The sequence below is a fragment of the Sphingobacterium sp. xlx-96 genome (genome assembly GCF_011007365.1).
GTDB lineage: Bacteria > Bacteroidota > Bacteroidia > Sphingobacteriales > Sphingobacteriaceae > Sphingobacterium > Sphingobacterium luzhongxinii.
Map to the genome: position 1 here is coordinate 575,885 of NZ_WFKM01000001.1, position 102,830 is coordinate 678,714.

81 protein-coding genes, 3 tRNA genes and 1 pseudogene (1 of these 85 cut by a window edge) are annotated in these 102,830 nt (G+C 39.1%); 46 read left to right on the top strand and 39 right to left on the bottom strand.

Annotated features, from left to right (window positions below):
• Nucleotides 1–2: a 2-nt sliver of a M64 family metallopeptidase gene (locus G7B20_RS02615; protein ID WP_164108462.1), read on the top strand. Its footprint begins 1,513 nt before the window's first position; a 2-nt sliver of its 1,515-nt coding sequence is all that appears in the window; its start codon lies beyond the left edge, outside the window; the stop codon is cut by the window's left edge — 2 of its three bases fall inside, at nucleotides 1–2.
• Entirely contained in the window at nucleotides 2–259 is a 258-nt protein-coding gene (locus G7B20_RS02620; RefSeq protein ID WP_164108463.1) for a hypothetical protein, read from the top strand. Before G7B20_RS02615 ends, G7B20_RS02620 begins: the two co-directional genes overlap by 1 nt.
• Before the next feature lie 53 nt (nucleotides 260–312).
• Here G7B20_RS02620 and G7B20_RS02625 read toward each other — a convergent pair whose 3' ends face one another.
• The 4 genes from G7B20_RS02625 to G7B20_RS02640 all read right to left on the bottom strand — a co-directional run bounded on the left by G7B20_RS02625 (nucleotide 313) and on the right by G7B20_RS02640 (nucleotide 4,859).
• Nucleotides 313–1,551, bottom strand: a complete 1,239-nt coding sequence (locus tag G7B20_RS02625; protein WP_164108464.1) for a chloride channel protein — start codon at nucleotides 1,549–1,551, stop codon at nucleotides 313–315.
• Between the two features lie 6 nt (nucleotides 1,552–1,557).
• Nucleotides 1,558–1,935 carry a DUF423 domain-containing protein gene (locus tag G7B20_RS02630; RefSeq protein ID WP_164108465.1) on the bottom strand — a complete coding sequence of 126 codons (378 nt, stop codon included), beginning with the start codon at nucleotides 1,933–1,935 and terminating at the stop codon, nucleotides 1,558–1,560.
• Nucleotide 1,936: 1 nt separating this feature from the next.
• The gene (gene trxA / locus G7B20_RS02635; RefSeq protein WP_164108466.1) at nucleotides 1,937–2,629 is read right to left on the bottom strand and encodes a thioredoxin; all 693 of its coding nucleotides are present in this window, start codon (nucleotides 2,627–2,629) and stop codon (nucleotides 1,937–1,939) included.
• A 64-nt stretch (nucleotides 2,630–2,693) separates the two neighbouring features.
• Nucleotides 2,694–4,859: a S46 family peptidase gene (locus G7B20_RS02640; RefSeq protein WP_164108467.1), complete on the bottom strand. Its 2,166-nt coding sequence runs from the start codon at nucleotides 4,857–4,859 to the stop codon at nucleotides 2,694–2,696.
• A 332-nt stretch (nucleotides 4,860–5,191) separates the two neighbouring features.
• Here G7B20_RS02640 and G7B20_RS02645 point away from each other — a divergent pair, with 332 nt between their 5' ends.
• Nucleotides 5,192–6,133 carry a hydrogen peroxide-inducible genes activator gene (locus G7B20_RS02645; protein WP_164108468.1) on the top strand — a complete coding sequence of 314 codons (942 nt, stop codon included), beginning with the start codon at nucleotides 5,192–5,194 and terminating at the stop codon, nucleotides 6,131–6,133.
• Nucleotides 6,134–6,142: 9 nt separating this feature from the next.
• Entirely contained in the window at nucleotides 6,143–7,933 is a 1,791-nt protein-coding gene (locus G7B20_RS02650) for a chloride channel protein (RefSeq protein ID WP_164108469.1), read from the top strand.
• 208 nt (nucleotides 7,934–8,141) lie between these two features.
• Here G7B20_RS02650 and G7B20_RS02655 read toward each other — a convergent pair whose 3' ends face one another.
• Nucleotides 8,142–8,732: a riboflavin synthase gene (locus G7B20_RS02655; RefSeq protein ID WP_164108470.1), complete on the bottom strand. Its 591-nt coding sequence runs from the start codon at nucleotides 8,730–8,732 to the stop codon at nucleotides 8,142–8,144.
• Between the two features lie 529 nt (nucleotides 8,733–9,261).
• Here G7B20_RS02655 and G7B20_RS02660 point away from each other — a divergent pair.
• Nucleotides 9,262–9,333: transfer RNA gene (locus G7B20_RS02660), tRNA-Arg, on the top strand.
• Nucleotides 9,334–9,383: 50 nt separating this feature from the next.
• On the opposite strand, the gene G7B20_RS02665 is transcribed toward G7B20_RS02660, so the two are convergent.
• The 3 genes from G7B20_RS02665 to xerD form a co-directional block, all read right to left on the bottom strand.
• Nucleotides 9,384–10,007, bottom strand: coding sequence for a hypothetical protein (locus G7B20_RS02665; RefSeq protein WP_164108471.1), 624 nt, complete (start codon nucleotides 10,005–10,007; stop codon nucleotides 9,384–9,386).
• A gap of 141 nt (nucleotides 10,008–10,148) precedes the next feature.
• Nucleotides 10,149–12,458, bottom strand: coding sequence for a TonB-dependent receptor (locus G7B20_RS02670; protein ID WP_164108472.1), 2,310 nt, complete (start codon nucleotides 12,456–12,458; stop codon nucleotides 10,149–10,151).
• 493 nt (nucleotides 12,459–12,951) lie between these two features.
• Nucleotides 12,952–13,845, bottom strand: coding sequence for a site-specific tyrosine recombinase XerD (gene xerD, locus G7B20_RS02675; protein WP_164108473.1), 894 nt, complete (start codon nucleotides 13,843–13,845; stop codon nucleotides 12,952–12,954).
• A 94-nt stretch (nucleotides 13,846–13,939) separates the two neighbouring features.
• On the opposite strand from xerD, the gene G7B20_RS02680 reads away from it, so the two are divergent.
• Nucleotides 13,940–16,807, top strand: coding sequence for a M16 family metallopeptidase (locus tag G7B20_RS02680; protein ID WP_164108474.1), 2,868 nt, complete (start codon nucleotides 13,940–13,942; stop codon nucleotides 16,805–16,807).
• A 47-nt stretch (nucleotides 16,808–16,854) separates the two neighbouring features.
• Here G7B20_RS02680 and G7B20_RS02685 read toward each other — a convergent pair whose 3' ends face one another.
• A complete protein-coding gene (locus G7B20_RS02685; RefSeq protein WP_164108475.1) occupies nucleotides 16,855–17,499 on the bottom strand; it encodes a hypothetical protein in 645 nt (214 codons plus the stop codon).
• A gap of 195 nt (nucleotides 17,500–17,694) precedes the next feature.
• On the opposite strand from G7B20_RS02685, the gene G7B20_RS02690 reads away from it, so the two are divergent.
• A complete protein-coding gene (locus tag G7B20_RS02690; RefSeq protein ID WP_164108476.1) occupies nucleotides 17,695–19,698 on the top strand; it encodes a M13 family metallopeptidase in 2,004 nt (667 codons plus the stop codon).
• Between the two features lie 50 nt (nucleotides 19,699–19,748).
• Here the strand turns inward: G7B20_RS02690 and G7B20_RS02695 are convergent, their stop codons facing one another.
• The 6 genes from G7B20_RS02695 to mazG form a co-directional block, all read right to left on the bottom strand.
• A complete protein-coding gene (locus tag G7B20_RS02695) occupies nucleotides 19,749–20,042 on the bottom strand; it encodes a hypothetical protein (RefSeq protein ID WP_164108477.1) in 294 nt (97 codons plus the stop codon).
• 120 nt (nucleotides 20,043–20,162) lie between these two features.
• On the bottom strand, nucleotides 20,163–23,705 hold the full coding sequence (gene smc, locus G7B20_RS02700) for a chromosome segregation protein SMC (protein ID WP_164108478.1): 3,543 nt from the start codon (nucleotides 23,703–23,705) through the stop codon (nucleotides 20,163–20,165).
• A gap of 104 nt (nucleotides 23,706–23,809) precedes the next feature.
• Nucleotides 23,810–25,399, bottom strand: a complete 1,590-nt coding sequence (locus G7B20_RS02705; protein ID WP_164108479.1) for an ATP-binding cassette domain-containing protein — start codon at nucleotides 25,397–25,399, stop codon at nucleotides 23,810–23,812.
• 327 nt (nucleotides 25,400–25,726) lie between these two features.
• Complete coding sequence (locus tag G7B20_RS02710) at nucleotides 25,727–26,341, bottom strand: deoxynucleoside kinase (RefSeq protein WP_079642474.1); 615 nt, start codon at nucleotides 26,339–26,341, stop codon at nucleotides 25,727–25,729.
• A 60-nt stretch (nucleotides 26,342–26,401) separates the two neighbouring features.
• Entirely contained in the window at nucleotides 26,402–27,400 is a 999-nt protein-coding gene (gene trpS, locus G7B20_RS02715) for a tryptophan--tRNA ligase (protein WP_164108480.1), read from the bottom strand.
• Between the two features lie 61 nt (nucleotides 27,401–27,461).
• A complete protein-coding gene (gene mazG / locus G7B20_RS02720) occupies nucleotides 27,462–28,271 on the bottom strand; it encodes a nucleoside triphosphate pyrophosphohydrolase (RefSeq protein WP_164108481.1) in 810 nt (269 codons plus the stop codon).
• A 536-nt stretch (nucleotides 28,272–28,807) separates the two neighbouring features.
• On the opposite strand from mazG, the gene G7B20_RS02725 reads away from it, so the two are divergent.
• From G7B20_RS02725 to G7B20_RS02815, 19 genes are all read left to right on the top strand, one after another.
• Nucleotides 28,808–29,116 carry a hypothetical protein gene (locus G7B20_RS02725; protein WP_164108482.1) on the top strand — a complete coding sequence of 103 codons (309 nt, stop codon included), beginning with the start codon at nucleotides 28,808–28,810 and terminating at the stop codon, nucleotides 29,114–29,116.
• A 183-nt stretch (nucleotides 29,117–29,299) separates the two neighbouring features.
• On the top strand, nucleotides 29,300–30,541 hold the full coding sequence (gene rocD / locus G7B20_RS02730; protein WP_164108483.1) for an ornithine--oxo-acid transaminase: 1,242 nt from the start codon (nucleotides 29,300–29,302) through the stop codon (nucleotides 30,539–30,541).
• 129 nt (nucleotides 30,542–30,670) lie between these two features.
• Nucleotides 30,671–31,315 carry a hypothetical protein gene (locus G7B20_RS02735; RefSeq protein ID WP_164108484.1) on the top strand — a complete coding sequence of 215 codons (645 nt, stop codon included), beginning with the start codon at nucleotides 30,671–30,673 and terminating at the stop codon, nucleotides 31,313–31,315.
• An 88-nt stretch (nucleotides 31,316–31,403) separates the two neighbouring features.
• Nucleotides 31,404–33,101: a tetratricopeptide repeat-containing sensor histidine kinase gene (locus tag G7B20_RS02740; protein ID WP_164108485.1), complete on the top strand. Its 1,698-nt coding sequence runs from the start codon at nucleotides 31,404–31,406 to the stop codon at nucleotides 33,099–33,101.
• Between the two features lie 11 nt (nucleotides 33,102–33,112).
• Complete coding sequence (locus G7B20_RS02745) at nucleotides 33,113–33,778, top strand: response regulator (protein WP_164108486.1); 666 nt, start codon at nucleotides 33,113–33,115, stop codon at nucleotides 33,776–33,778.
• Between the two features lie 117 nt (nucleotides 33,779–33,895).
• Nucleotides 33,896–34,252, top strand: coding sequence for a hypothetical protein (locus G7B20_RS02750; protein ID WP_164108487.1), 357 nt, complete (start codon nucleotides 33,896–33,898; stop codon nucleotides 34,250–34,252).
• A gap of 466 nt (nucleotides 34,253–34,718) precedes the next feature.
• Nucleotides 34,719–34,922 (top strand): hypothetical protein, encoded by a 204-nt coding sequence (locus G7B20_RS02755; RefSeq protein WP_164108488.1) that lies wholly within the window; start codon nucleotides 34,719–34,721, stop codon nucleotides 34,920–34,922.
• A gap of 30 nt (nucleotides 34,923–34,952) precedes the next feature.
• Complete coding sequence (locus tag G7B20_RS02760; protein WP_317166219.1) at nucleotides 34,953–35,402, top strand: efflux RND transporter permease subunit; 450 nt, start codon at nucleotides 34,953–34,955, stop codon at nucleotides 35,400–35,402.
• A 748-nt stretch (nucleotides 35,403–36,150) separates the two neighbouring features.
• A complete protein-coding gene (locus tag G7B20_RS02765) occupies nucleotides 36,151–36,639 on the top strand; it encodes a hypothetical protein (RefSeq protein ID WP_164108489.1) in 489 nt (162 codons plus the stop codon).
• Between the two features lie 307 nt (nucleotides 36,640–36,946).
• Entirely contained in the window at nucleotides 36,947–37,957 is a 1,011-nt protein-coding gene (locus G7B20_RS02770; protein WP_164108490.1) for a hypothetical protein, read from the top strand.
• 102 nt (nucleotides 37,958–38,059) lie between these two features.
• Nucleotides 38,060–38,617 carry an RNA polymerase sigma factor gene (locus G7B20_RS02775; RefSeq protein WP_164108491.1) on the top strand — a complete coding sequence of 186 codons (558 nt, stop codon included), beginning with the start codon at nucleotides 38,060–38,062 and terminating at the stop codon, nucleotides 38,615–38,617.
• 86 nt (nucleotides 38,618–38,703) lie between these two features.
• Nucleotides 38,704–39,897, top strand: coding sequence for a FecR family protein (locus tag G7B20_RS02780; RefSeq protein ID WP_164108492.1), 1,194 nt, complete (start codon nucleotides 38,704–38,706; stop codon nucleotides 39,895–39,897).
• Between the two features lie 187 nt (nucleotides 39,898–40,084).
• A complete protein-coding gene (locus tag G7B20_RS02785; protein ID WP_164108493.1) occupies nucleotides 40,085–43,429 on the top strand; it encodes a SusC/RagA family TonB-linked outer membrane protein in 3,345 nt (1,114 codons plus the stop codon).
• Between the two features lie 17 nt (nucleotides 43,430–43,446).
• On the top strand, nucleotides 43,447–44,925 hold the full coding sequence (locus G7B20_RS02790; protein WP_164108494.1) for a RagB/SusD family nutrient uptake outer membrane protein: 1,479 nt from the start codon (nucleotides 43,447–43,449) through the stop codon (nucleotides 44,923–44,925).
• Between the two features lie 13 nt (nucleotides 44,926–44,938).
• Nucleotides 44,939–45,835, top strand: coding sequence for an endonuclease/exonuclease/phosphatase family protein (locus G7B20_RS02795; protein WP_164108495.1), 897 nt, complete (start codon nucleotides 44,939–44,941; stop codon nucleotides 45,833–45,835).
• Nucleotides 45,836–45,861: 26 nt separating this feature from the next.
• Nucleotides 45,862–48,270: a BACON domain-containing protein gene (locus tag G7B20_RS02800; protein ID WP_164108496.1), complete on the top strand. Its 2,409-nt coding sequence runs from the start codon at nucleotides 45,862–45,864 to the stop codon at nucleotides 48,268–48,270.
• Nucleotides 48,271–48,285: 15 nt separating this feature from the next.
• Nucleotides 48,286–50,457, top strand: coding sequence for a BACON domain-containing protein (locus G7B20_RS02805; protein ID WP_164108497.1), 2,172 nt, complete (start codon nucleotides 48,286–48,288; stop codon nucleotides 50,455–50,457).
• 4 nt (nucleotides 50,458–50,461) lie between these two features.
• Complete coding sequence (locus tag G7B20_RS02810) at nucleotides 50,462–51,274, top strand: endonuclease/exonuclease/phosphatase family protein (protein WP_164108498.1); 813 nt, start codon at nucleotides 50,462–50,464, stop codon at nucleotides 51,272–51,274.
• Between the two features lie 97 nt (nucleotides 51,275–51,371).
• Nucleotides 51,372–51,836 (top strand): SgcJ/EcaC family oxidoreductase, encoded by a 465-nt coding sequence (locus G7B20_RS02815; protein ID WP_164108499.1) that lies wholly within the window; start codon nucleotides 51,372–51,374, stop codon nucleotides 51,834–51,836.
• Between the two features lie 24 nt (nucleotides 51,837–51,860).
• On the opposite strand, the gene G7B20_RS02820 is transcribed toward G7B20_RS02815, so the two are convergent.
• The 16 genes from G7B20_RS02820 to G7B20_RS02895 form a co-directional block, all read right to left on the bottom strand.
• Nucleotides 51,861–52,556, bottom strand: a complete 696-nt coding sequence (locus G7B20_RS02820) for an SDR family NAD(P)-dependent oxidoreductase (protein ID WP_164108500.1) — start codon at nucleotides 52,554–52,556, stop codon at nucleotides 51,861–51,863.
• Between the two features lie 77 nt (nucleotides 52,557–52,633).
• Nucleotides 52,634–52,939: a hypothetical protein gene (locus G7B20_RS02825; protein ID WP_164108501.1), complete on the bottom strand. Its 306-nt coding sequence runs from the start codon at nucleotides 52,937–52,939 to the stop codon at nucleotides 52,634–52,636.
• An 85-nt stretch (nucleotides 52,940–53,024) separates the two neighbouring features.
• Nucleotides 53,025–54,167, bottom strand: a complete 1,143-nt coding sequence (locus G7B20_RS02830; RefSeq protein ID WP_164108502.1) for a glutathionylspermidine synthase family protein — start codon at nucleotides 54,165–54,167, stop codon at nucleotides 53,025–53,027.
• Nucleotides 54,167–54,538, bottom strand: coding sequence for a hypothetical protein (locus G7B20_RS02835; RefSeq protein WP_164108503.1), 372 nt, complete (start codon nucleotides 54,536–54,538; stop codon nucleotides 54,167–54,169). The genes G7B20_RS02830 and G7B20_RS02835 overlap by 1 nt, the downstream gene beginning before the upstream one ends.
• Complete coding sequence (locus tag G7B20_RS02840; protein ID WP_164108504.1) at nucleotides 54,538–54,831, bottom strand: hypothetical protein; 294 nt, start codon at nucleotides 54,829–54,831, stop codon at nucleotides 54,538–54,540. Before G7B20_RS02840 ends, G7B20_RS02835 begins: the two co-directional genes overlap by 1 nt.
• A 134-nt stretch (nucleotides 54,832–54,965) precedes the next feature.
• The gene (locus G7B20_RS02845; RefSeq protein ID WP_164108505.1) at nucleotides 54,966–57,689 is read right to left on the bottom strand and encodes a UvrD-helicase domain-containing protein; all 2,724 of its coding nucleotides are present in this window, start codon (nucleotides 57,687–57,689) and stop codon (nucleotides 54,966–54,968) included.
• Between the two features lie 220 nt (nucleotides 57,690–57,909).
• Entirely contained in the window at nucleotides 57,910–58,980 is a 1,071-nt protein-coding gene (locus tag G7B20_RS02850; RefSeq protein ID WP_164108506.1) for an NADH:flavin oxidoreductase/NADH oxidase, read from the bottom strand.
• A gap of 88 nt (nucleotides 58,981–59,068) precedes the next feature.
• Nucleotides 59,069–60,142: an alpha/beta fold hydrolase gene (locus tag G7B20_RS02855; protein WP_164108507.1), complete on the bottom strand. Its 1,074-nt coding sequence runs from the start codon at nucleotides 60,140–60,142 to the stop codon at nucleotides 59,069–59,071.
• A 269-nt stretch (nucleotides 60,143–60,411) separates the two neighbouring features.
• Nucleotides 60,412–61,674, bottom strand: coding sequence for a hypothetical protein (locus G7B20_RS02860; RefSeq protein ID WP_164108508.1), 1,263 nt, complete (start codon nucleotides 61,672–61,674; stop codon nucleotides 60,412–60,414).
• 7 nt (nucleotides 61,675–61,681) lie between these two features.
• Nucleotides 61,682–63,142 carry a SusD/RagB family nutrient-binding outer membrane lipoprotein gene (locus tag G7B20_RS02865; RefSeq protein WP_164108509.1) on the bottom strand — a complete coding sequence of 487 codons (1,461 nt, stop codon included), beginning with the start codon at nucleotides 63,140–63,142 and terminating at the stop codon, nucleotides 61,682–61,684.
• 194 nt (nucleotides 63,143–63,336) lie between these two features.
• Nucleotides 63,337–66,702: a SusC/RagA family TonB-linked outer membrane protein gene (locus G7B20_RS02870; RefSeq protein WP_164108510.1), complete on the bottom strand. Its 3,366-nt coding sequence runs from the start codon at nucleotides 66,700–66,702 to the stop codon at nucleotides 63,337–63,339.
• Nucleotides 66,703–66,913: 211 nt separating this feature from the next.
• Entirely contained in the window at nucleotides 66,914–67,816 is a 903-nt protein-coding gene (locus tag G7B20_RS02875) for a FecR family protein (protein WP_164108511.1), read from the bottom strand.
• Between the two features lie 47 nt (nucleotides 67,817–67,863).
• Nucleotides 67,864–68,475 carry an RNA polymerase sigma factor gene (locus G7B20_RS02880; protein ID WP_164108512.1) on the bottom strand — a complete coding sequence of 204 codons (612 nt, stop codon included), beginning with the start codon at nucleotides 68,473–68,475 and terminating at the stop codon, nucleotides 67,864–67,866.
• A gap of 5 nt (nucleotides 68,476–68,480) precedes the next feature.
• Nucleotides 68,481–69,470 (bottom strand): metallophosphoesterase family protein, encoded by a 990-nt coding sequence (locus G7B20_RS02885; protein WP_164108513.1) that lies wholly within the window; start codon nucleotides 69,468–69,470, stop codon nucleotides 68,481–68,483.
• A 308-nt stretch (nucleotides 69,471–69,778) separates the two neighbouring features.
• Nucleotides 69,779–71,695 (bottom strand): peptide-N-glycosidase F-related protein, encoded by a 1,917-nt coding sequence (locus G7B20_RS02890; protein WP_164108514.1) that lies wholly within the window; start codon nucleotides 71,693–71,695, stop codon nucleotides 69,779–69,781.
• An 88-nt stretch (nucleotides 71,696–71,783) separates the two neighbouring features.
• Nucleotides 71,784–71,857, bottom strand: a tRNA-Ile gene (locus G7B20_RS02895).
• An 85-nt stretch (nucleotides 71,858–71,942) separates the two neighbouring features.
• On the opposite strand from G7B20_RS02895, the gene G7B20_RS02900 reads away from it, so the two are divergent.
• The 3 genes from G7B20_RS02900 (at nucleotide 71,943) to G7B20_RS02910 (ending at nucleotide 73,112) form a co-directional block, all read left to right on the top strand.
• Complete coding sequence (locus tag G7B20_RS02900; protein ID WP_164108515.1) at nucleotides 71,943–72,575, top strand: HAD family hydrolase; 633 nt, start codon at nucleotides 71,943–71,945, stop codon at nucleotides 72,573–72,575.
• 81 nt (nucleotides 72,576–72,656) lie between these two features.
• Nucleotides 72,657–72,848, top strand: a complete 192-nt coding sequence (rpsU, locus tag G7B20_RS02905; protein WP_021069236.1) for a 30S ribosomal protein S21 — start codon at nucleotides 72,657–72,659, stop codon at nucleotides 72,846–72,848.
• A 176-nt stretch (nucleotides 72,849–73,024) separates the two neighbouring features.
• Nucleotides 73,025–73,112 (top strand) — tRNA-Ser (locus G7B20_RS02910).
• A 229-nt stretch (nucleotides 73,113–73,341) separates the two neighbouring features.
• Here G7B20_RS02910 and G7B20_RS02915 read toward each other — a convergent pair.
• On the bottom strand, nucleotides 73,342–74,403 hold the full coding sequence (locus G7B20_RS02915; RefSeq protein ID WP_164108516.1) for a fatty acid desaturase family protein: 1,062 nt from the start codon (nucleotides 74,401–74,403) through the stop codon (nucleotides 73,342–73,344).
• 335 nt (nucleotides 74,404–74,738) lie between these two features.
• Here G7B20_RS02915 and G7B20_RS02920 point away from each other — a divergent pair, with 335 nt between their 5' ends.
• Both G7B20_RS02920 and G7B20_RS02925 read left to right on the top strand, forming a co-directional pair.
• A complete protein-coding gene (locus tag G7B20_RS02920; protein WP_164108517.1) occupies nucleotides 74,739–77,240 on the top strand; it encodes a cation-translocating P-type ATPase in 2,502 nt (833 codons plus the stop codon).
• A 223-nt stretch (nucleotides 77,241–77,463) separates the two neighbouring features.
• On the top strand, nucleotides 77,464–77,988 hold the full coding sequence (locus tag G7B20_RS02925) for a DinB family protein (protein ID WP_164108518.1): 525 nt from the start codon (nucleotides 77,464–77,466) through the stop codon (nucleotides 77,986–77,988).
• A 39-nt stretch (nucleotides 77,989–78,027) separates the two neighbouring features.
• Here the strand turns inward: G7B20_RS02925 and G7B20_RS02930 are convergent, their stop codons facing one another.
• On the bottom strand, nucleotides 78,028–78,441 hold the full coding sequence (locus G7B20_RS02930) for an SRPBCC family protein (RefSeq protein ID WP_164108519.1): 414 nt from the start codon (nucleotides 78,439–78,441) through the stop codon (nucleotides 78,028–78,030).
• A 236-nt stretch (nucleotides 78,442–78,677) separates the two neighbouring features.
• Between G7B20_RS02930 and G7B20_RS02935 the strand changes: the two genes are divergently transcribed.
• The 6 genes from G7B20_RS02935 to G7B20_RS02960 all read left to right on the top strand — a co-directional run bounded on the left by G7B20_RS02935 (nucleotide 78,678) and on the right by G7B20_RS02960 (nucleotide 83,947).
• Nucleotides 78,678–80,006, top strand: a complete 1,329-nt coding sequence (locus G7B20_RS02935; RefSeq protein ID WP_164108520.1) for a gluconate:H+ symporter — start codon at nucleotides 78,678–78,680, stop codon at nucleotides 80,004–80,006.
• A gap of 27 nt (nucleotides 80,007–80,033) precedes the next feature.
• Nucleotides 80,034–80,507, top strand: coding sequence for a RidA family protein (locus tag G7B20_RS02940; RefSeq protein ID WP_240452876.1), 474 nt, complete (start codon nucleotides 80,034–80,036; stop codon nucleotides 80,505–80,507).
• 3 nt (nucleotides 80,508–80,510) lie between these two features.
• Complete coding sequence (locus tag G7B20_RS02945; RefSeq protein WP_164108521.1) at nucleotides 80,511–81,617, top strand: D-TA family PLP-dependent enzyme; 1,107 nt, start codon at nucleotides 80,511–80,513, stop codon at nucleotides 81,615–81,617.
• Between the two features lie 7 nt (nucleotides 81,618–81,624).
• Nucleotides 81,625–82,707, top strand: a complete 1,083-nt coding sequence (locus tag G7B20_RS02950; protein WP_164108522.1) for a dipeptidase — start codon at nucleotides 81,625–81,627, stop codon at nucleotides 82,705–82,707.
• A 110-nt stretch (nucleotides 82,708–82,817) separates the two neighbouring features.
• Complete coding sequence (locus tag G7B20_RS02955; RefSeq protein WP_164108523.1) at nucleotides 82,818–83,354, top strand: Crp/Fnr family transcriptional regulator; 537 nt, start codon at nucleotides 82,818–82,820, stop codon at nucleotides 83,352–83,354.
• Nucleotides 83,355–83,407: 53 nt separating this feature from the next.
• Complete coding sequence (locus tag G7B20_RS02960; RefSeq protein WP_205600154.1) at nucleotides 83,408–83,947, top strand: DinB family protein; 540 nt, start codon at nucleotides 83,408–83,410, stop codon at nucleotides 83,945–83,947.
• 76 nt (nucleotides 83,948–84,023) lie between these two features.
• Here G7B20_RS02960 and G7B20_RS02965 read toward each other — a convergent pair whose 3' ends face one another.
• The 5 genes from G7B20_RS02965 to G7B20_RS02985 all read right to left on the bottom strand — a co-directional run bounded on the left by G7B20_RS02965 (nucleotide 84,024) and on the right by G7B20_RS02985 (nucleotide 89,195).
• Entirely contained in the window at nucleotides 84,024–85,697 is a 1,674-nt protein-coding gene (locus G7B20_RS02965; protein ID WP_164108524.1) for a hypothetical protein, read from the bottom strand.
• A gap of 7 nt (nucleotides 85,698–85,704) precedes the next feature.
• On the bottom strand, nucleotides 85,705–86,481 hold the full coding sequence (locus tag G7B20_RS02970) for an ABC transporter ATP-binding protein (RefSeq protein ID WP_164108525.1): 777 nt from the start codon (nucleotides 86,479–86,481) through the stop codon (nucleotides 85,705–85,707).
• Between the two features lie 99 nt (nucleotides 86,482–86,580).
• A complete protein-coding gene (locus G7B20_RS02975; RefSeq protein ID WP_164108526.1) occupies nucleotides 86,581–87,837 on the bottom strand; it encodes a hypothetical protein in 1,257 nt (418 codons plus the stop codon).
• 21 nt (nucleotides 87,838–87,858) lie between these two features.
• The gene (locus G7B20_RS02980; RefSeq protein WP_164108527.1) at nucleotides 87,859–88,218 is read right to left on the bottom strand and encodes a VOC family protein; all 360 of its coding nucleotides are present in this window, start codon (nucleotides 88,216–88,218) and stop codon (nucleotides 87,859–87,861) included.
• Nucleotides 88,219–88,865: 647 nt separating this feature from the next.
• On the bottom strand, nucleotides 88,866–89,195 hold the full coding sequence (locus G7B20_RS02985; RefSeq protein ID WP_164108528.1) for a hypothetical protein: 330 nt from the start codon (nucleotides 89,193–89,195) through the stop codon (nucleotides 88,866–88,868).
• 293 nt (nucleotides 89,196–89,488) lie between these two features.
• On the opposite strand from G7B20_RS02985, the gene G7B20_RS02990 reads away from it, so the two are divergent.
• The 8 genes from G7B20_RS02990 (at nucleotide 89,489) to G7B20_RS03025 (ending at nucleotide 101,623) form a co-directional block, all read left to right on the top strand.
• Nucleotides 89,489–90,067, top strand: coding sequence for an RNA polymerase sigma factor (locus G7B20_RS02990; protein ID WP_164108529.1), 579 nt, complete (start codon nucleotides 89,489–89,491; stop codon nucleotides 90,065–90,067).
• An 86-nt stretch (nucleotides 90,068–90,153) separates the two neighbouring features.
• Nucleotides 90,154–91,329 (top strand): FecR family protein, encoded by a 1,176-nt coding sequence (locus G7B20_RS02995; RefSeq protein ID WP_164108530.1) that lies wholly within the window; start codon nucleotides 90,154–90,156, stop codon nucleotides 91,327–91,329.
• Nucleotides 91,330–91,557: 228 nt separating this feature from the next.
• Nucleotides 91,558–94,941 carry a SusC/RagA family TonB-linked outer membrane protein gene (locus G7B20_RS03000; RefSeq protein WP_164108531.1) on the top strand — a complete coding sequence of 1,128 codons (3,384 nt, stop codon included), beginning with the start codon at nucleotides 91,558–91,560 and terminating at the stop codon, nucleotides 94,939–94,941.
• A gap of 9 nt (nucleotides 94,942–94,950) precedes the next feature.
• On the top strand, nucleotides 94,951–96,378 hold the full coding sequence (locus tag G7B20_RS03005; RefSeq protein ID WP_164108532.1) for a RagB/SusD family nutrient uptake outer membrane protein: 1,428 nt from the start codon (nucleotides 94,951–94,953) through the stop codon (nucleotides 96,376–96,378).
• A gap of 11 nt (nucleotides 96,379–96,389) precedes the next feature.
• A complete protein-coding gene (locus G7B20_RS03010; protein ID WP_164108533.1) occupies nucleotides 96,390–97,163 on the top strand; it encodes a DUF4843 domain-containing protein in 774 nt (257 codons plus the stop codon).
• Nucleotides 97,164–97,180: 17 nt separating this feature from the next.
• Nucleotides 97,181–98,692, top strand: a complete 1,512-nt coding sequence (locus G7B20_RS03015; RefSeq protein WP_164108534.1) for a PKD-like family lipoprotein — start codon at nucleotides 97,181–97,183, stop codon at nucleotides 98,690–98,692.
• Nucleotides 98,693–98,760: 68 nt separating this feature from the next.
• Nucleotides 98,761–100,173 (top strand): TlpA family protein disulfide reductase, encoded by a 1,413-nt coding sequence (locus tag G7B20_RS03020; protein WP_164108535.1) that lies wholly within the window; start codon nucleotides 98,761–98,763, stop codon nucleotides 100,171–100,173.
• 106 nt (nucleotides 100,174–100,279) lie between these two features.
• A complete protein-coding gene (locus tag G7B20_RS03025) occupies nucleotides 100,280–101,623 on the top strand; it encodes a TlpA family protein disulfide reductase (protein WP_164108536.1) in 1,344 nt (447 codons plus the stop codon).
• Nucleotides 101,624–101,822: 199 nt separating this feature from the next.
• Here the strand turns inward: G7B20_RS03025 and G7B20_RS19725 are convergent.
• Nucleotides 101,823–101,987 (bottom strand): annotated as a pseudogene (locus G7B20_RS19725) (ATP-binding protein); the annotation flags it as partial.
• 548 nt (nucleotides 101,988–102,535) lie between these two features.
• Here G7B20_RS19725 and G7B20_RS03035 point away from each other — a divergent pair.
• On the top strand, nucleotides 102,536–102,830 hold a 295-nt coding region (locus G7B20_RS03035), incomplete at its 3' end, for a hypothetical protein (RefSeq protein WP_164108537.1).

A 102,830-nucleotide genomic window follows, 5' to 3' on the forward strand; every position in this document is an offset into this window, starting at 1 on the left:
AATGAATTACAACGATTTACCATTCTTTGTAAAAGAGTCTGTTGTCTTAAGTATGGAAGAAAAGAATATGTTATCGTCCATTAATACATTGCCGTCCGAACAAGAGGTTGACCTTTTACGAAATTTACCTGATGTGTTAGAACTCACAAATACTTTTATAGGAGACGAAAGCTCGCGTACCATCCATTTACAGCTAAAAGCACGTGAGTATTTAAGTGTAGGGGATATCTTTATGGCTTGGAAGGTGTTGTTGCTGTAAAATTAAAAAGTTAAAAATCTATGAAATCTTCATGGGGGGCGGAATGTCTGTTTTTATAAAGAGTTGACCTTTGTCTTTTTAGACTTAAATTTTCTGTGCTTTTGACTTTGATAGATTCCCTTACCGCCAGCGGTAAATGCTGCGATCAACGTACAGATTAGTGCAAATGGGAGGATATGAAAGCCAAATAATTCCGCGGCCATGACAGCGCAGGCAAAAGGTGTTTTAGTACATCCAGAGAATACAGAAACAAATCCTAGTCCCGTAATCAAAAGTAAGGGGATGGGAATATAAACAGACATGAAACTAGCTAAAGTCGCACCAATAAAAAATAGAGGAGTTACTTCTCCTCCCTTAAAACCAACACTCAGTGTTAGGCATGTCAGCAGTATCTTGAGAAGAAAATCAAGCCCGGATTGTGGTTCTTTAAAAGATTCCAGTATAGTTGGTAGCCCTAGACCGATGTGGCGGGTATCACCAATGATCACTACGATAGATAGGATGATTATAGCACCGATTAAGACGCGCCAATAAGGATTGTTTATTTTTTTGAAGGCTAAGCTAAAAGTTTCCCCTGTATAAATAAATAGCCGGGCTACGAGTCCCGACAGGACGCCAAAAAGGAGAACCCATAATAGATGTTTAATATCCCCAAACTCCAACTGGATGAGGGGATAGTGGGTGTGAGGAGCTTTTAATAATAAGCTGATTCCATGCGCCAGATAAGCTGTAAACAATGCCGGAATGAATGCTTGATATCTCAGTTTTCCGCACCGAAACATCTCTACCGCAAATGCAGTTCCTGCGAGAGGTGTACCAAATAAGGAGGCAAACCCAGCAGCTACGCCACATATCAGAGCGATTCTGCGCTGTGTTTTATCAAGATTTAATTTCTTAGCGATTTGGTCGGCATATGTACCACCGTATTGTACAGCAGTACCTTCACGTCCTGCAGAGCCGCCGAATAAATGGGTTAATAAGGTAGCTATGACTACCAAGGGAGCCATAGTCAAAGGGATGTTTCCTTTAGGGTTGTAGTATTCTTCAAAGAGTAGGTTATTACCCTTACTTGCGTTACCGCCGTAGTACTTATACAGAAATACGATCACTATTCCTGCAAAAGGCAGCCCCCAAAGGAACTCCCTGTGAAGTTCCCGAAGATCAGTGACGGCACTGAGGGTATATAAAAAAGCCGCAGAGGTACATCCGGTAACCAACGCTATCGCCATGCATATTTTCAGCCAGTTGTACCAGAGGAGACCTTTTAATTGTAGACTTCTTTTCGCGTACATACAATTCTACGACAAGAAAGAAGCCAACAATGCACCCCAGCCGACAATCATTAATAATCCACCTAATGGTGTTATTGGTCCCAAAAAGCGCAGATTCGACTTCCAATATTCACTAAACGATAAGAAAAATATACTGAAAGAGAAAAGAACCGTACCAGTCGCAATACCATATACCGCCAAGCGATGAGTGTATAGGCTGAAATCAGAAGAAAATCCGATTATCAACAAGGTTAATGCACTATACATTTGATAGCGCACTCCGACTTCAAATGAAGCTAGTCTTTCGGCGCTTATAAGCTTTTTAAAGGCATGGGCTCCGAATGCACCTAGTGTAATGGCTAGTATTCCGAAGCTAGCTCCAAGTACAAGTGTTGTTGTCTGCATATTAGTTAAGTTGTTTTTCTATAGTTTTTTTGTCTGCAAACCCGATGTTTTTCCAAATTCTCTTTCCGTCTTTGTATAGAAATAGAACCGGGATACTCGTTATGCCCAATTGTTTGGTCAGTGTGTTATTTTCATCAACATCTATCTTTACCACTTTCACTTTTTCTGCGTATTTTTTAGCTATTTCCTGGATGAAAGGTTCCATTTCCTTACAAGGTCCGCACCAGCTCGCGTAAAAGTCAACAAGAACCATTTGCTTATCGTTTGTAATCGTTTTGAATTGCTTTAATGTCAGTCCCTTAGGGGTAGAAGATTGCTCTTTTTCCAATGGTAGATTCGCGGCTTCCCATTTTAGTAGGCCACCATCAATCTCATATACCGTAAAACCTCTGTCGGCTAAAGTCTTGGCGGCTTGTGCGCTACGTCCTCCTGATAGACAATACACATATACGGGAGATTTCTTGTTAAGTTTAGACGTAATACCTTCTTCAAATTCAGCTTTTTTATTCCAGTCTAAATTTATAGAATTAGCGATGTGTTTATCTAAATACTCTTTTTTGGTACGTACATCGAGGAGTTGTGTCTTTTTTTTCTTTTCAAATATTTGGGCCGCTTCCGATACCGATATTTTGCTTTGTGCCAACCCGGTAGTATAAAGTAGTCCCACCAGAAGTAGTGAAATAAAAGTTTTCATGTTTAGTGCTTCTTTAAAGTATATGACGAGGAACTTTAATCAATAAAGTTCCCCATTACTTATATTAGATTCCCATTTCCTTTAATATAAATTGTGCATTGTCAATCTTATCAGCTATCCATAGTACATAACGGATATCTACACCGATAGATCTACTATAGCTTTCGTTCCAGGCAAAATCATTGATCGTAGCATCATACGAGCGGTCAAAGTTTACGCCGATCAATTCGCCATAAGCATTCATAATAGGCGAACCGGAATTACCGCCAGTCGTATCCATATTGTAAAGAATATTTACAGGAACATCATTCAGATCTGATTTGACATAAGCGCCAAAATTCTTATTCAACCAAGCTTGTTTTATTGCCTGAGGGTAGCGGAATTCAACATCTCCAGAGTTCCCTTTTTCTATCAGACCCCGTACGGTTGTAAATGGTTTCATATATGTTGCATCTGCAGGACTGTAACCTTTTATATTGCCATAAGTCAAGCGTAAGGTCGAGTTTGCATCAGGGATGAAGTTCTTAGATTGATAAACCTCTTTTACAGCGACATAATCTCCCATGAGTCTGTTCAATACACCTTCACGACGCTTTTGCTCTTGACGGAATGGCTCCATCTCCTTTTCAATTTTCTGTTGGAACAGGAGCAATTCATCTTTATAAGCGGAAAGACTGCTCATGTCTTTCAACACCTGAGCGTAGAGTGTCTCTTTATCGTTTATTTTTGACTGTACGATAGCATCTTTGATATATTGGCTAGCTTGTCCTTGACTAGGAAAATTTTTACCAGCAACAGCTACGATAGTATTCTTATCCTTTAAGAGATAGGCTTGTTCAAACATATGTCCTGCTATATTTTGATCCGCATTCTTATTGTAGCTTTCATAGATACCATCCAATTGTTGCTTAAACCGAGCGATATTATTGTCAAAAAACTGTTGCTTGCTGGAAGTGCCAACTTGTACAGCCAACATGTCTTTAAAGTCGTTTAATAAGGAAGCGATCTGAAGCGAGCGTATACCAGTGTAGAGGTTATTGAACCATAGCTCACGTTCAGCGTCGCTAAATACCAGTTGATAGTGGTGATCAATATCCGTCATTAAACTCGCATATTTTGCTTTTAACTCGGGTTTAGAAGTGATGAAATGACTTAGGGCTAAATCTTCCTGCTTTTTGCTTTGTATCAGGTCTATATTACGTAAACCCTTTAATTTACCTCTATAGTTTTTTAATACGTTTGCGTTACGTTTTATTCGAGTAGCTAACGCCAGTTCTGTTGCTTTATCATTTTTTCCAGCCAACAACATCTGTTGATTTTGAAAATCATATAATTCAGAAGTGTAAGGCAGTAAAAACCGTTGTTGGTATTCTATATATTGCGCTGGTCTATGTCTGAAAGTTCTGCCTGGATAGCCCAAAATAAATACGAAATCATTTTCTTCAACACCTTTAGGGTTTACTTTTAAGTGCTTTTTAGGTTTGTAGGGTACATTATTTTTTGAGTACTTGGCTGATTTACCATCTGGCGCGACATATGCTCGTAAAAAGGAGAAGTCGCCGGTGTGTCTAGGCCATACCCAATTGTCTGTTTCGCCGCCAAATTCTCCGATATCCTGACGGGGTATATAAACCAGTCGCACGTCTTCGATGGTACGGTAGCGAAAGAGGACATAGCTTTTTCCGATAAACATTTCAGAAACCTCTGCCTTTATAGAGGGATCTTTATTTTCAGCTTCCTGCGCTATTTCAGCACGCTTTTTATTGATTATGTTGATACGCTCTATAGGATCATTAATCTGTGAGACAGCGTTTAATATCTGCGATGATACGTCTTCATAGGATTCCGTAATTCGTATAGTAAGACCCCTCGCTTCAATTTCTTGCTCCTGAGAGTTAGCAACAAAGCCTTTTTCCAGATAATTGTGTTGAGGACTCGATGCCAGCTGTACGGCACTGAAAGCACAGTGATGGTTGGTGACAATGAGACCATTAGGCGAGACGAACGAACCAGAGCATCCAGACACTTGTACTAATGCATCGACAAGGCCTATCTGTCCAGGGTTATAAATATCCTTTTCACTAATTTTGAGTCCAGCTTTTTTTAGCCCCGCTCTATTTAGTTCACTTAATGGAAACATTCCTTCATCGGGGATCGATGCGGAAAAGTTAAACGTTCCTAATCCCAGTAGAGCAGCTAATAAAAATGATGATTTAAAGTTATATTTCATATGTAAATAATTATTTCATGATCCGTCAACCGGCGGACCGGTTTGTCATTTAATGGTCTATGGAATATCCAGATTATATTTTCGAAGGGCTCACAAGCACGGTTCTTTTCATTGATATTTTTGCAGTTCCGCTACACGGATATTTTATATATGTTTGTGTTTTATTTTTACCTGTCATCCGTCAGTTGACGGACTCATGGATATTTTAGCTTCGCTAAATTAGGAGTATTTCATAAAATCATTTTTTAATAGTTTTACGTTTTTTTCAAAAATACTAAATTCCTAACTTTATATACCTCATTTCCTATCTTTGTATAGTTAAAACTTATAAAATGACCCTAGTCCAATTGGAATATGTTATTGCAGTAGATACTTATCGTAGTTTTGTTGCTGCTGCCGAGAAATGTTTTGTTACGCAACCTACCTTGAGTATGCAGATTCAAAAGTTGGAAGAATCGCTCGGCGTAAAGATTTTTGATCGTAGTAGACAACCTGTAATTCCTACCGAAATCGGGAGTAAGTTAATCAAACAGGCTCGTATTGTCCTAATGGAAAGTAAGAAGATTAATGAAATCCTACAGGAAACAAAAGGAGAGTTGGAAGGTGAATTTAAAATAGGCGTTATTCCAACTGTAGCCCCATATTTGATGCCGATGATTATTACTTCATTTTTGAAAAAATATCCTAAAGTACAGTTACAGGTTTGGGAATACACGACAGAACGTATAATTCAAGAATTGAAGATAGGAACGTTAGATTGTGGCGTGCTGTCTACACCTTTATTGGATAACGCTATTTTGGAGATTCCGCTTTTCTACGAGACTTTTGTCGCCTATGTGTCTGAGAAGAGTAAGTTGTTCGAAAAAAAAATTTTAGGTTACGAAGACCTTTCTCAAGAGAAGCTTTGGTTATTAAACGAAGGACATTGTATGCGGGGGCAAGTCCTTAATATTTGTAATTACAGACACAATCAGGGAGGCGAAGGTACATTTGAATACAACACCGGAAGTGTAGACACTTTAAAGCGCATGGTAGAAATTAACGATGGCTTGACCATTCTACCGGAGTTGAGTATATTGGGCTATGATGAAGATCAATTAAACCATGTCCGTTATTTCAAATCACCAGAGCCGGTCCGGGAAATAAGTATTGTGACCACGAATAATTATGTAAAGAAGCTAGCGGTGAATATTCTGCGGGATGAAATTTTAAATGCAATCCCCGAACGGTTTAAATCGAATAAGAAGAAAGATGTAATCGGTTTTAACATCTAAAATAACACAATGAAAAGTAAATTCCTGGAAAGATTAGATAAGATCAATAAGTGGCGGATGCAGCGAGTTTCAAATCGAAACTTTCTGGTTTTGCTTGCTTTTTTAGTCGGCTTGATTGGGGGCTTAGCTGCGGCACTACTTAAAGGTATGACACATTTTATTGCTTCAGCTTTACAAGACGACGTAGAATGGCACATAAAGTATTCCGTTTATCTCGTTTTTCCGTTGATTGGCATATTATTGAGTGTCTTATATGTGCGTAAATTTCTGAAAGGGAAGAAGTTTGAACATGGAATCACCCCCATTATTTACTCCATATCCCGAAAGTCGAGCCGTATTGAAGTGCATAATGTATACTCACAAATTGTAACCAGTGCTATAACTGTTGGGTTTGGGGGCTCTTGTGGTCTGGAGGCACCGATCGCCTATAGCGGTTCGGCTATTGGTTCTAACATTGGCCGATTCTTTGGTCTCAGTTATCGTGAAGTTACCATGTTATTAGCTTGTGGAGCGGCAGCAGGTATTTCAGGAGCTTTTAACAGCCCCATTGCAGGAATGATTTTTGCCATTGAGATATTACTTCCCGAGTTCTCCATTCCCGCTTTTATACCTCTATTAATTTCTTCCGCATTAGCGGCTGTGGTTTCGAGGCTTTTATATAGCGAGCCCCTTTTTCACACGGCACTTACCGACTGGGAGGTTGGAGCGTTATTTTTCTATTTTTTGTTGGCGATATTAATAGGCCTGTTCACTGTCTATTTTTCGAAGTTAAGCCAGTCGGTCAAAGGTTGGTTTGCCAAGATACAGAACCCTTACAATAAGGTCTGGAGCAGTGGTGTTGCATTGGGTATATTGATTTTGATTTTTCCGGCCTTGTATGGCGAAGGTTATCTAACAATGCAGCAGATTCTAGATGGTCAGTTTGATGCCATCGTCAAGAATAGTTTGTTTTCCGATTATAGGGATTTGGGTTGGGTAGTTGTTTGCTATACCGTCCTTACTTTATTTGCAAAATCCTTAGCCTCCCTCTTTACCATTAGTGGAGGAGGTAATGGTGGTGTTTTTGGCCCCAGCTTAGTTATGGGCGGCCTCTTAGGATTTGCATTTGCTTATGGGGTTAACCTGACTGGTATTATTGAATTGAATGTACCTAATTTTGTGATGGCAGGAATGGCAGGAGCATTGAGTGGGATTATGCATGCGCCATTGACCGGTATATTTCTTATTGCTGAGATTACAGGAGGCTATGCATTAATGGTTCCTTTGATGATTGTCGCTTCTATTTCGTATTTAATCAACAGAACATTAATGAAGCACTCGATCTACACCAAAGTACTTGCCGAGTCGGGCGATTTGATATCCTATGAAGACAAAGACAGGACGGTATTGAGTATGATGAAACTAAGGTATGTCACCGAACGGAATTTCGTGCAATTAAGCCCTGATGAGACACCTTTAGATAGAAAGATTGATATCATTCATTCCAAAAGAAATATTTTTCCGGTTGTTGATAAGGAAAAGAAGCTATTGGGGATTTTGTACAGTGAGAAACTCTTTTCCATATTATTAGGTGAAGAGGAGGGAGCTGGTCGATCATTTTCTTCTTTAGCGCAAAAGCCTACCGATATTATCAAAGAAGATGAGGATATGGAACGGGTAATGCAAAAGATGAATAAAGAAGATGTTTGGATACTGCCGGTAGTCGATAATGATAATCGATATTTAGGTTTTATTTCTAAGGCAGCAGTATTTAATAAATATAGAGCACTGTTGATGAGGCAAGGAACCTATTTAGAATAAAACTTTCATGATTCGCCAACTGGCGGATCACCGACTGCCGCGAAACGATCCCGATGTTATCGCGAGAGCTCTTGAATACCAATGCACATGAAAGCATTATGAAAAAAGTTCTTAATGGCCTTTGAACCGAACGAAGTAACCTCATTGATGCCATAAAGAGTTAAAACGAATCAATAAAACAGACTCTTTCAGAAAAAAATAATGGCTCTTAATTTTTAAGGGCCATTATTTTTGCAATATACTTTCCGACAATATCAAATTCCAAATTGACCCGTGTCCCTACCTCGACATATTTTAGATTGGTATGTTCTATTGTATAAGGTATGATCGCTACAGAAAAGCGATCTACGAGGGAGTTTACTACCGTTAGACTGATACCGTTTACCGATATTGAGCCTTTCTCCACCGTGATATTATTGAGGTGTGGATCATACTGAAAAGTAAATAACCAACTGCCGTTATGATCTTCTTTTGAAACACAGCTTGCTGTTTGATCTACGTGGCCTTGGACGATATGTCCATCAAACCTGCCGTTCATCAAAGTACAGCGTTCGATATTGACAAGATCCCCCTCTTTCAGATCACTCAAATTTGTCTTTTGCAGTGTCTCTTCAATCGCTGTTACTTTATAAGTCTCTGCATCGATTCCTACAACTGTGAGACATACACCATTATGAGAAACACTTTGATCGATTTTCAACTCGGAAGATAAACTAGACTTGATGTATATATGCATATTTGTCTGTTCCTGTTCAATTTTTGTAACAGTTCCTAATGTTTCGATAATACCTGTGAACATAGTGCTAATAATGATGTTTTGACAAAAATAGTCAATTTTGGATGCATATCCAATCTTTCCGACCCGTTAGATAGGTTGTAGTTGTACAGCCCGAAAAATAAATAGGAGAAATCCATTTTGATATGTGTATGTGATACACTATCTTTACGTTTTTAGAAAATATAAAAGCTGAGTGTAATTAGTTTGTTTTTCTAATGTAGTGTTTTTTTAAATTATTTCGCTGATTTTCAGTGGGTTGTTGTTTTTTTTGGGTTTTCTGATTCAAAAGGTTTGGAGTGGTAAAGAAATATATGTTACCTTTGCTTAGGTTTAGGTTGATTGCCTCGTCTAGAGGTTAATATTTAAAGCCTGAGAAATCGCCTGATTCTCTCAGGCTTTTTCAATTTTAAGAAATTAGTCCAACCTGTTAATTAGTTAAATTCGCAGTTCAAATTCTAATATTTTGCATTTCAGTACTTTGGTGGAAGTTTCGATATTGTTTTGCAAAAAAAGTTTTAGTTTCACATAAAAGTTATATTTTTGCGGGACTGTCTTCGTAGTTCAATGGATAGAATTTCAGATTCCGGTTCTGAAGATGTGGGTTCGACCCCCGCCGAGGACACTTACAATAAAAAAGCCGCTTCAATTGCTGAAGCGGCTTTTTTATTGTATTTAGTGGCTGTTTTCTCCGGTAGTAAAGTGAAGCTGGAACTTAAGATCTAGGTCGTTTGCTCCGGTAAATGATGTGAAGCTGTCATTGTTCCAATCTGTTTTTGGGTTTATTTTCTCTTTTACTCCCGGGTTAAGATGACGCATGATATATCTTGTAGTGAAGGTAGAGGCTTCTTTGAGTACTGTAATGTATCCTTGTACGCCGACTTTTACTTTTGTATCATCGCTCTTTTCGTCACTATAGGTTACAAAGGAACTCACCGTTGGGATACCTAGTATAAAAGCAAAATGCTGATTGTCTTTTTCTACAAAAGACTGTTGCGTTTCTCGTCCAGCAAAATCTTTTATTTTAACATTAAAGCGATATGACTTTCCAACCACCAGATGTATATGTTCTTCAACTGGAGGAAGCATAGGGCTACCTGAGAATTTTATCGTTTCTACTTCAGGATTTTCGATCTCTGTATAATGGTAATGGTCGCCATGAGCTTCTCCTTCTACTTCAGTAAAAGAGATCTCTGCGGAACCAACTTCTTCTTGATCCACTTCCGCAGTAGGCTCATCTTTCTTGCAAGATGAAAAAGTGAAAATTGAAATCAATAATAGTGTTATGTATTTTTTCATGTGGATTTATTTTTAAGTTTTTATAGCGATTATCCAACTTATCGTTATGCACGTTTTGTGACGAATGGTGTATATACTACTCCGCGGCCATTCGAGTTCGAGCAGTCTATATATTATATGGATATTTCACTATCGTGTTTTTTAAAATGTAAAGTTGATTTTTACCGAAATGTTGCGCCCTAAGGCATGGGCATAATATCTAAATCTATCCATATAGTCTTTATACGCCTTATTGAATATGTTTTCTGCGCCTATTTGTACTTCCATTTTTCTGTGCTTTTCCATACTGATGGAAGAAGCTATAATAGCATCAAAGAGATGATATGAAGGTGGAGGCGGGGCAAAATCGGAATTGGGTTCGTATCGAGTCTGTTTTGCCTGAAAATGATGCTTGACCTTAATGTAACTGGGTATCCCTTTTGCGTTGATATGGTAAGCCAACGCATGTTGTAGCCTTGTTGCTGGAATATTCGGTAAGAATTGCTCTTTTGTTATATTTCGAGCTTTTACGACAGATAGGTTCAGACTATAATGTAAGTTTTGACGCATCTCCATAGTTAGAGCCAGATCGGCACCATAAAACAAAGCACGATCTTGTTGGTGTTGAAATAGAGGGAAGGTGCCTCGGATTGTCTGTCTTGTCGAGTCAGGTACGGGTTGACTATAGATATAGTTGTCAATGACCTGTGCAAAAACATCGATATTACCGTTTATGGCTCCTTTGTGAACCAAGAGGGAGTTTACCCATTTTAATCCCTTTTCGCTCTCTAGGCTTTTATTTCCGACTTCATACGTGCCTGTACCATGATGTATCCCATCACTGTATAGTTCATTTGCCGAAGGTGCACGCCAAGCTAGACCAACATTACTTTTCCATGTAAATACAGAATTCAAGCGATGACTAATGCCTGCTATACCGGATATGTTGTGAAACTCCTTACGGTCCGTCATTAAATATTGAGGGATCGATCCGTCGGGATTAATCTCCTCGTAGTTATAGCGATAGCCAGCTGCATCAAAATACTTGTAGTCGTATCGTATACCGGTTTCTATCAAACAGCTCTTTACCGGTATTTTTAAGCTAAAGAATGAACCAAAACCATGATTTTCGAAGTTAGGGATAATGGGAGTAGAGCCCGTGCCAGGTACATTATTGTTTAATTGCATACTACCTGATATACCAGTCGTAATTAGTGGTCGACTATAGACGATCTCGATTTGCTGCGTGTTTAAGACAATGTCAGCCATCGGTAAGTCATTTTCGGCTACACGGCGCAGATCAAATTCTCTTCTATGATTACGTTGTATGCTGTATTGAGCCTCGATATGGCTATTATCACTTATATAGTGTTTGTATCCTACTTTACCAAGTTGATGCGTCACGCGTTGTTTTGGTGCTTCTATCTTATTGGTAAAACTATATTCTTCAAATGGTCTGCCATTAGCGATCCGTGCTAAGATATCTTCTTTTGAACCAATATGGGCGCCTTGAAATACCCCTAGTGTGTTGCCAACATGGCTGAAATACATGTTGATCACATTCTTCCCTAATGTATAGGCAGCATACATATTTCCATTGATTTCTTTATTGCCCGTGTTACCAAGGTAATAGGATGCAGATTTCATGTTGCCATGATTGTTGGTTGTCAAACCCGCGCGGTAAGATAATTTGTTTAGTGTCCCCTCTAGTTTACTATTTACCGTCATTCCTCTACCGTTACTGTTTAGGATAATGGAGCTGTTACTTAGCGCGTACCTGTCCGGATGGATAGGCGCAGCCGATAATTTCACAATTCCTCCTAGCGCATCGGGACCATAACGCACAGCGTCGGCACTTTTAATAATGCTGATTTCTTCTGCTGAAAAAGGATCAATTTCTGGAGCATGATCCGTACCCCACTGCTGACTTTCGTGTCGTACGCCCTGATTTAATAATAGGAGTCTATTTCCATATAATCCATTAATTACAGGTTTTCCATTGTTAGCTCCGGTTTTGAGTACACTCACACCGGCAATGTCACTAAGGACATCTGCTAGGTTTTTTCCTTGGCTTTCTGTTCGCTGTTGTTTATTCAGCATGGTCGAGCTTCTGGAATTCGCATCAGTGGTGTTAGCAGTTACAGTTACTTCCTCAAGCTGCTTTACAATTCGATTTAATGCTATCCTGATTGTTGTGTCTTGACTTAATTTAAGAAACATCTCGTGTTCTGTATATGACCTATGATAGAAGGAAATGGAGGAATTGCCTTCACAGACTTTTTTAAATATATATTTACCCCGCCCTTCGACCTTGGCAGATTGATCATTCAGAAGTACTTGGGCGTCCGAAATGTTATGCCCAGTCTCCGCATCGATTAATTGAATGTGGATAGTCAACGGACAATCTTGGGCGTAAACAAGAGTATTCAAATATAAAACTCCTTGAAGAAGTAGAAGTATAACACCTCTCATAGATAATATTTTTCGATAAAAAGCATCCTTGAGGACATAGCTATAGCCTTGCTTGATGGTAATTCGTTTTAAAAAGTTATGCGGACAATAAATGACAGGCAAACAGAGATTATTGGAGCGGGGGGCCTTTATTTGAGATTAAAAGACGAATAATATCTACTAATATGGAATCGATAGAAATATTATAGGGTATGTAGAAAAACGACGGCATATAGCTCAGTTGGAAATCAGAACTATGGGAGGTGGTATTTGGGAGATGGATGTAATAACAGATAGCACATTCATCTTGGTTATTTAGCCCGTCGTGATGATGGCAGTTTTCAGCATCTTTGCCGTCGCATTCCGTATGTTTATGTAAAAGCAAACTCCCCGAAACCCACAGGTGGATTATGGTAAGTAATAATGAAGTTGTTTTTACGAGGAGTTGCATGTGTTACAAAGATATTTCAATTGCATCAAAGTTGCAAATTAAAATACACATTGTTGCATCAACTTATGATCTCGGATGAAACTGTGTTATGACAGACTGTAGATATTCCTTGTCTATGTGCGTGTAAATCTCTGTTGTAGTGATGCTTTCATGTCCCAGCATGTCTTGTACCGCACGTAGATCAGCACCTCCTTCGACCAGGTGTGAGGCGAAGCTATGACGAAATGTGTGTGGACTGATTTGTTTTTTTAAGCCGATTTGAGCCGCAAGATCTTTTATGATGATAAATATCATTACTCTAGAGAGTGCCGCGCCCCGACGGTTTAGAAACACAAAATCTTCATGTCCCGATTTTATATTTTGTTTGCTTCGTATTTCTTTTAGATAGATTTTTAAGTGTTTAATAGCTTGATTACCAATAGGAACTAAGCGTTCTTTGTTGCCTTTTCCTTCTATTTTAATGAATTCGATATCCAGGAAAAGATTTGAGATCTTTAATCCGATCAATTCGGAAACACGAAGGCCACAACCGTAGAGTACTTCGAGGATCGCTTTGTTTCTGGCGCCTTCTGGAGTCGATAAATCTATCGCAGCCATTAAAGCATCGATTTCTTCAAGATTTAACACGTCAGGGATTTTTCGGACTAGGCGAGGAGCTTCAATCAACTCCACGGGGTTGTTTTCTAAATCATGCTCTAGCTCTAGGAAGTTGAAGTACGCTTTAAGTCCTGAAAGAAGCCTTGCTTGGGTAAAAGTTGATATGGCGAAAGTATTCATCCATGTTAGAAATTCTTGAATATCTCGTGGCGAGAGCGAATACAGATCGAGTTGTTGATCTTCACAGTATACGCTCAACTTTTGAACATCATTCAAGTATGCAGATATGGAATTTTCAGAGAGATTTCTTTCGAACTCCAAGTATCTCTTAAAATCTTTAAATGTAGTAAACCAATCCATATACAAAATTAAATATTGTAAAATTATTACTGTTTAATATGTTTACTAAATTTTTAATTTTAATTTAGCATTAAATTAAAACAAATTTAAATTAATGAGATTCTTAAAACCTTTAGCTGTAGCATTTTTATTGCCTGCTACTTTTGCATCTGTTGATGCATCACCGTCACATATTTCACTATTAGCAAAGGATGCTAAGCATATCTTAGCGCAAGATACTTTAAATTGGCAAAATAAATTGCCTTTTGACAAGGAAGTTACTGTTGGTCGGTTGAAAAATGGATTTAAGTATTATATCCGTAAAAATGTAGAGCCCGAAAAGCGTGTTACTATGTATCTAGGGTTAAAAGTAGGGTCTATACTAGAGACTGAAGAAGAGCGTGGATTGGCTCACTTTTTAGAGCATATGAACTTCAATGGTTTAAAGCATTTTCCAAAAAATGATCTCGTTAACTATTTACAAAAGGCCGGCGTTCGTTTTGGATCGGATTTAAATGCATACACTAGCTTTGAAGAAACTGTGTATCAGTTACCGATACCTTCAGACGACCCTGAACTACTAAAAAATGGATTACAGGTGATGCGTGACTGGGCACAGGATGCTTTGTTAGTTACTGAGGAAATCGATAAAGAGCGTGGTATTATCATGGAAGAAATGCGCGGAAGTAGAGGTGCTTCACAGCGTATGCAGGATAAGTTTCTTCCCGTATTACTAAACGGGTCATTATATGCCAATCGCTTGCCGATTGGGACAGAAGAAGTTGTAACGGGTTTCAAACCGGACTTGATCCGTGATTTTCATGCTAAATGGTATAGACCGGATTTGCAATCTATCATCATTGTAGGTGATATTGATGTGGATCAGATGGAGAAAGAAGTTATTCGACTTTTTTCGGACATGAAGACACCAAAGAACCCTGAAAAACGTACGGAACATTCCGTTAAGCTCCTGAACAAAAATCAGTTCTTAGTGGTAACAGATGCAGAAATGCCTTCTACAGTGGGGCAGATAATTATTAAACATCCCGAGGAAAAAGTCAATACGGTCGGTGATTACAGGGTGTCGTTGATGAAAAATATTTTTAATCAAATGATCAGTTCGCGCTTGCGTGAAATCAGTCAGCAGCCGAATCCACCATTTATTCAGTCTGGTATAAATATTAGTTCACTTTTTGGAGGATTAGATAATCTTTCTATTTCCTTCGTGGCAAAGCCAGGAAAGTTTGAGGAAGGTCTTAAAGCGACAGTTCGTGAATTGGATCGTTTCCAGAAATTCGGATTTACAGAGTCTGAATTTAAAAGAACTGTAGCTGCTTTTGCAAAAAGTAATGAGACAGTATATAAGGAAAGGGACAAGAAGAAATCTGATGGATATGTGGGTACTTATTTGCAGCATTTCCTGAATGATGCACCTGCTTTGGGTAATGAGGATCGATATCAGATCACCAAGCAATTATTACCAACCTTAACGTTAAAAGAAGTCGAAGCCATTGGAAAACGTTTTTATGTAGATAATAATCGGGATATTATCATTCTTGGACCAGAGAAAGATAAAGCTAATCTTCCTCAAGAAGCACAGGTAAATGCTTGGCTAGCCGAGGTCGATAAAGAGAACTTGACAGCTTACGAAGATAAAGTATCAGCGCTTCCGTTACTAGCCAAACAACCGGTAAAAGGAAGTGTGAAGTCGACAAACGAAATTGCTGGGATTCAAACGAAAGAGCTTGTTTTGAGCAATGGAGTCAAAGTATTATTGAAGCCAACAACGTTCAAAAATGATCAGATTTTAATTTCAGCATTTAGTCCAGGTGGGACCTCACTATATTCCGATTCAGAATACCTGACAGCTTCCAACGCAGCTGCTTTCGTAAATGGTTCGGGAGTTGGACAATTAAATGCAATTGAGCTTAGAAAATATTTGACGGGCAAGAATGTAAATGTATCTCCTTATCTCGGAGAGCGTTCCGAAGGGCTGTCTGGATCATCTGATAAAGAAGGATTAAAGACTGCATTTGAAATGATTTATGGTTACTTTACCGAACCAAGATTAGACGATGATGTGTTCCAAAGCGGAATCGCACGTACGCTTTCTTCAATGGAGAATAGAGAAGATGATCCTAATTTTGTTTTCTCTGATGCCATGTCAAGAACGTTGTACTCGGATAATGTCCGTAGAACTATTCCTTCGCCAGAGCAAATCAAAACAATAAATCAAAAACGTGCATTGGAGATTTTCAAAGAGCGCTTTGCCGATGCATCAGACTTTACGTTCACGATTGTAGGATCGTTTACCGAAGAGGAGATCAAACCTTACTTGGAACAGTATCTAGCAGCATTACCAAATCTGGGAAGAAAAGAATCCGCCAAAGACTTGGGGATAGTAGAACCAGCTAAAGGTGTGGAGAAAGTTGTGCGTAAAGGAAAAGAAGCCAAAGCGCAAGTGCAAATGTCCTACTATGGAGACTATGCGTACGCTGAGAAAGAGAATATGAATTTTGATGCATTGGAGAGTATTTTATCCATTACTTTATTGGAGCGCCTTCGCGAAGACGAAAGTGGGGTGTATGGTACAGGAGCTAGAGGATCTTCATCTAAATATCCAAAAGGGCGCTATAGCTTTAGTATCGGCTTTGGTACGAGTGTAGATAAATACGAGTCTTTGATCAATTCCGCTATTGATGAAGTGAACAAGATTAAAGCAAATGGTCCAAAACAAACTGATTTGGATAAATTTGTAATTGAGCAAAAGCGTCAGTTAGAATTACAGTTAAAGGAAAATGGTTTTTGGTTGGGGCAGATTTCTAGCGCTTACCAAAATAACGAAGATCCTACTTACATCCTTCGTTATCTGGATGAATTGAATAAGGTTTCAGTTCAATCTGTTAAAGAAGTAGCAGAGAAGTACCTAAAATCCGATCGCCTCTTCAAGTTTATTTTATTGCCTGAAGAGCAATCTAAATAGGAAATAAAAGAGGGGCACATGTGTCCCTCTTTTATTTTTAAGAAGCTTTAAAGCCCTGTTTGTTCATGTTTGAAAACCCGCTGTTGGTGTTTCCAATCTTTAACATGTTTTGCTCCCAATTGTTCTCTCCGTGAATATTCAATTCCCAAACATTCAAAGACAGCTATTGAACACAGGTAGGCAATGAACTCTTTGGATTTATGAACTAGTTTTTTTTCAAAAGTTAGCCTCTTACTTGCAGGATTTGCTATGTAATAACTTATCTTTAGTTTTCGAAGGTGAATCACATTAATCAAACTATCTAATAACTCCTCCCAAAAGCCGATATGCTGCTTGATTTCCTGCAGCAAAATAGATTCACGAAGCCTGTCAAGAGCTGGTTGTGTAGTTGGTTTTTTTGATGTATATATTGTTTTATTCTTAATATAAGGATGCGTTAATCCCTGATGGACTATTAATGTAAAAGAGCTGTCAAACAATTGGATTGATGAGATTGTGTCTGATACAGATTTCCCCATTGCAATCCATTTATTCAGATCTTGACTTTTGAGGTAAGATATCAATTCATCTTGCGATAGGCGTGCCGCTACCGCGATATGTATGACATCTTTTTCTTGTCTTATCAATGAAACCCCTCTTTCGTTTTCACTTATGCTGATGTAGTAGGTTTTACCTTCAACTTCTATGTACATTATAAAATCGTTACCTTATAATTTAGTGATGATTTGCTATGTTTGTAGGTGTATGAAACCATGACAAGAATATGTATTTACAAATGTAGTGAACAGAATTTGATATTGTTTATTGTGTTTAATAGATAATTTCTGAAAATTAGTATAATCCTAAAGTCTGTCATAGTTTCAACAACATTAATAAATATAAAATCGATGAAAAAAGTAATTGTACTTACAGCCGCTTTAACAAGTGCTGCGTTAGCTTTTGCGCAGCAGCACCAAGCTATTAATCTGTCTCTGATGGATCAAGCAATACGTCCACAAGATGATTTTTATAATTATGTAAATGGTAATTGGATGAAGTCTGTCGAAATTCCTTCAGACAAAGCCAGATGGGGTTCTTTTGATGAGTTACGCGAGAATACAGATATAGCGGTATTGAAGATTTTAAAATCATCATTACAAACTAACTTTACGATAGGTTCTGACGGACAAAAGATTGCGGATCTTTACAAATCGTTTATCGACTTTGATACAAGAAATAAACTTGGTGTACAACCGATCAAAGAGCAATTGAACAAAATCGACGCTATAAAAAACTTAAACGATCTGACTGCCTATTTTGTATCTTATGGTCGCGAAGGGGGAAATCCTTTTTATGGTGGATATGTGGGAGCTCACATGAAGAACTCAAATATGAATGCGGTCTATCTTGGAGGTGGAGGTCTTGGCTTAGGACGTTCATATTACCAAAAGGTTGATAAGAACAACACCAAAATACTAGACGACTATGCCAACTATATTTCTACATTATATGCAAAAGTAGGTCAGCGTACACGTGATCTGAAAGGTCCCAAAGTTGTTGCGTTTGAAAAGTCTATTGCTTCTTACTTGAAAACCATTGAAGAGTCTCGCGATGCTCAGAAAAGATACAATCCAGTAGCCGTGAAAGATCTCGGTAAATTAATAAAGAATGTAGATGTGGCACAGTATCTAACCAGTATGGGCTTCAAAGCAGACACTGTCATCATAGGAGAACTTAACTATTTCAAGAATTTAGATAAGATTGTTAACGAAAAGAATATGCCTGTTATTAAGGAATATCTAAAGTTTCATGTGATGAATGATGGCACATCTTATTTAACGCAGGAATTGGATGAGTTAGCTTTTACCTTCTTTGGACAAAAGTTAAAAGGGCAAAAGGAGCAAAGGGCATTGGACAAGAGAGGGCTGGAGTTTGTTAATGAAAACGCAGGTGAACTATTAGGCAAGCTTTATGTTAAAGACAATTTCCCACAAGATGCTAAGATTGCTTGTGAGGAGCTCGTTAGTTATCTGGTAAAATCTTTTGGACAACATATCAATGACTTAACCTGGATGTCTCCGGTTACAAAAGTGAAGGCTTTAGAAAAATTATCTAAATTTAATGTGAAGATCGGTTATCCAGACAAATGGAAGGATTACTCCAAGTTAGCTGTCAGCAATTCTTTGGCAGACAATATTCGTAATATACATATTTGGACTTTTGAGCAAAATCTGGCAAAACAAGGTAAACCTGTCGATAAAGCCGAGTGGGGGATGAGTCCGCAAACTGTTAATGCGTATTACAGTCCGCTGTACAATGAAATTGTATTCCCTGCTGCAATTCTACAGCCCCCTTTCTACGATTACAAGGCGGATGCTGCGGTTAATTTTGGCGGTATTGGTGCTGTCATTGGTCATGAATTATCACATGGATTTGATGACTCTGGCTCGCAGTACGATGGAAATGGAAATTTGAACAATTGGTGGACAAAAGAGGATAAGGCAAAGTTTGACGCAGCAGCAAATGCATTGGTGGCGCAGTTCGAGTCGTACGAGCCTGTACCGGGGGTATTTGTCAATGGACGGTTTACATTAGGCGAAAATATCGGTGATCTTGGTGGATCTTCGGTGGCTTTTGATGCGATGAAGATGTATCTTAAAGACAAAGGAGACCCAGGTAAAATCGATGGATTTACTCCACAACAACGTTTTTTCCTTTCATGGGCGACTATCTGGCGTACAAAAACAACCGACGAATTTGTAGTGAATCAAGTAAAGACAGACCCACACTCACCAGCCCAATATCGTGCTTTTGGGCCTATAATCAATCTTGATGGATTTCATGAAGCTTGGGATACCAAAGCCGGTGACAAGCTATATGTACCAAAAGACAAGCGTATCGTTATATGGTAAACTGAAATAATAAAAAATCGGAGCCGTCTACTCAGCTCCGATTTCTTTTATTATTTTAATTTGTTTATCACATCTTGCTCTTTTAGTTTGTCTACATTGTTTTTGTCCCCAAACTCTTCTGTTTTTTGCTGAAATGCGTCTAGAATTTCACGTATAGCGTCCGAGTTTTCTGCTGTACGTTGATAGATGTCGGGCATCTTGGACTCGATTAAATTATCTCCCAGCTCAATATTGTCCACCTCGATTTTTCCTATCTTTTCCAATACTGCTTGTTGGCTGTTACGAACATCTTCTAGCTCGCGTGTGATTTTTTCCATCAACTCAAATTTCTTTAATTTATCCATTTTATCTATCAGTTGTTACGTGTATAGAACGGTTGGAAATAAAAAAAGTTTGTTCAAAAAAAATCCCGATAACTTTAGTGAGGAATCGGGATCTCTAGGTGTATGTTCAATATAAAAGTCTTAAGCGACATCGCGTAGGTCGACAGGAACTACACGAGATATACCTTGTTCGACCATGGTGACGCCGTATATAATGTCGGTACTCGCTATCGTACGTTTGTTATGAGACACAACGATGAACTGAGATTGGTTAGAAAATTCACGTATGATCTTGTTAAATTTATCAATATTGGTATCATCCAAAGGTGCATCTACCTCATCGAATATACAAAAAGGAGCCGGTTTTAGTAAGTATAATGAAAACAGTAAAGCAGTAGAAGTAAGTGTCTTCTCTCCACCGGAAAGTTGATTGATTGACAAAGGACGCTTTCCTTTAGGACGAGCAACAATATCAATATCCGACTCCAATGGATTTTTAGGATCACTCAATATCAAATCACAGCTATCTTCTTCGTTGAACAATGAACGGAATACCCGAATGAAATTCTCTCTAACAGAAGTAAAGGCAGCCATAAACTTATCATTGGCACTTTCGTCGATCTCTTGAATGGTCGATAGCAGGGAGTCTTTAGCTTCTACCAAATCATTTTTTTCTTTAGTGATAAAATTGAAACGTTCCGTGATTTCATCGTAAGCCTCTTTAGCCATTGGATTGATGGTGCCGTATTCATCAAGCTGCTTCTTCAATCGTGTACAGGCTGAACCTAATTCCTCCTGAGATTGAGTAAGCTCAGGCATTTCGCCCTCAAGCAACTCTTTTATATCAATATTAAATTCCACCGCAAGCCTTTCTTTCAGGCTGTTAAGGTCGATCTGAAGCGTAGTTTTCTTGTCTTTAATCTCTGTCACCAAGAAATCATACTGATCTTTGGATTTCCTAAGTGCAGTCAGCTCTTCTTCTAAATCATTGAGATGCTTACGAAATGCATAAAAAACTTCTTCCATCTCATGCAGAGCCTTTTCCAACGATTCTTTTTGTTCGTAAAGCTCTTTGAGGTCATCATCGTTGCTATCTGTAAACGTCAACGCATCTTTCATGTCGAGCTTAATCTGCTCTTGATCGGCCGTGTTTTTATTGATACGGGATTCTAAAGCTTCTTTTTGGCTTTCTCTATATTCCAAGTCTTTTTGAATACCCGATACCTTATTTTGTTGTTGGTGCAGACGGATATTCTCTTGGTTGTAAGCTGTAGATTTTTCCGTCAATACTTCGTTCAACTCCTGAAATGCATTTTGAAGGTCTTGTGCCTGCTTTTGACGCTCTTCACTTTCCACATGCAAAATCTTTAACTCTGGTTCTGCTTTATTAAGATCTTCGGATATCTGAGTCAGGCGAGCCTCAATATCAGCTTTACGGTTCTGTGAATTAGCTAAAAAGGCTTGGTATTGCTCTTGTTTCGTCTTTACAGATGTCCATTCATTTTGAAGACGGGCTAGTTGTATACGTAGCTCATCAATTAGCTCCTTTTGCGATTGCAGTTTTAATGAAGCAATAAGTTGAATCTGTTCCTGCTCGACTTGCTGCAAATTGCCGATATGTTCATTTAGCGATTTTATTTCCTTGGCCAAATTCTCTAGATTCTTAGCACGACCAATTCTCTTTCCTTCAAAAAGTCCTACTGATCCACCACTCAAACCTAATTTATGTTTATTAAATTTACCTTCATGGTGTAGTAATATACTATCTGTTGAAGGTAATTCAACTTCGATAGATTTGGAATCATCAGCATGTAACAGATAGACATTTTTTAATAATTCTAAGCATAGCTTTTCGTATTTTTTGTCTACCTTGATAACCTGCATAGCAGGGATCATGTTGTCAGGAACAATCACCGCAGGAGTGGTTTCAATAGGAAGTACAGCATCCAACACAAAGAAGTTTGCGCGACCTCTCGCCGCGTCACTCAATAGGTTGATGGCCTGAATGGCATCCTGCGGTGTATCTACTACGTAGTGGTTCATGACCGACTCTAGGTAGTTTTCAATAGCTACACGATACTCCTCCTTACAGAATAGAATGTCCGAAAATAGGGGATAAGATTTGCTCCAACCTGCATTTTTACGTAAAAATTTGATTGACTCCGGAAAGCCTTCTAAGTTGTCAACCAAAGATTTTGTCAAATTATATTCGTTTTGCTTAGCATCTACCAAGCGAGACTCTTTGCTTAATTCATCCTTTGCTTTAGCCAGTTTATCTTCTGCTGTCTGGATTTTACTGCTCAGGTCGTTTTCTTGTTCGAGTACTTGTTCATAGTGCGCTTGCTGAGCATCAACTTTCAGTTGCAATTCATTAACCGATAGGTTGAATTGATTCAATTCTTCGGCTTTACTGCTCGCGTCAGTAATGTTGCGAAGTGATTCCTGTTCGAGAGACTCTTTTTGAATATTAAAAACAGCAATATCTTTTTCTACTTTGTATATTTTATTCTGCAGTTCATTATTGTCCGCCGCAAAACGGTCCAATTTATTTTTAGCAGTCTGTTGTTGACCTCTTAATTCCTCAACTTCCGTTTTGTTTTTCTGTATATCATCTTGGTATACATCAAGCTTAGCCTGCTCTTCATATAGCTCTTCATTGAGTCTTTTCAAGGTGTAATCCACATGACTCAACTGTTGTTTGTCAAGGTTTTGCTCGGTCTGTATGCGTGCATCTCGTTCTTGTAGATGATGTAGACGCTCGTTTTTTATTTTACGTTCAGACTCATAGGTACGAATTTTATTCTGGAATTCATGTGTAGTCTTTTGTTGTGTAGATAGGCTCTTCTCTTTGATTAAAATTTCTTCACGACCTACACGCAATTCCTTTTCTTTACCATCAATCTGTTCGAGGGTATTTTGCAGCGCTTGTTGAAGATCTTTTTCTTTTTCACTTAAAGAGGTCAGGTCCGAGCTGAAACTATCCAGCCGATAATAGGCTAATCCTACACTAGCCTGTTTATATTCTTCTTTCAATAAGAAGTACTTATCTGCTTTTTTAGCCTGATTTTCTAAAGATTTTAGATTTTTCGTGATTTCGTACAACAGATCATCTACTCGGGACAGGTCGGCTTCAGTCTCTTTTAATTTGTTAAGTGTTTGTTTTTTCCTAACCTTATATTTAGATATACCAGAGGCTTCCTCAAATAGATTTCTTCTTGAATTGTCTTTATTCGCAATAATCTCGTCAATCATTTTCAACTCTATAATGGAATAGGTATCTGCTCCGATACCAGTATCCAAAAAGAGGTCTGTGATATCTTTGAGTCGGCACTTGACATCATTCAAACGGTATTCACTTTCGCCTGTTCTATACAGTTTACGGGTGATCGTTACCGTTGTAAACTCAGTAGGTAAAACACTCTTGTTATTGTTAAAAGTTAAGGATACTTCAGCTAGATTGGCAGGCTTACGCGTTTTTGTCCCATTGAAGATAATATTTTCCATCTTTTCAGAACGTAACGTCTTTGTACTCTGCTCTCCTAGTACCCATCGGATAGCATCAACAACATTAGACTTACCACAGCCATTCGGACCAACGATTGCGGTGACCCCTTCGTTAAAATTTATCGTGATTTTATCACCAAAACTTTTAAAACCTTTGATTTCAAGCTTCGTTAGCTCCATTCATCTTGTTGTATTAGTTCCCACGAAAATAAGCAATAAAAAAGAGAATGGGAATCTAGTTTTTACACATTTTAATAGATTTCCACATCCTGCAGATTCATTATTTATAACCGGTAGAAATCCTTGATCTGTATATCTTCTAAAAACTTCGAATCGTGCGATACGACGACCAAAGTACCCTGATAAGAGTTTATCGCATGTGTTAAAATCTGTACATTTTGTAAATCCAAATTGTTCGTTGGTTCGTCCAGAATAATCATGTCGGGAACCCTTGACGATAGCGTAAGGCAGCATAATGTCAAGCGTAATCGTTCACCACCACTCAACATAGATACCGACTTTTTCCAGTCATCCGGTTGAAACAAAAAGCGTTTCAATCTTGTATTTATTTCTGCGGGCTGTAAGCCCGAATTATTAAATTGTTGAGCTTGTTCAAACATGCTAAGTTCATTCTGTAAGAGTGCGTATTCCTGATCTACATATACCGTATGTTCATGGTTGAAGATACATTGTCCTTCGGTGGGTACGATTTGCTTTTGAATGACTTTTAACAGACTGGATTTTCCTGTTCCATTATCTCCTTGTATAGCCATTCGTTGTCCACTTCTGATTAAAATATGTAATGGATTTGACCATAGCTTCTGTCCATTCTTCTTGATGATCTGGATATTTGTACCTTCAAATAAGGTCTTCCCTTCATGCATATTGATATTTTTAAAGCCAAATTTCATTTTATCCAGATCTGGAACGGTCGATTTCAGCGAGTTCAGATCTTTGGTCAGGTCGCTGATCTTTGATTGATGAACAGCCTTAAGCTTTGAAGTGCTCTTTTCAGCTTTGTTTTTAAGCGTATTCATCATGATACGGGCTACTCCCGCTTGTTCTTGTTTACGGTGACCTCGGGCATCTTGTTTATTTTGTCGTTCGGCGGTCTCTCTTTCTTTAATTGTGGCCTTCCGTAATTCTTTTTCTTTCCAAACGATATCTTCGGCCAACGCGGTCATTTGTAGATGTTTTTGTGTAAGATAGAAATCATAGTTGCCTCCATAGCGCTGCATGCCATCTGGAGTCATCTCAAAAGTGATATTCAGTAGTTTTAATAACTGACGGTCATGACTTACAATAAGCATTGTCTGATTACTTTCGTGTATATAACGGTATAGTTTTGCGCGACTGGAACTATCCAGATGATTGGAGGGTTCATCCATCAACAACAATTGCGGTTGGTGAATATCAATTCCTGCAAGGAGTACTTTGGTCTTTTGGCCACCGCTTAGATCGCTCATTGTTGACCTTAAGTTGATGTTGGGTAAATGCCAATAGTCTAGCGCTTGCTGGCAACGCTCCTCAATATTCCAATCATCATTTAATATGCTGTAATCCTGGTCTTTAACGCTTCCTTTCAATATATTGTCCAAAGCAGTTAACTTGTCTCGAACACCTAAAGCTTCGGACACCGTGAGATGATTGTATTGCCCAAACATTTGAGGAACAAAATAAGTATTATCGTTTATTTGTATTTGGCCTGCAGAGGAGAGCGTCGTTCCGCTAATGAGGTCCAATAATGTTGATTTTCCAACACCATTATTACCGATTAAAGCTGCTTTTTCCTGAGGGGCCAATCGAAAATTTATATTTTCGAACGCAATAGTTTTATTGGAAAATGTATAGGATACATTTTGTAAAATAAGCATAATTTCTTCTTTTAAAAGGATAAATGGAATAACAGATCCGGTTAGCGGATAAGTTGTTTTTGAAAAGAGAAGAAATTAATTTTACATATATGTATTTTGATGTTTCTTGATACAAAGGTAAAAAAACTTTCATAATCCAGGAGCTGCCGGATTATGAAAGTCCCCTACGTCACCTCGACCTTGTAGAGAGGTCTATGTAACTATCTATAAAAAAATATATATCATTAAATATAACTACATTGAGCCCTTCGGGGTTCTCCGCTAAGGTCGAAATGACGACAAAACGGTCAAATAAGTGAAAAATATTTTTTATGGTTTTCCTGTTTTTTAGAACAACCCGTATAGCTCGGCTTCAATCTTTTGTATGATACTTCCTAGATCTTCCGGTTTATTTGCAAAGTCTAAGTTGTCTTTGTCTAATACCAATAGCTTGCCTTCCGTGTAGTTGTTAATCCATTTTTCATATTTGTCATTCAATTTGGACAAGTAATCTAAACGAATACCCGATTCATAATCTCTACCGCGTGTCTGGATGTTATTGACCAACGTCGGAACAGAAGCTTTTAGGTAGATCAACAGATCCGGTGGTTTGATATAATGGATGATACTCTGAAATATGTTGCTGTAATTTTCAAAATCACGTGCACTCATCAAGCCCATATCATAGAGATTCTCCGCAAAAATGTACGCATCTTCATAAATCGTGCGATCTTGAATCATATTTATGCTTTTGCTTTGTAATTCTACAATGTGACGAAAGCGACTATTCAAGAAGAAAATCTGTAAGTTAAAAGCCCAACGCTTCATATCACTATAGAAATCTTCGAGATAAGGATTATCGTCTACAGTCTCAAACTGAGGCTCAAAGTTGAGATGATGAGCCAATAGCTTTGTTAATGTCGTTTTTCCGGCTCCGATATTTCCTACAATTGCAATATGCATAGCTCAAATAAAAATTAAAAAGTCAAAATTTAAAAACGTATTTCCCCTAGTCGCAACTTCTTAAAAGAGCTTCTTGATACCAATAATTTCACGTACTTCGCGAAGGGTTTTTTGTGCACTGGCAGAGGCTTTCTCGGCACCTAACTTCAGTGCTTTCTGAATGTACTCTTCATCCTTGTATATTTCCTCGATCCGAGAACGCACAGGTTCAGTAGCGATTACCATATCTTCGGCTAGTTGCTTTTTAAAGTCTCCATAACGGATCTCACATTTGTTGTATAAATCATCAAAATGAGATAATGTATCTGCTGAAGAGACCACTTTCATTAAATCAAAAAGATTCTGTACGGATTCTGGTTTTGCCTGATTAGGCTCAGTCGGACCAGAGTCTGAAACGGCACGCATAATTTTTTTACGGATCACTTCAGGCGCATCAGATAGATAGATACAATCTGCGTCACCGTTTGATTTTCCCATTTTACCCTGTCCACTTAAACCAGGTACTTTTACTAGTTTTTGAGCATAAGAGAAAGCGAAAGCTTCTTTAAAGTAATCTACTTTATAAAGATGATTAAAGCGATTTCCAAATGTTCTCGTCATTTCCAAGTGTTGTTCCTGGTCTTTTCCTACAGGTACTTTGGTCGCGTGATGAAGCAATATATCACATGCCATCAACACAGGGTATGTCAATAGGCCCGCATTTACATTGTCTGGATTAGAACGAACTTTATCCTTAAAAGAAGTAGACCTTTCAAGTTCTCCAAGATAGGCGTTCATATTCATATAAAGATAGAGCTCGGCTACTTCTGGTACATCAGATTGTACGTAAATAGTCGATTTTTCTGGATCAATCCCAGCTGCTAGGTATTCGATGACCACATTGCGGACTGTAGACTGTAAATCTTGCGGAGCTGGATGAGTCGTAAGTGAGTGCAAATCAGCTATAAAAAAGAAGCAATTGTAGTCATTTTGCATTTTCACAAAATTGCTCAATGCTCCGTAGTAGTTTCCTAAGTGTAATTTTCCGGTACTTCTTATACCGCTAACGACAGTTTCCATATGCTGCAAAACTAAGGAATTATTCCTAATATTTCGTTTTACCTAGCCTATATTTTGGAGGCTACAGCCCCAAAGACTTTGCTTCATTCCAATAGATATCCATTTCATCAAGGCGCATGTCGCTAAGTCGAAGACCATTTTCATTTGCTCGATTTTCAAGATGGGTAAACCGGCGAATAAATTTTTTGTTGGTTTTCTCCAATGCATTTTCTGGATTTATTCCCATATGTCGCGCATAGTTAATCAAAGAAAATAGAAGATCACCAAATTCTTCCTCTGCTTTTTCTTGATCAATACTTTCTTTAACCTGCAGATCAAACTCTTGCTTAAATTCTTGTAGTTCCTCTTCCACCTTATTCCATACCTCCGCTTTATCTTCCCAATCGAAACCTACACCACGCACCTTGTCTTGTATGCGATAGGCTTTTACTAAAGCAGGGAGAGTTTTCGGTACGCCAGATAATACAGAGCGATTTCCTTCATTCAATTTGATCTGCTCCCAATTATTCTTTACATCTTCATCATTTGACACCTTGGTATCTCCATAAATATGTGGGTGTCTATGTATCAATTTGTCACAGACATTATTTAGTACATCCGTGATGTCGAAAATCTGTTGTTCTTCTGCAATTTTAGCGTAAAATACCAGATGCATCATAAGGTCTCCAAGTTCCTTTTTAACTTCATTAAGGTCTTGATCCAATATGGCATCAGCAAGCTCATACATCTCTTCGATCGTGAGGTGCCGCAGACTTTCCATCGTCTGTTTTCTATCCCAAGGACAGTCTACACGTAAGGTATTCATTACAGTCAATAGTCTAGAAAATGCATCAGCTGGATTTTTAGCTAAAGGAGGGATAAGATATGCCATACTGTCAAAATTTTGTTGCTCAAAGGTACTATTTTTTCTGAAAGCGTTTGTTCTTTAAGGACATCAAGAACTTTTATGAGCCGCAGTTAGGGACTCATAAAAGTTTATTGTGATTGAAGGAAGAAATATACCGTTGTTATTGGCCAAAGCAAAATCAATGGTGGAAAAAATATTTATCAGTGCTTTTGATTTTTCTTGTTAGAGGATATTAGGTCGAATATATTTTGATGTTTTACTAATTTTCGGTGACTTTTTGTAAACTCTACCTGTACATTTAAAAAAAAGACTTCGTTAAGTTTTGTAGAATTAGGTGCTTCTTAGCACCTGAAAAACACGCCTCTCAATAGGGCCATTTTAAAGCATTCTACTCCAATATCTTTTTTAAGGTAAGTATGTTTTGTGTTGGTGTGGATTTTTTAGAAGGTTAATTTGGAGTTAATATGTATTGTCCTTCATTTCAAAAAAAACTAAACAGATTCCAGAATTAGTTGTTTTTTAAATAGAAACAATATCATTTTAAAAATTAGGAGGTTTTGATGGAAACAATCTTTAACTATGAGTCTGCAAGTGTGGCACTGGAGAAGTTGACAGATCTTGGATATACTATTGACTATAATGTGCTTTTTGAAGAGTTGTTCAAAGCAGCCGAAGAGTATACAATTGATTATCTCTATCGCTATGAAGGTGCTACTGATCCTAGTGACGAATCTACTGTGTATGGAATCAGAAATATCGTTAATAATAATAAAGGTGTCTTTGTAGTGGGTGATTTGTCACTGGTAGAAAGTAAGAAGAGAGAGATAATTTTGAACTTGGAGCTGCGTTCAAAAAATAGGGGGAAGTAAATCTTTGCCACATATAGTCGAATAAAATTTTGTAAGGTTCTATATTTTATCTTGGTTTTATTGATTTTGGAAATTGTCTTCGGGGTATGTTATTATTTTTCTAGCTTTGAGAAAATATAAAATTTCTAAATTGTATTTCGTCCCTATTGGAGCAGAATCACAAATTAAAACAAGAATAAACTTATGTATTACAATTATCAGATTCCAGAAAAGTCTTCGTCTTATATCGATATAGAAGAAAAATGTGGTGCGCATAACTATCATCCGCTACCTGTTGTATTAGCAAAGGGGGCCGGTGCTAAAGTTTGGGATGTAGAAGGCAAAGCATATTTTGATTTTTTGTCTGGTTATTCTGCCGTAAATCAAGGTCATTGTCATCCTCATATTATTAAAGCGTTAACAGATCAAGCTCAGGAATTGACACTTACATCGCGTGCATTTCATAGTGACAAGATGGCTGGGTATACCCAGTACATAACAGGGTATTTTGGTTATGATAAAGTACTGCCCATGAACACAGGGGTTGAAGCCGTAGAGACGGCGTTAAAACTAGCGCGTAAATGGGGTTATGAGGTGAAAGGTGTTGATCAGGGGCAGGCTAAAATAATCACAGTGGAAGGAAACTTTCACGGTCGTACGATAAATGTCATTTCTTTCAGTACTGATGAAACGGCAAAAGGTGGTTTCGGGCCATTTGTAAGCGGATATGTAACGATTCCTTACAATGATATTGAGGCATTAGAAAAGGCGGTTCAAGACCCTAATGTGGTAGCGTTTTTAGTAGAACCTATACAAGGCGAAGCTGGTGTATATGTGCCAGACTCAGGATACTTGGCATCTTGCTACAAGGCATGTAAAGCTAATAATGTGTTGTTTATAGCAGATGAGATACAGACGGGCCTGTCCCGTACCGGAAAGATGTTGGCCTGCGATCATGAAGGTGTGAGACCTGATGTCTTAATTTTAGGAAAGGCGTTGAGTGGAGGCGTATTGCCTATCTCCGCGGTACTTGCTGATGATGAGGTGATGCTTTGTATTAAAGCAGGTGAGCACGGATCTACTTATGGAGGTAATCCTCTAGCTTGTGCTGTTGCTATTGCTGCGTTGGAGGTGCTAAAGGAAGAGAATCTTGCCGAACGCTCCGAAAAGTTGGGCAAGATATTTAGAAATGAGTTAAGAAGCTTAAACAATGAATACGTTAAAGAAGTTCGTGGAAAGGGATTATTAAATGCTATTGTGATTGAACATAGTAACCCTGATGCAGCGCAGTATTTTTGTGTAGAGTTGTTAAAGAACGGCTTGTTAGCTAAGCCGACTCATGGTGACAAAATTCGATTTGCCCCACCTTTGGTAATATCAGAGGAGGAACTACAAAAAGCGATTCGTATCATAGCGACAAGCCTAGCTGTTTTGCAGTCAATTTAATAGCAAATCGGTATTCTTTTAAAAGGTGGTCATCTTGGATCACCTTTTTTGTTTGCATAATAACTATTTACGCGATACACAATAAACCAATAGGTCTCAATTCGGTCAAAGGATTAAATTTAATAGCTTATGAAGGCTTTTCCTACTTTGCTTTTTGTTTTCTTTGTATTCTATACAGTAGATGCTCAACATCGTCAAATCCGCGAGGACATCTTTGGTAATTTGGAGTCTATTTCCAATGATAGATCCTACAATGCCAAGCTTGTACGTAATATTTTTGATGATCTGGTGTTTACAGATAGCAAAAGTAACAAGCTCCATTTTGAAAAAAAATACTTAGAAAGGGAGTTCCCTGGCATTTTATCTGATAAGAAACGACAATCTGATCTGCTTGCTCGCTTGATACGGGAGAACAGGCGTCAGTCATCGTATTCTGCAAAATTCAGTATTGATATATTTGATAATCTAAAAATCGAAGACAATAAGGGATATAAATTGGAGCGCGGAACTGATATTTTTGGTAACGAAAATGTTGTGGAGGAGTATGGGAATACGAGAACTTCATTTAAGCGGAATCTAAGCGGTGGTCTAGAATACACGGATGGAAGCGAGAAAGCTTCTTTATCAAAAGATATCTTTGATCGATGGATTTACAAAGATAGTTTTGGAAATGAGATTCAGTTTGGGAAGAATTCCTGGGAAAGGATTCTTCGAAGATATAAAAGTGAAGAGTCGGTATTTAATGATCTACTTGATGATTACTTTTACAGGTAGTGGGCAAATACTTTTTTTATGTAAAATAAAGAACCACGTATATTGTCCGATCTCTTCTTTTTTGTAGATTCAAACAAAATTTGAGGTCTTGAAAAAAAAGTATCTACTTTGGGTTATTTTTATTCTTTGTTCTTGTTCGGATAGGGAGATTAAACAGGAGCCTGTGGTTTCATTGGATCTTTCTAAGCATTATCGGGATGCTTTTGACTATCTAGAAAGAGGACGATCCGACAGTGCTTTTGTAGCGTTTGAAAAAATCAAAAGTATATCGGTAGCTGCAAAAGACAGCTTCAATATAGCCAAATCTATAATTCAGATGGCTTTTATCCTTCGAGATGTCGGAGATCATTATGCTTCGCAAGAATCTTCTTTAGAAGCAAATGTCTACCTGGATAGTACAGACTTCAGCCACGCAACTTATTTAAGTTCCAATTATAATAACCTAGCTAGAACAACAAGTGCTTTAGGTGACGTAGAAAGTGCACTCAATTTTTATGATAAAGCTATTCAATATTCTACCGATTCATTGGATACCAAAGTGTTTTTTAATAATAAGGCAAAGACATTGTCAGATGTGGGCAGAGAGCGCGAAGCGTTGAAGATATATGAGCAAATATTGAAGAATAAAAACAAGAATAATAATGAATATGCACGATCATTAACAAACTATGCTGTCGAACGTGGAAAGTTGGATAAAAAGTACGATCCTTTAGCGGATCTTCATAGGGCATTACGGATTCGTTTGGCTAGGAACGATCAGTGGGGGATAAATTCTAGTTTTAATCATCTTACTTTGTATTATGAAGATAAAAGTCCAGATTCAGCGCTTCACTATGCAAAAATGCGATGCGACATAGCTACCAGACTCAAAAATCCTGATGAGCGGCTAAAAGCGTTGTATCAGTTGATAGCTGTTAGTTCCGATGACGATGCGAAGTCACTTTTTGATCGGTACAAAAAGCTAGGAGATAGTTTGCAAAGTGTACGGTCAAAGTCAAAAAATCAGTTTGCATTAATCCGTTACGAAGTGGAGCAGGATAAGTCCGCAAATCTTAAACTTGAAAAGGATATTAATGACAAACTGTACCGTATAAATATGCAAAGACTATTGACTATAGGGGGAGGCGTAATATTTGCTATCTTGGGGGGATTTGGTTATATATGGTACAATAGACGCAAACAAAGACTTTTATTGGAAAATAATAATCGTGTTAAAGAACATCAATTGAAGACCTCTAGAAAGGTTCATGATGTGGTTGCCAACGGATTGTATCGCGTTATGGCTGAGATTGAAAACCGCGATGATATAGATCGGGAAAGTATATTGGATCGGTTGGAAGGAATGTATGAAAAGTCGAGAGACATCTCTTACGAAGGTTATCTTTCGGACGGTTCAGACGTGCAGTTGTATCGTGAATCATTGGGGAATATGTTGCGTTCTTTTGCTACCGAAAATCGTAGGGTCGTTTTAGCTGGAATTGATTTGGAACTATGGGCTTCTGTGTCGGTTAATGTTAAAAATGAGATTGATCAGGTGCTTCAAGAGCTTATGGTAAATATGCGCAAACACAGCGAAGCTGACCGGGTTGTTGTTCGTTTTGAACAAACGACAGATCTTCTTCATATCTATTATACGGATAATGGCATTGGTCTGTCTTCAAATATTGTGTGGGGGAATGGATTAAATAGTATCGTCAATCGTGTGAAAAGTATAGACGGAAAAATCACATTTGTTAATGAGAAAGGGGGAGGAATGAAAGTTCATATTTCGATTCCTGTCCTTTAAATATCTATTGTATGTTTAAAAAGGTACTTATTGCCGAGGATCATGAAATAGCTAATATTTCGGTACAGAAGACACTACAGGAACTGGGAATTGCCGAAGCTAAATATGTGTATTATTGTGATGATGCATTGACTTGGATTCGTAATGCGATCCGTGATGGAGAACCGTATGATTTGTTAATTACCGATTTATCATTTGAAGACGATTATAATGCCCAGCATCTTTCAAATGGGGTCGATCTTATTAAAGCCGTAAAGCTGGTACAACCTCAGATTAAAGTTTTGGTTTTTTCTGCTGAAAATCGAAGTAGTGTAATTGATGAACTCTTTAAAAATTACGATATTGATGCCTATGTGCGTAAAGCAAGAAGGGATGCACAGCATTTGCGAGATGCTTTACAAAGCATTTTTAATAATCGAAAATATCAATCTCCTGATGTGAAGCAAGTTATGCGTGATCGAAAGACGCATGAATTTAGTGTGCTTGATATCGAGGTTGTTTCTCTTTTGTCTCAGGGAATACTGCAGAAGAATATTCCCCAATATTTACAGGAAAAGGGGATCAAGCCATCAGGTTTAAGCAGTGTAGAGAAGCGACTCGGTATGATGAAGGATTTACTCGGGTTCTCTAAGAATGAACAACTCGTTGCCTACTGTAAAGACATCGGGGTAATATAACATTTCTGGGGGCAAGAATTGATCTTAAAAGTCTTGTTCATGCCATAGAAATTCAATTGGTTAAAAAAATGTTAAATGCATTTAGAATTTGCCTTCTAGCTGTAAATTCGATGCCTTATGATAATTTGGATAGTTTGCTGTCCACTTTTATTACTACTTTCCAGTCCAATAGCTCAGTCATCCCCAACGGTACATGTTACGACATCGCACTTTAAACCTTTTAAAAGGTTACAGGCCGAGCAACAGACAGAATCTCCCTTTACGCAGCAATCTATTATTGAAGGTACAAGTGAAGTTGGTTTATTTTCTGTAGTAAAGAAATATTTGTCTTCACTGCACGTTTTCTTCTTGCTTGTTTACGGCGGACTGTTGATTCAATTTTTCTTTTTCTTCAAAAGAATGTTACCATTGTTTTACCATTTGGCTGTCCAAGCTCAAGATCGATACCTAATACAGCCTGTATTACTAATTTAGAATCCCCCTTCGCTGAGAAGAATGCCGCTCTTGGTATCTTTCGGTTTTTTTATCCCCTAAAGATATTTTTCAAAAGTTCACCCCCTATTCTCTGGTATGTGTTGGGCTATGGCTGATTTATATACAGGTATTTTTCTGGTAATCAAATAGTCTATATCGTGAGGGTGGGGTGCGAGGTGGAACTTGACGAAAATAAGACGGATTATTTTTAAAAAAAATAAAAATTAAATTACGATGAAAATCAATGCGTTTATTGTAATAGGCGCGATCTTATGGGGTTCTTGTGCGAGAATATGTATATCAGATCTGTTCACTAAAGAATATTGAGATATGAGCACAAGAGAAGGGGGCTCTGTAGCAAATTTATATGGATGAGGGACAATTTGTAAGTCAAGGGCAATTACTTTTTAAGATTGTGCCAACCTTGTATTAAGCGGAGTTTGAAAAGGCTAAAGCATAGGCTGATATGGCCGCGATCGAATTTCAAAATGCAGAAGCCCTATTGGCGAAGAATATCTTAGCCAATAATGAGGTTAAAATGGCGAAGGCAGAACTGTCAATTGCAAGGGCACATCCTTCATTTACGGAGATTCATACACCTTTTAGTGGTACAATAGATCGTATTCAATTGCGTCTAGGAAGCCTAATTGACGAAGGGCTGTTGTGTTAACCAATCTTTCCGATAATAGTCAAGCCAATAATGTTCCCTTATAGAGGAAATATTGAGTTGATCGAGAGTGAATTTGATAACGAAAGGGGAAGCTTTGCTTTTCGTGCGCGCTTTCCTAATCCGGAAGGAATACTGAAAAATGGACAAACCGGAAAAATACAAATGAAAGTTCCGCTAACCCTAGCAGTACTTGTATCATTGATCGGTACATTTGTGCTGATGCAAGTATTCGGCATCACCATCAACTTAATTACTTTGTTTGCTTTGGTGCTGGCAATAGGTTTTGTTGTTGATGATGCTATCGTCGTTGTTGAAGCTGTGCATGCGAAGATGGAGGCCGAACACTTATCTCTGCTCAAAACCACCAAAAAGGCGATTCGCGAAATTGCGGGAGCAATTATCGCCATTACCTTCTTCATGGTTTCGGTATTTATTCTCGTCGCGTTTATGTCGTGCTCTGTAGGCGTATTTTACCGCTAGTTTTCGATAACAGCGGCGACTTCCATTATCCTATCCGGTATTGTAGCATTGACATTACCCCCGTGCTCTGTGCTTTCTTTTGATAAATAATCACAGCAAAGAGCGAAAAATGTCCCCCTTGGATCGTTTTATCCTGGCATTCAATCATTTTTTTTGAGGAACAGCTGCGGCTCTATCAATCTGTTCTAGCAAAGATTGTCAATAAGGGTACTTGACCTTTTTGATTGTTTTACTTTTCAGTATCGAAACCTATTTTGATGACATCCTTCGCTTTTATTGCAGGATTGATTCCATTAATATTTGCTTGGGGGTACGGCCCGTGCTCGTCAGTTGCAAGCCTTGTATCAATTACGAGCAGGTAGTACTTAATGCTTATTTAGAGGTAGCCAATCAAATGTCGGGTATATCCAACTTACAGGTGGAGGTTGAAAAATAAGAAAAGCAGGTGCGGAGATATTGAACGATGCCATTGTGGTCTCCAAAGAGCTCTTTATTAGAAATAGAGCGGAATATCTTAAAGTGTTGACTACTCAGCGCGACATTTTGGAATCTAAATTGAATTTGTTTGAATTGAAAAAATCACAGTTTTTGGCCCCCATCAAAGTGTACAAAGCGGTAGGAGGAGGGTGGAAATAATAAATTTTAAAGAAAAGCGTCTGCTTTACGGGTTCCCGTAAACGCAGTCTTTGGGAGTTCTTACCTTTGTAATCGTAAAATATGGTATAGCATGTAGATGCATGATTTGGACATGATTTACACACAAACACAGCAGACGGCCATGAGCATATTCTTTGATTCAAACATTACATTCCTTTTGAGAGAAGGATCTATTACCAATTCCATCATAAAGATGAAAGGAATATGCAACCTGTTGACTCAACAATCTGAAAGCTTCGGTGACCTAGAGCGATCGATTTATTTGAGTCAACAAGAACATGGTTGTTACCAAGTCTTAGACAATTCTTCGGATTTATTATTGGGCCTGTATATGACATTACGCAAGTTATTTCCAAGTTCTTCTCATTTTGCTGGATTGGTATTCAAGGGGAATGAGAAGTTTAGTCTTGAAGATATTTTGGAAGGGAAATCCAATTATGAACAGCTGCGAAATGTGGTGTATGAATGCGATAGTTTTTTGGAATTGGTGCTATCCGGTATGGAGAAGCGGCAAAGAATGAGGCAACAGGTCTTGGAATTGTGTGCTCAGCTTCGATTTAATATTAGAGTATGCCCCTAGGCATAATCAACCTTTTTTTGCTTAACTTCGATTATCTCGAACAATCGACAAAGTTAATAAACAGGAGCAATATCAGATTTGGGCGTATAAAATTTGCTTGATTTGATATTTAATGTTAATTTAGTTCATGATGAACATTAAGCAATTAGACAAAACCTTTTTTTAGCAACGTTTTAATACGATAGTTATAGGGAGTTTAAAACTTCATATTAACTTAACATGTGATCCAATTAAAAAGGATAATTTTGTGTTTTTACTAATTTCTGACTACTGGGGCGGTCCACTCGACAGAAAATTAGCGAAAAATATGAAATTAATTACTTTAAAAAAACCTGAAGTAAAACATATAGGCTTTGCGCCATTGTGTTTTCTTATCGGTATGACATGCGCATTTTCGTCCTGCAATAAGGAAGATGGAAAGGGAATGCTGATAGATGGAATAATGGTGTCCGAAACAGAGACCTTCGAAGAGAAAGCCGGACAGTTGATTTGGAAGGCCGAAGGAGGATTTGACACTTTATATGTAGCGAGCAACAGCGCTTTGCAACTTTCTTTTGAAACCAATGAGACCAATAACTGGTTAAAGGTGGAAAAGGTGGAAGCTATCGCAGGTACAAACAAATCTCGTGTTATCTTGGGCGTGTTGCCTATGGAAAAAAGCTATAAAAGACGTGTCGGTGTACTCAATATAAATAACAGAGATGCTTATTCTGGGGTATTTATTCGGTTGAACCAAGGGTATAATACGCGTATTGAGGAAAGCTTTGCCTGGTTGAAATTTGGTTCAGGCTCACCGCTAGATTTGAGTAAAGCTGTTCCTATGGCACTATGGAGTACAGCACAGAAGCAGGTCGGTTGGACGAGTTCAAATACAACATCTACTTTAGGGATGAACGGTTATCTGCTGTTGGGTACGGCCGACCAAGGTAGTAGTTTATATTCACCGATATTTCCGGGCTTAGAGAAAGACAGCCTGTTATTACTGACCTTTGACGCTGTTGGATACGTTTCTAAAGAAGGTGTTAAGGACAGAACTAAGCTTACGGTAAAGTTGAATGGAGCCGAGTTTGAAGATGGTAAAACCAGCAAGATGGTCACTTTGGCCCATTACGATTACGAATCTGCACTTCTATTGAGCAATATGTGGGAAATCGGACGGTTTTCATTCGTAGTAAAAAAACCGAGCCTTATGCCAGCAGCATCGACAATACAGTTACAGTTTCAGACAGGAGATCATCAAGAGGATGCTGCCAATAGAGTTTTTATTGATAACATCAACTTATATACTACTGACCAATATAAAACGATCAAGAAGTAATAACGAAACAATTTGTTAATCATTAAATAACTTGAAGGATATACAAAATCATTTAGTTTGTGCAGCCATTAGGGCATCGGATGGTACATTATAATGTAAGTAATGAACGGTATTTTAGAAGGTGTTGAATTTGAGCAATTTATATTAGGAGATGCTAAGGCCTTTCAAAAAGCTTTTGACTTCTATTTTCCGATTATCTTCCGTTATGCCTTAAGCAAAGGGACGGAAAAGGAGGATGCGGAAGATATTGCTCAGGAAGCATTTACCCTTTTGTTTCTGCACCGTGATAAAGTTCGGACTTCGAACGACCTTTATCCTTATTTATACATTATTACCAAGAGACTGTGTATATCCTTTTTTAGAAAAAAAATAAGCGGAGCGAAGACTGTTCAGGAAGCATCTTTTGAATGGTCTTCGATTTCTCTGCATTTAGAGCAGAAAATTAATTTTGTGGAACTAAATTGTATTCTCCAACAAATTATTGCGACGTTGCCACCCCAGCAACAGGAAATATACCGCCGGTTTAAGTTGGAAGACGAGCCCCAGCAAGATATCGCTGAAAGTATGGGGATCTCACGGCATACAGTCAAAAACCATTTGCAGGTTGCAACAAAGCTAGTACGCCTCAAGCTACAGAAAATCTATTTTTTCTTATTTTAGGTATTATAAGTTTTCTTTAAAAAAAACACATTTAGGACTAGTACATTTCTTTTTGACTTTCGTTTATAAGTATAAATTGACAACGATTGGATAAGAAAGAATTATATGCGTTATTAAAGCAGTATCGTGCTGGAACGCTCGATATGGAGAATCTCTCCCGATTACGTCACTTCCTGGATACAGAAGAAGGACGTTGTATGTTGTCTGAAACATGGGATGATAAATTTGAACCGCCACATTATGTAGAGGATGACTTTATTCAATCTCGTGTTTTTCAAAATATAACAGATGACCAACGTATTAAGCCGATACTTTACCCGCATAAATCCTTTTTTAGAAATAGCTGGTATAAGATAGCTGTGGCAGCAGCATTTCTCCTGTTTGGCGTGGTAGGGGCGCTTTGGTGGTATACAAACGATACCGAAATGGAAAACCGTCTATCTATACAGCCTACTGATACAATTCTACCAGGGAGTAACAAAGCGCGGATTCAATTTGAAGACGGTAGCTTTATAGAGTTAGACCAAATTACCACCGATACCGTTTTGGCGGATAAAGGATTACATATCTTCAAGCGTGCGGATGGAAGCGTAAGCTATGCCTATGATGACAACGGTGCCACTCAGAAAGAACTGTATAATACGATTGTAACTCCTAGAGGTGGAGAATATAGCCTGACGCTTCCAGATGGCTCTAAAGTTTGGTTAAATGCCGCCACCAAACTTAAGTATCCGCTGAAATTTGCAAAAGACAGTAGGACCGTGGAGCTAGAAGGAGAGGCCTACTTTGAAGTGGCTAAGCAAAAAAGTGAGCATACTGCTGTGCCTTTCTATGTATCGAGTGGCACGCAGAAAATAGAGGTTTTAGGTACCCAGTTTAATGTCAATACATACGGCTCTACCTATAAAACTACACTGATAGAAGGCCGTATAGCTATGCATTATACGGGTATTGCCAAAGCGAAGATTCTTACTCCTTCCCAACAGGCTCTTCATTCGGTAGCTACGGGTGCAAATACCGTGCAGGTGGTAGATCCTAATTACAGCATTGCTTGGCGTTCGGGAAAGTTTGCTTTCGACAACGTATCTATCTATGAAGTGATGGATGAGATCGCGAGATGGTATGACGTAGAGGTGGATTTTGAAGGCGATATGTCTCAAGTTCGATACTCGGGGAGTATATCAAGATTTGAAAAATTTGAACAATTGTTACAATTAATAGAGTGGACCGACCTAGTAACATTTAAAGTGCATGGAAGGAGGATAACTGTCATGAAATAATGCTACGCAAGCCTTAGCATATAAAAAAGCAGGAACGTTGGAGCCGTCCCTGCAAGATATGCCAAAAGGCATTTTTGGATTGAAACTGAATGTATTATTACTCTCAACCTATTAACAAATGTATGAAAAAAAAAGGTTAGGGGCATGCTATGCCTTTAACTTACCTAAATTGAAAATTCCATTGTATATGAAATTGACATGGATTCTGATTTTAGTAGCCTCCATGCACCTTAGTGCGAGTACCTTTGGGCAAAAAATTACGCTAAAAGGGAAGAATGTTCGCTTGGCCACTCTATTGAAAGATTTTGAAAAACGTAGCGGGTACACTGTATTCTATGCGCAGGGAATCCTACCTAATCGTACGATTGCCAATGTTGAATTGGTGGATAGGGAAGCGCTAGAATTACTACGGCAATTACTGGGACCTTATGAGTTGGATTTTAAGCGCAAAGAACGGAGTATAGTGCTATTGCCAAAGCAGGATGAAAAAGAGATTGTAAACGCGAGTGGGGCAATTATTCAACGACAGATTCTAAAAGGTGTCACCAAAATGGGTATAGGAGCGGTATTGGCCAATGTCACTGTACGCGATAAATCTACCGGTAAAATAACCCGTACTGATGAATCAGGAGCATTTAGTCTAGAAGTGACCCTTCCCACGGTATTGGAGTTTTCTCTTTTGGGCTTTGATAAAAAAGAGGTCAACGTAAGTAGTATCGCGGCACTTCAAGTGGTATTGACGGAAAAAGTCACGGATATGGAAGAAGCTGTCGTCATTGGTTATGGACAAGTTAAGAAAAAGGATTTAACAGGCTCAGTTGTAAATATTAAAATGGAAGATGTTAAAGATGCACCTGTACTTTCTGTCGATCTGGCGTTACAGGGGCGTGTACCTGGGGCCGAATTTACGGCAACTACAGGGGAACCAGGTGCAACGACATCAATCCGTATACGCGGTACCCGGTCTATAACAGCTAGTAATGAGCCTCTTATTGTTGTCGATGGTGTAATGGATGCGGTGAGCAGCCTGACGGATATTAATACCTCCGATATTGAATCCATATCTGTGTTAAAGGATGCGTCTGCTACGGCAATATATGGTACGCGTGGTAGTAATGGCGTTATTATTGTCACGACAAAACAAGGGAAGTCTGGAAAGGACAATATCACCTTGCGAAGTACTGTCGGCTTGTCTCAGCTGCCTAGAAAGTTAGATATTATGAATGCCTCGCAATATGCGCAGTATCGTAATGACTATGCTTTGTTTACATCGGCTGATCCTTACGGCGATATTACGATCAATTCTCCTATGTCGGCCTATCCTTATCCTGACCCTTATTCACTAGGGAAAGGTACGGATTGGGTGGACGAAATAACACGTATTGCTCCCTATCACACCCACAATCTTTCTCTATCTGGTGGAAGGGATAAAAGTAGTTACTACGCTTCTATTGCTTATGATAATACACAAGGTATTATCCAAGAGAGTGGCTTGGGGCGTTTTACAGGACGATTGAATCTCGATTATCAGCTTTTTCCATGGATGAAAGTGGGATTGAAGTATAGTTATACGAAGCGAGATGAAAATAAAAATCTGGTAACTATAGGGGGGACGAATTGGTGGAGTGGTGCAATTTATTTGAATCCGATGATCAAGGTTTATGATAATTTTAATGATCTGTGGTATTCTGGACAAAAGTTCAATTCACCCCGATCTATCCTTGATTCAGATGTGATAAATAATATCAAGCATGATGGCATTACCAATACAGGATATATTGAAATAGAACCTGTAAAGAACTTAAAATTGAATTCGCAGTTGACTTATTATTCCTATGGACGTCACAGCTTTCAATATGAACCAGGAAGCTTACCGGCTAAGGCAGATAATGAGGGAGGTATGGCGTATAGAGGCGAGTATACACAGAGCAATCTGATGAGTCAGACGACTTTGAACTACCTGAAAAAATGGGATGATATTCACCATTTTGATTTTACAGCCGGTTTTGTGGGTCAGAAGATTACGGATGATAACCTCACGCTACGTGGAGAGGGATATCAATCCGATGCCATTCTTTGGAACAATATGAATGCGATTCCAGATAAGGAAAATTATGTCGGTGGGTCGGGGAACACAAGTAAGACTTCAATGTCCTATTTAGCACGGGCTAACTACAATTATAAGAGCAAATACTACCTCACGGTAACAGGACGTAGAGATGGAGCTTCCAACTTCGCAAAGAATGAAAAATGGGCGTTCTTTCCTTCAGCAGCATTAAAATGGACAGTAAGCAATGAGGATTTTTTAAAAGATTCAGAATGGATCAAAGACTTTTCAATACGAGCGAGTGCTGGACGTACAGGGAATGATGGTATCTCTTCTTATCGGTCTTTGGCGGCCCTTTCCTCGTCAACTAGTGGTTACCTTTTTAATGGTTCCCAGCCTGTTGCGTTTTACCCATCCCGTCTAGCATCGGAAGAGTTGTCTTGGGAAAAAACCGATATGTACAACGTGGCTACAGATATTGTGCTATTCAACAATAGAGTGAATATGACGTTCGAGGCGTATCTGTCTTATACAAAAGACCTATTGCTTGATGTTCAGACACCGAGACACACCGGATACGCTACTCGGTTTGCAAATATCGGAAGAACCTCTAATAGAGGACTCGAGTTTAGTATAGAGACACGAAATATGCAAAAAGATAAGTTCTCATGGTCGAGTACATTTTCTATCTCGCATAATAAGCAGAAGGTAGATGATATCGGTCACTATGGTTATGTAAGTGCATATTCGGCATCCGGTAATAACAGTTATATGATGTATGGTTATGTGAAAGATTATCCATTGAACGCCTTGTGGGGATTCCAGTACGCAGGTACATGGAAGTCGCAGGAAGAAATCGATAGAAATAAAATAACAAAATCTTATGTCTCGGCTTCAGCTCAGCAGTACCGCTTAGGTTCAGCTCGTTATATCGATTCTAATCACGATGGTGTATTTAACGAAAATGACCTGATCTATCTCGGCAATGCCGATCCATTGGTTCATGGAGGTTTACAAAACAACTTTAGGTACGATAAGTGGACGCTTGGAGTCTTTCTAAATTACTCGTTGGGAGGCAAGATCTATAATATCTCCGAGCAATGGATGGGAAATGGAAGCAATTTTGCCAACCAGTATACCTATATGTTAGATAGCTGGCACCCTGTTCGTAACCCAAATTCTGACTTACCTCGGGCTGGTTCGGTCGATAATATAGCTTCAAGCCGTATGGTTTATGATGCTAGTTTTTTGAGACTTAAAAGTGTATCGATAGGGTATACATGGGATTTGGGTAAACTGACCAACAACAAATTAAGAGATGTACAGTTTGGGCTTGCAGGAGAGAATCTATTTGTTTGGAAAAAATACAATGGATTCGATCCGGACGTCTCATCCTCGAGCAATACATCGACTTTAAGAAGGGTTGATATTGGAGCTTATCCGAAGCCCAGAACTATCGTGGGCAGTATTCAAATAAGGTATTAAATCAAAAAAGTTTATAAATGAAACGTCTATTTATATTTTTTATTAGCAGTTTACTCTGGACAGGGTGTTCTATAGACGAGGAGCCTACGTCTTTTGTGAATACAGATAATTATTACTTAACAGAGGCACAGTGTATTTCTGGTCTCAACTCTACCTATATTCCTCTAAAAACGATTTATTCATATACTTATCTAATTGCGACGGAAGGTGTCACAGATCTGATGTATATCGCATCGGGTACGCTCGATGCGCAATTGGATATATCGCCTGCTTTGCCTCGTTTTGGACAAAATATGTGGAATCTAGGTTATCAGGGTGTAATGTACTGTAATTCGATTATAGCGGGGATTAAACGTTCGCCGTTACCCGAAGAGACCAAAAATAGATTGTTGGCCGAAGGGATGGTGATGCGTGCTTATTATTATTGGTTCCTGACCTCAACATTTGGCGATGTACCTTTTTATACGGAAGATGTAGCAAATGCTGAGGTGTTGGATAGGATCTCCAAAATGGGCAGAATGCCGGCAGTAGCGACACGAGATTATTTGATTGCCGAACTAGAGGAATATGTTCCGCACCTTGCACAGGTACGCACCAATGATGTACCGGGGAATCGCTCTGGAGCTGCCATGGGATGGATGCTGATCGGCAAGCTCGCTCAATGGAATAAGAAATGGGATGTGGCGCGAGATGCCATGGATAAGGTCGAAGCTATTTATGGGGACTTCAACAAATACCCGTTGGCGGATATTGCCCTGAAAAACAAGAATATTCTGGAGTCCATTTTTGAGGTGCAATTTACTTATTCTGAAACAGGGTTACAGGTGACGACAAACTCAGGAGCTATATGTATGCCTACACGCAGTACGGGAGCTATTTATGATGGTGTAGAGATACCTGAACTCGGTTCTACTTCTACAACCTGGTCACCTCTTCGGCCCAATAATTTCTTTTTTCAAAGTGTGATGCGCCGGGGCGGTGAGGATTTGAGAACAAATCTTAATATGGCTTGGGAATACAAAGGGGTAGCATTTAAGAGCACGGCTACAAGACCTTGGTTAGGAACTAAATTCTGGACATATAACATGTATAATGTTGCTGACGGAAATAATCAGCGTGTATTTCGATATGCCGATGCATTATTGATGCAGGCCGAAAATTATATGGAGCTTAGAAATCAAACAGACGCTATCAAATACCTAAATATGGTGCGTAATAGGGCTGGACTAGCAAACTACGAATTTAAGAACTGGGATCTGTTGAGAGAAGAGATTCAAAAGGAGAGAGGTCGGGAATTGCTTGGTGAGTATCAACGCAAGTATGATTTGGTACGATGGGGGATATGGTATCAAGCTACGTATGACTACACCGATTATGCTGCATTGAAAAATAATATGTTGCCTTGTCATGAATACTATCCTATCCCTGACATTGAAGTCGTGAAATCAGGAAACAATTTGGATAACAAAGCTTATGAATTTTATGGAAAAGGTTAATATACATATAAAGATGAAGAGGTTTAGGTTACCCACTTTTCTAGGGATACTTTTCTTCTCGGTCCTGTTACTAGTGATGGTCTCCTGTAAAGATAAGGAAGAGGTTGAGCCTATAATTGAGGTGCCTGGCCCCGAAGAATTGAATTTGCCTGATACGCTAAAAGTAATCAGTTACAATATTCTGGAGGGAATGAAAAATGATAAAGCAAACAATTATAATAAGTTCGTGGAATGGATCAAGTCCCAAGCTCCCGACGTGTTAGCTTTACAAGAGGTCAATGGTTTCAATCAGAAGGAGCTGGAAAAATTAGCTAAGAGATATGGACATAATTATGTGATTACGAATCCTAAATCTACAGATAATTACCCAGTAGCTTTAACGTCGAAGTATCCGATCGAATCGAGGCGTCGAATCACCATGAATGTGTCGCACGGGGCTATTTTTGCAAGACTTAAAAATACAGACTTAAATATTGTCGTTACCCATTTTTGGCCGCAGGCTTATTGGAAGACCGTCGGTGATAATCTGGGAAATGACTATCGTTTGCAGGAAGCTAAGATTGTGTTGGACAGTACGATTCGGAAGTTCGCAGCAGAGAAGGATTGGCTGTTTATGGGTGATTTTAACTCTGTATCGCGTCGAGATTATGCTCCTTCTGTAACGACTAACAATTATTGGGCAATAGATGAAATCATGGGTGCGGGATATATTGATGCTATCCATTACTTACATGGCAATAAAGAAGATGGCAGTGCCAAGTATGATTTTCAATACCCGGGGAGACGAATCGATTTTATATTCGGAACGGAGCCGATATTGAAGAAAGTGACTAAAGCTATGCCTATCTATGATGAGTTTACTAAGGTGTATTCAGATCACCCCCCTATGATGTTTCATTTACTACTCTAGTATTTTAACGCTCGAATAATACAAAAATGAATAAGATAACAATATATAACATGTTTATCCATAGAAGTCTCGTACTTATTCTTTTGACCCTTTTGATGGGGTGTGAGAGAAAGTTTGATTTGGGACTTTCATTGTCTGTCAATACCAACGAAATGCACCTCGAAGCCACGGAGGGAAAGACAAAGATTATGGTATATGCGGATGGTGACTGGAATGTTTCGATCAAAGAAGATGCGGATTGGCTGGCATTGGACCGTATGTCGGGGACGGGGAATTCGGATATCCTATTTTCCTATTCCCAGAATTTTGGTGTATCCCGTTCTGTTACATTAGTGATATCAAAAGGTAAGGAGAAACAGGAAGTAAAGATAATCCAAGCTGGGTTAAATGCTGCGTTCCGCTTTTCGAAGTCAAAATATACGATCACCAGGAATCCCTTTCAGATTAATCTACCAATTGTAAATGACTTGAAGTCTAATGTCAAAAATATAAAGATAGATTATCTCTATGATGATGAGACATCAGAGAAATGGATTACTGAAGCTTCATTTACAGATAATGGATTCCAATTTAAAGCCTTGGAAAACAACGCAGGAAGAAACCGTACAGTAAGGGTATACCTAACGGTTATAGACGGATTTGATAAGGAGTATACTGTATTCACAGATGTAGACCAATCTTTGCAGGATCCTGTATTGGTATCCCGCAAGCAGGTGTCTGTGTTGACAAGGAATGCGAAGATCGATACGGTTATCGTTAAAGGGAATGTCGGTGCATTGTTTCCCGACTTTGCACATGAAATCACGTATGAACAGGGAGTAGATTGGATTGAAAAGGTAGAATTAGCAAATGATAGTTTATTGATGATTGCTGTTCGGCAGAATAATTCTGGTGAAAGACGCACCGCTCGAGTGCAGTTGACCTACACGAACAATGGCACCAACTATATCAATTTCCTTCACCAGATCGAACAGTCAGCAGATGACTTTGAATACTTAACAATGGAGGACCTGAAAGCATTGATTCCAACAGAGAAAGGGGAAGTCAGGCTTAATACGCCACTCCAGGTTTTAGAGGCTTTTGTAATCTCCGATGCAGCGAATGCAAATATGGAGTTGAACCCCAATCAGTCATTCAATGCTATTGATTACGATGAATCGCTTAAAACTGCCTATGTGCAAAACGGACAAGGAAGCTCTGGTATAAGATTGAAATTTGCCACTAAAGGGGCGAATACCTTGAAACGTTATAGTAAAGTGACTCTTTCTGTAGATGGTTTAGTATTGCTGAAAGAATCTAATCCAACACGCTATACCATCAAAGGGCTCGTCGCGGGTAGTGTTGTTAAATCGGAAGCCGGTACTGCAACTAGCCTACCGACAAAATCTAAAGCGATAGGTGAATTAAACGACAGTGATATGTATACTTATGTCACGTTAAAGAATACCAGCATTTCGGTGCCTTATGGTAGTTATGTCAATGTAAATATGGGGTATGCAGCTATCTTTAACTGGAATCAGGCTGGGACGACTACGCCTTATGTCGATGCCGTGCCGACAGCCATTTATGATGACCAAGGCAGTAGCCTGAAGGCGGTAGTAAATGTTGCTGCTTCGTGGAGCCGCAGTACTTTGCCTACAGGATCAGGAACATTTTCTGGTATTATCGTGCATCACAAATTGATTAAGTATGGTTATGGAGACGGTGAAATTGGTCGTTATTCGATCCGACCCGTAACGCAATCCGATATTAAGCTCAATGGAACAGAAAAGGCTAATACTATAGTCGAATGGAAATGGATGAATCCAAGCAATCTCTCTGCCAACGGAACTATTCAGAAAAGTGGAGATAAGATCCTGCCTGCAGTTGGTAGTGGTGAGATGGGATGTACAGTAGCGGGGGCGGCTTCTTCGGTGGGTGCGCACCCAATCTTCCATACTGATCCGACTTCTAAAGCTGTGCCAAGCTCTGCAGCCCAATTTAATACGAAGTGGTGGAACGCTACGACAAATAAGGGTGAAGGCTTTGTCTTCAAATTCTCGACAGCTGGTATAAGTGCAAGACAGTTGCTTTTCAATTTCAGCCAAGGTGGAGGATCGGGAACAGCTGCAACTTTGAATGTGCCAACTTACTGGGAGATTGCTTACTCTTTAGATGGTGTCAATTACAGCGTACTTCCGAATTCTACTTATGGCATCCGTCCGCTGGCGGGTTGGGGGCTAAACCATATGTATACGGCGAATGGTCTGAATACGTTTACCTTCAAATTGCCGAATGAGTTATTGGGCAAAGCAAACGTTTATGTTAAGTTACAAGCTCAGAAGGATGTCTGTGGAGCGGATTCGCCAAATGGTGCAGAGAGTGGAAAAATTACAGCGTCATCACCGATAGTAACTGTACGCTTGGGAGCAGTCGCTGTTAAATATATACCTTAATATTAAGATAGAAAGATGGTCAGATTACAATATATTGCTGCTTTTTGCTCATTGTTGTTAGCTTTAGCATGCAAAAAAGATGATGCAGAATATCTCAAGTTTTCAGAACTTGGGGCTGCAAAAAAAGAGTATACAATTCCGGCTACTGCTGGTCAGCTGGAGATTAAAGTGTTGTCCAATGGGAACTTTGAAGTGGTATTACCACAGGAACAGTCTTGGTTAAAGCTAAGTAATACTAAAATGAAGGGAGACACCAGCTTCCTATTGGATCATGAAGCTAACGTTGGATTTCCGCGTAAGTCTGTAGTTGCGCTGTATGCAGCAGAAAGCGAGCGTTATGATACCGTCATGGTTAAACAAAACGGTACCATACAGCCTGTATTGAATTTTCCAACCTTGAATACAACAGTATTAGGTGACGGAGGAGCGGTAGTCGGCAAGCTAAAAACCAATATTCCGCTGGAGGATATGACCATAAAGGTTATTTATCCTACACCGGACGCCGAAGCTTGGTTAAATGAGGATTTCGCATACGATCCTAATACTGAAAATTTTAGCTTTACAGTCAAACCGAATACTTCGCAGACAGAGCTGCGCAATGTACAGGTTCGCCTTTCTTACAAAGACGGTTGGGATATCGAACATGTGTCTACGCTATATCTGTTGCAGGCAAATGCACAGAACAAGTTCGGGACCCAAGCAGATTTTCCAGAGGTACGGGTATGGGCTGGAGAGAAGATAACTTCTGATTTGTTTATCGAAGGGCATGTGGTCAGTGATGCTGGTAATCCAAACGTGGGGGATGCTCCTCAAACGACGCCAACAGCCATTAACTATACGCAAAATGACCGTACAGTATATGTGCAGAGTTTGGATGGACGCTACGGCTTTCGTATCATAACAAGTACGCCTGCGGACAATATCTTCAAGAGATATGGTAAGGTGCAGATTCTGTTAAAAGGTGTTGGAGTAGAACGCGAGGCTAATCCAAACCGTTACACGCTAACAGGTGTAACATCGACGATGGTGATGAAACAGGAGGAAGGCACTTTCAGTCAGCTTGCAGTTAAGCAGAAGTATATGAAAGACCTTACAGATGACGATCTTTATACCTTTGTTACCTTGAAAGATGTGGAGTTTCCGATCCGAAAGGGTTCCTTTACACCGATCAATGAAGGTTATTCTACTTTATTCGCGGCACATCGAATCGGTAAATACCCTTTGCTGATGCGTGATAAAAATGGAGATGACTTCTTTACGTTAACGAATACGCGTACCAGCTATCGTAGAGATGGCAGTATGTTACCTTCTGGATCAGGGACAATTTCTGGTATCATTGTGCATGAAAAGTTCACACGATTTGAGTATCAAGATGCGAATTTGGAGCAAGATTATGGAAATATCGGAAGATATCAGATCCGTCATTTGACTAAAGAGGATATTAAAATCAATGCTGCATTGAATAGTGGTTTTTCTGAATTGCTTACCGAGTATCAATATCCGAATATTACGAATGGTATCGCCTTACCTACGCTAGGTAACAATGGTAGCATAACCTTTTCTATGAATACGGTGAGCCTAGGTAGAAATTTAGATTTTAGTTATCTGGGACCTGTCGGGAAAGAGAATTTAGGAAATACAAATCAATATGGAAATGGTGTGTTGACAGGCTCAGGCAGTAAACAGAATACGGAAGCTAACACTAACTCTGATGGTAAAGGAGCTGTGACCAATGCTGCAATTACGGCTAACAATACATGGTGGAATTATGAAAAGAATAGAGGAGAAGGATTTGTGATAGATTTTTCTACGCTGGGAATTAATACAAGTCAGCTTTCACTACAATTTACCGTAAATAATCTTGTGGGGGGGACTGGAAAAGGGGCTCCGCGCTATTGGAAAGTAGAATGGTCTGAACATGGTAATATGGACGGTACTTGGACCAAAATAAAGAGTTATACGGTTCCGGATGCTCCTTTATTTGCAAATACCAATATACACCAGCTAGCAGCGTACAAAAATATTAATGTCAAGCTTCCATTGGCAATGTTAGGGAAATCAAAGGTATATCTTCGATTGGTTGTCGAAAAGAACCTCGCTTCTGATGGAAGCAGTTATGCAAGTGAACCGTTGTCTGTGGCAACAACAACAGGGATAGGTTATTTAGCTATTCGCTATAATAAATAAAGATATGATAAGAAAGATTACAGGATTGTTTGGACTTTGTGCATTAACTTGTACTACAGCTTTAGGGCAATTACAGCATAACTTACCCCTACGTATAAAAGTAGGGGTGTATAACTTAGGACACTTTAATCAAGGTCGATTAGGCGGATTTCAGGGAGATGGGAAGATGATGCAAGCAGAATTGTTCCGCTGGAAAAGCTGGATTGGCGAACAGGGGCTTGATGTATTTGCTGTAAATGAATGGAATCGCTATTTCGATAAAGATAGTACCGTAGTAGCCGAGGAGGCTTTGTTGAAACCGTTCTATAAAAACGTCTATTTTGGGAAGGAGAATAAGTGGATTTATAACGGTATCGCAACGAACTATACCTTGGAAAATATACGCCAAGAGAAGTGGGATGGCGATTATTATGCTGTGTTAGGTGATCTGAAAGTGGGAAATAAGACTATTACAGTTATATCTTCACATATTCCTTGGCAAAAGGAATGGCATAACAGTTCGATTGATGCGCTATTGACTGAGTTAAAGAAGTATGAATACTTTATCTGTATGGGGGACATGAATGCTGCTGATAAGGTGCAGTTGAAGTTTACAGAAGCTGGCTTTAATATGGCGAATGGGGGTGTACAAGGCTGGTTCGGTACTGCGGTAGGTACAAATGCTGCTGAAGGTCGGGTTGGAGCTGTACCTAACAGGAGTATCGATAATATCGTAACGAGTAGCAACATTAAAATAATGAATGTATCTGCTCCATTCACGCACTTGAATGATTTGGATCATCTCCCAATCTTAGCGGATTTAATCGTTACTTGGTAACATTACGACGGGCTGTCTTTTTCGAGACAGCCCGTTTTATATCTTGCCGAAAATAGCGTATATTCAGTGTCAATGACATTAGCCCCATAGAAAGAAGATGATCGCGCCTGAAGTTAAAAATCCGGAAGATATCCCTGTTTTATTCGTTGAAGCCTGGAACTTACGTCGAGCTGATTATATCGCCGATTTATTTGAAGAAAATGCTGATTTTATTAATGTGGTCGGTATTTGGTGGGACAATCGGGAGGCTATTCGTAAAGCCCATGACTACGGATTGAAAGTGATTTTTAAGGATTCTTTATTGAAATTGGGAAAAGTAAAAGTAAAGTATCTTTCTGAAGATATCGCCGTGGTACATGCTCGGATGCAACTCTCAGGACAGACCGATTTGCACGGTAAGGCAGGTGCTCGGAATAATATATTTCTTTTTGTCGCTCGAAAACAGACAAAGGGCTGGTTATGTGTCTCGGCACAAAATACAGATATCGTAATTGGAGCGGAAACACATATCAAACGCGAAGATGGCACGCTACAGGCAGTAGATTATAGAAAAAGGAGTTAAGCCAAGACGGAAGCGTTCGATTGTCTAGATATTTAGATCTTGCATTGCGGGCATATTGATCTCTTTGACACAGCTTGCATTAGAGGTCTGTGTTATAAATCGAAGGGCATTGATGACATCCGCAAGGGGAATAAGTTCTTCATTGTTTTGTTCATCTTCAACTGTAGCTAAATATCCTAGATTCAAAATGGATACCCCGATTTTATAAGGGCGTAGATTCTCTCTTAATGCATGTATCATTCCTCTTAAGGCGAATTTAGTAGCAGAAAACGCTACTTCCTTACCGTTATGGTTGTCCAGTCCCCATGTAGAACCGATCAAAATCACTTTAGCATTGTTAGCTTGTTTCAGGTTAGCAATGACCGATTGTATCGTCAATAGGCAGGATGTAATATTTGTGTTTATAATAGAGACTATTTCGGATTCGGACACATGCTCGAAATCGTAATCTGTTGAAAAAGCCTGTTCTTCCCAGATACCAACATTATATATGAAGTAGTCTAGTTTCTGATTCTCCAGCTGCTCTTTTAGGATTTGTGCGGATATAGAAGGATTGGATAGGTCCATCGAGATCCACTTCATGTTCTTCTGGGTGTCTAAATAATCGGGTTCACTTCTTGAAACACCGAATATGGTATCGGCTGTATCGGGTAGCTGTTGCGTTATTGCTTTTCCGAGTCCTTTACTCACACCAAAGATTAAATATGTCTTTTTATCCATGTCTTCTAATTTGAAATTAGCATCAATCTCTCGTTAAATCTATTTTATATCTCATAATCCCTTTTTATTAAAGGAAACTATTTCGCTTTTTCAACAATTAGGATTTTATTGCTGCCTTTTTCGACCCCAATGTTTAGGCTATCGCGTTGTGTTAAACTATTACGTAGTAAAAAAAGATAATTTTCAAGTTCTTTGTGCTGCTCTTCTAACCAAAAGGAAGAAGCCATAATACCGATCTGTATCCTATAGACGGAGTCCCCTTGAGGTTCAAGTTGTTCGATTACTTGATCATTATACCATACAAGATCTTTTTTTTCTTGGCGTGTGTCACAAGACAGTAGGAAAAAACCTGATACGACGAGCAAGAGCATATTTTTAAGCATACCTTCTAAATTAGAATCGAATTTACATTTTTAGTCGAATTTAAAAGGAATAATAGAACTGGTTTTTTATCTGTGCTCTTTACTATTAATGTCTTATGATATGCGGTACAAATCTACTTTGATCTGTTGTGATCGGCATATCTGATTCTCTAAAGGATATACCACAGGATTCTTGTCCGATTACCCAGCTACCTATTATGGCGAATCCAGTATCCTCCCGATGTAAGGAGGCTAGTTCTTGGTAAATATATCCTTCTTCGCCGTATTCACCTTCCGTAGAATAGATCATCTGTTTATCGTAGTACATCTCGATATTAGCCCCCTCTCTAGAGAGAATAGGCTTCTTTACAAAATGCTTTAAATAGTCTGGCTCCTTAAAGTAGGCGGCAAGCAGGTTGGGGTGATTGGGAAATAACTCCCACAGGATGGGCAGTATCGCCTTATTGGATAACAACATCTTCCAAGAAGGTTCGATCCACTGTGTCTGATTGAGATCATTAATTACATGTACGCCAAAATCTTCACGAACCATCCATTCCCAAGGATACAATTTGAATATAGATTGAATAGATTCGCCTTCTAAATCTACAAAATCGCGCCCTGTCCAGCCGATATCATCTATATAGATTAGCTTGGTCTGTAATCCTGCCTGGATTGCTGTATCCCGAAGGTATTCTATATTTGTTAGATCTTCTAGGGTTTCTTTTGCACAGGAAAAATGCAAAATATCCCCTTTAAGATAAGGTTTTAGTTCGCCCCAGCTGTTTATCAATTGTTCGTGAATGCTGTTGAATTGATCAGTGAGCTCCGGAAAGTAATGTTGTTTCCAATACCATTGCACTATGCCGGTTTCAAACAATGAAGTTGGTGTATCGGCATTGAACTCTAACATTTTCAATGCGCCACTCGTCGTATCGTAAGCGAAGTCAAATCTACCGTAAATGGAGGGTTCATCATTTTCCCAGGTCCGTTCAATGTGATGAATCATAAATGGAGGAATATGAAAGTGATCATAACGTTTGTGTTTGATCACATACTCGACAGCTTCTAGACACATCGACCATAATTCGCTGGTCGCTTTATAGATAAGATCAGCCTCTTTGCTGCTTATCTCATAGTAATAATCATCGACCCAATAGGGGACCCCATCCATGCTGTGGTATCCGTATCCAATAGACTCCAATCGAGATTCCCAGTTGGGATCTATACGTAGCTTCTTTACTTGCATTATGATCCAGCCGATGCTTTAGGGGTAGTAGTCGCACTCTTACCAAAACCACCTCGTTGTGCATTAAAAGCTGCAGCCTTTGCTGCATTGGTGCCGGATACTGACTGTGGATGCAAGCTGTTATTGGCATAGCCTAATACGCCTCCCATATGCCTGAATGCCATAAACCAGAGTAGAGAAGATCCCATACCACCTCCAGTACCATGTCCAGGACGGTAGTTGTCCGTGACTTCCGTATAGGCTGCGGTAGAGTCTGCCCGCATATATACGCGTTGCTTTCCATCCGCCTGCTGTTGCTGCGGTTGTCCACATGATGCCAATACTGAGGTGATCAGTACCAGCTGGATATTTTTTGCTGATGATTTTCTCATTATTGTACAGTTACATAAATAGGAACTTTGCTCAGTGTTTTCGTAGAATCTACACCATCCCAGGTGTTGGGTGCAGCGGCAGTAATGATAGTATCGCTTTTTGCAGCGATCTGTTCTCCGTTGTACCAGATATGCTGCGTCGTAATGTGCAGTACAGAATCTCCTTTTACAACTGTTTTTAAAGTGACTTCTCGTGCCGATTTTTTATCCAGTTGCTCCAACTTTTGTTCCTTTTCTTGACTACTACAAGATGCCAGTGCCAGTAGGGAAAGTATGCCTATTAAATATTTCATAATGTCCATATACCTCACAAACTTACAAAAAAATGGCCTGATAGGCAATAGAGTAGGAGCGAAACCCAGCCGTGCTATATCCGATTGTGGGTCGATCGTTTTTGCTACCCAAGGATTTCGGGATCATCAGTGTCTTAATGACTATCTTTAGAAAGAGCTTTATTCTCTTTTGTCGATTTACGAAACGTTGTGTAATCGCATCCGTACCTAAAATTCGTACAGCCATACATTTGAGATTCGCCTATTTTGTTTGATATGTTCTTGATAAATCGAAGTTCGCCGCCGCATTGTTTACATTGTTGAGTGTATGGGGTTAGTGGGCCGACATAATCGAGGTGAAGCTCACGGATGAACTTGGATTGCTTGTTTTTATCCAATAGAAAATAAAACTTTTCCTTGGCTCTGGTCATAGCGACGTAGAAGGCCCGTCTTTCTTCGCTGTTTGGGTATTGGTCGTCACCCGATAATAGAAGATTTAATACCTTATCGTCAGTTAGTTCTGCAGGAAAGCCATATTTTCCGCCTTCGCAATTTATTAAGATGACGATATCAGCTTCAAGTCCCTTTGCACTATGTACGGTTTGAAAATCAACCTTCTTGTCTAGCTGTAGTTGATTGTTACGGATGGTATTTCCTTGTTTATCGATCTGAATATCGCGAAGAAGTGTATGAATATGGATATAGGATTGTTTTTTTACGACATGTATATTTTGCGATTCAATAATACGATTGATATCATGTTGATACCTTCCCAACAGCAGTATAGACTTGTATTGCAGCTGTTCTCCATATTGCTTGTAAAGCTTTTGTAATACATGGAGCAAATCTTGGTTAAGGTGAGCTACACCATCCTGCGTGAATTCGAAGAAAGCCTCTGTCTTGCGATTGTCTGGATTTCGCAATGTCTTTTCTATTTGATTGGGATTCTTTAATATGAAACGTGAAGAAATATGGATCATGGGTTCTGCAAATCGATAGGTCGTTTCAATCTTCTTAACGATTGTATGACCAAAGAACTCTTCAAATCGATTAAATAGAGTCAGGTCGCTACCAGAAAAGCGGTAAATGGATTGCCAGTCGTCTCCTACAGCAAATAATTTACAAAAGCGTTGTTTCTTCAATGCTAATAGGAGTTTACAGCGATTGATCGAGATGTCCTGAAATTCATCGACAACGATATACTTGTAAGCGTGTAGGTACCGATTGCTTTTGACCTTTAGTGTCGCACTGTGAATTAGATCGTCAAAATCTACCTTTTTGAGCTGTCTTAGTTTATCTCGATAAGCGAGGTATATGCGATTGATAATATAGAAAAACTGTTCATTGCGATTTTGTAACGCTATATCCTGTTTGAATTGCTGTCGGTTACTTTTCATTAACTTGTCGAAGGTCTGATCACTGGATTTGAACAGCGTTATGAAGGTCTGCATTAACTTGAGGACTGCATCTATTTCCTTGCCGTAGGTCTCTTCTAAGATTTTGTAGACCTCTTCATTGGGTTTTCGTCTTAGTGCAATGCCGTATTTTGAGAGATGATTGATTAAATTCTCTTCAATAGTTTTGTCCTTAAACTCTTGGGCATAGGACTTAACATATTTGCTACTACAGGATTGGTGTATGTTGTTACGCCAGATTAAGGTATCTTCCGTTTCGTCCACATCGAAATGATCTATGAAGATCAGGTGATCTTGAGGAGATGGACAGGTTTTGATCTGCTGTGCGTCATAACCATGGAGATAGATGGTGAATGTAGGCTTATATCTCTTTAGTTGTTTATTTACAGAATCTCCTTGGCCTGAATCCAATGAGGCTGTAAACGGAGTCTCGTAACTGTAGGAAATACCGTGTAGAAATAGAAAATTTGCGATATAACAGTGTTCTCCATTTTTTACAAATTCACCAGTCATGCGCCTATCACGTCCATGCAAGAAAAATTGGCGCTTGGCGAGTAGTCCTTGTATGGATTCAAACTCGCTGTCTTTTAGATAGTCAATATAAGCAGCATAGCTTTTAAAATCACCACTATTTAGGACCGGACGGATCCCGTTGAGCACAAAATCGTTGAATGAAGATAAGTACGTTGTATCCATGCACATACGCTGATGTATATCTACGATGACTCGATCAACTTCATTTGGAGGTAGAATGTCGGGGTCAGATTCATCTTCTTTAATAATCTGATAGGCAAGGGCATGAAAAGTACGGCAAGTGACACCTAAATGAGCTAGCTTTTTTTTCAGATCATCTGCATTCTTTTTAGCAAAAGACAGTACGAGTATATCCGTTGGTTTAGCCAATCCACTGTAGAGTAGGTATTCTATTTTCCCTTGTACTGTAGTTGTTTTTCCGCATCCAGCTCCAGCAATGATTAAGGTATTGTCATCGTCATGAAGAATAGCATCGATCTGCTGTTTGTCCAAAGGATGGGAAAGTAAGGTTTGAAAATATTTTTTAGACCTATTTTTCTCCCGTTCCAGAAAGGAGGTGTTGTGGTTTATTCTGAGCTTTTGGCTATCGGCTACATAAGTGTATATCGCTTGATAGGATATAGACAAAGGATTATCTATCTGAACATTCTTTTTAAAGGCAAGGAGTGGAAGCTTGCGCTCAATATAGGCTATTTTTCGAGCCAAATCCGTATTTGAACAATAGCGATCTTCAAAGGGGAGAATCTGTTGGTAGATGTTTTGTATATCAGATGAATGGCTGCTCAAGAGTTTGCTGAACGCATTAACATCAGCTTCTAACGTTAGTTTTTTATCTTCATCTTGCCTTTTATTTCTTAAGTAATGGTATCGTAGCACGAGCCCTATGAGGGCAAGACAGATTATGATCAGTATGCTGGCAAATGTAAACATGAACTTAGCGTAATGTTGCGAAGATACAAGTTTGTCGGAGCTAAAATATACTTCGTATCAGGGTGTGGAAAACTATATCTGCTCCCAAGATCGAATTTGAAATACAGTCTTGGAAGCAGTTTATAAGTTAAGGTGTATGCCGATAATTAACGCCAGCCGCCTTGCAAAGTGATGTGCCCGAAAGATTATAGGTCTGTTTTATTTATATGTTTATGTCCTATTACATTGTTTCAAGGCCGCGGGCGTAGGCGGGTGACCAAGGAATTTTCACACCAAGTTCGTTCGCAAATTGAAGCACCAAGTGCGGGTTTTGTAAAAATCCACGACCAATCAAAATCAGGTCTGCTTGTTTTCGTTCAAGTATCTGCTCAGCCTGTTCTGCTCGTCTTATTAAGCCTACTGTCCCGGTTAGGATCGAGGTATCTTCTTTTATGCGATGCGCAAAAGGAACCTGATAACTCTCTTTTACCATAATCTCCTGATGTCGGACCGCACCACCTGATGATACATCTACCACTTCAACACCCATGGTCTTGACGATTTCGACCAGCTTAATCGACTCTTGTAGATTCCAACCTCCATCGGCCCAATCGGTAGCGGAAATACGTAACCACAGGGATTGTTGCTGTAATACGCTTTGTACTGCTTCAATGATCTGGACTAGAAAACGGATTCTGTTTTCAAATGAACCACCATAATCATCGGTGCGAAGATTGGTCAAAGGAGATAGAAACTGATGGATTAAATAACCGTGTGCACCGTGAAGCTCGATAATATCATATCCTGCCTGTACCGCCCGTGAGGCCGAATCCTTAAAAGCTGTTATGAGTTGCTGTATTTGTGTAATGCTAAGAGCTACAGGGGCATTTTCTGTTATATGATAGGGGATTGCCGACGGTGCTACGGTCTGCCATCCATTTTCTTGATCTGGTCTGATTTGCTTCCTGCTGATCCAGGGTTTTTCTGTAGAGGCCTTTCGTCCTGCGTGTGCGAGTTGGATACCTATCAAACTGCCTTGCTGATGGACAAAGTCAACAATATCTTTCAATGGTACTAATTGCTCGTCTTTCCATAATCCTAGATCTCCGTAAGAGATGCGACCATCCTCAGTAACAGAAGTCGCTTCTTGAATGATTAAAGCTGCCTTTCCTATCGCAAATTGGCCTAAGTGAACAAGATGCCATCTGTTAGCAAATCCGTCAACAGCGGAGTATTGACACATAGGGGACACGACGATCCTGTTGGATAGTGTTTGGTTTTTTAATGCCAAAGGGGTAAATAGTAGACTCATATATATAAAATTACATTATTTTGAAGAGCGAAAAAAACTATTTGTGATCGATAAGCCTCTTTGTAAATAAATGACATAGGGACTACAGTTATCGAGGTTGGGACTGTAGAAAGCTAATTATCGCCTTTATAAAACCGTTTGGATTGGCATAATGTATATTGTGCTCTATATTTTCAAATACTTGATGGTTGATCAAATTGGGATGCTGAGCAACTAATGCCCTATTTGCTTCATAAATTGGGATCGGATCATTGGACGAACGGGCATCCATTATTAACACCGGGACGCTGAGATTTTGAAATATTTCTGCAGGACGTAAGTTTATGATAGAAGCGGCGTATTTACTGACTTTAGGACTGCCGAATAAGACCTCAGACATATGGAGGCTGTCTTGCATATGGTAGTATTCAGGCTGTCCACGATAGGTAACCCATGAAGAGCCCTGCGGTTTGATATAGCTGAGAATCTGAAACTGATTACTGGTTTCTTCGGGATTATATAGGCTTTTGTAGGCTTCAAATTTGCTTCGGTGATAACCAAAATATTTCTCTTTGATGTCCTCAGGTACATTGACTTGTTGTAATTTTTCTTTTAGGCCCAAACTATCTAAATGGAGATAACTATGATCGAAGTCTACCGAACCACCATCTTCTAGGATTAGGGCGTCCACATAATCTGGGTATAATTTGTAGAAGTTGGTCGCAAGGAATCCTCCCCGAGAAAAACCACCAATTACTACTCGTTTAATCTCTAGGTGATCGAATAGAGATTTAATGTCTGAACAAAGGTCATCAAACGAAGCGTCAAAAAAGGGTGCTTCTGTTTTGCCGGCATTATACTGATCGATAGATAGGACCCGATACCCCTGGTTGGTCATATCTTGAGCAAAAGGCATAAATTCATAGGCATTGCTCAAACTACCATGTAGCCATACAAATACCCGTTCTGTCGCCGAAGTATCCCCCCATTGGAGATATGATAATTTAACGTTTTTAGTATCGACATACCGACGGTGTTTGACCTCGAATTGTTTGTAGGTCACGAGATCTGATCGGAATTTATTTTGTAGGATTACGCCGGTAAGTTCTTGAGAATAGGCCTCTAGCAAGTACAGACAGAATAATGAAAGTAAAAAAAATCTAGACCGTAATAAGTTCATCATCTTGAATTCGCGAATCCTACTGTTTTCAAACCTACGTAAATTTGCCTCTATACGCAATTTAATTGCGTTCGAATATTAAATTTTGTAGCTCTCCTCAGCCAATAGAATGTTTTATAGAGGAAATGTAGAAACATTTCTTTGAGTGAAGCTGAGGTTCAATTTGATATTAAGGAGATATTACAAAAAAGAGATTACTTTAAGAGAAAAAGTCCTAAGCGCAGTGCGTCTTAGGACTAAGAGTAATATGTAATATATAGGTGTCTAATGTTTTATTTTTTAGTCTGATAAGGACCAAATGTCTGTTCCAATTTAAGCTTATCAGCTTTAGTGGACAAGGTATGTACGAGATAGCTGCCATCTCCCTTTACCTGGAGCCAGAGGTGTTTGTCGGTAGATTTATAGGCGCGGTCTACAATGTCACCAAGTACGACACGATTGGATGGCAATATATCGGTAGCGAATAGGTCTCTAGGCCCTTGATAAAGATGTGTAGAGAGCATTCGCTGAAGTGTTTCAGGACCGGGCTGATCCGCAGACCAGACCACCTGAAACCATATACGGGGTTTAAGTGTACGGATAAAGGTCTCGTTGAGTACGTCCCTTCCGGCGTGATGATTAGCTATTGCTACATCGACTTCACCGATTGAAGGTGCTATTTTGGATTCCATATCGTAGTAACTTGGAGCACCTATAGACGGTACACCGGGGGTGTCGCCACCATGAAAGAACTTAAATCCATTATATTCGATTAGAATGCCGCAACTCACCCCATTCTCTGAAGGGATATAAGAGCTGTTCTCCGCATAGGCGTTGTGTACCTTTCCTGAGGTCCTCTCCCAATAATAACCGTTTGCTGAGATATTTTGAATCTTAAAGCCGGGGTATTTTTGAGCCGCATGTTGCATGCGGAATTGTTTATCATCACCTACTTTAAACCCCTCAACGACCATTCCCTTCGCTTGGCCGCTCTTTAGATAAGTGAAGTAGTTCATTAGCGTTTGATATTCTTTCTTGTTGTTCTTTTCTAAAAATTGGGCTAAATTAAAAGGTACATTGTAGTGAGGATACCCTCTGTCAATAAGTTTCTTAAATTGGATTTGTTCACCTACACCAGTGATTCCTGACAGCAGATAGTCACCCAGGATCGATTTACGTGCTCCAGGATAGATCATACCGTAGTGGTCGTCGTGAAAATGGGTAATGAAAGCGTAGTCGACCTGTTTTTTATTTGTATTAGGGTTAATCTGTTCAATGTAATCTGCGATCCATTGATCGGCAAATTTTGAAGCATTGGGATAAGCTGCCGAGTTACGCGGAGACCATGTTCTGGCATCTGATAGATCAAGTTCTCCTGGATCAGTAAGCATTGTCGTGCCGTCAGGCATGATTGTAAATATAGCATCCCCATGGCCGGTTTTGAATATGAGAATATCCAGATTACCATCTTGCCATTGCGGAAGATCCGACTGCGCAACAGCAGCTATTTGTCTGGATAGTAGTATGCTAAATAATAGTGTAAGTCGCTTTATCATTTTCTATTTAATTGTAGATCCATAATTTGTGCATGATATTGTCTGTCTTCATACCCTGGCGCGCTAGAGCCTGTTCGAAATTGACCGTATTGGTGTTCTGCTCCGATAGCGGATACATCATGCGGTAGGGCATGCTCGATGTAGCCTGTCCCTCACCAAAGGTTAGCTGTGGATAGCCTGTGCGGTGGTACTCAAATAGGGGTTCAAAATCTCCTTGGTGGTAGAATAGGATATAGCGCTGTGCATAGACTTGTTGTAGTGCTTTTTGAACATCCTGTGCTAAAGGGTTGTTTTGTAAATAGGAGGCGGACTCTGTGGCAATTCCATAATGTTCAAAAGATGCTTTTATGGCGTTTGCGTAGTAGTTTTCCGTACTGCTGAACCATCCTCTTAATCGAGCTTCTTCCAGTAATAACATCAATTCGGTGTAGCTAAAAGCTAGAGATGGCTTACCAACTTCAGATATGGTGTAGTTTTGAACATGAATACGGCTGTAGTTTCCCGTTGATGCGAGTTCTGTAGCTTTTGGCATTGATAAGCTGCCATCGATACCTTGGTAAGCCTCGAAATCTTGGGCCGTCAATCCTTTATCCAATGAATTCTGTGCAGGTTGCGCATAGAAAAATAGGCGTGGATCCTTCAGGGATTTCATTAACTCAGTAAGCTGTTTTCCCATAAATCGCTTGTTTTGCACATTGTAATCATTATACATAGGGTAACGGATAAATTCATAATCGCTGTAGGCCATTTTTACCTCATCTTGAGTACTGCTAAATACGGGGTACTGTCCTGGATTACTGATGATTGTTTTGAAGCGTTCTCTAATGTTCAAATCTGTATCGGACTCTCTGTTAGAGCTTGCTAATAAGACTTTCAAAGCAAGTGAGTTGGCAAGTTTCTGCCATCTCTTTAGATCCCCCTGATAGAGTATATCTCCATTGACACGGCTCTGGGTTTGAGACAAGATGCTATTCGCCGTTTGTAACTCAGTGAGTATGCCCAGGAGCACATTTTTTTGCGTGTCGTAGGCAGGCGAGAATACAGGATTGCCTGTTTGTTCGCCAGCTAGGGCTTGCGAATAGGGGATATCTCCGTACATACGTGTCAGGTAAAGGAAGTTATAGGCGCGAAGGATATGTGCGATGGCTTTATCTGCTTCAGTCGCTGTAGGTGTAGTTAGGATCTTCTGTACATCGCGAAGGATATTAAATTCATCCCAGTTACCATTGCTCCATTCGTAGGTCTGGAATGCCTGTCTATCGGATATGGCTGTATTATGGCGCATCGTCAATCCTGGTTGCCAAGGATATCTGTTCTTAAAGCTTTGGAATATGACATTGGGCAAGATCGCCTGCGGTTCTACTACGGTAGGCCTGTTTGGGTCTAAGTTGTATTTTTCGACATCACAGGATAAAAAGGTACTCCCTACGAACAGGCCAGTAAGTATATATTTAAATGTTGCTTTCATATGTGTATAATTATTTATGCGTGTTTGTTTTCATCGGTATAAATGAGCTCGTTTCACTCGGTTTATTTTTTAACGTCCATATGGAATATCCAAATTACAGTATGCAAGAATTGTTGTAATTAGCGTGCATGCTGCTTCGCGGTCATTTGTGTTTGTGCAGTTACTGCTACATGGATATTTCACGGTTGTTACGATTAGAATTTTAAATTGACATTAAATCCGATGTTACGGGTAGAAGGAAACTGTAATTGATTCCCGACTATTCCGCCATTGCCAATATCAGGATCTGCAAAAGGAAAGTCACTTATCAAAAATAGGTTAGAGCCGATTAGGCTAAAAGAACCTCCTTTGAAGAATCTGCCCAACTTTTGAACTTGTTGCGGTGTCAATGTATATCCTAGTGCCACCTCTCTCAGTTTTAGGAAGGATAGGTCATGGACGTTAGATTCGCCATTTAGTCTATACCAATATTGCTCTACAAAGTCTTTGTAGGTAGTACCATAAGAGTTGGTTACGTATCCTTCAGGAGTAGCATTGACTCCTTCTGCAATATATTTTTCGCCTCTATTATAGGCTTCACGCTCTGATCCGACCGATTCTGGGTGAGCACCAGAGTACCACATCTGACGGTTTAGGTTGGCTTGATCAATCCCTCCAATACGGGCTTCCCATAAGAAGGAGAGATTCCAACTTTTATCAAAGGTGAAATTATTGGTCCATCCTAAGGTCCAGTCGGCCCCAGTGTGTCCTAGATTTTTAAGGGTATTATCTTTTACAGGCAAGCCGTTTGCGCCAATTATAAGTTGTCCATCCGCTGTCTTCTGCATGCTATTGTTGGTGAGGTAAGAGTCCATACGTTCGCCAACTTTTATACCCGATAGATTGTCCATGCCACCGTGTACGGCATCCAGTATGGTCCGATTAGTACTCCAATTGAATATGGTATTCCATTTCAAACGGGAGGATAGGTCTAGGTTCAATCCCGCGGTCAATTCCAGGCCGTGTCTTTTAAAACGGTTGCCATTGATCTTATACTTCGCAAATCCCGAAGCTAGCGAGGCTTCCTGATCGAAAATAGATTCTGAATCGATGTATTGATAAGCGGTAGCGTCAAAAGTCAACTTATTACGGAAGAAGGATCCACTCAATCCGACTTCGACACCATTGGTCATCTGTGGTGTCAGAAGCACATTACCTAAAATATTGGAGTAACTTACCGAATTTAAACCATTGTAGGTTATAGCTGGGTTATAGAATGTCTGGTATTGATAAGGTGCTAAATCAGCACGTACCTGAGCCCAAGAACCTCTAGCTTTCAGGAAATGACTACTCGGCATCTTAAGTAGATTGGAAAGGATGACTGATCCTGATACAGAAGGGTAAGTATAGGTATTGTTATCAATCGGTAAGGCGGAGGATTGATCGATTCGCTCAGATAATGTCAAGAAATAATTGTCATCGTAACTCAAATCCACAGAGACAAATGCGGAATTACGAGCGTATTCTGTAAGGTTGTTTTTTGCCAATACGGGGCCTGCCGAGTTTGCCAGGTTATAGATATTCGGCACCTGTAGTCCTTGGGTTTTTGATTCTTGCCAGTTTGACTCCCTAAAATTGATAGAAGCTCCTATAAACCCGTCTATAGCAAACTTGCCAAATGTCCTGTTATACTTGACGAATAGGTCGGAATTGTATTCATAGAGATTGTCGTTTTTTAATTCGTAATTTCCTTTTATGGCATTAGCACCGATAAAATCAAAAGGATATTTCATGGCCGCAGTCGAACCGATAATTTCTGCACTTTGACGCAGATTGATTTCCCAGTTGTCATTCAGCTTGTACTCGCCACTGACTACACCGAAGAACTTGTTACGGCGCAGCGATTGGGTTTGTTCATAAGCCATGTAGTAAGGATTGTTGATCCACGAGTAGTTGAAGTATTTCTGCTCGTAACCTTCTCGGCCAGGTAGCCAGTAGTCTTTGAAATCACGCATGTCGACATCCTTACCAGCCCATATCAACATGCCATATAGGATATGCGTATTGCCGTATGTTGTTCTAGGGAAGTTGGGCGAATTTTGATTATTGTATTGGAAGGAAGAGTTAACCTTGAACTTATCCGTAATCTGTGATGAAGCATGTAATGACGCGTTGTAGTTTTTGAGTTCCGTACTTGGTACTTCGCCATTGGTGTAATCATACCCTAATCCTAAACGTATATTGCTACGATCAGTAGATTTGGATATGTTCACATTGTTGCTCAGGGTATAGCCGTTTTCCAAGAAATTTTCTAGGTTTTTACGACCTCTGGATACAAATGGGGTCGGGATACGATTACCCTGCGCATCGAGTGGGCTATCCCATTGGGGTGTTTCCCAGTAGCCACTTGCCGTGTTCGGGTCTTTTTGGTCGAGTTTTGGTCCCCATACAAAGTCGTTGTCAAAAGTACCATTGCCCATACCATCGAAATAAGCGTATTTACCCTGCTCACCGTTACCATAGCTATTTTGTGTTTCTGGAAAGACGATCCACCCAGCTCGGAATATAGATTTTTGACTGAATTCTACAGCCGTTTCATTTTCTCCTTTTTTGGTCGTGATCTGGATGACGCCATTTTGCCCCTTAGATCCGTACAACGAAGAACCTGTAGCTCCTTTTAAGACTGTAATATTGGCAATGTCATCTGGATCGATATCATACGTGTTGGAGTTTACCGGAATTCCATCGATTACGATCAATGGTTGACTACCTCTAAGACTGATTTTAGTCTCTTGCATAAGGTTAGGCGAGTTGAATACCGTTAAACCGGCAACTTTACCGCTGAGTTGTGAAGCAAAGTTGTTGCTCGGAATGCTCGTTAGGTCCTTGCTTTTTATTTCCTGTACGGCATAACCCAATTTTTTACTATCTTTTTTGATCCCTAATGCAGTGACCACTACCTCTTCCAGATTTTCGTTATGTGCCTGCATGGTCACATGTAGGTTAGAGTTGCCATTGAGGTAAGGCGTCAAGTTGTGTATGGTGATCGGTTCGTAGCCCATGTATTTAAAACTCAGTTTATCGGTTCCATTAGGTAGATTAAACTTGAAGTAACCATTGGCATCCGTGCTGTAATTTGAGCCATGACCTAAAGCAGTAATCGATACTTGTGCTAGTGGACCGTTTTTGTCTTTAACATAGCCTTGGATTACCACCTGCTGTTTGACGACCTTGGGACTGATGACAATATGTTGCCCCGAAACTTGGAAATCATAATTTGTTGCTTGGATCAAGGATCGCAATACTTCATTCAGCGAACCACTTTTTTGAATGGAGATGTCTTTTCTTGTGTTTATTTGTTCGGCGTTGAAGACAAAGTTATATCCTGTTTGTGCTTCAATTTGCCGTATTGCCTCCTGTAGAGATTTATTGGAAATATTTAATGATATTTTAGTCTGATCGATCGTGTCCACGGCGCTCCGTATCATTGAAGGGGAGCTTGCTTGGATGCAGTATGGTACCGCTTGGAGTACCCAAGTCGCTAATATTGTTCGGTATAAGAAATGCTTATTAACTTTCATTGTAATAGTTGATTCTTTTTGAAGCGATCCGAAGTAGCGGTCCTTTTTAGGGATTGTTTGCTTCGGATAAATTCACTAATTTTGAATTAATACGGTCTTAAGTATTTAATGCTATGGGAGGCGACACCATAGGATTGCAGCTTATGGTATCTTAAAGGCTTGGCACTATGCCAACGCCTTTTTTTGTTTGATAGAGTTTACATTTTACTTATTATTTCGGAGTTATATACACTTTATTGGTTTCGATTCTATAGTTGATTTTGATGGTTTTGCTTACTAGAGCTAGTATCTGATCCAGATCCATATCTTTAAATTCAGCTGTAAGGGCACCATTTTGTCGGATTCCGGGAGTCACATGTACTTCGATACGATACGCTTCTGCCAACTGTATGCCCAGCTGCTCTAGGTTGGATGCTAGGAGTTTTATATGTTTTTTTGGCTTGTTGTTTGTATTAACCTGTCTAATAGCTGAAATTTGCGTTTTGTTCTCTGTATGTACCAATTCCTGACCGGCTACAAGGGTATAGGGCTTATTGCCTGTGGTATTATTTAAGCTTACAGCTACTTTGCCTTCGTCTACATGTACTTTTTGATCTTTGCTACCCCTGATATCGCGTACGGTAAAGACGGTGCCCAATACCTGTACACTTAGATGAGTACCTTTGACGGTGAATGTTTGTTTCATTTTGCGGGTCACCTCAAATCTGGCTTCACCTACTAGCGATACTAGGCGATCAAATTGATCTCCGGTTTGTTGCCAAGACAAAGAGGAGTAAGGTTCCAATGTGACGATACTGCTGTCAGGAAGTGTAATACTACGTGAGATCGCAGAAGTGACTATATGATATTGGTCTATTTTTGGAGTAGACTGATAGCCGATAAAATAGACTAAGGCAGAAAACAGAACGGCTATTGATGCGGCAGCCTGAAATCTTGCTTGTTTCCAGAATGGTAGTGTACGGATCTGTTGCGATTGTGCAATGCGTTCGAGTATGCGACTTCGTCGTAGCTCGTGTGCGCGAACCTGTGCTGCTGTACGTGGTAAGGTAGGTGTGTGCCGCCATACTATTCGTAAAACGGATTTCTTAATATCTTGTCTTTTTTTGTTATTCATCTATAAGGATGACAAAGCCAATGGCCTTTTCATCCTACATAGTTGCGTTAAGCTTGGGTTAAGAAATAATTAAATTGACCAAAGGTCAATAGTGCAGCGATAAGATGCCGTGAAATATGTAAGCGAAGTTGTTGATAGCTGTTGCTGAGATGGTTTTTTACGGTGTGAGCAGAGATGCCCAAACGGTTCGCTATTTCTTCATTGCTTAATTGCTCATACAGTTTGAGTTCTAGTACGAGACGTGTCTTTTCAGGCAAAAGAGGTAAAAAATAGGATATGAGTTCTTCACGCCTATTGGACTCTTCCAAAGGAGCCCCTTCAACAATAAGATCCTGCTCTCCTGAAAAGAGCTGTTCTCTTTTCAGTCGGGCAAGCTGTTGTTTGATAAGGTTGATACTTTTATTTTTTGATAGCCTGTATAACCAGGCGGGTAGGGATTGGATAAGGAAGGAGGTGTCGGCCTCTTGCCACAATTGTACAAAGATATCTTGTGTGATTTCTTCAGCAAGACACTTGTCTTTGAGTAATTTGTGGCAGAAGGAAAATACCTTGTACTCATATCTTTTTAACAGCTCATCAAAAGCTTTTAGGTCTTTCTGAGCTGTTAAATGTAGCAACTGTCGATCATCGCAGGATGTTAGAGAAGTGGACATGTCCATAAAGATTACTTTTTCTTTGGGAATGGATAGTCGGTAGGGTACACAATCATTCCATCTGACTCTCTAATATAAGTGTGGAATCCCTTGACACCTTCTTTAATCTCAATGATACGAGCACCATTTTTATGCCGTAGATAGGTGTTTTCACTCCCAGTGAAACAGCCATAAGCAAGTGCAATACCGTAGTAATCCACCAAGTAATCGTTGACGTGCTCATGTCCTACAAACGTACCGACAACATCCCCTTGGTGAAGCATAGCTTCAAACATACCGGAGTTTATAATAGGGCTTCCTTCTTTTTCATAGCGTACACCGATACGCGAGTGGTTTAGGTTGTTGAATGCTATTTCGTATTCAGGGAATGGGATATGGAAAAAGGCCAAGGCAGGAAGCGTGGTGTTATTTTCTTTCTTTATACGTTCACTTTCGGCGCGATACCAATTTACTTGATTGGCGCCAAACCAGTCGTAGCCTTTGATTTCTTTATATTGGGAATACGCCTTGGAGTCTAAGGCATAAAGGGTAAACTGTGCTTTATTATCTTTTCCGATGATATTCAGACTAGCGTTAAGTACACCGTCCACACCTGGAATACTTGCTGTGTTATTGAGTAAATATGGTTTCCTTGAAATATAGGATGCAACTTCCAGACGTGTCATTTCACTTTCATCGTCGTGGTTACCCAGCGTCACGATGTAGGGGATTTTACGACTGATGACAGTTTGTAATACTTCGTCCCAACCTTGTTTGCTAGGAGACTTGACGACTATATCTCCCGTAAAGACTACGAGATCAGGGTGTTCAGCATCTAACGTAGCTTCGATTGTACGTATGGATTTGATAGAAGGTTCCGCATTGGCTACGTAATGTAAGTCTGTGAACTGGACGATCTTAAATCTGCCGTTAACAAAACGGATGTCCTGCGCCTGTAAGAAGTTTGAAATTACAAGGTAGACAGACAAGAAAGTGGTGGTAAGAAGTGGATGTTTCTTCATTAGGGGATTTAATTAATAGCGATTAAAGAAGTTGCTGCAAAGGTGGAAATCTGATGTTAAGATTAGTTTAATTTGAATTTAAGGAATAGTTAATCTGTTGTTGCAGACAATAGAAATAGAATTAAACATGATGCAGAGAAGGATTTATCGGGGAGATAGGACTTCGATTTATTGCTGATAGATAAAAATTCTATGGAAGATATAGAGCTAATGAAGCAGGAGTCTTCCTGCTTCATCATATTTATGGATTTGACATCTAATATTATTTAAGAAGATAAAGTAATCAAACCACTTTTTAAAATGGATAGCTATCGCTTATTTAATCGTCCTTTGAATCGGCTGATGCCGTTTGTAAAGGCTTCGACTACGATTCTTCCTTTCGGAAGGTGCGTTAAGTCGTAGTTGAAAGTAGCATTTTTGACCGCTTTATAGTCGTGTTTTTGCCATAGTACACCATCGACTGTGACTTGTACGGTCAGATCGCTCAGGTTGTTCGATACTACCGTAAGCTGTGTTTGGTCAGTTACCGACCTTGGATATAAGGAGAATGCATGCCTTGCGGTTGTGGTATCCATAGCAAATCCATCCGTGGCTTTAAAACTGAACATCTCACCACTACCGCAATCGCTCTCAAACGCATGGATCAGGTTGCCCTCCATATCAAACAATCGAAGATGACCGTCTCCTTTTTGAGGTTGGGCCCAAAATTGCAAACCGTTACCAGCAGTATCGATTAGCGTAAGCGAATGGTTCCCCCTTGATAGACGTATGGTGTCTGTATACAGTGTTTCTGCAGCTAACTGCGTTGCCATTTTTTGATAAATAGTGTCTTTTTGAGCGTTGATAAGATATATACTGTTATCTTCTGGATTCTTATTCGTGAGCAATTGAAGCACAAATGTAGAAGGGAGTCTTGGTGGTGCCGTAAAAGTGGTTTGTTCATAATTATCGCCTGTCCAAGCATCTTTCTTACCGTTTGGTTTGTTAAGTGTTACATGGAATACGTTTTGGCCATCATTTTCCTGGATTACACCTGGTAACTGGACATCGGCTACCTGATTGAATGGCAGGTTACCTTTCCAATGGAATATTTTGTCTGGAAAACCTTTCGTACCATAGACGATAGTCAAGGAATGCACCGGATCAGCCCCTAGGTTTCTGAAAGAGATTCTTGGACCTGAACTCGCTGGATTCAATCTCGAAAAGCGTTGCTCATCGCTGGGCACCATAATAGCTTCAACGGCAACATCTGTTTTTTGTTTAGGCGCTGAGTAATGGAATAAAAAGGAAGAGATGTTTTCTGTAGCTTGAATATTTCCTGTTGCCACATAAGGCTCCATCATTAGGGAAATTTGATGCTTGCCCGGTTTGGTGAAGATATCGATAATGTCCGGTTTTTGAAGGTCCCCCGGACACCAGTATGCTCGGTCATAGATCCAGGTACCCCCTTGTGGGTAGAGCGGGTTATCACCACACCTTTTCCACATATCTCTTTTATCTACCACTGTGCCATCCAAGGAGATTTCACGCCATCTGCTACAAAATTCGCTGCATCCCCGAGGTCTATCCATGCCGTGCCCAGTGTGTTGTATACGGATACGGCTTAGTACAGCACCCTTTTTCGATTCATAATTTATAGGTAAGAGGTGTTCTTCAATTCTTTCATTAGGATCACCATATTTATAAGCTTTATTCCATAAAGGCTCTATACCGAATGGTTCTACTATTGGCGGGCCATACAAAATGTCAAAGTCAATATTAAGCGCCCAGCCTACCGTTTTATCTTCATAGCCGGTATGTATATATACTATTTCGACACTATCTCGTAATAAGGGAGCAAAATCCGTAACATCTACCTGCCACTTCCAACTCCATCCTTTGTTAAATATACTACCATAAGGTGTTAACATTCTGCCAAGTTCGTAGTTGAGTTCTGGTCCATTAGTACCACCTTTACGACGCAGGATAATGTGGTCTAGGTAATCCCAGTGTGCCGTATTTATGCTGTCGGGACTCCCCAGAGTTACGTGCATTGTCATCTTACGAATGGAAGCATTTTTATCCGGAAAGATTCCCCAAGACGGATAGGGATTTGCTGCAGTGACAGGATCGCATATGATTGTAGTTCGATCATGGGTAGTAACCCGGTTTATCTCTGAATTTTGGGCATGAGCGCCATAAAGCAGCATCAGGAAGGATATAGATAGTATATGTCCTAATTTCATTGATTTAGAATTGTTTTTTCAAATCTACATAAATTTGACTTGTCCCGAAATAAAACAAAAAATCCCCATATTTCTATGAGGATTTCTGTGCGCCCACCTGGGCTCGAACCAGGGACCAAAAGATTATGAGTCTTCTACTCTAACCGACTGAGCTATAGGCGCGGTTTTTTTGTTTATCAAAAGTGCAACGTTGTTCCCTTTTGACGATGCAATTATCGATATTTGTAACGAGAAAACAAAATTTTCTATGCAAAAAATTGAAAATATTATTTTGGATTACGGTAACGTAATTTTCATGATTGACTTCGTGAAGTCACAAGAGGCTTTTACTCAATTAGGTATAGCGAATGCAGGCGAAGTATTCGCTCATCATGGACAGATCGCATTATTCGACGAATTTGACAAGGGAAATGTCAGCTCGTCTGAATTTAGAGATGGCATTCGAAAATTAACGAATAATTTTAAGTTGACCGACGGCGATATTGACGAAGCTTGGAATGCATTATTGATTGGAGTTCCCGATGGTAAGCATGAGCTATTACTGGCGTTGAAAGAAAATTATAGAACTTTTTTACTGAGTAATAATAATGCGATTCATTACGCATATTGTATGGAACATATTCAAGACAAGTATGGGGTTGCAGATAATTCGGCATTCTTTGAAAAGACTTACTATTCCCATTTAGTAGGTATGCGTAAACCAGATGCGGAAATATTCAGATTAGTACTGAACGAGATGGGCCTCGTACCAGATCGTACGTTATTTATTGATGATAGTCCACAACATCTCGAAGCGGCCGCTACATTGGGTATTCACACCGCTTTATGTTCTGTAGCGAATCCTTTAGATAAAATTGTAGAAGACTGGAAATTGCTTTAAAAACATTTCATATGTTAAGATAAAAAGCATATCTTTGCATCCACAAAGAATTTTGCAAACGGAAGGAGGTATACAGGAACTATGATTATTATTAATGTTAAAGAGGGAGAATCTTTAGATAGAGCATTGAAACGCTTCAAGAAGAAATTTGAGAAGACGGGTGTAGTACGTGAGCTTCGTGCTCGTCAGGCATTCGAAAAGAAATCTGTATCACGTCGCATCCAAGTTAAAAAGGCGATCTACAAACAAGGATTACAGCAGGAACAAGCGTAATTATTGTTTACAGTATAAAAGAGACCAACTGAATAAGTTGGTCTTTTTTATTTTGTATTGTTTTGCAATAAAAAAGGTTATTTTTTTATTGCAGAGCTAGTTAGAGAAAAAGATTTAAAATAAGTTGATTTTTCTTTTTAAAACTGACTTTAAATTGTATCTTCGTGCTCCGCTAAGGAGAGGTGTCAGAGTGGTTGAATGAGCAGACCTGGAAAGTCTGTATACGGGATGACTGTATCGAGGGTTCGAATCCCTCTCTCTCCGCTGAGACTAAAGAAAAGTCCAACGAAAGTTGGACTTTTCTTGTTTGCAGCTCCTCTATATTCTAGAGCACCAAATTTTCTTACTTCAAGAACGCAGGGATGAGAACCCATAGGGGGGGCAATCCAAAGAAGTTTTAGGCTAGTGTTTGAGGTTCGTGGGATATATTCGAACCAAGAGGGCATCAAAAAAGCCTTCATTTTGTAATGAAGGCTTTTTGAGGGGACTATTTCTATCTAGACATCGATTGAATAACTCCAACATGCGACTTGAACGCAGTCCAAAATGAATTGAATTCATGGTATTGGATATTATATTCTCGACAGGTCTGTTGTACGATGCGATTAATGGCAGGGTAATGTACATGGCTGATTTTTGGGAACAGATGATGTTCTACCTGATAATTTAGCCCGCCGAGGATCCAGGTTAAAACCTTACTTTTAGTAGCAAAATTTGCCGTAGATTGGATCTGATGTATCATCCACTCTTCTTCAACTTTAGATTCATGAATAGTTTTAAACTCTGTATGAGCCACCACATGTGCCAACTGAAATACTGTTGCTAGGCTTACTCCGCATACCGCACCCGCCACCAATAAGCCGATGAGGGTAGGTAGCCATCCTACTAATACAATAGGAACGACAATGAACAATCCCAAATGAAGAAATTTGCTCGCCCAAAAAATAAGCTTCTCCTTGAGTGGAAAGTGGAATTTTTCTGAAGTAATACCCATTTTTTGTCTAAAGTACTTTTCGTAGTCCTGGTAAAATACCCAAGCCAAGTAAGATACTCCGTATAACAACGGGAAATAGAAGCGCTGGTAACGATGATGCTTTTTTAATTCTTGATCATGGTGTATACGCATGAATTTGATTTCAATATCATGATCTTCACCGTCTATATTTGTATATGTATGGTGCGCAATATTATGTTTTAGCTTCCAGAAATAGATATTAGCCCCCAAAAGGTTGAGGGTATAAGAGAGCGTAGTATTCAGATTTTTATTAGAAGAGAAAGAATTGTGCCCAGCATCGTGCATGATGTTAAAGCCAATTGCCGCTAGGTTGAAGCCAAAAAGAATGCACAGCAAAATACTGATAGACCAATGTGGCTGTACAAATACCAAAATACTATATAACGTAACAAAAGTAATTAAGAGAATTGCGGCTTTGATAAAAATCCTTCTATTCCCGGTTTTTTTCTGTAAAGTGTCTTTGAAATAATGGTTTATTTTTTGTTTGAGAGATTTTGAAAACAATGTATTTACATTGCTGAATTTGATGGATTGATTCATTAAATATTAAATGGGGTGTTCATATTGATTGCTAAATTACAGTTTCAAATTAAATTAGCTTTTCTGTAAAAATACATTAAATAAATGGTAATGCGTGAGTTTCTAAGTTAAATGAATGTTAAAAAATTAATTAAATCAAGGTATATATTTTTTTGAGATTTAAATATTTTAGCCTTCCTTTTAGGTTTAGTCTCCTTGTGTTTTCATCTTACATTCTATCTCCTAAATCAAAATGTAGTTCTATTTTGGGATTTATAGTGCTTTTTGATTAAGTTTATACAAGGAGATTTTAAAGTTACCAACCATCTAATCTATAAATAATTTATTAATAAATTATGGCTTACAATATTCCAGAACAATTTCAAGGTCTATCAGAGAAAGAGATAAAACGCTCCCGAGAGGCGTTCGGTTATAATCAGATGAGCAGTATGCGTAGGAGTGGTTGGTTTGAGATGCTATTAGATATTTTCAAGGAACCTATGTTGATCCTATTAATTGCAATTTCTGTTATATATCTGACGATAGGAGATTACGGTGAAGCAGCATTTATGCTGGTAGCTATAGTGGTTGTATCGGCAATTTCGTTCTACCAGGACAATAGGAGTAAGAAGGCGCTTGAAGCGTTGGAAAAATTAAATGAACCTCTAAGTAGGGTAATCCGTGATCGGAAGGTCCTATCGATTCCCACACATGAAATTGCCGTGGGTGATCTGTGCATCACTGAAGAGGGGAAGATTATCAATGCTGACGGTAGAATAGTTCACAGCAATGACTTTTCCGTCAACGAATCGTCCCTCACGGGGGAGAGTCTTTCTGTGTTTAAAAATGCGGAAAGTGAGGATAATAAAGTGTATAGCGGCACGATCGCCGTATCGGGATTGGCGGTATTCGAAGTAGAGAAGATAGGCAAAGAAACACGTATCGGTAAAATAGGAGCTTCAATTGTTGACATCAAGGGGGAGGCCTCTCCTCTACAAGTACAGATTGGCAAATTTGTGAAAACTATGGCTGTTGCAGGTATAGTCGTTTTCCTTCTTGTTTGTATGGTAAATTATTATCGTACCGGAGATGTATTGGTAAGCCTATTAAACGGACTTACTTTAGCGATGTCTATACTTCCAGAAGAGATTCCTGTAGCATTTACGACATTTATGGCACTCGGGTCATGGAAACTTATGCAGCAGGGGGTCATCATAAAAAGAAGCTCGATTGTCGAAACATTAGGTAGTACCACTGTCATTTGTACAGACAAAACGGGTACCATTACCGAAAACACAATGCAATTGAAGCATCTTTATGATTTCCAGTCGGACAAGATTTTTGATGTTCATGAGTTCAATGATGCTAGATTAGGGACATTGATTGATTATGCAATGTGGAGCAGCGAACCCATACCATTTGACCCTATGGAAAAGACCCTGCACCGAGTATATCAGGAGACCAGACCTGAAGACCTTAGGATGAGTTATAGATTATTTCACGAGTACCCTTTGGAAGGAAAGCCTCCAATGATGACGCATCTTTTCGAAAACGATGTCAAACAGCGTATTGTAGCTGCTAAGGGCGCCCCCGAAGCCATTCTTCAGGTCTGTGATTTAAATGATCTTGAGAAAGCAAAAACAAGGTCGGTAATAACAACATTAGGGTTGCAGGGATACCGTATCCTAGGGGTTGCAAAATCGACTTTTCAAGGAGATGGTTTTCCAGACAAACAACAGGATTTTGATTTTGAGTTCTTAGGCTTAGTCGTATTTTATGATCCACCCAAAAAGGGAATTAACCAAGTTTTTCAACAGATTTACGACGCTGGAATTAAGGTAAAGGTAATCACGGGGGATAATGCCGATACCACGCGTAGCATCGCCACTCAGGCTGGAATTCTTAATGCATCCAATGTGCTAGAAGGAAAAGATCTCGTGGATTATTCAGATAGAGAGGTCGAAGAGGCAGCCAGAGAAAATGTGTTGTTTACCCGCATGTTTCCAGAGGCCAAGCTCGCTGTAGTCAATGCCTTGAAGAGACAGGGGGAAATCGTAGCAATGTTGGGGGATGGTGTAAACGATGGTCCCGCATTAAAGGCTGCTCATATTGGTGTAGCCATGGGGAATAAGGGGACAGAGATTGCGAAGGCTGCGGCGTCTTTGGTTATTACTAATGATGATCTTGGCAAGTTGATCGTAGGAATAGCGGCAGGCAGAAGAATATACACTAACATCAAGAAAGCCATACAGTATATTATCTCGATTCATATTCCCATTATCCTTACGGTATCGCTACCGCTTTTCCTAGGTTGGGTATTTCCGCAGATATTTACACCAGTACATGTTATCTTTTTGGAACTTGTGATGGGCCCCACCTGTTCTATCGTGTATGAAAACGAACCCATGGAAAAAAATACGATGCAGACTCCGCCCCGCGACATGACAGATACTTTTTTAAATTGGAAAGAACTTAGTATGAGCGTTGTTCAGGGGTTGATTATTGCGATAGGTGTACTTTTTGCTTACCAGTATACTGTATCACTAGGGGGGAATGAAGAAAAGACGCGGTCAATGGTATTTACCACATTGATTTTTGCGAATATATTATTGAGTTTCGTTAACAGGTCTTTCTATTATAGTGTTTTAGAGAGTTTTAAAAATAAGAATATATTGTTGGTAGCCATTACCCTCTTTACATTGTCGATGCTTCTTGTGATCTTGTATGTTGGCTCCGTATCGGATTTCTTTTCTGTGACGAGTCTATCTATTGATGAGCTCGCTCTTTCGATAGGGATAGCTTCCATTTCCGTGTTATGGTTTGAAGTCTACAAACTTATAAAGAGAAAGTCAAGATAAAACCCGTAGATTAAGGCGCTAATTAAGGATTGAATGCATAGTACTTTCTTCAGGGAATTATGGGAAGTGTCGCAAGAGCGTCCTAGGAGCAATATTGTTTAAGATACATGTCAAAATGGTTTGTTTAGAAGTAAGTGAGCTCCTGAAGAAATTGTCCTGGGATAAGTTTTCACAAACAAAGCTTACCTAACTTTGGTTTAGTATAAAACTAAAATAAATGATCATGGACACAGCAATATCACAAAAGTTGTCGGTTATTATCCCTGCCTATCGTATGCACACCCAAAGTTTTTTACAGGTATTGAATGGCATATCAGAAGAAGATGCGCTTAAGCGGATAGATGGACGTACCAATCACCTTATTTGGATGACGGGAAATTTTGTCAATATGCGTTACGGCATGGCTCATGTTCTAGGGCTGGCAGATACAGATCCAAATCACGATCTATTCTTCATGGGCAAAGCATTAGACGAGAACAACCGATACCCAACTTTGAAAGAGCTGATGACGAATTTTCATTCTGTCTCTCCTAAGGTATATGCCAAGCTACTATCTGTTACAGATCAGGAGCTAGCAGATTCATTTCCTATGGGTATGGGAATTCCCTTTATCGAAGAAGATAAATTGAACTTTATCGGTATGTGTATTGGGAGAGAAGATTATCTGTGCGGACAGATGGCTTTAATGCGTCGGATATTAAATTATGAAAGCATAAAATACGATCTATTAATTGATCTCGACTATTAAAACTTTCAAGATGCCTTTGGATATATTTAGGAAAATAGACTAACTACCAAATTGGACCAAGCTCTCACAATGTGTTTTTAATCGCTGGAGAAACATCGACCAATTGTAGTTACACCATTGATAGTACTCCGTCACGGCACGCCAATCTGAGTGTTTCAGTATTACTGCTGTTTGGTTATTCCGTTCCGAAAGGTCAAACGAAACTCGAGTGCCGATCCATTCTTTGTCGGAATCGACACATTCCCAGTAAATTCGACTATTCTCTTGTAGCTCAATAATTTTCATTTTTGTTATTTCGGCTTCATTAAAGTCGAATTCGTTGATAAAACCCACTTCAGGTTTGACAATGAGTTTTTTTGTCCAGATCTTAGCAAGACCTTCTTCCGTAGTTAATACCTGATAGATCAAGGAAGCAGGAGCCTTTATATAATTTACAAGTTCAATACTCACCATTATTTAGTTTTTTGTGTAAAAATAACGCTCAGTCGGCGCACTAGTTGATATAATTCTTTAATGTAAGCAAATTTAAATACACAGAAACAAAGCCACCTTACCATCTGACAAGTTTTAACTGTTTTTAATTTATTGTCTTTTGATGGATTGTCTTGAAAATTACTATATTAGAGGGATAATCGACCAAAAGCTTTCTGATAGACTGCTTGTAAACCACAATAACTGTTATAGACTAGATGATATTTATAATCGTACTTCTCAGCTTGTTACTGTTGATCGTTAGTATAAGCTATTTTAAGATCAATGCCTTTTTGTCCTTTTTGGTGGTATCTATATTAACAGCTATTGCTCTTGGTCTTCCGCTGTCCCAGATTCCCCAAACACTTGAAAAGGGGATATCTGCCATCATGGGAGGACTGACACTTATTATCGTACTGGGTGCTATGCTCGGCAAAATAATTGCAGAAAGTGGCGCTGCTGAAAATATAGCCGCCGTAATGGTTCGGCTTTTTGGGGTGAAGCATTTACAGTGGGGAATGGCATTTACAGGTTTTATAGTAGGTATACCACTCTTTTATGGGGTTGGTTTTGTACTGCTTGTCCCTTTAATATTTTCGATAGTCTATAAGTATAAGCTATCGGCGGTTTATATCGGATTGCCAATGCTTGCCGCATTATCTGTTACGCATGGATTCATCCCTCCACATCCTTCCCCTGTGGCGCTTGTCGTGCTGTTTGAGGCTGATATGGGACTAACTTTAATTTACGGTCTATTAGTAGCTGTACCAGCTATTATTATCGGTGGCCCGTTATTTGGTCGTACTTTAGGAAAGATCAGAAGTACCGATGCTAATTTTTTTCAACCCGTTCAGCAAAGTACGGTTGAGATTAGATACAGACTGCCAGGTACAGGCATTAGTTTTATTACAGCCCTGTTGCCCGTATTTCTGTTGATACTCTTTACAGTGCTTCCATATGTTATCTCCGAATCAAATAGTCTTGCCCACGAGCTTACTCGTTTTTTTGGTTCACCATCTGTTGTTATGTTGCTGTCTATCATTTTTGCGACATTTACTTTAGGAATTAACCAAGGACGGTCTATTCGCGATGTAATGTCGGTTTATGCTGAGGCTGTCAAAGATATTGCAATGATTCTACTGATCATAGCTGGTTCAGGTGTGTTTAAGCAAGTAATGGAAGAAAGTGGTGTTAGCGTACAGTTAGCACAAAGCTTACAGTCACTAGCTATACATCCCCTGATTTTGGCATGGCTCATTACCGCAATTATTCGAGGTTGTGTAGGTTCAGCTACTGTTGCAGCATTGACTGCCGCGACAGTATTATTACCGTTGACACATTCATCACCTATAGATCCTAATTTAATGGTACTTGCCATAGGAGCAGGGAGCCTTATGTTTTCGCACGTCAATGACGCTGGTTTCTGGATGTTTAAAGAATATTTTGGGCTCACCGTGAAGGATACATTACGCTCCTGGTCGGTGATGGAAGCTATCGTGGCGGTTGTTGGACTTATGGCAGTCCTGTTAATGTCCCTTATTATATAAGTAATAATTCAAAGAAAAAATATAAAGATGATGTATAATGCAGACGAACAATTTGAAAAGTTAGGGTTGTCGTTACCTCCTGCGCCAGCGCCTAAAGGAGTTTATAAGCCCTATGTGATTGATGGTAAGTATCTCTATCTATCGGGGCATGGTCCAGTACAGGACGATGCAAGTTTAATTATCGGTCGTATTGGTCGAGACATGGATGCAGAGGCAGGAAAGCATTCTGCCAGGCAAGTCGGACTGACGATGCTCTCTACAATAAAGACCAACCTAGGATCGCTGAATAAGGTTAAAAGAGTGATCAAAGTTTTGGGTATGGTCAACTGCACTTCCGAATTTGAGCAACACCCGTATATTATCAATGGCTGTAGTGAACTATTTGCAGCAGTGTGGGGGCAGGAGAATGGCATTGGAACCCGTAGTGCGGTAGGGTTCGGATCCCTACCCGATAATATTCCCGTAGAGATAGAGGCTCTTTTTGAACTACATCAGGACTAGAAAATGCAACATTGGTATGAAGTAATAGACGTAGAGAGCATTGATTCACCTGCACTTTTGGTTTATCCCGAACGCATCAGGGCGAATATACAGTTCATCAAGAGTTTTGTTAATGGGGCCTGTAGTCGTCTACGGCCGCATGTAAAGACCAACAAGATGGTTGAGGTTTGTAAGATGATGATTGAAGAGGACATACAACAGTTCAAATGTTCTACAATAGCCGAAGCTGAGATGTTGGCATTGAGCAATGCCAGGGACGTCTTGATGGCCTATCAACCAGTAGGGCCTAAATTAGACCGATGGATTCAACTTATAAAAGCTTATCCCAATACACATTTTTCTTGTATTCTGGACAATGTGACAAGCATAGAAGCCTTAGGGCAGAAGGCTGGCTATGAAGGGCTATCGTTATCCGTTTATTTGGATATCGATGTTGGTATGGGACGTACAGGAGCAGCTATTTCTGATGTTTTTCGGTTGTGGGATAGCATTTGTCAGTATGACAGCTTGCTATTGAAAGGTGTACACGGTTATGATGGACATATCTGCAATCCTGACCAGGACATTCGTCTGCAGGAGAGTGAACTTAGTTATAATGTGTTAAAACAAGCCTTTGACTATTTGCAACAAAGAAATGCACATTCCTTAGAAATGGTCATAGGAGGGAGTCCTTCATTTTCTAGCCATGCTAAGCGTTCGGATGTGGTTTGTAGTCCTGGTACTTTCGTTTTTTGGGATTGGGGATACCGGGAGCGTATCCCTGAGCAGCCATTTGTCTATGCCGCAGTTTTGTTGACTAGAGTTATCTCCATTATTAGTCCAGGTCGTATCTGTGTCGATTTAGGCTATAAAGCCGTAGCTTCAGATCCACCGCTTCCAAGAGTCCAATTTTTAAATGCGGATGGTCTTGAGGTGTTATTTCAGAGTGAAGAACATCTCGTATTATCCGTAGACGATAGCAGTCAATATCCGATAGGTACTGAATTGTACGCTGTACCGACACACATTTGTCCCACTGTCAACCTCTACAGCAGTGTGTCGGTTATACAAAAACACCGTAACAAGACAACATGGCAGGTGGTCGGTCGGAATAGAAAGCTTAATATTTAACTGTATAATGAACAAGAAACAACATTTTTTAATAGACGGACATCTAGACCTGAGTATGAATGCTATGGAATGGAATCGCGACTTGCGTCTATCTATTACGGAGCTTAATGCGCGAGAAGCACATCTGCAGGATAAGCCCGACCGCAGTAAAGCCACAGTAACATTTGAAGAATTGCATCGCGGCAATATCGGTCTCGTTGTTGCTACCCAGATCGCAAGGTTTGTCCAGCCAGGTAGTACACTTCCTGGTTGGTATTCCGCAGCACAGGCTTGGGCACAGACCCAAGGACAATTGGCTTGGTATAGGGCTATGGAAGACGAAGGTCTTATGCGGATGATCTGTTCCGAAGAGCAGCTGGTTCAACACATAAATCTGTGGACGGATGGAACGCCCAACACAGATAAACCTATAGGATATATCCTTAGTCTAGAGGGAGCTGACTCTTTGGTCGATATAAGCTATGTAGAGAAAGCCTATGCTTACGGTCTTAGAGCTATCGGTCCTGCTCATTATGGCCCGGGGAGGTACGCAAACGGTACAGATGCAAGCGGAAAGTTGAATAGCGAGGGAATTGCTTTACTGCAGGAAATGGATCGTCTTGGTATGGTTCTAGATACTACGCATCTTAATGATGACGCATTTTGGGATGCACTGAATCGCTATAAGGGGCCGGTGTGGGCCAGTCATAATAACTGTAGAGTATTCGTGGATCATAATAGGCAGTTCAGTGATGATATGATCCGAGCATTGATCGATCGGAAGTCTGTAATCGGCGTAGCACTAGATGCCTGGATGATGGTGCCTAACTGGGTACGAGGGCTGTCGACGCCAATAGGTACAGGCTGTAACATGGAAATCATGGCCAATAACATAGACCATATATGTCAGATTGCAGGCAGTACAGATTATGTAGCAGTAGGCAGTGATCTAGATGGCGCATTTGGACGAGAACAATGCCCTTATGATTTAGAAACAATAGCGGATATCCAGAAGATATTTCCTATTCTTGAAAAGAGAGGATATGATGCAGATGACCAAGCTAAAATAGCGCATGGCAACTGGCTTCGCTTTATGCGTGCTTCTTTGTAATGCGATGAATACAGAACCAGTTATCCGGGTCGTTTTGCAAAATATCAAGATCCTATAATACCTATTTATTAATTTTACAATAAGGTTGATTAGCTTACTTTTTATTAAAAATGGATATTATCAATGAGATTTACCAACAGGTAGAAAGAGAAAATCTTTGGGACAGATCGATTACAGTAAGACGGAATGAATATTTAAATACGGCAGGCACTATAGATACCAATCTTTATTATATAGTTGCAGGCAGTATGAAGGTATTTATTCTAGATGAAAGTGAAGAGCATATCGTCCGTTTTGGATATAAAAACAACTTTATCACGGCATTAGATAGTTTTATCACGGGAAAACCTACGGATTTTTACATTCAGACCCTCAAAAGAACAGAACTAAAGGTCATCTCAAAGCACAACTATGTTAATCTCATGAATTCAAATAGCCACTTGAAAGAGCTTTGGAGTATTGTTCAGCAGCAACTCATTGTACAACAGCTGGAACGAGAAAAAGACATCTTGATTTCTTCTCCAATACAAAGATATAATAGGGTTCTACAAAGGAGCCCACAATTATTTCAAGAGGTTCCTAATAAATATATAGCTTCCTATTTAAGAATGGCACCAGAGACGCTGTCGAGATTAAAAAAGTCTTGATTTCGGTCAATGTTTTAAGACTTCTTAATATAGATCTTTGATGAAAAACAAGTATGATGAATGCAGAAGAATTGATCAAGGAACTGACGGATATAACCCGGGATAATATAGTTCGTGTTCAGGCGTTCAAGGACGTACCAATGGAGGCTTTACAATGTAAAAAAGCAGCGCAAAGTTGGAGTGTCTTAGAGTGTATTGAACATTTAAATCGTTACGGCGATTTTTATATTCCGGAAATAGGTAGGCAGATAGCGAAGTCAAAATATGTGAAATCAGGTGTGTTCAGGCCAGGGCTGTTGGGTAACTATTTTTCAAATGCGATGTTGCCACGTCAGAAGCTAAATAAGATGAAGACCTTCCAGAATATGAATCCTCTGAATAGTTCGTTGGAAATAACTGTTTTGGATAGGTTTATTGATCAACAGCAACAGCTGTTGAGGTTACTGCATCAAGCGCAGCACACGGATTTGACAAGAGTAAAGACAGCTATTTCTATATCAAAATGGATAAAACTAAGGTTAGGGGATACGTTCCGGGTTGTTGTTTATCACAATATCAGGCATATTGCACAAGCTGAGAATGTAATAAAGTAAAGGCAGATAAGGCATGTTATCCCTTTCTACCTATTAGCCACGGGGTTGTTTGTGCTGTCTAGCTGTTGGATGGTGTTTATCCTACATCAAAGGCCAGGCTTTTCCAGTTTTCCTTCTTTAGAACTTTGATCATGATTAAAAACACAATCCAAACGACAATGGCAGCACCCCAAATCACAAGTTCATGTTTATTAATCAAGACATGTAGATAGCCCACAGATCCTAAAAGTCCTAGAATAAACATATTAACTAATACTCTGCTTTTGCCATTCTGGCTTGCCTGAGAGAAAGGAAAAGATTTGATCAAAAATAACATGATTAGAACACATTCTACCCCTCCGATGGCCGTAGCTAATAGAATGTCATTGACTACATGTACACCAAAGAGGGGCACACATATAATCAAAAAAAGAAGATTGAAAGGTATAAAAAACTTCAAAAATGAAGCCTTTAATACACCAGACATCAATTCACCAGTTTGTTGGATGGGGGCTGCATAATATATCCATGCAGCTTTATATTTTTCACTTTTGGTCACCAATTGGAATACTGTTAATACCGTTAAGAGCGAGAAGTAGAACATCATTATGTAATAGGCCGATTCATTAATGTTATCTATTTTTTCGGCCAACGAATCCTTTTTCCCTTGTAAAAATAGAAATATAAAATATACTGGTAGGTAAGCCATTGTGGGGTACAGTTGCATCTTAAATTCTCTTGAGCGATCGGTTATCAACCATACAATCGAAAAGCCTGCTTTTTCTAAAGGCGTGTCTGTACATGTTTTTTCGATTTTCTTATACAAAGGAATTTTTTCTGTACTGTCTTTGCTACGTGTTGCTATTGGAGTATCGCCACCAGCCAATAGCGCTAGTTTGCTGTTGAAATCTTTAGAGAATAATTTCGACGAACCTGAAATAGCTACTAGAATAAGGAGTATACTTAAAGCTGCAAAGCATATCGTCAATACGCTAAAATCCTGTAGCAATAAACCTTGAAATGAAGCGACCCACGTGCCTGGAGAAAACCAAAGCAGTTTGATACTGTGCACACTATTTTCTCCCTCAGAGATACTGCTCATCACTTTAGGGCCAATTTGATAGCCGATGAAGATAAATATCGAAAAGAATATCTGAATGTAACTGATGAGATCTTTGAACTTTTGAATGGACAGAAACCGTAGGCACAAAGAATAAAATATATTAACAAAAAACACCGCAATCAAACTACTTACTACCAGTTGAATCAAGAAAACGACAGCAGGTAACATATTCCAATTGATTAAGATATAAACAAGACCGGGTAATGAAATGGCTAATAATTGTGTCGATATCTTAATCAACATATACAACACTCTTGAAAATGCTACTGTTTTGTCATTCACGGGTCTTGGTAGAACAATATACTGGTCTCTATTGTCCAGTAGAATTGTAGAAAAGTCCGTAATCAGCGATAGTGACAACATCGATAATATCAATGTCAAAAACAACGATGTTGCTAAGAATTTGTCAGGGATAGTATAGACAAATGACAAGAACATAAAGCCCATCACCATAAAGATAAAAAACTGAAACCAGGTGGTATACTTGGAATTCTTTTTATTCTTATTATTTCCGAAAGAAGCTATAGGACTGCGGTCATCTATGGTCAGTTTTGTCTCAATTATTAGCTTTAGTTGAGCGACATTGATACCCATACCTGCCCATAGTTTGCTGAAAAGCAAAATAAATTTTAATGTTAGTTTTTGCATCCTAGTATTAACGAATTGCTGAGATAATATTTGATGCCTCTAGATTTCCATTCTCTTTACCAGTCAGTTTGGAGAATATTTGCTCCAATGAATCCGATTGATCTGTCTTCAATTGCTCAAAAGTACCATCAGCGATAATATTGCCCGCTGAGATTAGCAGGATACGATCCGACACTTTCTCAACGACATCCATCATATGCGAACAGTAAAATATGGTTTTGCCTTCTTTAGCCAATAGCGATATGAGCTCCTTGACAATAATTACCGCGTTCGCATCCAATCCGGATAGAGGTTCGTCCAGGATAATGATCTGCGGATTATGGATGATACCTGATATCAATAGTATCTTTTGACGCATACCTTTAGAGAATGTATCCATTCGGTTGTCAGCCTGTCCTTCTAGCCCGAATGCTTTCAGCAATTGCTGCGCCCGTTGCTCAATTAGTACATCTTCCATGCCGTATAGCTTACCTACGAAATCAAGATATTCCATAGGGGTTAATACGTCATACAGTTCTGCATTTTCCGGTACGTAGCCTATTTGACTTTTTACAGCAAGCGGGTTTTCCCTAATATCGATATCATTGATTATAACCTCACCATCAAAATCATTGATCAGACCTGCCAAAATTTTTACTGTAGTAGATTTCCCAGCCCCATTGGGGCCGATATAACCTATTACCTGCCCTGGGTAGATATCAAGGTTTATTCCCTTGAGTATCTGTTTTGATCCGTATGACTTTTGAAGATTTGATATTCTGACAATTGGTTTACTGGCTTCCATAAAAAGATTTTATAATCTAAAGATACAAAATTTATGGAATATCATCCAGTTATCCTTCTTTTCAATCTGACTTTGTAACTTTAACATGGTACGGATTGTCTAACAATTGTAATAAGGTTCGGGTACCTCCACTTCAATACCTAAGAATTCTTGCAATTGTTGTACGTAGGTATCCAAAGCATGCTGTTCGCCATAATAAATCGTTATATAACCATTAGACTTTAGTTTAACAGACAACTCTACATAACCGCCGCCTTTGGCTGGGAGCACATTTTGTATAATAAGTTGGTGCACATCTTTACGGTTAAATTGGATGGCATACTGATCTCCTGTAAAGCCAAATGTATTATCATCCGCGAGCCATACAGCATTGCGTGTTTCGGTTTTTTCAACTACTATTAGAGGTATCGCGATGACATTAGCATTACTTTTGTAATCCGGCTGAAAATTTAACAGGGTATCAAAGGATAGAATTTGTGTCGTTTCAATACTTAATGCTAAGTTATCCGTTAAGACACTCTCCGAATAATCCCTATAATTGTTAATCGTCAGTGATGTGCCACCATCGTCATATTGACCGTCCACATCATAGGTATAACAGATCGACAAGCCTATTCCGTCCAGATCAAACGTCAGGTATTTTTGATCATCGCGTTCATAGCCTGCATTGTCAATAACTGTAGGGATTTCCTCCATCCAGAGTTCACGCAATTGGTAGTAGCTCTCATCACTGTTTGAACCCGTATATAAAGTGGTGAAGTACGATTGGATAGCGATATTCTGGCGTTCATCGGCATCGTAGTAAAACTCCAGTAGATCTATTAGTAAAGAACCTATCCGAACAGGGTAATTGATTTTAAAATAAGTCGTGTCAAATTCAGATTGGTACAGCTGGCCGATATTAAGCTTCAAAAACTCCTCATAAGTGGTATCCCAAGAAACAAATAGGAGTGGAGTAGATTGTATCTCAAATCCATCTTCATAATCCGTATGCTGCTCTGGTAATATTTGATAGTTCGCAGTCTTATTGCCGATCCAAATGCGGTTTTTCTGTTCCTTTTTGCTATTTATAGTTTTAAAGAATAATGCATCGTCAAAGCCAAATCGTTTAGACAATTGGAGATAGGCTTTAGAAAACCCCTGTTGCAGGGCAGGAATATAGTGTTGCCTATAGTCGAATAGAAATAGGTAAGGGGCTTCAGCCAAAATTTCAACATACGCATATTTTAATATGGACAGATCAACACTTTCTTCATAGGTATGATCTTCATAAAAAAGCCGATTATCCGAAATATATATATTCCCAGGCGTAGTTTCTCGCGGAAAAGGATTATTCTTTTTAAATAGATTGAACATAGGTGTGATTTAAGCTCTTATTTACAAGGACCAGACGGCTAGTTCATAACCATCCATATCCGTAAATTGAAAACGTCTACCCCCTGGAAAACTGAAAATATCCTTTACGATAGTTCCGCCGGCATTTATGACTTTACTTCTAGTCGCTTCAAGATCGTCCGAATAGAGTACGACTAGTACGGTCCCATTTATCGGTTCTCCCTGAGCAAAACCACCATCTACATAGTCACCTTCGAACGCTGTGTATTCCTTACCGTAATCTGTGAACTTCCAACCAAAACATTGGGTATAGAAATGTTTTGCTTGGACAATATCTTTTGATAGAAATTCGATGTATTGTATCTGCTCGTGTTTTAGGTTCTGCGAATTATTTTCTGTCATGATCAATTATTTGCTTTTATAAATATAGCCACTTTATTTTGTGTTTTTTTAGTATAGTTGGTAGGCTTTGCTTCTGTACGCTTTCCTGTGTTTTCAACGATCAGAATTTTTGATTTAATTTGTTGCTGCGAGTAACTTGCCAAGATTACAGTATAGGTTTATGGCTCTTAGAAAAGATCGGGGCGACGGCGGGAAATTTCTGATGCGACTTTCAGTTCAATGTAAACTAAGAAGCAAATAAGCACTATTTCTACCGAGAAATAAGCTAATCCAATAGTTGTTATCAAGGGGGAGTTATGTATTAATACACCAGTCGTTAGAATACAGTAAAACAAATTGGCAATGCCAATACCTCTTAAAAAAGGTGTCCAATTTTGTTTTAAGAGAAAAAAACAAGCTGTTGAATAAATGCAAAAACAAAAGGCTATTAACGCAAGGTACGCCAAAGCCGTTTTCGGTATCCCAATATATTCGTTGAAATTTTTTGATACCAAAAACAATAAAACCGTGGTTATCAGAGCACCTATGCTATCGATTAAAAAGAGTATGTTTGTTTTTTCTTTTAATTGATTTGTGATAATTCTAACAACAGAATCCATTTCCAAACCTACCAAAATTCACCTTTACACGCAAAATAAATTTCAAACCTAATCCTTTAGCCTCCTATAGACATCTACACAGAGTTCAATACAACTCCCGTCACCGATAGTTAGATAGTTGTTGTCTACTATTGTAGCAGAATACTTGCCGGGTTCGGTTGCAGCTGTGCATGCAGACGAAATGATCAGGTTACGGCTTGCGTCATTCCCTTCCTTTTTTGGTGTAAAAGTATATTCGCCTCCGCATGAAAAGCGAGTATCAGTAGTTTTGCCTTTTGAATCAAAAGAAATTATTCGGTTTTCACTTGTTTTATCTGCAACATGAATGTTTCCTCCGCCATTGTCGGTTCTTCTTTCAACTAATTTCCATTTACCCACAATACCTGTTTGACTGTTTCTGAAAGCATATTCATCCGTACTATCCTTGCGGCATGAAACAGCAAAGGTTAAAAGCGCGTATAAAAAAATCTATTCATCATAATAATGTAGACTTGGTTTCTACCTAAACGGAGATTCAATTTGTGACGCTATACAGAGTTGTGCTTATTCCTATTTTTTGTAAATTTATGATCTATTGTAGATTTACTTCGGTCGTGCTTGATTAGGAGGTTTTAAAATTATTCAATACATTCGTATTTCGAAAAGAAAAGTGATTTTATTTAACCAATTTCATGAAACTGCATACACACTATAATGATCAACAGTTAACGGAGCTCATGCAGGCCGATGATCATGCAGCGTTTACAGAAATTTTTAATCGCTATAGTGCCTTGATATATAGCCATGCTTACAATAAGTTGCGCAACGAGGAAGAAGCCAGGGATGTGGTGCAAGAAATGTTTATCAATTTATGGATCAAAAGGGCTAGTTTGGATCCGCAGAATAATCTTAGTGGATACCTATATACCGCGGTTCGGAATGGTGTTTTGAATTTGATAAAGCATAAGAAAGTTGTCACCAATTATGCTGATCTCTTTAGCCAGATAAATCTTCAATATACTGCTTCCACAGATCACCTCATTCGTGAAAAACAATTTGCAGCACTTATTGAGGCAGAAATAGCAGCATTACCACCGCGTATGCGTGAAGTGTTTGAGCTGAGACATAAAGAGCATTTGTCTAATAAGGAAATCGCTGAGAAGATGCAGATCGCCGAATCTACCGTAGCCGATCAAATGAAAAAGGCCTTAAGAATCTTAAAACCTAAAGTCAGATTTTTATTAATTATCTGTTTTCTTTTTAATAATTGATCTACATAAGTATTTTTTTAGATCCGCATCCCCAATTACCTTTCTTGAGTTGTATTACTCTATATACAGCATATATAAACCTAAAAATGCAGGAAGAAAAATTTAGAATACTTTTAGAGAAATATATTGCGGGCAATTGCACCGAAGATGAAATAGCATGGTTGGAGAATGCTTATCTGAAGTGGAATGAAGCAGATAAAATACGGTTGACAACGCAGCAGCTCGAGGCAGCCCAGTCGTTTATGTGGCTTGCTGTGCAAAGAGAGACTTCAGGGCCTGAACAATCCTCGTCTTTCCATAGGTCGAATAAGTCAGGTCGGTCCATATGGCGCAGGATCGCCGCAGCTGCTGTGGTTTTGTTATCGGTTAGTGTCGGATTATATTTTTATTTCATCCATCAACCCGTTGAAAGCACTGATTATTTGTTGGTTAAAAATAGCATTCAACCTGGGGGCAATCGAGCTATCTTGACTTTGGATGATGGTCGTACAATTAATTTGAGTAATCAAAAAGAAGGTATTGTGGTCGGCACTGATCAGATTAACTATAGTGATGGTAGTCCTGTTTATCCAAAAGACTTTTTGAGCGATAAGGAGAAACCCATGGCTATGTTAATCTTATCAACACCCAATGGTGGTCAATATCAAATCACATTACCTGATGGTACAAAGGTATGGCTCAATGCGGGTACCACCTTAAAATATCCATCTCGTTTTATTCACAACGAACGACGCGTAGAGCTAGATGGTGAGGCCTATTTTGAAGTGGCCAAGAACACAGAGCAAGTATTTGTAGTGACGAGCCACAATCAAGAGGTGCGTGTGTTAGGTACACATTTTAATATCAATGCATACCGCGATGAAGAAAGTATAAAGACAACCTTGCTCGAAGGATCTATTCGTGTGCAGAGTGAAAGGGTTAATAATTCCACCATTCTTCAACCAGGGCAACAATCCATTACAAGGGGGGGCAATATAAAAACTGTTAAGGTCGATCCAGAGAACGCTGTCGATTGGAAGAATGGCGATTTTATTTTTAGAGAAGATCTGCAATCGGCTTTGCGACGTGTTGCACGCTGGTACAATGTCGAAATAGTGTACGAACCGTCTGCTCCAAAAGATCTAAAGTTTGGCGGCTGGGTATCTAGGGACAATGATATTGCTGCCGTATTAAAACTGATAGAATCTACTGGGAAGGTTCATTTTAAAATTGAAAAGCCTCTAAAAGGAAGTACAGAAAGGAGGGTTGTCGTGAGTAAATAAATACCTTACATATGTCTAAAATAAAGCCAGAAGTGCTACGAACACCTCCGGCTTCAGTTTAGCAAAGATTAATAAAATTAGATTTACTAACCGATACAAGCCTATATCTATAAAACCAATTGGCCTGTAACAAAAACCAAACATAACAAACCTATATAAAAATCTTGAAAATATACAATTTGAACGATTTCTTGTCGATCAATAGGTTTGTTATATAATAACGACAAAATGTATAAAATATGTACCAATAAGGGAGCAATGTCCAAGCGGCACCTCTATAAATTCCTATTAATTATGCAATCAGTCAGTATTTTTCTACTTGTATGTCTCATGCAGGTGAGTGCGGCTACTTTTGGACAGTATATTACACTCAAACAGCGGAATGCATCTTTGGAATACGTACTTCGGGAAATCCGCAAGCAAAGCCATTATGATATTATTTATGATCTTGAGCTCATTGAAAAAGCTAAACCTGTTAATATTCAAGTCAGCGGAGTTAGTTTAGATGCGGCTCTAAAGCGTTGCTTCTTCAATCAACCATTGACCTATTCTATCGATGGAAAAACGATTACGATAAAGGATATTGAACGCAAAGAGATGATTGCGTTATCGTCAAAAGATTTTTTGGCTGCGATCGATGTAAGGGGTAAAGTGGTCGATGAGCGGGGGAAGCCAATGTCAGGTGTGACGGTCCGGTTAATGGGAAGTAGCCGGACGGCAATAACAAACGCGGAAGGAGACTTCTACTTTGAGAAAGTCGATGAGAAATCAAAGTTAATCATTTCTTATTTGGGGTATAAAGCGCAGGAAATTCCTGTTAAGGCTCATGTGGGTACTATAAAGATGAGTCCATCGAGCGACGATCTAGAAGAAGTTGTCATTACGACAGGTATATTTAACAAAGCGAAAGAAAGTTTTACAGGAGCTTCTACGACGATTACTGCCGAAGAGTTGCAGCGTTTTGGAACCCGCAATCTCGTAACGTCTATTCGAAATATCGATCCGTCTTTTAACATTATTGAAAGCAATGCGTTTGGTTCTAATCCAAATCGTTTGCCTGAAATACAGATTCGCGGAAATTCCAGTATTCCCAATGTTGGAGATATTGGGCCAGGAGATTTAAAAGATCAAGCAAGAGCTGCTCTCAATACACCTTTGATTATTCTAGATGGCTTTGAAACTACGTTGCAAAAGCTGTTAGACATCAATGAAAATGAGGTAGCAAGTATTACTATTTTGAAAGATGCATCTGCAACCGCTATATATGGTTCAAGGGGTTCCAATGGAGTAGTAGTTATTACGACTAGGTTGCCAAAGGCTGGAAAGCTTCGCGTGTCCTATCGAGGAGATGTCAATTTTGAAGCACCTGATCTTTCCGATTACAATCTGCTGAATGCACGGGAAAAATTGGATTTGGAATGGAAGGCAGGTTATTTTGATGCTGTTAATGTGCAGACTGATGTACAATTGAAAGACTATTATAATTATTGGGTTAATGAGGTTAACAGTGGAGTTAATACCGATTGGCTTGCTATACCATTGCGAAATGGTGTAGGCCAACGGCATAATTTGCGATTGGAGGGCGGAGACCAAGCGTTAAGATATTCTGCTTCTGTTCAGGTTAATGATATTCAAGGGGTAATGAAGGAGTCCGCTCGGAAGATTTTTAATGGGAGTATCTCTCTATCCTATTTATATAAAGACGTTAAATTCAATAATAATCTACAGATATCGCAAGCTAATGCTAGTAATTCACCTTATGGTTCCTTTGCTGATTATGCTGTAATGAATCCTTATCGGAAGCCATTCGATGATGATGGTAATGTTGTGAAAATTTTTACTGAATATCGTGGAAGCTTTAACTTTCTGCGGGGTAATCCTTTATATAATGCTACGTTGAATACTTTTGATAAATCTGGGACTTCGGATATTACAAACAATACCAGTGTGGAATGGAGTATACTTAAAGGTTTACTATTAAGGAGTCAAGTGGGGATAACGAAGACAGTAGGTCAGACTGACCAGTTTAGACCTGCAGATCATACCGCATTCGCCAATTATGTAGAGAATGATGTTTTCAGGAAGGGAGATTATACGTATGGTATCAGTAATGGTTTGCGCTATGCCGGCTCATTAAATGCCTCCTATACTGTAAACTTTGATAAGCATACTGTTTTTGCGGGTCTTGATTATAGTATTCGAGAATCTAACAGTTCAAGCTATAGTTTTTTGGCCGAAGGTTTTAATAATCCCAATTTTGATTTTATATCGATGGCTTTACAATTTCCTGCAGGAGGAAAGCCCAGTGGTTCAGAAAGTTTAACGCGTTCCATAGGGCTTACTGGAAATCTAAATTATATTTATAATAACCGCTACTTTATAGATGGGTCTTTTCGTTTTGATGGGTCATCACAATTTGGATCAAAGAAGCGTTTTGCACCATTCTGGTCCATGGGTTTTGGATGGAATGTTCATGAAGAGTCCTTTTTAGTGGATAATAGTTTCATCGATCGCTTAAAGCTAAGAGGATCTACAGGAATTACAGGTTCACAAAATTTCAGTGCCTATCAGGCTCTAGCTACCTATCGTTACTATACGGACGATCGTTATTATAATTGGAATGGTGCCTATTTATTGGGTTTGGGGAACGAAGAATTAAGATGGCAACAAGCGCTAAAAAATAATATAGGTATCGATGCGGAATTTCTGCAAAGACGCCTTCGGGTGACAGGTGATTATTATATCGAGACTACACGAGACCTAGTTTCTTCGGTTAATTTGCCTGCTTCGAACGGATTTCCTAATTACATTGCCAATATAGGTAAAATGCGGAATAAAGGTTTCGAATTAAAAGTAACTGCTTTTATATTGAACCAAGGTAATGAGGGTTTTACATGGAGTGTTACAGGAGCAGTGGTTCAAAATAGGAACAAAGTTATTGAAACTTCGCAAGCGCTAAAAGATGCTCAGAAGGTGATTCAGGATGGAGCTGGTAGTCCAGGCATGATGTATGTTGAGGGCTATTCAAGCAATGTCATCTGGGTTGTTCCTTCCCTTGGAATTGATCCCAGTAATGGAAAAGAACTATTTATGGATGCCTCGGGTAGGCCCACTTATACATGGAGCGGAAACGATGTGAAGGCAATGGGCACTACTGAACCACGATACTTCGGTAATTTTAGCTCCATGTTGAGGTATAAGGGACTTACCTTAAATGCTTCTTTCGGATACCGTTATGGCGGGCAGCAATATAATTCAACCTTAGTGAACAAGGTAGAATCAAGTGATTATAGACTTAATGTCGATCAACGGGTTTATGATGATAGGTGGCAAAAGCCTGGAGATCATGCTGCTTTTAAAGGCCTTTTAAATACTACAGCTACTAACAAAAGTTCTCGATTTGTGCAGGACGAAAATGTATTGACTTGTCAAAATATTAGCTTACGATACGAGGTATCCGCAAAAAAGCTTTTGCAATCATTGAATCTCAATGCATTTAATATATCCGCGAATATGGCTGATGCATTTCAGCTATCAAGTATACAGAGAGAACGAGGAACTTCTTATCCTTTTTCTAGACAAATCTCAATGAGTATAAATGCAACTTTTTAAAAAATAGACATGAAAAATATGAAATGGATAGGGCGTTTATTGATCGGAGTGATGCTATTTACTTCATGCAATGAGTTTTTGGATGTTACGCCAAGAACTGAAACACCCCAAGATAAATTATTTGCTACAGAAGTAGGCTTTAAAGATGCTCTCGCTGGTGTATATATTCAGATGAAGGATAATAATGCTTATGGGAAGGCATTAAGCTATGATAGGATTGAACGGCTAGTATCAAGTTGGGATGTCGCAGCCAATACGACAGATCAGCGATTAGGTCAATTTAACTATAGCGATGAAGGTGTTGAAAATGCATTAGCGAGCAGTTACGGACAATTGTATAAAGTAATTTCGAGTGTAAACGCTATTCTGGGCGAAATTGATAAAAGAAAAGACGTTTTCAAAACTTCAGGTTTGTATGAGGTAATTAAAGGGGAAAGTCTAGCTATTCGCGCATATTGTCACTTGGATATATTGCGGCTGTTCGGCCCGATACCTAGTGATCCAACAAATGGAAATAAATTGGCCTATGTTACTACATTATCCAACAAGTTGAATAGCTTAACTTCTTTCGATGAGTACAAAAATCTTTTATTGAAAGATTTAGAAGAAGCCGAAAAATTATTACACATAGGAGATCCCATTTTGGAAAAAAATGTACAAGGGGCAAAAGATTCATATTTGTCTAAGCGTACAATAAGAATGAATTATTATGCCGTAAAAGCTCTATCTGCGCGAACCTATTTATGGTTCGGTAATAAAGAAAAAGCTTATGAAAACGCGAAAATTGTTATTGAAGCAAAAAATAAAGATGGCGTGGCTCTATTTAAATTAGGTACTTCTACCGATATGACTACTCAAAATTATTTATTAACAGGTGAGCATATTTTTGGACTATATGATTTCAAACTTTTTTCAAAATATTCAGCTGATTTCGCCTCCGGTAATTTCTATAAAGGAGCCTCGTCTACTACCATACAGAACGAGCTCTATGGAAATACAGGAATGGATATTAGAGAGGCTTATCTTTGGGAACAAATAACTTTGGCTAATCAAGCCAGACGTTATGTAATGAAAAAGTATAAAGTTCTTGAGAAACTCGGTAATACGGATATAGATACAAAACAAATCCCTATGCTTCGGCTTAGTGAATTGTTTTTAATTGCAGCAGAAACTGCGCCGATTATAGAAGCTAATGCTTTGTGGAGCCAATTTTATTTTGCAAGAAATGTTCCGGTGACGGCATTAGCGGATGACCCGATTCAACGTCAAATGCAGATTATGAAGGAGTATAGAAAAGAGTTTTATGCCGAGGGGCAAAGCTTTTATGCGTACAAACGTTTAAATGCAGGCAATTCTAACTTTCTATTTCTTCCAGCAGGTGTAACCGTAAATTACCTCGTACCATTGCCCAAAACTGAAACTGTTAATCTTAATTAATTTATTAGAAGATGAAAGCTTATTCATATTTTTTAATTGCATGTATATCTACGATGATCTATTCATGTAAGAAAAATCCATACATGTATTTTCAGGATATTGCAAGGTTACAATTCGGACCGGATGTTTCGAGAATTTACGATAATAATTACAGGTTGTCAGATTCATTGAAACGCTATACATTCTATTATGAAGGTAAGGAGATACAGCAAGATACTGTGTTTTTTGATTTGTATGCAAGTGGAGGAGTTAGTGCACATGATCGATCATTTCAATTGGTACAGGAGGACATTCCAGGTGTAATGAACGCTATTCCTGGAAAACATTATAAAGCTTTTTCGGATCCAACTGTAGTTACAGAATATGTGATTAATGCAGGAAAGGTTCGTGCCTCTGTCCCAATAGTCTTATTGAGAGATCCTTCATTAAAGGAGAGCACTGTATCCTTGAAACTTAAATTAGTTGCTAATGATAATTTTGGACTAGGGGAAACTAATAATTTATGGCGAAAAGTGGAATGGACAGATAGACTAAGTCAACCAACTCAGTGGGACGCATCGATTACTCAATATCATTTAGGAAACTACAGTATTAAAAAACATCAGTTTATAATAGATGTGACTGGTCAAAAATGGGATGACGAGTTCATAAAATCTATACGTACAGATAATGGTCTTTTAAGTTACTGGAAGTCAGTTATCAGTATAGCTGTGGTTAATTATAATATTGAACATCCTGGCGAACCATTGAGGGATGAGAATCGGGAGTTAATCGTATTTCCTTAATTTTTAAATCGAAAAAAATGATAAGAATATATATGTTGAGTGTTTTGGTTTTACTGTTTTCCTCCTGTCTGAAAGATAAAACCAATACTGATTTTCTACCTCATGAGGTGATTACCGTAGAAGGAATCGAAAGTAGTTATACAAAAGTTTCTGAAATAGATCGTATAATACTAGATCCACAAGTCACTTCTACAGACCCCAATGCTGAATTTGAATTTATGTGGGGAATTTATAATTCAAACATTGCTGGATTAGATACTTTATCGAAGTCTAAAAACCTAGATTACCTAGTCCGGAAGCCCGCAAATTCATGGAAATTGTTGTTTAGGGTAGCCAACAAAAATACTGGATACACTAAATATGTGACATCTGAATTAAGTGTAATCACTCAATTTACCCGAGGGTGGTATGTTGCGAAAGGAGATGCAGGTAAAACCGATGTGGATTTGTTTTTTACGCCAAGTACTATAGTTCCGGAATCAAAAATGGAAAATGTATTTAACACTGTTAATGGCAGAAGTCTAGATGGAAATCCACTAATCATGAATTTTTATAATAACTATAGCGTTCCACTTGATGGAAAGCGAGTTCTCATTCGAGGATTATTTGTTGTTTCGGATAAAGATGCTACGGTAGTAGATATTAATACCCTTAAAGAAGTAAGGAACTTTAACCAATTGTTTCATAGTGCTCCTACTAAAAAGCTTCCCGGCTTTGTTGGTCTAGGGATGTCTGCTTATTATTTTCTGAATGATGGCGGTTTACATAGTGTTTATAGCAATGGAGAATTCGGAGTTAAGAAAATAAGGGACAATTTAAATACCCCCTATAGATTATCCAATTACTTTTTGACTTCTTGGGTTGGAGGAAATCCTATACTTTATGATGAGATAAGCAGTTCATTTGTGTCAGCTGACGGCAGTGGAAGTTATCTGACCACCATTCAAGATGCTGCTGGTACAAGTATGCCCGCAAATAATAACAATAAGAAATTGTTGTTTATGGGTTTAAAGACATTTTATTCACCTTTTTCGGGCTTTGCTGTTTTGCAGGATAAGACAAATCCTAATCTTAAGATCGTGTCTAAAATTACCGAGACCGCGGTAGGGGGAAGAGCAAGCACGATACGATTGGAAAATGATACACTAAAGACCACAGATAAAATTTTCAATGCTACGCAATATGCTTTGTTAGATGGCGATGAGAATATGATCTATTTCTGTACGGGTAATGAGATTTGGTCAAGAAATCTTTCAAACGGCTTCGAGCAATTACAATATCGCATTCCAGCAGGAGAAGAGGTGACTTTCATGAGACATAGAAAGTATACGCGAGAAGCACCTTATAACTTCAATTTTATAATGGTAGGTACGAAAGTTGGGGGAAATTACAAGGTACGTATGTTTACGAAAACTCTAGGGAATTTATCTTCGGAACCCAAAGTAGTTCTTGAAGGAAAAGGAGCAGTGGGTGATGTGATCTATATTTCACCATCTGTAACCTCTACTACCTACAATAATACCTACTAGGTTTATCTAACTAATTATTCAATTGGCTCTTCTTGTTACAAGAGTCAATTGAATTAACACATAAAATAATGAAAAAGCTTTGTATCTTACTCCTTATCTGCGGTATTTCTTTTTCTGCAATGCCACAACGAGAATCGCTTATTAAGGGAGTACTAAAGTATGAAAAGACCCCAAACCTAAAATTGTATAAAATTGAAAAGGGGAAGACAGTGGAAATAGGAGTCTCTACTCCCGATTCCTTGGGCAGTTTTAGTTTTTCGTTTCACCCCGAATACGAAGGTTTATATGTGTTAGCTACTGAAAAAAGTTCGCCAATTGATCAGTGGAGTTTTTGGTTTAAAGAGGGCGACGAATTGACCCTATCCATCACAGACTCTGGATATGAGCTTACAGGGAAAACCAATTCTAAAGAAAATGTCATTTTGACCAAATGGTATCATCTTCTAAAACCCATCGGAACTAAGACCCTAAATGAAGCGGTATTTGAAAATAACTATTGGCTTTTTTGCCGTCCTTTAGAGGAAATATCAAACAACACCAAGTCTTGGCTAAAAGAGAATAGATCCGGTAATAAGAGATTTGATAGCAGATTGAAGAGTATCGTTACTGTAAACTTAAATCTTATTGCAAATACATTTATAAAAAGCCTTCACACCTATCAGCAATATCTTTCCTATCAAAAAACAGGAAATTACGCTGATTCGGGAACTAAGAATATGAGTCCCTATTATTTTGCGTCAAGTGTAAAAACGTTGTATAAATCCACTGATGATGTATACTTGAATCCATTTGGCGAGAGAGCCTTTCTTGATCAATTAGATTTAGATCGGCTGAAGGATGGAGTTCAGCGTGAATCGGGAGAAAAAGGTTTAAGTCAAGATCTTTCTTACATTTTCAATAATACCTTAAAAGGCGATCGCGTATTGGCATATGTTAACCGACTAAAAGATTACGAGGAATACAAAAGTTTAATGAATCAGTATGGAAAATTCATCATAACAGAAAGTCAGCAGAACTTCAACGCCAGAATAGCCGAAGAATTGGACGGTTTAAAACCAGGAAGGATTGCATATAACTTTTCTTATGAGGATCATACAGGGAATATCGTTTCTATGTCGGATTTAAAGGGAAAAGTTGTCTTAATAGATGTCTGGGCTACTTGGTGTGGACCGTGTCGGGCACAATTTCCCCATCTTAAAAGATTAAAAGAAGAATTCAATGGACAAGATCTCGTGATGGTAGGCATCTCAGTTGATGAACCGAAGAATAAAGATAAATGGCGTCAGCTGATCAAACATGAAAACTTAGAAGGGGTTCAGCTTTTTGCGAAGAACGGTTACGAGATCAGTCAATTCTATAAAATAAAGAGCATTCCAAGGTTTATACTTATCGATAAAGAAGGCAAAATTATCAATGCCGATACGCCATATCCTTCTGATCCTGCGTTAAGCATTTTGATACAGGATATATTGTCCAATTAATTTAAAAAGAAATACATATGAAATATCCATGTAGCAGACCTGTACAGACACCAATGAGAAGACTTTGGATATTCCATATAACCATTAAAAATCAAACTATTTACATATGAAATATATACTATCACTAGTTGCGTCAATCTTTTTATCATTGTTCGCATATGGAAAGTCACCTTATGCAACAGTTAAAGGATCCTATAAACACGATACAGCAGAAAAAATAAACTTATATACCGTAGTTAATGGCGAGCTGGTCGAATACGCGACAACAAAGCTGGGTGAAAACGGTTCTTTTGCATTTGCCCTTATTCCGGACGAGTATGGTTTTTATTATATAGGTGACCTAAAAGCTTATTTTAGAATTTATCTGCTTCCTAATCAAACTCTTTCGGTAGCTATTGATGCTGAAGAATATGATATAAAGTTGGTGGGTAAGAATAATCGGGAAAATATGCTGATCAATCAATGGTTTAACTTGGTGAAAGAAATGGATATCATGGCTACTAAAAACAAGGGTTATCGTACGATATTCACCGACTTTTATCCTGAATTAGAAAGACGGGTACCTGAATATAGAGCCTATTTGCGTCAGATAACGACCAAAAACGCTAAATTCAATCAGGAAATGACCTATTTAGCTCATAATGATATAAAGTATCTGTCACTCCAATTCTTAAGCAGTGGTAGATTCAAGCACCCAGAGGTTGGAAATGTTACGCCCTTTCATAAAGAGATTCTACAAGAAAAGTTGTTAGACTCTTCTATATTGAAATTGCCTTATGCCTGGAGATATCTTAATTCTTATTCTTCAGTGAAGAGAAGTCATATCCTTAAGAATAACCAGGTAAATTTTGTTAATTATGTACTAGAACAAATTTCCGATACTGAATTAAAAAGCCAGTATTTGTTAAAAGAATTGGAGAAACAAAAAAACGCCGATAGTTACAATGCCTTTTTTGCAAAATATAATAGCTACTTTCAGACTGTGGAACAGAAGAATACGGCTCAAAATATAGGTGCCCCTTTAATGTCACTAGAAAAAGGGAGTCCAGCTATTAATTTTATTTATCCCGATATTAATGGTAACGCAGTTTCGTTGAGTGATTTTAAAGGGAAAGTGGTGGTTTTAGATGTTTGGGCTACCTGGTGTGGGCCATGTATTGCGGAAGTTCCCGCCCTCCAAAAGTTAGAGAAAGATTTTGAGAGAAAAGATGTGGTGTTTATGAGTGTATCCGTCGATGCCAAGAGGCAAAAATGGGATACTTATGTCAATGAAAAAAAGCTGACTGGCGTCCAGTTATGGGGGGATCATTCGATTATGAATAACTATAAGTTTGACCGTATCCCTCGTTTTATGGTTTTTGACAAAGAGGGAAAGATAGTAAGTGTGGATGCTCCGAGACCTTCTGATCCGGCGTTAAAGAAAATGCTAGAAAAGGAACTGGCAAAGTAAATAATTGTCCCATAATTTATTACTAGTCGTAACTTAAAATGTAGGACTTCATGAAGCTCGCTTCATGGAGTTTTTTGGTTTTCAACTCATGGCAGAAGGCTTATAGTTTGAATAGTGCTTGTGAGTGATAAAGTGCATATGCTGGGGATGTTGACCCCATTCCGGGGATACTGACACCCTAATTTTGGTTCAAGGGTCGTCATTGCCAATAACCTGACAATATTACTTTTTTTCTTAGACTTTCTCCTTTAAGTTCAATACGGTGTGATACATGCACGATCCTATCGAGGATTACATCAGCGATCGTGTGCTAACCGATGATATCATACCAGTTTGCGACAGGCAGCTGGCTTGCTATGATGGTAGCTTTTCTATCATGCCTACCCTCAAAGATTTCCATGAGTTCCAATAGTTGCTGCTGTTCCAAGCAGAAACAATAGTTAACATTTTTAATCGTGAGTAGTCCGCGCCTAAAAGCAATGTATGCTCATGCATATTATTTACTTCCCGAGGAATACCCAGAGCTATTTTCAATTCTGTATTAAATACTCGTCCTTGATGGTCAGTCGGCGTCATGTCGGATGAATAAAACACAACGTGTCTTGTTATGATTCATTTTGATTGTTTTTGAAAATATTGATTTAGGGATTGAAATATTAATTATTTGTGTTGTCTCGCTAGCATCTATTAAAGACGTCATTTTCGGAACAGGAGATTAGCTATGTTTTCTGTATAACATACACAAACCTCGCATTATCACCCTTATACCTTGTTGATCTTTGGCAGTTCTTTTGTGTCGTTGCAGGATTTCAGGGCGTTGACGAAGACAGGGGAAGTCTTCGTTCTGCCCAAGGCCTGCCTTTGTCCGGCCTTGATTCTTTCAAAACACGGTCGATCCCCGATGGATCCCCGATGAATCCCCGGTCACCATCGGGGCGCGATCGGAGAACGATCGGAAGTTCATCGGGGAAAAGTGGTATTTGCCCAGGTTCTGGCAGGTACCCAGTAGGGTCTAGCGCTGCTTATCTGTCGCCTACTGGTGGCGTAGCAGATGGTTCACAAGCAAGAAATAACCAAGGAACAACCGAAGAACAGGCCAAGCGCCAACAAAGCCCAGAGAAAGAGCCGCAGATAGGTAATGCTTTTGCAGGCGGCAACGAGGTGTCCGACAGGAGAGAGGTAGTGACTTTGTTCGCACCTTGTTCGC

Coding starts and splice junctions, on each gene's coding strand:
- G7B20_RS02620 (WP_164108463.1), top strand. CDS start 2: ATGAATTACAACGATTTACCATTCTTTGTAAAAGAGTCTGTTGTCTTA.
- G7B20_RS02625 (WP_164108464.1), bottom strand. CDS start 1,551: ATGTACGCGAAAAGAAGTCTACAATTAAAAGGTCTCCTCTGGTACAAC.
- G7B20_RS02630 (WP_164108465.1), bottom strand. CDS start 1,935: ATGCAGACAACAACACTTGTACTTGGAGCTAGCTTCGGAATACTAGCC.
- trxA (WP_164108466.1), bottom strand. CDS start 2,629: ATGAAAACTTTTATTTCACTACTTCTGGTGGGACTACTTTATACTACC.
- G7B20_RS02640 (WP_164108467.1), bottom strand. CDS start 4,859: ATGAAATATAACTTTAAATCATCATTTTTATTAGCTGCTCTACTGGGA.
- G7B20_RS02645 (WP_164108468.1), top strand. CDS start 5,192: ATGACCCTAGTCCAATTGGAATATGTTATTGCAGTAGATACTTATCGT.
- G7B20_RS02650 (WP_164108469.1), top strand. CDS start 6,143: ATGAAAAGTAAATTCCTGGAAAGATTAGATAAGATCAATAAGTGGCGG.
- G7B20_RS02655 (WP_164108470.1), bottom strand. CDS start 8,732: ATGTTCACAGGTATTATCGAAACATTAGGAACTGTTACAAAAATTGAA.
- G7B20_RS02665 (WP_164108471.1), bottom strand. CDS start 10,007: ATGAAAAAATACATAACACTATTATTGATTTCAATTTTCACTTTTTCA.
- G7B20_RS02670 (WP_164108472.1), bottom strand. CDS start 12,458: ATGAGAGGTGTTATACTTCTACTTCTTCAAGGAGTTTTATATTTGAAT.
- xerD (WP_164108473.1), bottom strand. CDS start 13,845: ATGGATTGGTTTACTACATTTAAAGATTTTAAGAGATACTTGGAGTTC.
- G7B20_RS02680 (WP_164108474.1), top strand. CDS start 13,940: ATGAGATTCTTAAAACCTTTAGCTGTAGCATTTTTATTGCCTGCTACT.
- G7B20_RS02685 (WP_164108475.1), bottom strand. CDS start 17,499: ATGTACATAGAAGTTGAAGGTAAAACCTACTACATCAGCATAAGTGAA.
- G7B20_RS02690 (WP_164108476.1), top strand. CDS start 17,695: ATGAAAAAAGTAATTGTACTTACAGCCGCTTTAACAAGTGCTGCGTTA.
- G7B20_RS02695 (WP_164108477.1), bottom strand. CDS start 20,042: ATGGATAAATTAAAGAAATTTGAGTTGATGGAAAAAATCACACGCGAG.
- smc (WP_164108478.1), bottom strand. CDS start 23,705: ATGGAGCTAACGAAGCTTGAAATCAAAGGTTTTAAAAGTTTTGGTGAT.
- G7B20_RS02705 (WP_164108479.1), bottom strand. CDS start 25,399: ATGCTTATTTTACAAAATGTATCCTATACATTTTCCAATAAAACTATT.
- G7B20_RS02710 (WP_079642474.1), bottom strand. CDS start 26,341: ATGCATATTGCAATTGTAGGAAATATCGGAGCCGGAAAAACGACATTA.
- trpS (WP_164108480.1), bottom strand. CDS start 27,400: ATGGAAACTGTCGTTAGCGGTATAAGAAGTACCGGAAAATTACACTTA.
- mazG (WP_164108481.1), bottom strand. CDS start 28,271: ATGGCATATCTTATCCCTCCTTTAGCTAAAAATCCAGCTGATGCATTT.
- G7B20_RS02725 (WP_164108482.1), top strand. CDS start 28,808: ATGGAAACAATCTTTAACTATGAGTCTGCAAGTGTGGCACTGGAGAAG.
- rocD (WP_164108483.1), top strand. CDS start 29,300: ATGTATTACAATTATCAGATTCCAGAAAAGTCTTCGTCTTATATCGAT.
- G7B20_RS02735 (WP_164108484.1), top strand. CDS start 30,671: ATGAAGGCTTTTCCTACTTTGCTTTTTGTTTTCTTTGTATTCTATACA.
- G7B20_RS02745 (WP_164108486.1), top strand. CDS start 33,113: ATGTTTAAAAAGGTACTTATTGCCGAGGATCATGAAATAGCTAATATT.
- G7B20_RS02750 (WP_164108487.1), top strand. CDS start 33,896: ATGATAATTTGGATAGTTTGCTGTCCACTTTTATTACTACTTTCCAGT.
- G7B20_RS02755 (WP_164108488.1), top strand. CDS start 34,719: ATGGCCGCGATCGAATTTCAAAATGCAGAAGCCCTATTGGCGAAGAAT.
- G7B20_RS02760 (WP_317166219.1), top strand. CDS start 34,953: ATGTTCCCTTATAGAGGAAATATTGAGTTGATCGAGAGTGAATTTGAT.
- G7B20_RS02765 (WP_164108489.1), top strand. CDS start 36,151: ATGATTTACACACAAACACAGCAGACGGCCATGAGCATATTCTTTGAT.
- G7B20_RS02770 (WP_164108490.1), top strand. CDS start 36,947: ATGAAATTAATTACTTTAAAAAAACCTGAAGTAAAACATATAGGCTTT.
- G7B20_RS02775 (WP_164108491.1), top strand. CDS start 38,060: ATGAACGGTATTTTAGAAGGTGTTGAATTTGAGCAATTTATATTAGGA.
- G7B20_RS02785 (WP_164108493.1), top strand. CDS start 40,085: ATGAAATTGACATGGATTCTGATTTTAGTAGCCTCCATGCACCTTAGT.
- G7B20_RS02790 (WP_164108494.1), top strand. CDS start 43,447: ATGAAACGTCTATTTATATTTTTTATTAGCAGTTTACTCTGGACAGGG.
- G7B20_RS02795 (WP_164108495.1), top strand. CDS start 44,939: ATGAAGAGGTTTAGGTTACCCACTTTTCTAGGGATACTTTTCTTCTCG.
- G7B20_RS02800 (WP_164108496.1), top strand. CDS start 45,862: ATGAATAAGATAACAATATATAACATGTTTATCCATAGAAGTCTCGTA.
- G7B20_RS02805 (WP_164108497.1), top strand. CDS start 48,286: ATGGTCAGATTACAATATATTGCTGCTTTTTGCTCATTGTTGTTAGCT.
- G7B20_RS02810 (WP_164108498.1), top strand. CDS start 50,462: ATGATAAGAAAGATTACAGGATTGTTTGGACTTTGTGCATTAACTTGT.
- G7B20_RS02815 (WP_164108499.1), top strand. CDS start 51,372: ATGATCGCGCCTGAAGTTAAAAATCCGGAAGATATCCCTGTTTTATTC.
- G7B20_RS02820 (WP_164108500.1), bottom strand. CDS start 52,556: ATGGATAAAAAGACATATTTAATCTTTGGTGTGAGTAAAGGACTCGGA.
- G7B20_RS02825 (WP_164108501.1), bottom strand. CDS start 52,939: ATGCTTAAAAATATGCTCTTGCTCGTCGTATCAGGTTTTTTCCTACTG.
- G7B20_RS02830 (WP_164108502.1), bottom strand. CDS start 54,167: ATGCAAGTAAAGAAGCTACGTATAGATCCCAACTGGGAATCTCGATTG.
- G7B20_RS02835 (WP_164108503.1), bottom strand. CDS start 54,538: ATGAGAAAATCATCAGCAAAAAATATCCAGCTGGTACTGATCACCTCA.
- G7B20_RS02840 (WP_164108504.1), bottom strand. CDS start 54,831: ATGAAATATTTAATAGGCATACTTTCCCTACTGGCACTGGCATCTTGT.
- G7B20_RS02845 (WP_164108505.1), bottom strand. CDS start 57,689: ATGTTTACATTTGCCAGCATACTGATCATAATCTGTCTTGCCCTCATA.
- G7B20_RS02850 (WP_164108506.1), bottom strand. CDS start 58,980: ATGAGTCTACTATTTACCCCTTTGGCATTAAAAAACCAAACACTATCC.
- G7B20_RS02855 (WP_164108507.1), bottom strand. CDS start 60,142: ATGATGAACTTATTACGGTCTAGATTTTTTTTACTTTCATTATTCTGT.
- G7B20_RS02860 (WP_164108508.1), bottom strand. CDS start 61,674: ATGATAAAGCGACTTACACTATTATTTAGCATACTACTATCCAGACAA.
- G7B20_RS02865 (WP_164108509.1), bottom strand. CDS start 63,142: ATGAAAGCAACATTTAAATATATACTTACTGGCCTGTTCGTAGGGAGT.
- G7B20_RS02870 (WP_164108510.1), bottom strand. CDS start 66,702: ATGAAAGTTAATAAGCATTTCTTATACCGAACAATATTAGCGACTTGG.
- G7B20_RS02875 (WP_164108511.1), bottom strand. CDS start 67,816: ATGAATAACAAAAAAAGACAAGATATTAAGAAATCCGTTTTACGAATA.
- G7B20_RS02880 (WP_164108512.1), bottom strand. CDS start 68,475: ATGGACATGTCCACTTCTCTAACATCCTGCGATGATCGACAGTTGCTA.
- G7B20_RS02885 (WP_164108513.1), bottom strand. CDS start 69,470: ATGAAGAAACATCCACTTCTTACCACCACTTTCTTGTCTGTCTACCTT.
- G7B20_RS02890 (WP_164108514.1), bottom strand. CDS start 71,695: ATGAAATTAGGACATATACTATCTATATCCTTCCTGATGCTGCTTTAT.
- G7B20_RS02900 (WP_164108515.1), top strand. CDS start 71,943: ATGCAAAAAATTGAAAATATTATTTTGGATTACGGTAACGTAATTTTC.
- rpsU (WP_021069236.1), top strand. CDS start 72,657: ATGATTATTATTAATGTTAAAGAGGGAGAATCTTTAGATAGAGCATTG.
- G7B20_RS02915 (WP_164108516.1), bottom strand. CDS start 74,403: ATGAATCAATCCATCAAATTCAGCAATGTAAATACATTGTTTTCAAAA.
- G7B20_RS02920 (WP_164108517.1), top strand. CDS start 74,739: ATGGCTTACAATATTCCAGAACAATTTCAAGGTCTATCAGAGAAAGAG.
- G7B20_RS02925 (WP_164108518.1), top strand. CDS start 77,464: ATGGACACAGCAATATCACAAAAGTTGTCGGTTATTATCCCTGCCTAT.
- G7B20_RS02930 (WP_164108519.1), bottom strand. CDS start 78,441: ATGGTGAGTATTGAACTTGTAAATTATATAAAGGCTCCTGCTTCCTTG.
- G7B20_RS02935 (WP_164108520.1), top strand. CDS start 78,678: ATGATATTTATAATCGTACTTCTCAGCTTGTTACTGTTGATCGTTAGT.
- G7B20_RS02940 (WP_240452876.1), top strand. CDS start 80,034: ATGATGTATAATGCAGACGAACAATTTGAAAAGTTAGGGTTGTCGTTA.
- G7B20_RS02945 (WP_164108521.1), top strand. CDS start 80,511: ATGCAACATTGGTATGAAGTAATAGACGTAGAGAGCATTGATTCACCT.
- G7B20_RS02950 (WP_164108522.1), top strand. CDS start 81,625: ATGAACAAGAAACAACATTTTTTAATAGACGGACATCTAGACCTGAGT.
- G7B20_RS02955 (WP_164108523.1), top strand. CDS start 82,818: ATGGATATTATCAATGAGATTTACCAACAGGTAGAAAGAGAAAATCTT.
- G7B20_RS02960 (WP_205600154.1), top strand. CDS start 83,408: ATGATGAATGCAGAAGAATTGATCAAGGAACTGACGGATATAACCCGG.
- G7B20_RS02965 (WP_164108524.1), bottom strand. CDS start 85,697: ATGCAAAAACTAACATTAAAATTTATTTTGCTTTTCAGCAAACTATGG.
- G7B20_RS02970 (WP_164108525.1), bottom strand. CDS start 86,481: ATGGAAGCCAGTAAACCAATTGTCAGAATATCAAATCTTCAAAAGTCA.
- G7B20_RS02975 (WP_164108526.1), bottom strand. CDS start 87,837: ATGTTCAATCTATTTAAAAAGAATAATCCTTTTCCGCGAGAAACTACG.
- G7B20_RS02980 (WP_164108527.1), bottom strand. CDS start 88,218: ATGACAGAAAATAATTCGCAGAACCTAAAACACGAGCAGATACAATAC.
- G7B20_RS02990 (WP_164108529.1), top strand. CDS start 89,489: ATGAAACTGCATACACACTATAATGATCAACAGTTAACGGAGCTCATG.
- G7B20_RS02995 (WP_164108530.1), top strand. CDS start 90,154: ATGCAGGAAGAAAAATTTAGAATACTTTTAGAGAAATATATTGCGGGC.
- G7B20_RS03000 (WP_164108531.1), top strand. CDS start 91,558: ATGTATAAAATATGTACCAATAAGGGAGCAATGTCCAAGCGGCACCTC.
- G7B20_RS03005 (WP_164108532.1), top strand. CDS start 94,951: ATGAAAAATATGAAATGGATAGGGCGTTTATTGATCGGAGTGATGCTA.
- G7B20_RS03010 (WP_164108533.1), top strand. CDS start 96,390: ATGAAAGCTTATTCATATTTTTTAATTGCATGTATATCTACGATGATC.
- G7B20_RS03015 (WP_164108534.1), top strand. CDS start 97,181: ATGATAAGAATATATATGTTGAGTGTTTTGGTTTTACTGTTTTCCTCC.
- G7B20_RS03020 (WP_164108535.1), top strand. CDS start 98,761: ATGAAAAAGCTTTGTATCTTACTCCTTATCTGCGGTATTTCTTTTTCT.
- G7B20_RS03025 (WP_164108536.1), top strand. CDS start 100,280: ATGAAATATATACTATCACTAGTTGCGTCAATCTTTTTATCATTGTTC.